Annotated in this window: 98 protein-coding genes, 3 pseudogenes and 1 riboswitch (1 of these 102 running past the window's edge); of the genes and pseudogenes, 72 read left to right on the top strand and 29 right to left on the bottom strand. The window is 60.4% G+C overall.

Annotation, left to right across the window (positions count from 1 at the left end):
- Window positions 1–952: the 5' portion of a gamma-glutamyltransferase family protein gene (locus QFZ88_RS26720; RefSeq protein ID WP_179654329.1), read on the bottom strand. 839 nt of this gene lie to the left of the window's left edge; only the first 952 of its 1791 coding nucleotides appear in the window; its start codon is at window positions 950–952; its stop codon lies beyond the left edge, outside the window.
- Between the two features lie 255 nt (window positions 953–1207).
- Between QFZ88_RS26720 and QFZ88_RS26715 the strand changes: the two genes are divergently transcribed.
- The 6 genes from QFZ88_RS26715 to QFZ88_RS26690 all read left to right on the top strand — a co-directional run bounded on the left by QFZ88_RS26715 (window position 1208) and on the right by QFZ88_RS26690 (window position 6881).
- Window positions 1208–2425: an ABC transporter substrate-binding protein gene (locus tag QFZ88_RS26715; protein WP_179654330.1), complete on the top strand. Its 1218-nt coding sequence runs from the start codon at window positions 1208–1210 to the stop codon at window positions 2423–2425.
- Between the two features lie 83 nt (window positions 2426–2508).
- Window positions 2509–3495: an ABC transporter permease gene (locus tag QFZ88_RS26710; protein ID WP_083237672.1), complete on the top strand. Its 987-nt coding sequence runs from the start codon at window positions 2509–2511 to the stop codon at window positions 3493–3495.
- A gap of 10 nt (window positions 3496–3505) precedes the next feature.
- Window positions 3506–4315: an ABC transporter permease gene (locus tag QFZ88_RS26705; RefSeq protein ID WP_307420817.1), complete on the top strand. Its 810-nt coding sequence runs from the start codon at window positions 3506–3508 to the stop codon at window positions 4313–4315.
- Window positions 4312–5430 (top strand): ABC transporter ATP-binding protein, encoded by a 1119-nt coding sequence (locus QFZ88_RS26700; protein WP_179654332.1) that lies wholly within the window; start codon window positions 4312–4314, stop codon window positions 5428–5430. The genes QFZ88_RS26705 and QFZ88_RS26700 overlap by 4 nt, the downstream gene beginning before the upstream one ends.
- Window positions 5431–5445: 15 nt before the next feature.
- Window positions 5446–6423 (top strand): hypothetical protein, encoded by a 978-nt coding sequence (locus QFZ88_RS26695; protein WP_179654333.1) that lies wholly within the window; start codon window positions 5446–5448, stop codon window positions 6421–6423.
- 23 nt (window positions 6424–6446) lie between these two features.
- Window positions 6447–6881, top strand: coding sequence for an AMP-binding enzyme (locus QFZ88_RS26690; RefSeq protein WP_307420760.1), 435 nt, complete (start codon window positions 6447–6449; stop codon window positions 6879–6881).
- Window positions 6882–7208: 327 nt separating this feature from the next.
- Here QFZ88_RS26690 and QFZ88_RS26685 read toward each other — a convergent pair whose 3' ends face one another.
- The 6 genes from QFZ88_RS26685 to QFZ88_RS26660 all read right to left on the bottom strand — a co-directional run bounded on the left by QFZ88_RS26685 (window position 7209) and on the right by QFZ88_RS26660 (window position 13593).
- Window positions 7209–8321 (bottom strand): ABC transporter ATP-binding protein, encoded by a 1113-nt coding sequence (locus tag QFZ88_RS26685; RefSeq protein WP_179654334.1) that lies wholly within the window; start codon window positions 8319–8321, stop codon window positions 7209–7211.
- Window positions 8318–9115: an ABC transporter permease gene (locus QFZ88_RS26680; RefSeq protein WP_179654335.1), complete on the bottom strand. Its 798-nt coding sequence runs from the start codon at window positions 9113–9115 to the stop codon at window positions 8318–8320. Before QFZ88_RS26680 ends, QFZ88_RS26685 begins: the two co-directional genes overlap by 4 nt.
- Window positions 9115–9984: an ABC transporter permease gene (locus QFZ88_RS26675; RefSeq protein ID WP_179654337.1), complete on the bottom strand. Its 870-nt coding sequence runs from the start codon at window positions 9982–9984 to the stop codon at window positions 9115–9117. Before QFZ88_RS26675 ends, QFZ88_RS26680 begins: the two co-directional genes overlap by 1 nt.
- Before the next feature lie 19 nt (window positions 9985–10003).
- Window positions 10004–11080: an extracellular solute-binding protein gene (locus QFZ88_RS26670; protein ID WP_179654339.1), complete on the bottom strand. Its 1077-nt coding sequence runs from the start codon at window positions 11078–11080 to the stop codon at window positions 10004–10006.
- A 37-nt stretch (window positions 11081–11117) separates the two neighbouring features.
- Window positions 11118–11786 (bottom strand): helix-turn-helix domain-containing protein, encoded by a 669-nt coding sequence (locus QFZ88_RS26665; protein ID WP_373426416.1) that lies wholly within the window; start codon window positions 11784–11786, stop codon window positions 11118–11120.
- Between the two features lie 280 nt (window positions 11787–12066).
- Window positions 12067–13593: an aldehyde dehydrogenase family protein gene (locus QFZ88_RS26660; RefSeq protein ID WP_179654341.1), complete on the bottom strand. Its 1527-nt coding sequence runs from the start codon at window positions 13591–13593 to the stop codon at window positions 12067–12069.
- Between the two features lie 484 nt (window positions 13594–14077).
- Here QFZ88_RS26660 and QFZ88_RS26655 point away from each other — a divergent pair, with 484 nt between their 5' ends.
- The 7 genes from QFZ88_RS26655 to QFZ88_RS26625 all read left to right on the top strand — a co-directional run bounded on the left by QFZ88_RS26655 (window position 14078) and on the right by QFZ88_RS26625 (window position 21224).
- A complete protein-coding gene (locus tag QFZ88_RS26655; protein ID WP_065997379.1) occupies window positions 14078–14992 on the top strand; it encodes a dihydrodipicolinate synthase family protein in 915 nt (304 codons plus the stop codon).
- Window positions 14993–15191: 199 nt separating this feature from the next.
- Entirely contained in the window at window positions 15192–16358 is a 1167-nt protein-coding gene (locus tag QFZ88_RS26650) for an alpha-hydroxy acid oxidase (RefSeq protein WP_179654343.1), read from the top strand.
- Between the two features lie 507 nt (window positions 16359–16865).
- On the top strand, window positions 16866–17495 hold the full coding sequence (locus QFZ88_RS26645) for a helix-turn-helix domain-containing protein (RefSeq protein WP_245317461.1): 630 nt from the start codon (window positions 16866–16868) through the stop codon (window positions 17493–17495).
- Between the two features lie 682 nt (window positions 17496–18177).
- Window positions 18178–19032, top strand: coding sequence for a substrate-binding periplasmic protein (locus tag QFZ88_RS26640; protein WP_179654345.1), 855 nt, complete (start codon window positions 18178–18180; stop codon window positions 19030–19032).
- A 7-nt stretch (window positions 19033–19039) separates the two neighbouring features.
- Complete coding sequence (locus tag QFZ88_RS26635) at window positions 19040–19759, top strand: ABC transporter permease (RefSeq protein ID WP_179654347.1); 720 nt, start codon at window positions 19040–19042, stop codon at window positions 19757–19759.
- Window positions 19756–20445: an ABC transporter permease gene (locus QFZ88_RS26630; protein WP_307420754.1), complete on the top strand. Its 690-nt coding sequence runs from the start codon at window positions 19756–19758 to the stop codon at window positions 20443–20445. The genes QFZ88_RS26635 and QFZ88_RS26630 overlap by 4 nt, the downstream gene beginning before the upstream one ends.
- Entirely contained in the window at window positions 20442–21224 is a 783-nt protein-coding gene (locus tag QFZ88_RS26625) for an ABC transporter ATP-binding protein (protein WP_065997013.1), read from the top strand. The genes QFZ88_RS26630 and QFZ88_RS26625 overlap by 4 nt, the downstream gene beginning before the upstream one ends.
- Window positions 21225–21242: 18 nt before the next feature.
- Here QFZ88_RS26625 and QFZ88_RS26620 read toward each other — a convergent pair whose 3' ends face one another.
- The gene (locus tag QFZ88_RS26620; protein ID WP_179654349.1) at window positions 21243–22421 is read right to left on the bottom strand and encodes an ROK family transcriptional regulator; all 1179 of its coding nucleotides are present in this window, start codon (window positions 22419–22421) and stop codon (window positions 21243–21245) included.
- A 114-nt stretch (window positions 22422–22535) separates the two neighbouring features.
- On the opposite strand from QFZ88_RS26620, the gene QFZ88_RS26615 reads away from it, so the two are divergent.
- From QFZ88_RS26615 to QFZ88_RS26595, 5 genes are all read left to right on the top strand, one after another.
- Entirely contained in the window at window positions 22536–23807 is a 1272-nt protein-coding gene (locus QFZ88_RS26615; protein WP_179654351.1) for an ABC transporter substrate-binding protein, read from the top strand.
- Window positions 23808–23873: 66 nt separating this feature from the next.
- Entirely contained in the window at window positions 23874–24758 is an 885-nt protein-coding gene (locus QFZ88_RS26610) for a carbohydrate ABC transporter permease (protein ID WP_179654353.1), read from the top strand.
- Entirely contained in the window at window positions 24758–25609 is an 852-nt protein-coding gene (locus QFZ88_RS26605) for a carbohydrate ABC transporter permease (protein WP_179654355.1), read from the top strand. The genes QFZ88_RS26610 and QFZ88_RS26605 overlap by 1 nt, the downstream gene beginning before the upstream one ends.
- 67 nt (window positions 25610–25676) lie before the next feature.
- Window positions 25677–26822 carry an ABC transporter ATP-binding protein gene (locus QFZ88_RS26600; protein ID WP_179654357.1) on the top strand — a complete coding sequence of 382 codons (1146 nt, stop codon included), beginning with the start codon at window positions 25677–25679 and terminating at the stop codon, window positions 26820–26822.
- 26 nt (window positions 26823–26848) lie between these two features.
- Entirely contained in the window at window positions 26849–28999 is a 2151-nt protein-coding gene (locus QFZ88_RS26595; protein WP_179654359.1) for a beta-galactosidase, read from the top strand.
- 418 nt (window positions 29000–29417) lie between these two features.
- Here the strand turns inward: QFZ88_RS26595 and QFZ88_RS26590 are convergent, their stop codons facing one another.
- The 3 genes from QFZ88_RS26590 to QFZ88_RS26580 are packed head-to-tail and all read right to left on the bottom strand — an operon-like array spanning window position 29418 to window position 32908.
- Window positions 29418–30641, bottom strand: coding sequence for an ABC transporter substrate-binding protein (locus QFZ88_RS26590; protein ID WP_210271203.1), 1224 nt, complete (start codon window positions 30639–30641; stop codon window positions 29418–29420).
- A 24-nt stretch (window positions 30642–30665) separates the two neighbouring features.
- Complete coding sequence (locus QFZ88_RS26585) at window positions 30666–32222, bottom strand: ATP-binding protein (RefSeq protein ID WP_179654361.1); 1557 nt, start codon at window positions 32220–32222, stop codon at window positions 30666–30668.
- Window positions 32223–32233: 11 nt separating this feature from the next.
- Complete coding sequence (locus QFZ88_RS26580; RefSeq protein WP_179654363.1) at window positions 32234–32908, bottom strand: response regulator; 675 nt, start codon at window positions 32906–32908, stop codon at window positions 32234–32236.
- A gap of 449 nt (window positions 32909–33357) precedes the next feature.
- On the opposite strand from QFZ88_RS26580, the gene QFZ88_RS26575 reads away from it, so the two are divergent.
- The 8 genes from QFZ88_RS26575 (at window position 33358) to QFZ88_RS26540 (ending at window position 45437) form a co-directional block, all read left to right on the top strand.
- Window positions 33358–34650, top strand: a complete 1293-nt coding sequence (locus QFZ88_RS26575) for an ABC transporter substrate-binding protein (RefSeq protein WP_179654365.1) — start codon at window positions 33358–33360, stop codon at window positions 34648–34650.
- Window positions 34638–35426 (top strand): ABC transporter ATP-binding protein, encoded by a 789-nt coding sequence (locus tag QFZ88_RS26570; protein WP_179654367.1) that lies wholly within the window; start codon window positions 34638–34640, stop codon window positions 35424–35426. The genes QFZ88_RS26575 and QFZ88_RS26570 overlap by 13 nt, the downstream gene beginning before the upstream one ends.
- Complete coding sequence (locus tag QFZ88_RS26565) at window positions 35423–36148, top strand: ABC transporter ATP-binding protein (RefSeq protein ID WP_179654369.1); 726 nt, start codon at window positions 35423–35425, stop codon at window positions 36146–36148. The genes QFZ88_RS26570 and QFZ88_RS26565 overlap by 4 nt, the downstream gene beginning before the upstream one ends.
- 2 nt (window positions 36149–36150) lie before the next feature.
- Window positions 36151–37050 carry a branched-chain amino acid ABC transporter permease gene (locus QFZ88_RS26560; RefSeq protein WP_179654371.1) on the top strand — a complete coding sequence of 300 codons (900 nt, stop codon included), beginning with the start codon at window positions 36151–36153 and terminating at the stop codon, window positions 37048–37050.
- A gap of 225 nt (window positions 37051–37275) precedes the next feature.
- Entirely contained in the window at window positions 37276–38691 is a 1416-nt protein-coding gene (locus QFZ88_RS26555; protein WP_307420745.1) for a branched-chain amino acid ABC transporter permease, read from the top strand.
- Between the two features lie 48 nt (window positions 38692–38739).
- On the top strand, window positions 38740–41061 hold the full coding sequence (locus QFZ88_RS26550; RefSeq protein WP_179654375.1) for a N,N-dimethylformamidase beta subunit family domain-containing protein: 2322 nt from the start codon (window positions 38740–38742) through the stop codon (window positions 41059–41061).
- A gap of 137 nt (window positions 41062–41198) precedes the next feature.
- Window positions 41199–43352 carry a methylmalonyl-CoA mutase gene (gene scpA, locus QFZ88_RS26545; protein ID WP_179654377.1) on the top strand — a complete coding sequence of 718 codons (2154 nt, stop codon included), beginning with the start codon at window positions 41199–41201 and terminating at the stop codon, window positions 43350–43352.
- Between the two features lie 186 nt (window positions 43353–43538).
- On the top strand, window positions 43539–45437 hold the full coding sequence (locus QFZ88_RS26540) for a propionyl-CoA synthetase (protein ID WP_179654379.1): 1899 nt from the start codon (window positions 43539–43541) through the stop codon (window positions 45435–45437).
- On the opposite strand, the gene QFZ88_RS29605 is transcribed toward QFZ88_RS26540, so the two are convergent.
- From QFZ88_RS29605 to QFZ88_RS26525, 4 genes and pseudogenes are all read right to left on the bottom strand, one after another.
- Complete coding sequence (locus QFZ88_RS29605; RefSeq protein ID WP_179654381.1) at window positions 45409–45774, bottom strand: GSU2403 family nucleotidyltransferase fold protein; 366 nt, start codon at window positions 45772–45774, stop codon at window positions 45409–45411. The genes QFZ88_RS26540 and QFZ88_RS29605 overlap by 29 nt on opposite strands.
- Before the next feature lie 79 nt (window positions 45775–45853).
- Window positions 45854–45985 (bottom strand): annotated as a pseudogene (locus tag QFZ88_RS29600) (hypothetical protein); the annotation flags it as partial.
- A gap of 306 nt (window positions 45986–46291) precedes the next feature.
- Window positions 46292–46993: a GntR family transcriptional regulator gene (locus QFZ88_RS26530; RefSeq protein ID WP_179654383.1), complete on the bottom strand. Its 702-nt coding sequence runs from the start codon at window positions 46991–46993 to the stop codon at window positions 46292–46294.
- Window positions 46994–47175: 182 nt separating this feature from the next.
- On the bottom strand, window positions 47176–48021 hold the full coding sequence (locus QFZ88_RS26525; protein ID WP_179654385.1) for a MerR family transcriptional regulator: 846 nt from the start codon (window positions 48019–48021) through the stop codon (window positions 47176–47178).
- Between the two features lie 222 nt (window positions 48022–48243).
- Here QFZ88_RS26525 and QFZ88_RS26520 point away from each other — a divergent pair, with 222 nt between their 5' ends.
- The 16 genes from QFZ88_RS26520 (at window position 48244) to QFZ88_RS26445 (ending at window position 70948) form a co-directional block, all read left to right on the top strand.
- Window positions 48244–50265 carry a hydantoinase/oxoprolinase family protein gene (locus tag QFZ88_RS26520; protein ID WP_179654387.1) on the top strand — a complete coding sequence of 674 codons (2022 nt, stop codon included), beginning with the start codon at window positions 48244–48246 and terminating at the stop codon, window positions 50263–50265.
- Window positions 50266–50284: 19 nt separating this feature from the next.
- Window positions 50285–52075, top strand: coding sequence for a hydantoinase B/oxoprolinase family protein (locus tag QFZ88_RS26515; RefSeq protein WP_065997030.1), 1791 nt, complete (start codon window positions 50285–50287; stop codon window positions 52073–52075).
- 171 nt (window positions 52076–52246) lie between these two features.
- Entirely contained in the window at window positions 52247–53581 is a 1335-nt protein-coding gene (locus QFZ88_RS26510; protein ID WP_245317447.1) for an ABC transporter substrate-binding protein, read from the top strand.
- A gap of 39 nt (window positions 53582–53620) precedes the next feature.
- The gene (locus QFZ88_RS26505; protein WP_179654389.1) at window positions 53621–54499 is read left to right on the top strand and encodes a branched-chain amino acid ABC transporter permease; all 879 of its coding nucleotides are present in this window, start codon (window positions 53621–53623) and stop codon (window positions 54497–54499) included.
- Between the two features lie 59 nt (window positions 54500–54558).
- A complete protein-coding gene (locus QFZ88_RS26500; protein ID WP_179654391.1) occupies window positions 54559–55539 on the top strand; it encodes a branched-chain amino acid ABC transporter permease in 981 nt (326 codons plus the stop codon).
- Window positions 55506–56339, top strand: coding sequence for an ABC transporter ATP-binding protein (locus QFZ88_RS26495; protein WP_210184647.1), 834 nt, complete (start codon window positions 55506–55508; stop codon window positions 56337–56339). The genes QFZ88_RS26500 and QFZ88_RS26495 overlap by 34 nt, the downstream gene beginning before the upstream one ends.
- On the top strand, window positions 56336–57052 hold the full coding sequence (locus QFZ88_RS26490) for an ABC transporter ATP-binding protein (RefSeq protein ID WP_083237648.1): 717 nt from the start codon (window positions 56336–56338) through the stop codon (window positions 57050–57052). The genes QFZ88_RS26495 and QFZ88_RS26490 overlap by 4 nt, the downstream gene beginning before the upstream one ends.
- A 69-nt stretch (window positions 57053–57121) precedes the next feature.
- A complete protein-coding gene (locus tag QFZ88_RS26485) occupies window positions 57122–58303 on the top strand; it encodes an MFS transporter (RefSeq protein WP_179654393.1) in 1182 nt (393 codons plus the stop codon).
- Between the two features lie 200 nt (window positions 58304–58503).
- On the top strand, window positions 58504–60945 hold the full coding sequence (locus tag QFZ88_RS26480; protein ID WP_179654395.1) for a GcvT family protein: 2442 nt from the start codon (window positions 58504–58506) through the stop codon (window positions 60943–60945).
- Window positions 60946–61040: 95 nt separating this feature from the next.
- Window positions 61041–62102, top strand: a complete 1062-nt coding sequence (locus QFZ88_RS26475) for a GlxA family transcriptional regulator (protein ID WP_065997038.1) — start codon at window positions 61041–61043, stop codon at window positions 62100–62102.
- A 662-nt stretch (window positions 62103–62764) separates the two neighbouring features.
- On the top strand, window positions 62765–64174 hold the full coding sequence (locus QFZ88_RS26470; protein ID WP_065997039.1) for a purine-cytosine permease family protein: 1410 nt from the start codon (window positions 62765–62767) through the stop codon (window positions 64172–64174).
- Between the two features lie 271 nt (window positions 64175–64445).
- Window positions 64446–64679, top strand: coding sequence for a hypothetical protein (locus QFZ88_RS26465; protein WP_139116449.1), 234 nt, complete (start codon window positions 64446–64448; stop codon window positions 64677–64679).
- Between the two features lie 54 nt (window positions 64680–64733).
- Window positions 64734–65993: a metallophosphoesterase family protein gene (locus QFZ88_RS26460; protein WP_179654396.1), complete on the top strand. Its 1260-nt coding sequence runs from the start codon at window positions 64734–64736 to the stop codon at window positions 65991–65993.
- Complete coding sequence (locus QFZ88_RS26455; RefSeq protein WP_179654397.1) at window positions 65990–69463, top strand: ATP-binding protein; 3474 nt, start codon at window positions 65990–65992, stop codon at window positions 69461–69463. Before QFZ88_RS26460 ends, QFZ88_RS26455 begins: the two co-directional genes overlap by 4 nt.
- Window positions 69464–69824: 361 nt before the next feature.
- A complete protein-coding gene (locus QFZ88_RS26450) occupies window positions 69825–70061 on the top strand; it encodes a hypothetical protein (RefSeq protein WP_065997045.1) in 237 nt (78 codons plus the stop codon).
- A gap of 416 nt (window positions 70062–70477) precedes the next feature.
- The gene (locus QFZ88_RS26445; RefSeq protein WP_139116450.1) at window positions 70478–70948 is read left to right on the top strand and encodes a hypothetical protein; all 471 of its coding nucleotides are present in this window, start codon (window positions 70478–70480) and stop codon (window positions 70946–70948) included.
- A 54-nt stretch (window positions 70949–71002) separates the two neighbouring features.
- Here the strand turns inward: QFZ88_RS26445 and QFZ88_RS26440 are convergent.
- Window positions 71003–71475, bottom strand: a pseudogene (locus QFZ88_RS26440) (Lrp/AsnC family transcriptional regulator).
- 129 nt (window positions 71476–71604) lie between these two features.
- Here QFZ88_RS26440 and QFZ88_RS26435 point away from each other — a divergent pair.
- Window positions 71605–73995, top strand: a complete 2391-nt coding sequence (locus QFZ88_RS26435) for a transketolase-like TK C-terminal-containing protein (protein WP_065997048.1) — start codon at window positions 71605–71607, stop codon at window positions 73993–73995.
- Window positions 73996–74058: 63 nt separating this feature from the next.
- On the opposite strand, the gene QFZ88_RS26430 is transcribed toward QFZ88_RS26435, so the two are convergent.
- Genes QFZ88_RS26430 through QFZ88_RS26415 form a run of 4 tightly spaced genes read right to left on the bottom strand, consistent with a single transcriptional unit; the run spans window position 74059 to window position 76374 of the window.
- Window positions 74059–74535: a hypothetical protein gene (locus QFZ88_RS26430; RefSeq protein ID WP_179654398.1), complete on the bottom strand. Its 477-nt coding sequence runs from the start codon at window positions 74533–74535 to the stop codon at window positions 74059–74061.
- A gap of 26 nt (window positions 74536–74561) precedes the next feature.
- Complete coding sequence (locus QFZ88_RS26425; RefSeq protein WP_065997051.1) at window positions 74562–75245, bottom strand: thermonuclease family protein; 684 nt, start codon at window positions 75243–75245, stop codon at window positions 74562–74564.
- On the bottom strand, window positions 75242–75772 hold the full coding sequence (locus tag QFZ88_RS26420) for a thermonuclease family protein (protein ID WP_065997052.1): 531 nt from the start codon (window positions 75770–75772) through the stop codon (window positions 75242–75244). The genes QFZ88_RS26425 and QFZ88_RS26420 overlap by 4 nt, the downstream gene beginning before the upstream one ends.
- Window positions 75769–76374 (bottom strand): hypothetical protein, encoded by a 606-nt coding sequence (locus QFZ88_RS26415; protein WP_065997053.1) that lies wholly within the window; start codon window positions 76372–76374, stop codon window positions 75769–75771. Before QFZ88_RS26415 ends, QFZ88_RS26420 begins: the two co-directional genes overlap by 4 nt.
- Before the next feature lie 221 nt (window positions 76375–76595).
- On the opposite strand from QFZ88_RS26415, the gene QFZ88_RS26410 reads away from it, so the two are divergent.
- The 15 genes from QFZ88_RS26410 (at window position 76596) to QFZ88_RS26340 (ending at window position 91085) form a co-directional block, all read left to right on the top strand.
- Complete coding sequence (locus tag QFZ88_RS26410; RefSeq protein WP_245317448.1) at window positions 76596–77423, top strand: lytic transglycosylase domain-containing protein; 828 nt, start codon at window positions 76596–76598, stop codon at window positions 77421–77423.
- 13 nt (window positions 77424–77436) lie between these two features.
- On the top strand, window positions 77437–77778 hold the full coding sequence (locus QFZ88_RS26405; protein WP_065997055.1) for a TrbC/VirB2 family protein: 342 nt from the start codon (window positions 77437–77439) through the stop codon (window positions 77776–77778).
- A gap of 3 nt (window positions 77779–77781) precedes the next feature.
- Window positions 77782–78078, top strand: coding sequence for a type IV secretion system protein VirB3 (locus tag QFZ88_RS26400; protein WP_065997057.1), 297 nt, complete (start codon window positions 77782–77784; stop codon window positions 78076–78078).
- Window positions 78079–78080: 2 nt separating this feature from the next.
- Window positions 78081–80495 (top strand): VirB4 family type IV secretion/conjugal transfer ATPase, encoded by a 2415-nt coding sequence (locus QFZ88_RS26395; RefSeq protein WP_179654399.1) that lies wholly within the window; start codon window positions 78081–78083, stop codon window positions 80493–80495.
- Window positions 80492–81559, top strand: coding sequence for a lytic transglycosylase domain-containing protein (locus tag QFZ88_RS26390; RefSeq protein ID WP_065997059.1), 1068 nt, complete (start codon window positions 80492–80494; stop codon window positions 81557–81559). Before QFZ88_RS26395 ends, QFZ88_RS26390 begins: the two co-directional genes overlap by 4 nt.
- 13 nt (window positions 81560–81572) lie before the next feature.
- Window positions 81573–82271: a type IV secretion system protein gene (locus tag QFZ88_RS26385; RefSeq protein ID WP_179654400.1), complete on the top strand. Its 699-nt coding sequence runs from the start codon at window positions 81573–81575 to the stop codon at window positions 82269–82271.
- A 23-nt stretch (window positions 82272–82294) separates the two neighbouring features.
- A complete protein-coding gene (locus QFZ88_RS26380) occupies window positions 82295–82492 on the top strand; it encodes a hypothetical protein (RefSeq protein WP_245317449.1) in 198 nt (65 codons plus the stop codon).
- A 9-nt stretch (window positions 82493–82501) separates the two neighbouring features.
- Entirely contained in the window at window positions 82502–83503 is a 1002-nt protein-coding gene (locus QFZ88_RS26375; protein ID WP_065997065.1) for a type IV secretion system protein, read from the top strand.
- Between the two features lie 48 nt (window positions 83504–83551).
- Complete coding sequence (locus tag QFZ88_RS26370) at window positions 83552–84244, top strand: virB8 family protein (RefSeq protein ID WP_065997068.1); 693 nt, start codon at window positions 83552–83554, stop codon at window positions 84242–84244.
- On the top strand, window positions 84244–85056 hold the full coding sequence (virB9, locus tag QFZ88_RS26365) for a P-type conjugative transfer protein VirB9 (protein WP_065997069.1): 813 nt from the start codon (window positions 84244–84246) through the stop codon (window positions 85054–85056). Before QFZ88_RS26370 ends, virB9 begins: the two co-directional genes overlap by 1 nt.
- Window positions 85056–86276, top strand: a complete 1221-nt coding sequence (gene virB10 / locus QFZ88_RS26360) for a type IV secretion system protein VirB10 (RefSeq protein WP_065997391.1) — start codon at window positions 85056–85058, stop codon at window positions 86274–86276. The genes virB9 and virB10 overlap by 1 nt, the downstream gene beginning before the upstream one ends.
- Window positions 86257–87282, top strand: a complete 1026-nt coding sequence (virB11, locus tag QFZ88_RS26355; protein ID WP_065997071.1) for a P-type DNA transfer ATPase VirB11 — start codon at window positions 86257–86259, stop codon at window positions 87280–87282. The genes virB10 and virB11 overlap by 20 nt, the downstream gene beginning before the upstream one ends.
- Window positions 87279–89243 (top strand): type IV secretory system conjugative DNA transfer family protein, encoded by a 1965-nt coding sequence (locus QFZ88_RS26350; protein ID WP_065997073.1) that lies wholly within the window; start codon window positions 87279–87281, stop codon window positions 89241–89243. Before virB11 ends, QFZ88_RS26350 begins: the two co-directional genes overlap by 4 nt.
- A 226-nt stretch (window positions 89244–89469) precedes the next feature.
- Window positions 89470–89802 (top strand): helix-turn-helix domain-containing protein, encoded by a 333-nt coding sequence (locus tag QFZ88_RS26345; protein ID WP_065997075.1) that lies wholly within the window; start codon window positions 89470–89472, stop codon window positions 89800–89802.
- Window positions 89799–91085: a type II toxin-antitoxin system HipA family toxin gene (locus tag QFZ88_RS26340; protein WP_065997077.1), complete on the top strand. Its 1287-nt coding sequence runs from the start codon at window positions 89799–89801 to the stop codon at window positions 91083–91085. The genes QFZ88_RS26345 and QFZ88_RS26340 overlap by 4 nt, the downstream gene beginning before the upstream one ends.
- A gap of 439 nt (window positions 91086–91524) precedes the next feature.
- Here QFZ88_RS26340 and QFZ88_RS26335 read toward each other — a convergent pair.
- From QFZ88_RS26335 to mobC, 3 genes and pseudogenes are all read right to left on the bottom strand, one after another.
- A pseudogene (locus QFZ88_RS26335) lies at window positions 91525–91722 on the bottom strand (AAA family ATPase); the annotation flags it as partial.
- A gap of 539 nt (window positions 91723–92261) precedes the next feature.
- On the bottom strand, window positions 92262–94511 hold the full coding sequence (locus QFZ88_RS26330) for a relaxase/mobilization nuclease domain-containing protein (RefSeq protein ID WP_307420726.1): 2250 nt from the start codon (window positions 94509–94511) through the stop codon (window positions 92262–92264).
- Window positions 94511–94834: a plasmid mobilization protein gene (gene mobC / locus QFZ88_RS26325; RefSeq protein WP_373426415.1), complete on the bottom strand. Its 324-nt coding sequence runs from the start codon at window positions 94832–94834 to the stop codon at window positions 94511–94513. Before mobC ends, QFZ88_RS26330 begins: the two co-directional genes overlap by 1 nt.
- A gap of 347 nt (window positions 94835–95181) precedes the next feature.
- Between mobC and QFZ88_RS26320 the strand changes: the two genes are divergently transcribed.
- The 4 genes from QFZ88_RS26320 to QFZ88_RS26305 all read left to right on the top strand — a co-directional run bounded on the left by QFZ88_RS26320 (window position 95182) and on the right by QFZ88_RS26305 (window position 97446).
- Window positions 95182–95883, top strand: coding sequence for a ParA family protein (locus tag QFZ88_RS26320; RefSeq protein WP_307420720.1), 702 nt, complete (start codon window positions 95182–95184; stop codon window positions 95881–95883).
- The gene (locus tag QFZ88_RS26315; protein WP_307420719.1) at window positions 95880–96221 is read left to right on the top strand and encodes a hypothetical protein; all 342 of its coding nucleotides are present in this window, start codon (window positions 95880–95882) and stop codon (window positions 96219–96221) included. Before QFZ88_RS26320 ends, QFZ88_RS26315 begins: the two co-directional genes overlap by 4 nt.
- Window positions 96222–96298: 77 nt before the next feature.
- On the top strand, window positions 96299–96871 hold the full coding sequence (locus QFZ88_RS26310) for a helix-turn-helix domain-containing protein (protein WP_307420717.1): 573 nt from the start codon (window positions 96299–96301) through the stop codon (window positions 96869–96871).
- 275 nt (window positions 96872–97146) lie between these two features.
- The gene (locus tag QFZ88_RS26305) at window positions 97147–97446 is read left to right on the top strand and encodes a WGR domain-containing protein (protein WP_373426414.1); all 300 of its coding nucleotides are present in this window, start codon (window positions 97147–97149) and stop codon (window positions 97444–97446) included.
- A gap of 374 nt (window positions 97447–97820) precedes the next feature.
- On the opposite strand, the gene QFZ88_RS26300 is transcribed toward QFZ88_RS26305, so the two are convergent.
- The 5 genes from QFZ88_RS26300 to QFZ88_RS26280 all read right to left on the bottom strand — a co-directional run bounded on the left by QFZ88_RS26300 (window position 97821) and on the right by QFZ88_RS26280 (window position 102108).
- Window positions 97821–98144, bottom strand: a complete 324-nt coding sequence (locus tag QFZ88_RS26300; protein WP_065997092.1) for a DUF736 domain-containing protein — start codon at window positions 98142–98144, stop codon at window positions 97821–97823.
- 538 nt (window positions 98145–98682) lie between these two features.
- Window positions 98683–100413 (bottom strand): ParB/RepB/Spo0J family partition protein, encoded by a 1731-nt coding sequence (locus QFZ88_RS26295; RefSeq protein ID WP_307420716.1) that lies wholly within the window; start codon window positions 100411–100413, stop codon window positions 98683–98685.
- An 89-nt stretch (window positions 100414–100502) separates the two neighbouring features.
- On the bottom strand, window positions 100503–100910 hold the full coding sequence (locus QFZ88_RS26290; RefSeq protein ID WP_307420714.1) for a DUF2958 domain-containing protein: 408 nt from the start codon (window positions 100908–100910) through the stop codon (window positions 100503–100505).
- A 34-nt stretch (window positions 100911–100944) separates the two neighbouring features.
- On the bottom strand, window positions 100945–101091 hold the full coding sequence (locus QFZ88_RS26285) for a hypothetical protein (RefSeq protein ID WP_307420713.1): 147 nt from the start codon (window positions 101089–101091) through the stop codon (window positions 100945–100947).
- A gap of 54 nt (window positions 101092–101145) precedes the next feature.
- Window positions 101146–102108 carry an ArdC family protein gene (locus QFZ88_RS26280; protein ID WP_065997098.1) on the bottom strand — a complete coding sequence of 321 codons (963 nt, stop codon included), beginning with the start codon at window positions 102106–102108 and terminating at the stop codon, window positions 101146–101148.
- 889 nt (window positions 102109–102997) lie between these two features.
- Between QFZ88_RS26280 and QFZ88_RS26275 the strand changes: the two genes are divergently transcribed.
- The 9 genes from QFZ88_RS26275 (at window position 102998) to QFZ88_RS26235 (ending at window position 112563) form a co-directional block, all read left to right on the top strand.
- A complete protein-coding gene (locus QFZ88_RS26275) occupies window positions 102998–103966 on the top strand; it encodes an NUDIX hydrolase (RefSeq protein WP_065997099.1) in 969 nt (322 codons plus the stop codon).
- 66 nt (window positions 103967–104032) lie between these two features.
- The gene (gene nadA, locus QFZ88_RS26270) at window positions 104033–105007 is read left to right on the top strand and encodes a quinolinate synthase NadA (RefSeq protein ID WP_065997100.1); all 975 of its coding nucleotides are present in this window, start codon (window positions 104033–104035) and stop codon (window positions 105005–105007) included.
- Window positions 105004–106557, top strand: a complete 1554-nt coding sequence (locus tag QFZ88_RS26265) for an L-aspartate oxidase (RefSeq protein WP_065997101.1) — start codon at window positions 105004–105006, stop codon at window positions 106555–106557. The genes nadA and QFZ88_RS26265 overlap by 4 nt, the downstream gene beginning before the upstream one ends.
- Window positions 106558–106583: 26 nt before the next feature.
- Window positions 106584–107405, top strand: a complete 822-nt coding sequence (nadC, locus tag QFZ88_RS26260; protein ID WP_065997393.1) for a carboxylating nicotinate-nucleotide diphosphorylase — start codon at window positions 106584–106586, stop codon at window positions 107403–107405.
- 134 nt (window positions 107406–107539) lie between these two features.
- A complete protein-coding gene (gene bioB, locus QFZ88_RS26255; RefSeq protein WP_065997102.1) occupies window positions 107540–108538 on the top strand; it encodes a biotin synthase BioB in 999 nt (332 codons plus the stop codon).
- Window positions 108535–109686 carry an 8-amino-7-oxononanoate synthase gene (locus QFZ88_RS26250; protein WP_065997104.1) on the top strand — a complete coding sequence of 384 codons (1152 nt, stop codon included), beginning with the start codon at window positions 108535–108537 and terminating at the stop codon, window positions 109684–109686. The genes bioB and QFZ88_RS26250 overlap by 4 nt, the downstream gene beginning before the upstream one ends.
- The gene (gene bioD / locus QFZ88_RS26245) at window positions 109683–110321 is read left to right on the top strand and encodes a dethiobiotin synthase (RefSeq protein WP_065997395.1); all 639 of its coding nucleotides are present in this window, start codon (window positions 109683–109685) and stop codon (window positions 110319–110321) included. The genes QFZ88_RS26250 and bioD overlap by 4 nt, the downstream gene beginning before the upstream one ends.
- Window positions 110318–111583: an adenosylmethionine--8-amino-7-oxononanoate transaminase gene (locus QFZ88_RS26240; protein ID WP_065997106.1), complete on the top strand. Its 1266-nt coding sequence runs from the start codon at window positions 110318–110320 to the stop codon at window positions 111581–111583. Before bioD ends, QFZ88_RS26240 begins: the two co-directional genes overlap by 4 nt.
- The gene (locus tag QFZ88_RS26235) at window positions 111580–112563 is read left to right on the top strand and encodes a beta-ketoacyl-ACP synthase III (protein WP_065997108.1); all 984 of its coding nucleotides are present in this window, start codon (window positions 111580–111582) and stop codon (window positions 112561–112563) included. Before QFZ88_RS26240 ends, QFZ88_RS26235 begins: the two co-directional genes overlap by 4 nt.
- A 46-nt stretch (window positions 112564–112609) precedes the next feature.
- Here the strand turns inward: QFZ88_RS26235 and QFZ88_RS26230 are convergent, their stop codons facing one another.
- A complete protein-coding gene (locus QFZ88_RS26230; RefSeq protein WP_065997397.1) occupies window positions 112610–114076 on the bottom strand; it encodes an NAD-dependent succinate-semialdehyde dehydrogenase in 1467 nt (488 codons plus the stop codon).
- 233 nt (window positions 114077–114309) lie between these two features.
- Window positions 114310–114421: riboswitch (TPP riboswitch) on the top strand.
- A 112-nt stretch (window positions 114422–114533) separates the two neighbouring features.
- On the opposite strand from QFZ88_RS26230, the gene QFZ88_RS26225 reads away from it, so the two are divergent.
- On the top strand, window positions 114534–115343 hold an 810-nt coding region (locus QFZ88_RS26225; protein WP_307420711.1), incomplete at its 3' end, for a phosphomethylpyrimidine synthase ThiC.

Genomic DNA, 115343 nt, shown 5'->3' with positions numbered 1-115343 from the left:
CGAGCTTGGCGCACTCGGTTACTGTGTGAATGAACTCGGCACTTTCGCTGCCCATTTTCCTGAGGTCGAACCCCTTGAGGAGGGCAAGTTGCTGGAGGAAAACGGGACCTTGGCTCCATGGGCCGGCTTTGTGCACCGTGTAATTCTCGTAATCATAGGAAACTGGATCCTCGACCGTGGCGCGCCAAGCCGCCATGTCGTGGCCCGTGAGAAGCCCGTGATGCCGTTCCCCGGTCGTGTCGAGAAGCGCGTTCTCACGAAAGAATTTGTCCACCGTTTCAGCGACAAATCCTTCGTACCAGCAGCGTCTTGCAGCCTCTATTTGTCCTTGGCGGTTGCCACTCGCACTTTCGGCTTCCCGCACGATCCGTTCGAAAGTAGCCGCCAAATGAGGCCTTTGGAACAGCTTGCGGGGTTCGGGAACTTTGCCGCCCGGCAGCCAGACTTCGGCCGAGGCCGGCCACTCTTCTCGAAAGAGCTTTTCCACGTTGCGGATGATTGTTGCGGCGTTGTCGAGCAGGAAAAAGCCGTCGCGCGCATATGTGATGGCAGGTGTCATCACGTCGCGCAGGCTCATCGTTCCATATTCGGCGAGCAGAAGCATCCACGCGCCGAAGCTGCCTGGGACGACAGCCGGCAGCAATCCGGTCCCTGGGATGATGGACATGCCGAGCTCTTTGAACTTGGCTGGCGTGGCGGCCTTTGGTGCCGTACCTTGTCCGCAGACGACTTTCACAGCGTCGGTCGTTGCCGAGTAGAGCACCAGCGGCATCTCACCTCCCGGTCCGTTCTGATGCGGTTCCGTGACGTGGAGTGATGTTCCTGTCGCCACGGCGGCATCAAATGCATTGCCGCCTTGTTCCAGAATTGACATACCGGCCGCCGTGGCCAGCCAGTGGGTTGATGTGACGACGCCAAAAGTGCCGTTGATTTCGGGTCTTGTCTTGAACATGCTCGATCCCACTGCCTTCGATGCGCTGACGTGGATTTCCCTATGCCCTAAGCCGCATGCTTCTTGGCTCCGGCTGTCATCCGGGCAATTCATCCGCTCATGCGCACGCTCTCCGGGGCTCTTCGGTAAGGCGATCTGTCCCTTGATTGGGCGGTCTGAGATTTAGCTGAGGCATAGAATTTCTTTCCAAGCGGAATCGATCGTCCAGCCGTCTGCGGGCTCTTGGCATACGCCCTGAACATGAGCGGAAGGCAGTTGGCAAAGAAGGTTCGGTCACTTGACGACAAGCGCCGGATGTCGCTAATGTTTTATGCGACTAAAATAATTGATGCAATACAAAAACGGGAGGATGAGATGGAATGGCGTGACGCAGACCGTCGCTTGCCAACAGGGAATCTCGATCGGCGATCGCTGCTAAAGGCCTTGGGTTCGGTCGGATTGGGAGTCGCGATGATGAGCGCGACCAAGACGAATCCGGCCTTCGCGGCCGATCAGGTGTCCGTCTACACCTGGACGACATACAACAACCCGAAGCTCTTTCAGTCATATATCGACAAGCACGGAAAGCCCGACATCAGCTTCTTTGGCGACACCGACGAAGCTTTCAGCAAATTGGCCGGCGGCTATAAAGTCGACCTTTCGCACCCCTGCGCCGACGACATGGTCCGGTGGCAGAAATCCGGAATGCTGAAGCCGATCGATGAAAGCAAGCTCTCCCATCTGAAGAGCTTCTGGCCGGAGCTCCTGAAATTGCCGGCAACCGTTGACGAGTCGGGCAATCGCTGGTTCGTCCCATTCGATTGGGGCAATACATCGATCTTGTACCGTACGGACAAGGTGGAGATAAAAGGCGACCCGTCATGGTCGCTGCTGTTCACCGATGACCGGTATAAGGGGCAAATCTCGAGCTATGATTCCGGGCCGCCCAATGTCGAGATCGCCGCGGCTATACTGGGATATCCTGACCTCTTCAACCTTACCGACGACCAACTGAAGGAATGCGCCAAGCTGCTTCGCCATCAGCGCGATAACGTGCGCTTCTATTGGTCGGATCAGTCGACTGCGGAACAAAGTCTCGCATCTGGGGAAATTGTCGCTGCTTATGCCTGGAACGATGCCGTCGCGCGGCTGAAGAAGCAAGGTCTCCCGGTCAGCTACATGAACCCCAAGGAAGGGATGCGGACGTGGGTGTGCGGGTTGGTCATGATGAAGGATGTGGCGCAAGAGGATCTCGCCTATGACTTTATCAATGCCTTCACTTCTCCGGATGCCGGCCAATTCTGCGTCGAGACACTGGGAACAGGGCATGTCAACCGCAAGGCATTCGATATGGTCGACCCCAAAGTCCTCGACTCCCTCGGTATCGGCAATCCAACAGCCATGATGGAGAGAACCGTATTTCTTCGCGCGGTGCCGGAAGAGCGACGGAAGAAGTACGTCAACCTGTTCAATACGATCAAGGCGGGCGGCTGAGATCGAAACAGCGTGCGCTGGTGTGCCTCCATCGGCGCACGCGCGTTTTATCAGGCCATGCATTCAACGAGGTTGGCAGTCGAATGGTGCCCAATAAGAATGAGGTGCAGGTTATTGCGGCATCATCAGGCTATAGTGCAATCCCCGTTGACAGGCATGACGCGCCGGCATCCATCACCCGGCGCCTGCGGCGTCTCTGGCTGAGATCCGAAGCCCTTCGCGGCTATCTTCTCCTGTCTCCCACCCTGCTCGTGATGGTTTCCCTGTTGGCGCTGCCTTTGGCGATGCTGCTCGTCCTCAGCTTCTGGACACAGGATGGGATAACTTTCGACAGAACTTTCACGCTGGACAACTACAGGGAGTTCTTCGCCTACAGCGATTCCCCGCTGTACATAAAGCTCCTCATCAGGTCTGTCGCGATGTCGGCCGTTTCTACTGGCGTCATTTTATTGATGTCTTATCCGATCGCCTACTACCTCGCCTTCCGCGTCCGGCAGCACAAGGTCGTCTGGATCATCCTGATCACCGTTCCATTCTGGATCAGCTACTTGCTCCGGATCTTCGCCTGGAAGGTCATCCTGGGATTTGACGGCTTGATCAATTCGAGCCTGATCAGCCTGCATCTCATCGACAAGCCGCTGGAATTCTTGCTTTACAACCCGGTGGCGGTCACGATCACGCTCAGTCACGCCTGGGCCGCCTATGCCATCCTGCCCATATATGTTTCGCTTGAAAAGATAGATCGCTCATTGCTGGAAGCCGCGACAGATCTCGGCGATTCCAAGCTGAAGCGTTTCCTGCGGATTACGCTGCCTCTGTCGATGCCGGGAACGATTGCCTCGCTGCTTCTTGTCTTCATCCCGACGGTCGGTGACTACGTCACGCCGACGCTCGTTGGCGGTACGTCAGGCATGATGATCGGCAATGTCATCCAGACTTTGGTGACAACCTCAGACAATATGCCGATGGGAGCCGCGGCATCGGTCATCATGATGTTTTTCGTGACCATGCTCATCTGCGGCCTTCTGCTTGTCGTCGGCAAGCGCCATCGCCAAGTAAAGGAGCTCTGACTTGGCAAACGTGCTCAAACCAACCTGGCTCGGGCTTTATGCCTTCTGCTTTCTGATCTTTCTTTATGGGCCCGTCCTGCTCCTGCCGCTATTCTCGTTCAACGACAGCATCTACATCACCTTTCCGTTGAAAGTGTTCACATTTGACTGGTATCGCCAGATGGCCCAGAACCAGCAGATGATTGAGGCCCTCAAGGCAAGCCTCAAAGTGGCAATCAGCGTTTCGCTTATCTGCACTTGCCTTGGCTTCATCGCGGCCAAGGCAGTGACTCGATTCACTTTGCCCGGCCGCGCGCTGGTGGTGGGCTTTCTGATGCTGCCACTTGTCATCCCGTCGCTGGTTCTTGCCCTGGCGCTGCTCGTCGTCGTGAGAAAATTGCTCGGATTGGACCTGTCGCTCGTCACGGTCGCCGCGGGACATGTCATGCTCTGCGTTCCATTCTCGATGCTGATCCTCATCTCCCGGCTCGAGGGTTTCGACAGGAGCCTCGAGGAGGCCGCCTATGATCTCGGCGATTCCACGTTCAAGGTTCTCTACCGCGTGACTTTACCGCTGGTCTGGCCGGCCATCGTCTCCAGTTTGTTGCTCTGTTTCACGGCATCTTTCGACGAGTACCTTCTGGCAGCGTTCCTCAGCGGTTCCGAGGGGACATTGCCGGTATTCATTTTCAGCCAATTGCGGTTCCCGCAGAACCTACCGGGCGTCCTGGCCCTGGGCAGCTGCATTCTCTTGGGTTCGGTATTTCTTGTAACACTGGCCGAGGTCGTGCGGCGTCGCGGCGTGCCAGAATCAACGTCGGCGGGAACTCTGGTATCATGACCACAGATGAGCGGGAGCGGTTTATCCAAATAGAGGGCGTTTCAAAGCTGTTCGGCGCCCTGCGGGCCGTCCACGACATCAGCTTCACGATCCGCAAAGGCGAGTTTTTTTCCCTGCTCGGACCGTCTGGCTGTGGCAAAACCACATTGCTTCGCATGTTAGCCGGCTTTGAGTATCCATCGCTGGGCGAGATCTATATCGACGGTCAGCCTATGTCCGCCGTCGCTGCCAACAAGCGGCCAACCAACATGGTTTTCCAGAGCTATGCGATTTTCCCGCACCTTGATGTGCGGGAAAACATCGCTTACGGCCTGAAGAACCGGAAGATGAGTGCAAGTGCGATTGAAGAAGAGGTCGATCGGGCACTAGAGCTGATCATGATGCCGACCTATGGCCATCGTAGACCGCATCAACTTTCCGGCGGACAGCGGCAACGTGTGGCATTGGCGCGCGCATTGGTTTGTAAACCCAAAGTCTTGCTGCTTGACGAGCCCCTGGGCGCGCTCGACAAGAAACTCCGCGAGGAAATGCAGCTTGAACTGAGGCAATTGCAGCGGGAGGTCGGTATCACCTTCGTCTTCGTCACACATGATCAAGAAGAAGCGCTCACAATGTCTGACCGAATAGCCGTGATGGCAAAAGGCCGCGTACTGCAAATCGATACGGCCTCACAACTTTACGAGGAGCCGCTCTGCAAAGAAGTCGCCGGCTTTATCGGATCGATGAACTTCATTGATGGCAAGGTTGTGTCGACAACAGATGAGAATTATATCGTCGAGGCCGGCCCATTAGGCCGCTTTTGCGTTGCGCGCAGAGAAGGGTCTGTCCTGCGCAGCTCGGTGACCATAGCAGTTAGACCCGAAAAAATTACCGTGAGTGATACACCGGTCGCCCCGCGGGGAGAGAACGTCATCAAGGGAAAAATGACTGCGCACGCCTATCTTGGGGACCGCAACCACTATTACGTGGATGCCGGCACAGGGTCTAAGCCAATAGCCGTTGCCAAACAGAACAATGTGCGGACGGGCAGGAACGAGGATCTAGTCGGCTGCGACGTCTGGCTAAGTTGGAAGCCGGAATCGTCGGTTCTTCTGCCCTTGACGGACGGTGGCTGACGACCAGGCACGACGATGGTTCAAAAAGGCCACAAGCCATTGCCGTCGAATCGCAGGGCTTTCCTATTCTGTGTCGTTCTATTGACGTGGTTATTGTCTGCTGGCAACGCGCCGGCGCTTGATATCAGGCGCCCCCTGGTCGGCGCCTGGGGTGAAACCGCGCTGATGATCGATATTGAAAACATGGATGATGCTTCCATTTCCGGCGTCATTGTCCAAACCTGGGTCGACGCCACCAGGCAACGCGTGAGTGGCCAGGCAAAATTCATGGGGGTTCGAAAGGGGCCAGATTTTGAGATTTTTCTCTTTCCATCCCGCCTCGTCACTCTGCCTTTTGCCTTTTACGCTCATCTTGATGCTAGCGGGCTAACCCTATCAACATCTGCACAAGACGATGCTTGGACAGTGACTGGTCTCAAAGACGGAAATCAAGCGATCTATGAATCAATGCTTGCAACCTTGCCGCCCGTTCAGTTGGTGCTGCCTTTTGTCAAGGCGCCCCCGCAGTCGACAGATAGCGAGACATTGCAAAACGCTCCGATTGATGGGGAGGGATGTCAATGCGGCGCGGAGAAGAAGACCCGTGTTGCAGCCGAGACCGCTGACTTCGCGGTTAGGGTGGACCGCTCTATGGCCGAGTTGAATGATTATGTGCTGGGAATGGAGGCCTCTCAAACAGAAATGAACGCAAGGGCCCGGGCATTAAACTCCCCGCCAGCGCGTCGTCTGTTCGTGACAACGTTTGATGACGCGGCATTGCTGCCGGCCCGATTGCGAATGACACTCCAGAGCGTGAGAGCTTTCGACAGCGTCTTGCGCGAGCGCCGCGAACGGCAAATCGCCAGACTCGACGCGCTAGAGGCATCTTGCAGACAGCGCGACTTGTCACCGGCCGAGGCGATGACGACGGAAGCAAAATTGTGGTTTCGATCTTGTGACCGAGTTGCTCGCGCCAGTAGATTTCTAGATGGGTGGACAGGCCATTTCGAGTAGCGGATGTATCCTCCGCGCCAACGTTGAGCCGGCCGGACGAGACGGCGCGTGCCTTCAGCGCGGACGGCTGGTTTCTAACCGGCGTCATGGCGAAACGGGACGAGGACGGCTTCGTCGCTTTGGTCGACCGCCGCAAGGACATGTTCATCTCCGGCGGCGAGAACTTCTTCCCGGCCGAGGTCGAGATGGCGCTGCTCGCTCATCCTGATATCGCCGAGGTGGCGGTGATCGGCGTCGCCGGCGAACGCTGGGCCGAGGTCGGCCGTGCCCTCGTGGTGCTCAAGCCCGGCCGCGTCCTCGACCCGGCGGCGCTGACCGGACATTGCGCTGAACGCATCGTCCGATACAAGGTACCCAAGCAGTTTTGGGCCATAGAAGCATTGCCGCACACTGCGTCTGGCAAGATCCAGAACCACCTGTTGCGCGACTGGGTTAACCCAGGGCCTGCTACGAAGTGAAAGCTGTTCTAAAGATGGCCAATGGCAACCTGCCTTCGGCCGTCGCGCAGGGTGCTGAAGCCCTTGAGCAAGCCCCGCGTGCGCGCCGTTAGTTGGGTCGATCAACAAGCGGATAGTTCCGTCCGAACCGACGGTTGGACAATGACAAGCAAACAATTGCCGCCTTTCGACTCGGCGATCTCTCGAAGGTGCATTCCCGCGTTTCTCGCGGATGTGGGGGTCGACAGTCGGCACCGGGATCGCCTCGTCGACAAGATCCGCATACCAGAGGGAGATGTCGCCGTTGCGTTCGACTTGCGTGGTAGAAATATCCGTTTTGGGAATGGGTCAGGTGAGTGTGGTGTCGGCTGTGCTGTCGTCGGGCAGGAGTTTCGCATCGGCGCCATCGAAGCACAACTCGACCTTCTCGCCGAGGCCGAAACTGTCGCCGGCGAGCGGCGAGCGCACGATCGCGGTCGAGTCGTCGCCGAGCCTCACTTCGTATTTCGACCCTGAACCGAGATAGATCGCCTCGGCGATCGTTCCCGACAGCCGGTTCGTGCCGGCGGCATCCTGTCCCGGCCGGCGGATGGCAAGTTTCTCCGGCCGCAGCAGCATCACCGGACTGGCTTCGCCATTGAGGCGGCGCGGCGCGGCGACCGTCTCGCCGGCAACGGTCAGTGCCGTGCTGCTCCCATCGCTCTTCGCTTCGCCGCGCAACACGGTGGAATCGCCGATGAAGCGGCCGACGAACAACGTCGCCGGCTCGTCATAGAGCTGGCGGCCGGTGCCGACCTGCTCGATGCGCCCGCGGTTGAACACGGCGATCCGGTCCGACAGCACCAGAGCCTCTTCCTGGTCGTGGGTGACATAGACGAAGGTGGTGCCGAGCTCGCGGTGGATGCGCTTGATCTCGAGCTGCAGCCATTCGCGCAGCTTCTTGTCGAGCGCGCCGAGCGGCTCGTCCATCAGGAGCAGAGGCGGATCGAAGACGATGGCGCGCGCGAGAGCAACGCGCTGCTGCTGGCCGCCGGAAAGCTCGCTCGGATAGCGATGCGCGAAATCGCCCATCTTGACCATGTCGAGCGCTTTCGCGACCCGCTTCTTGCGCTCGTCCTGAGCGATGCCGCGCAATGTCAGCGGATAGGCGACGTTGCGGCCGACCGTCATATGCGGGAACAGCGCGTAGTGCTGGAAGACGACGCCGATATTGCGCTTGTGCGCCGGCACGCCGACGACGCTCTTCCCCCCGACCGAGAGCTTGCCGCTGGTCACGTCGGTAAAGCCGGCGATCACATTGAGCGTCGTCGTCTTGCCCGAGCCGCTCGGCCCCAGCAGCGTCATGAACTCGCCCGGCTCGATCCTGAGCGATACGCCGTCCAGCGCCTTGAAGGCGCCATAGGCCTTGCTGACCGTGTCGAGATCGATCGCGGCGCCCCGATTTTCCGGTCTCGGGTTCATAGGCGTCCCTTCCGCTCGCGGCCAAGGAGGAGCATGCCGCCGCCGATCAGGATCGTGGTGGCGAACAACAGGATGGTGCCAACGGCCGCGACCGTCGGATCGGCATCGCGCGTGATCGAGGAAAATATCTGCACCGGCAACGTCTTGAGGTAGGGGTTGGTGATGAACAGCGACACCACGATCTCGTCGAAGGAGGTGGCGAAGGCGAACAGCAGGCCCGACAGGATGCCGGGCAGGATCAGCGGCAGCGTCACCGTACGGAACGTGGTCAGCGCGCCGGCGCCGAGGCTTGCCGCCGCCGTCTCCAGCCGCCTGTCGAACACTTCGAGATTGGCCGAGACCGCGATCAGCACGAAGGGCAGCGCCAGAATGGTATGCGCAAGCACGAAGCCGGTCAGCGTGCCGACCAGCTGCGCATCGAGATAGACGGCGTAGATGCCGATCGCCAGAACCACGCCCGGCACGACCATCGGGGTCAGCATCAGCATGCGCAAGAGATTGGCCGGCCGCGCCTTCATGCGGTCGAGACCGAAGGCGGCGAGCGTGCCGAGCACCGTCGCCAGCACCGCCACCAGCGAGGCGACCTTGAGCGAGTTGAGGAAGCTGGAGGACCATTCCGGGTTGGTGGCGAAGTTCTGGTACCACTGCCAGGAAAAGCCCTGCGGCGGAAAAGCGAGCGACTTGTTCTCGTTGAACGACATCGGCACGACAACCAGTGTCGGCGCCACCAGCCATATCGCCACCAGCAGGCAGACGAGGCCGAGGATGACGCGGGTGAGCGGCTTCATCTCCATCAGCGTCGCCCCGCTTCCCGATGCCTCGACCGCATCACGGGTGCTGCCAGCGCCAGCAGCACGAAGGTCGCGACCAGCAGCACCACGCCCATCGCGCCGCCGCGCCCCCACTGCAGCAGGCTGAGCACCTGCGTCTGCACGAGAGTCGACAGCATGGTCGAGCGCGGTCCGCCGAGCAGCGCCGGCGTGATGTAGAAGCCCAGCGCCAGAATGAAGACGATGATCGCGCCCGCATAGACGCCGGGCAGCGACAGCGGCAGATAGACGGTGAAGAACGCGCGCGATGGCCGCGCGCCGAGGCTTCGCGCCGCCTGCACCAACCTGAGATCGATGCCCTTCATCACCGAATAGAGCGGCAGGATCATGAAGGGCAGAAGCACCTGCGCCATGCCGATCACCACGCCCGTCTGGGTGCGGATCAGCCGGACGCCGTCGAAACCGGCCGCCCTGAGCAGGGAGTTGATGACGCCGGAATCCTGCAGCAGGATCACCCAGGAAAGCGTGCGCACCACGCCGCTTACCCAGAACGGGATCAGGACGCAGAGCACCAGGACAAGCCGCACGCGCGGCCCGACGGCGGTCATCAGATAGGCGTATGGATAGGCGCAGAGCACGCAGACCACCGTCACCCAGGCCGAGATGGTGAAGGTGCGCTGGAGCACCGTCAGATTGACCGGAGCGCCGAAGAACCAGGTGTAGTTCTGCAGGCCCCATTGCGGCTCCGACAGGCTGCGTAGCACGATGGTGATCAGCGGATAGCCGATCACCGCGGCCAGCAGCACGAGCGCCGGCAGCGTGAGCGCGTACGGCCGCCATGCCCAACCCACCCGTTGCGGGGCCGAAGGCGTCGTCGGTTCGAGCGCGCTCACGGGTCTCTCCTTCAGCCGGTCAGTTGCCGGCCATCAGCGCGGACCACTTCTCCTGCGCCACGGCGAAGTTCGGCACCCAGAACTTGAAGTTCTGCTTGTAGCCCTGCTTCTGGCGATCCGGCGTGTTGGTCAGGAAGGCCGCGACGGAATCGTCGACCTTGGGCTGCGCCTCGCTGTTGATGGGCGTGTAGGACGTCTTCTCGGTCAGGATTTCCTGGGAATTCTTGCCGAGATAGGCGTTGATCAGCGCATAGGAGGCGTCCGTATCCTTGACGCCGACCGGGATCGTCATCTGGTCCATCACCACCAGCCAATCCTGCCAGGCTGGCGCGTATTTGGCGCCGTTCTTGACCGCGGTCATGGCGCGGCCCGTCCACATCATCAGCATGTCGGCCTCGCCGGATTCGGCGAGCTGCTGCGATTCAGCGCCCGTCTTCCAGAAAATGGTATCGGGGCCGAGTTTGCGGACCACATCGATGGCCTTGTCGATATCGGCCACCGTCATCGCCTTCGGGTCGCCGCCGGCATACTTGAACGCCTGCTCGAGCAGGCCGCCCGTGGGGCTGCCCGAGCCGTCGATCCCGCGCACGCCCGGGAATTTCTTCGTATCGAAGAAATCGGCCCAGCTCTTGGGCGGATTATCCTTGTACTTCTCCTTGTTGTACATCAGCACGACGCCGTAGTTCATCGCCGGCACCGAGCATTCGCCGACCTGGCCTTCCGGGATTTTCGAGACGTCGAGCTTCGTCGGATCGAGCTTCTGGAACAGCTTGCCGCAATAGACGTAAGGCGGCAGGTCGTCGGTATCGACGACGTCCCAGGTGACATTGCCGGATTCGACCTGCGCCTGCAGCTTGGCGATCTCGGTCGGACCGTCATTGAGCAGCTTCACGCCGGACTTGTCGACGAAGTCCTTCAGCGCCGCCGCCTGGCCGTCCTGGTAGATGCCGCCATAGGAGACGAAGGTCAGGGTCTTGCCTTTCAGCGACCCTTCCTTCACCTCGCCCGCCACGGGCTTGTCCTGCGCAAGTGCTGCGGTGCCCAGAAGACCAAGCGCCAGCACGGCGCCAAGACCTGCAAGTTTCGACTTCAACATCACTGTATCTCTCCCATTCATGCCCGCGTTTGATCGGTTACCTGGCGGCGGGCGGTTTCCAGGTCGTGTATTGGTCGAGCTCGGCGCGCGCCGAGGTCGGCGGCGCGATGATCCACATCACTTCGGCCCGGCCGCTGCCGATGTTCTCCGTGCGATGCGGGGTGGAGGTGGTGTATTCGACGCTGTCGCCCTCTTCGAGGACATGGCGCGCCTCGCCGAGCGAGACCTCGACGACGCCGCGCAGGACGATCAGCATCTCATGCGCATCGCCATGCGTGTATTGGCCGGAACCTGTCGAGCCGCCGATTTCGAACTCGCCGACATAGACTTCCATGTCGCTCAGCGGAGGCCGCGAAAGCAGCATCTTGCGGCAACCGTCGCTCGGCGGCAGGCTTGGCCGCTCGCTGCGCCGCAGCACGCCATGGTGATTTTGAGCCGCGCTTTCCGCAAACAGCAGCGCGACGCTGACTCCGAGCGCCGAAGCCATCTGGTTGAGCGATGCCGTGCTGGCGCCGGTCAGGCCGCGTTCGAGCTGGCTGATGAAGCTGGCGCTGGTGCCGGTCGCCTCTGCGAGGTCGCGCAGGGAAAGCCTGCGGGCCAGGCGAAGGCTCTTCAGCCGCATGCCGAGCACCTCTTGGACGGCGGCGGCTACTGAACCGCCCTTGTTCTTAATCGGGGTCTGGCCGCCTTTGGGAGCCTTCGGCATTTCGTTTGTTCTCCACTGTACGATCTGTACAGTGGTACTGTACGGATTGCAAGCGGTGACAGTCCGGAGCCCCGGGGCCCGGAAAGAATGGCTATATCTGTCTGTGCGGGCGAGGGCCCGATGACGGTGTTTTCCGGTCTGGCCGCGCGCCTCCATGACGAGCGTTCTGCCCACTCTTCGGCCTCCTCTGGCGAATGTTGAAGCTGGTCAGCCACGTAGAAAGTGATGCACCTTGCAAAACCGCCTACGTCGAAGGTGAAGACCTAGCGGATCGCGGTGCCTACACTAAGCTATTGTCGCTGGGCATTTTGTAGGCCTCTGCTTCAGCATAGGGGAACCACCAGAAGTCTTGCGTTTGAGCTTCGGGATCGATCATCACCCACTTCGAGCTTTGAAATTGTGCCAGGCCTTCTGGCCCGAGTTGCCGACCTACACCTGACATCTTCCGCCCGCCAAACGGCAATGCGTCATTATCGAGAACGGGCGCATTTACCCAGACCATTCCTGCTTCGATCTCGTTCACAGCGCGCATGACTTCACGCATATCCCGGGAATACAAAGTGGCCCCAAGCCCGAAATCAGATCTATTTGCAAGCATGAGGGCTTCCTCAAAGCTTGCAACCTTACAGATGGGCGCTACAGGTCCAAAAGATTCGCCATTCAAAATCTCTGAATCCGGCGAGACATTAGTCAGCACGGACGGCTCAACGAACCAACCACGGTTGAGACTAGCCGGCCGGTTGCCGCCGGTCGCAAATTTCGCACCTTCAAGCCGTGCGCGCGATAGAAGTGCTTCAAATCGATCCCTCTGACGAGACGTCGCCATAGGACCAATATCGACTGCGTCGAGGCCATTCCCGATCCGCAGCCTTTTTGCTTCAACCACCATGCGCTCCACGAATTCATCGTGGATATCCTGATGAACGTAAAAACGTTCTGCAGAAGTGCAAACTTGGCCGCAATTTAGATACGCAGCGAACGCGCCGGCACGCGCAGCTACGTCGAGGGGAGCGGAAGGCATAACAATGAATGGGTCATTGCCGGATGCTTCGATAAGGACAGGCTTGAATGTCTCCGAGCAGGCCCTCATGATCTCCTGTGCGATTGGAACAGAGCCGGTATAGGCGATGCAATGGGTTTTGCGGCTCCTGACCAGTTGCTGGGCCACACGAGGCCCGCCAGTGACAACCTGGACAAGCCCCTTTGGAAGGGAGGTAAAAACCTCCATGAATTTCAGGGTCGTGATTGTGGTCTGCTCATGGGGTTTGACGATCACTGAGTTCCCAGCCGCGAGCGCTGCCGCGAGTTCCCAACACATGAGGACGAGAGGGAAATTGAAGGGAAGAATGATGACGACCGTTCCAAGCGGCTCCTTGATCGAATAGTGAAATTGACCCGGCACCGTGGTTCCCGCAACGCGGCCGGCATCATGGCGGCCCAGTTCTGCGTAGTAGTCGATCGCCGTCGCACACCACGAAGTTTCGTCGACCGATTCCTTGAAAGGCTTTCCTTCCTCACGAGTCATAAAGTACCCGTAGATTGCCTTATCGCGACGAATTCTCGCGGCAACTTCATGCAGCATTGTGGACCGGGTGCGAGGATCGAAGGCAAGCCACCTGTTACGAGCCGCATTGGCGATGTCCATAACATCGTCCGTCTCGCCTTCAGACGCGCTAGAGATTTCGGCGATGCGATCTTCCGTAGCCGGATCGATCACAGAAATCTGCTCCGTCGATTTGCTTTTTACATACTGCCCCTCGACGAACAGCGTTCCTGATAGCCGATCAAATTCATGTTGAAACTGCATTGCTTTCTCCTCTTGCCCGTTTTGAAGCTTGTCGCAGTCTTTTGACTGTGCCGAAGAGCTGAGACAGAGCTGCGCCGGGCCTCTCCTTGATCGCGCTAAGCTTTCCGAAAGCCGCTCGAGGTTGCCGTCGCCAAGCCCTACCCGGCAACCGATTGCGTGAACTTCACAGAATACCTTTGGTGTAATTTGACTCGCCGCGGTTTTCCGCGCAGCAGTGGCGAAGCTCCAAGCGCTGGAGCGTGCCTCCAGGATGGCGCTTACGACTGAGTTTATGCCGCCCCTCTGTATCCAACTTTGATCAACGTATGTCGAAAAATTTCAACATACAACATATTTTTTCGAACAGCCCCCTAGCGGAACAGCGTGTCGCCGACTATTGTCGCAGACACCTTAATCGCCCAGACAATGCCGGTTCAATTCGAGCCGAACTTAGCCTTGGCGGCACTTTGCTGCCGCGCTGATTCTGCCTAGAGAGGGAGCTTCGATGACGCTAAGCAAGGACTCGATCCGTGGGCTGTTCACTGCAACGACCACACCACTTACAACACACGGTCAGTTGCACGCGGCGGCCATCCCGCAACAGGTTGAGGTTCTATTGAGCGCAGGCATGACGGGGCTGGTTCCCGTAGGCGGCACGGGTGAGGGGGCCGCCCTTACGCTTGAGGAGCGGACAGAGGTGGTTAAGGCGACTGTAGCGGCCGTGAACGGTCGGGTTCCGGTTGTGGCCGGTGTTGTCACCCCTGGGCTTCCTGACACCCTTAAGGCTGGGCGCGCTTTTCTTGATGCCGGTGCGGATTCGTTGATGGTGATCACGCCATTCGGTACCGCTCCGACACAGCAAGGGATTAGAGATTATTTCAAAGCGGTCGCCGACGCTTTCGGCCAAGCCGTCATGCTCTATGATATCCCATATTTGACGCTTGTTGCCACCCAGCCTGAGACGGTCAGGTCGATTGTCGACGACGGATCGATTTTCGCGATGAAGGCCTCTAACCCAGATCAAGCTCTCTTCACAAAACTGCTAAATCTCGTTGGGTCTGAAATCGCTATCATGTCGGGAGACGAGGACCTGTTTGCCGTTGAGGTTGCGTTGGGCGCGGTCGGAGGCGTGCTCGCATCCAGTAATATCCTTCCACACACATGGGTAGAGATCTTTGAGACCGCGAACAGTGGTGATTTGGCTGGCGCGCAACGGCAGCTGGCACGTCTGTCAAACTTCATTACAACAGTTTATTCGGAACCAAATCCCGGTCCAATGAAGGCCGCGCAGGCTATTGCTGGCTTCGACGTCGGTCCCGTCCGACTTCCAAATAAGAATGCATCGACGCAGGTAACCGAAGCTATGCGATCGCAACTGGCAAAGTTGTTGGCGTACGAACGCCAACTCAGCTCTCGGTGAACTTGTCGCTGCATCGACGCAGGCCGGGCGTGGTCACATCCACCTGCCAATGCGTTGCCAGAACTGCAGGCGGTTCAACGGCCAGCATCGAACGGCCTTTTTTTTGAAAGCGCTTTTGTGTGACGCAAATCCGGATGTCGGCGGCGAATATGCAAACTATCCGTTTATAATATGACTCATATTCACGATGAGGATCAGAGTGCTCAGTAACTCTCTGGACTTTCAGAATTTTATGGAGGTTCGCGCGATTGCCAAGCGTCGACTGCCACGCGGCATTTTTGAATATATTGATCGTGGCGCTGAAGATGAGCGAGCGCTGAAGTCAAATCGGCTAGCATTTGATCGCGTTAAGATCCGGCCATACGTCTTGCGGGGGGCGGCCACACCTCGCTCGACGAGTGTATGCCTATTTGGATCTGAATTTGTAACGCCCTTGATCGTGAGTCCCACGGCTTTTGCCGGTCTGGTTCACTATCGCGGTGAGATCGAACTAGCGCGAGCCGCCGCAGACTTCGGGATTCCGTTCTGCGCAGCTACAGAAGCAATTACGTCCGTTGAAGAAATCGCACGCGCAAGTCCCGTACCGGTTTGGTTCCAGCTTTATCTCTGGGACAACGAGGCCGTTTCTTACGAGTTGATGGACAAAGCATGGACAACAGGATCGCGGACGCTCGTCCTTACCGTTGACACACCTGTGATGCCGAAACGCGAATTCAACAGGAGAAACGGTTTCGACATTCCATTTCGGCTTTCATCAAAGAATATTTTTGACGTGGCTCTGCATCCTGTTTGGGCGTGCGGAGTGCTTGGGCGGTATCTGGCCACCAGTGGCCTTCCGAATTTCGCCAACTATCCGCAAAAATACAGAAAGAACCTCTTGAGACGCGGTGGCGGTCCATCCCTTAATCTTATGCCTGAGCTTAATTGGGACCATGTTCGCCACGTCCGAGAGCATTGGAAGGGAACTCTCGTCATCAAAGGCATTCTGCGGAAGGAAGATGCGCATAAGGCGGCAGATATCGGGGCCGAGGGTGTCGTGATATCAAATCACGGCGGCCGCATGTTCGATAGCGCGGTCCCGCCGATCGAGGTTCTCAAAGAGATCGCCGATAGCGTCGGTCACGAGCTAACAGTGCTCGCGGATAGCTCCATCCAGCGCGGAAGCGACATTTTTAAGCTCATCGCAGCGGGAGCCAAGGCAGTACTGGTCGGACGCAGCATGCTTTATGCGACCGCAGCCGGTGGGCGTCAGGGCGCCATGCAGATGATGCAAATACTCTCAGATGAACTTGCGATGACGATGGACCTCAGCGGATGCCGAACGCTCGCTGACATCGACGAAAGCATGCTTGTTCGGGGCGTTTAGCGATCGGCCAGACGTCTCGGCGAACTCGACATCTTGGAACCCTCTGCCTGGGATGTGGGCAGTTCACGTTCGCGTTTCGGACCAGGTGGTCCATTTCCGGTACGCTACGATTGTTTCGCTGCCGCCAACACAATGAAAAGACCACGCCGAGGATGACGACATCAGCGGGCTGGACAAGCAGATCGTGAAAACCGCTGGCAGGGGCGGGTTGGTGATCAGTCGGTTAGACCAAGGTCGTTTCGCGCCAGTCGGCCAAGACTGCCCGTTGGGCCGTTCTGAGCCCCAGGCTCTGGAATACAGGCTGCCGACTGCGGCACAAGGTGCGATGAGGCGCCTACCTTGCGCCGTATTTGCCAATTGCCTCATGCCCACGAGGGCCCTCCATACATGAGGAAAGGCAAGGCGCCTCGCTGCCCCTAGCGTGTTCAATTTTTTGTACACGCAACTTTCACTGACGCTGCTCGCACTATATAGGGAATCATCGGTCAGGCCACGGCGGAGAACATTGTGAAAGTTACTAAGGGTGCTGAGACACATGCCGACGTGAGCGAGGCTGTTTCGGCGAAATCGCGTGCAAAGAGCGAGGCCAACGACTTGGCCGTCGGGGCCCGCCTAAAGGTCGTTCGCGAGCAAGCGGGCTTGTCGCAACGAGAATTGGCGAAGCGCGCAAAGGTGACAAACTCGACAGTTTCCTTGATAGAGCAGGAATCGCACGCCCCATCCCTCGCTTCGCTCCACAGAATCTTGAATGCAATCCCCATATCAATGGCGGACTTTTTCGCGCTGCCGGCATCAAGGCAAAACGTGCTCGCATACGACGCCAAGGATATGGCGGCGGTTACGCGCGGGAAGGTTGATATGCGGGTGATGGGCAGCGAAAGGCGAGACAAAAGACTTCAGATGTTCATTGAACACTATTCGCCGGGAACAGATACCGGCAAAGCGCATATTTCCCATGAAGGTGAGACAGCAGCTTTAATTATCGACGGGGTAATGGAACTCGAGACCAGTGAGGGCGTTCGGCGAATTGAAGCAGGCGGGGGCTTCCACATCCTTAGCGCCGTACCATATCGGCTGAAAAATGTCGGCAAGACGGTAGCTGTCGTGGCCTGTGCCGTAACTCCTCCAATGTTTTGAGCAGGGTAGCTCCGTATCGACCACGTGCCAGGTTCCCATCGAACCAAGCAGAAGTCTCACCCATGCGCGTAAACCGCGTCTTAGTTGCACTGGCAAGGCTGGCGACCTCATCCGCCGCAACTCGAATGCCTTTGCAGAATGGCCCCTGAATCGTCGGCAGAGTAAGCGATGATCTCCATGAAGCTCCCGGTGGTGGGTGCTGATCTCGCCTAACCTTCGCGACGGCCGAGGGCCACAGCTTCACGAGACTGAGGACCCGATTGCCACGTTTGCAGTCGGCCGCCGAGGCCGCTTTACTCATCGCACCTGCAGTCAGCGGCGCGATTGGGATTGGCCCGCCGACGGACAAGAGCTCCTGGGGGGGGTGTCAAAAAAAACATGTTGCTCGTACCAAAAAATTGAACTACCGTTCCGGCGACATAACGTACAAAAAGCAGGAAATGGATGAGCAGCGTAGTCGTCCTTGAGGGGATCAAGGAGCGACACTCAACTTCCCGGCCATCTGGTAGAGAACGGAACTGGATCTAAGCACAGAAGATGCAGATCGCCTTGTGGCGGCCGGGTATCAAGTGTGCGGGGAGTACGACATAAGTTTGGATAATTCCAAGTGCTCGGCTGATTGAGCTTCGGCCGCGCATCACGGCCTACTGCTGAGTTCTGGTTCAAGGGGAGGAGTGTTTCAATGCACATTACGCGATCACAGTTCATTCAAGTATTGGCTGCCGCCACGCTCAGCATTACGGGGCCAAGTATTTCGTTGGCGCAAGCCCAGAAGAAATACGTCTTCGTGACAGGCGGCGATTTTGCCCCCTACGACATGACAAAGCCGGACGGTACGTTCTACGGATTTGAAATTGATCTCCTCCAAGAAATATCGAAGCGCACGAAATTTGAATACGAAGTGCGCCAGATGGCCTGGGACGGCATGATGCAAAGTCTGATGGACGGGAAATTCGACGCCATCATTTATAGCGTCACGATCACCGATGAACGCCTGAAGGTTGTTGATTTCTCGCTGCCCTACACATCGGACGCAACATCATTCGTCGTTTCCAAGGAAAGCGGCATCAAAGTTCCCGACACAGGCGGCAACGTAAACCTTGCCAAGCCCGAGGCGCAGGTCTTCATCGATTCCCAAGTCGTCCCAGCCTTCAAGGGGAAGGTCATTGGTGTTGAAGCGGGAAGCACCCAACTCGACTTCGTCAAGAAATATTTTGGCGATAAAGGAGTTGAGATCCGGCAGTACGTGGGAGTTCCTCAGGCCTACCAGGATCTGCAAGCTGGCCGTGTCGACGCTGTCGTCGCGGCAGAGACAAGCACCGCCGATTTTGTTGCGAAAAACAAGGACACGGCCGAAGTCGTCGGGCCGGGGTATTCTGGCGGGCCGGTTGGTGATGGAATGGGCATTGTTGTGCAGAAGGGAAATAGCAAGCTCCTGAACCCAATCAATGCCGCAATAAAAGAAATGTACACGGATGACAGCCTGAAGAAACTGACCGTGAAATGGTTCGGCCGCGATCTGTCTCCTCATCTCTGAACAACCTATGATCGAGAAGCTATCACTGGTCGGCTTTGGGCCCGACGGCTGGGGCTGGGTCTTTGCGCAGGCCGGGTTCATGACGTTTTTGGTTGCGTTCACTGCTTTCGGCATCGGGCTTTTGGTCGGAACTCTGGTGGCATGGGCAAGGATTTCAGGTTCGAAACCGGTCCAGGTGGCTGCCTCGGCATACGTAAGCGTATTCCGAGGCGTGCCCGACATTTTGATAATTTACCTGTTCTTTTTTGGTGGCAGGCAGGCGATCACCTTTGTTGGAACAGCACTTGGCATGCAGGGGCCCCTCGAAGTCAGCGCTTTTGCAGCAGGCGCGCTCGCCGTCGGGCTTATATCCTCAGCCAGCCAATCGGAGGTTCTTCGGGGGGCCTATCAGGCGGTGCCCAAGGGTACGATAGAAGCAGGCGTCGCTGTCGGCATGACCCCACTGGGGCTTTTTCGAAGAGTTATTGCCCCTCAAGCGCTCGTCACCGCAATACCCGGAATGGGAAACCAGTGGCAAGGAACGGTGAAAGATTCAGCAGTTGTCTCGGTCACTGGCCTCGTTGAGACAATGAGGCAGGTTGCCATCGCCTCCGGCACAACACGTGAATACCTTCTTTTTGCAGGTGTAGGTGCAGTAATCTACCTATTGATAACAACGGTGTCCGACAAAATCACCCGTATCGCGGAGCATTCGATAAGGTATCACGTCGAAACGAAGGTGGCATGATGGATTCCGCCTTTATGATCGATATCGTGTACAAGCTTCTGTCGGGATTGCCACTAACATTGAACCTTACAGTCTTTGGCCTCATTGGGGGTGGCTGCCTAGCCCTCGTCTTAAATGCAATACGCGCAACTCCATTGGGAAACTCCGTAGCTTCCACCTACGTATTTTTGTTCCGTGGCACGCCGCTGCTAATTCAACTTTTTGTAATATACTACGGTCTCAGCGCCCTGCCATTCGTCCGTGGAAGCTTTCTGTGGCCATTGCTGCGGGAGCCATATTGGTGTGGTTTGCTAGCTCTGATCCTAAATGATGCAGCCTACACCTCCGAGATCCTCCGAGGCGCTTTTCGCGCCGTCCCACAGGGATCTCGCGAAGCAGCCAAGGTGGTCGGTATGACCCGTTGGGAAGCGTTCAGAAGAATCAGCTTTCCGATCGCACTTAGACAGGCGTTGCCGGCCTACTCCAGTGAGGTTGTAGCGTTGTTGAAGGGCACGGCCCTGGTGTCCACCATCACGCTGATGGAAGTCACAGGCATAGCTAGTGCAGCGGTTAGGCAGACTTGGCGCGCTATAGAGGTATTTCTATGCGCGGCTATAATATACCTCGTTCTATCTCTGCTTGTGACGTGGTCATTCGCGCAAGTCGAGAGGCGTCTTTCTCCCTGGTTATTCCGAGATGCACGATGAAGTCGTCAAATGTACCTGAGGCGGTTTCTATAAAATCCCTTCGCAAGTCATACGGTCAGCACGAGGTACTGCGTGGCATCGACCTAACGGCGAACGATGGCGATGTCATATCCATTATTGGCGCGAGCGGATCGGGTAAGAGTACGCTTCTGCGCTGCATTCCGATGCTGGAAGTTCCAAATTATGGTGAGGTTGCCGTCGGTGACGATCGCTTGATGTATCTCGGCAAGAAGCTTTCGAAGTCTGAGGCTAATACCGTTCGTCGCATCAGGAGAAACCTTGGCTTCGTATTCCAGAGCTTCAATCTCTGGCCCCATCGAACTGTCTTGCAAAACGTTATTGAGGCGCCGCTGCATGTGCAGGGACGGCGCCGTTCTGAAGCTATAGAAGAGGCGATGGTCCTGCTTGAGAAGGTCGGGCTGGCGGACAAGAGATTCGCTTGGCCGAATCATCTTTCCGGAGGTCAGCAGCAACGTGTCGCGATTGCACGTGCGTTGGCTCAGCGCCCGCGTGCGATATTGTTCGACGAGCCGACGTCTGCACTGGATCCTGAGTTGGTGGGAGACGTGCTTCGGGTCATTCGTGGACTTGCCGAAGAAGGCCGTACCATGATTATTGTAACCCACGAGATGGGCTTTGCGCGCGAAGTGTCATCACGAGTGGTCTTTCTTCACCAAGGCATGGTTGAGGAAGACGGCGCACCGGAACAGGTGTTTGGTAATCCAGCGTCAGGCAGATGCAGGGCCTTCATCGGCAGTCATTTCGACCGTAACCGATAGTTGCTTTAATCGTGACCTTTATGCGACGCCGCCAGTCTCACCAGGCCTGCTCTCGAAATCGAACAGCCTCTGGGTTGCGAGTGCGGCGGCCCCCCGCGCCCAGGAGTCGTCTGCCCAGTCCGGCGTGATCGGCGGCGGCGTCCACATGGCATGACGCCTCAGAGCGTCACGCATCGGTTCGAAGAGATAGTCGCCGAATGTGACCGCCTCGCCACCGCCAACGATAACCTCCGGATCGATGGTGTTGCAAAACCCGCCCAAGAACCTGCCAATGCCTTCGCCTGCTTCACGCAACAGGTTCAGGGCCGTCTCGTCGCCGGACTGCGCCGCTGCGAGCATGTCGTGACGGTCAACGTCGCCCTGAACGCCCTTCTCCTCGCGCCATCGTTTCACCAATGCCGGTTCGGAAAAAAAGATCTGAAGGCATCCGCGGCGGCCGCACTCGCATAGAGGCCCAGTCGGATCGTAGATGGAGTGACCAAGCTTGCCCGCGGCTCCATTCGCGCCGCGATGGACCGAACCGTCGATCACCACCGCGCAACTGATGCCCGCGCCGATAGCCAAGGCGCCAACGGTGCGGTGATGGCGGCCGAGCCCGAACAATTGCTGCGCGAGCGCGAAAGCGTTGGTATCGTCGTCGGCCCAGACGGGCACGTTCACGAGGTCGGCGAGCATCGCCGCTATCGGCACGTCGATCCAGCCGAACCGGTGACTGAGCCGGCATACCCCATTGTCGATGACCCCCGGCACGGCGATGCCGATGCCGCTGAGTTGCGCACCGGTCGGCGCGGCGCGTTCCGCAAGCAACTGGCCTACGGCAGCGGCGCAGGCTTCCACCGTACTTTGCGGCGACTGATCTGGCACAGGCACTCTTTTGGAAACAAGGGGGGTCGTGGCTAAGTCCGTCAGCACGCAATCGATCGCACCCACCATCAGCTTGAACCCGACAACGAGGCGGCCGGCATAATTTATGTTGATCGGGATCGGCCGCCGCCCGGGGGCGCCAAGGCTGGCTTCTCCCTCCACCAAGATATTCTCTGCCAGCAACTCGGAAACCACGAAAGTCACCGCGGCCGGGCTGAGACCGCTTCGCGTCGCCATATCGGCTCGGCTCATCGGCCCATTGGCGCGGATCATGTTGAGGATCAGCCGTCGGTTCATGGCGCGCGACGTCTGCTGATCGCCTTTTAGCTTCATCGAACTCTCATTATTAATTTTGTAAATTAACTATTGACCGATTTCACCTGCATACGCTACGAGTGGCCTCGGTTCAAATGAAATCCGGCTGTTCTCAGGGAGGAGACAAAAGCCATGGCCATCGACGTCACAACTCTGTCCGCGACAAGGCGCCGTTTCCTGAAGGGCACCGGTGCGGCCCTGGCTGTTTCCGCCACCGGCGGCCTTTGCTTGCCGGCCCTGGCGCAGGCGCAGGAAATCACCATCATCTCCAACCTCAGCAATGCCGGACAACGCGACATCCTGCATAGGCTGGCGGCTGAATACGAGGCCAAATCCGGCGCCAAGGTCGTCATCAACAACATGGACCACGAGGCGCACAAGACGGCGATCCGCAGCTATCTCGTCGTCGGTGCTCCCGACATTTGTTTCTGGTTTTCCGGAAACCGCATGAAGGCGTTCGTCAACAAGGGCCTGTTCGACGACATCTCCGATCTGTTTGCCCGCGAGAACTACAAGAGCGTGCTTGGTGCCACGACAAGTGCGGTTACCGTCGGCGACAAGCAGTATGGCCTGCCGATGGGCGGCCTGCTCTGGGGCCTGTTCTACCGCAAGGATGTCTTTGCCGAACACAACTGGACGCCGCCGAAAACCTGGAACGATTTTCTCACCTTCGGCGAGGCCGCGAAGTCGGCGGGCATGATCCCGATGAGCATGGGCACAAAGGAACTGTGGCCGGCCGGCGGCTGGTTCGACCATATGAACCTGCGCATCAATGGCCTCGACAAGCACATCGCGCTGATGGACGGCAAGGTCCAGTATACCGACCCTATGCTGACCCCCGTCTTCGACAAATGGAACGATCTGATCAAGGCTGGCTTCTTCTCGCCAAACCACAGCTCGTTCGGTTGGGAGCAGGCGGGGGCGGCGCTGGCTCAGAAGAAGGCCGCCATGATGGACCTCGGCGGCTTCATCAGGTCCGCTTTCGCCGAGGCCGACATTCCGCAGCTCGCCTACGCGCCATTCCCCGAAGTCGCTCCCGGCGTCGCCAGGTATGAGGACTTCTCGGTCAACTCAATTCACGTCCCTGCGAACGCGAAGAACAAGCAGGGCGCGCGCGACTTCCTCGCCTACTTCTACAAGCCGGAAAATCTTGGCGCCTTCCTCGCCGCCGAGGGAGCCATTCCGCCACGCAACGACTGCCCGCCAAGCAAGGATCCGCTGGTCAACGCCGCTGTCGAGGAACTGAAGAAGGTGGTCGGGACGTCGCAATACTATGATCGCGATACCGATCCGGACATGGCCCAGGAGGGCATGACGGGGCTGCAGGAGTTCATGGTCAAGCCCGAGCGGCGCGATCAGATCCTCGAGCGGCTGGAAAAGACCCGCAAAAGAATCTTCGGTTAGTCCTCCCGGACCTGACGGGCCGTCGCCTCTCCCCGGCGGTCCCGTCTCCTTTTTGGATGAATTCCGATGCCCCGCTTCTGGCGCAGAAATCGTCATTGGTTGACGCCGGCATTGTTCCTCCTGCCGGGCCTCATCCTGTTCAGCCTCGTCATTGTTGCCGCCTCCGTCGAGACGGTCTGGATCTCGCTGCATGACTGGGATGGTATCGGCGTCAAGACCTGGGTCGGCCTCGCCAACTATGTCGAGCTGGCCGACGACCCGCAATTCTACGTCTCGCTCAAGAACAATATTATCTGGCTGCTGATCTTCATGCTGGCGCCGCCGATCGGCCTCGCGCTGGCGCTGATCGTCAACCAGCAGATTGGCGGCATGCGCATCCTGAAATCGCTGTTCTTCGTCCCGCTGGTGCTGGCGACGGTGACGGTGGGCGTTGTTTTTGGCTGGGTCTATGATCCGACCTACGGATTGCTGCAACTGATCTTCGGCCTGTTCGGCGCCACCGCGCCGGCGCTGCTTTCCGACGAGAATTTCGCCACCTTCGCGGTCGCCGCCGCAGCACTGTGGCCGCAGATCGCCTTTTGCATGGTGCTGTTCCTCGCCGGGCTGAACAACCTCAACGAGGACCTGATCGGCGCCGGCCGCGTCGACGGCGCGCGCGGCTTGCGCATGCTGCGCCATGTGGTCCTGCCGCAGCTGTCGCAGGTCGGGTTCATCGCCATTGCCGTGACGGTGATCGGCGCGCTGCGATCCTTCGACATGGTCGCGGTCATGACCACCGGCGGCCCTTACGGCTCGTCGACGGTGCTCGCCTACCAGATGTACGAGGAATCGATCTTTTCCTACCGCTTCGGCTATGGCGCGGCGATCGCGACGGTTCTCTTCGCCATCATGATCAGCTTCATCGCCTGGTACCTGCGCGGCTTGATCAAGGCCGAACGGAGCAACGCCTGATGTACCCGCGCCCGATCCCCGAGGACGCGAAGATCCAGCGCGCGCTCTATGTCGGCGGTGTGACCCTGGTCGTCGCGCTGTGGCTGTTGCCGCTCTTTGCCGTCATGCTGACGTCGATCCGTTCCAACGAAGAGCTGATGGCGGGCAACTACTGGGGGTGGCCGCAGAAATTCAGCCTTATTGAGAACTACACCGCGGTCTTCGAACAGACCGCGATGCTGCGCTTCTTCCTCAACAGCCTGCTGATCACCATTCCCTCGGTAGTCGGCGTGCTGATCCTGTCGACACTGACCGGCTTCGTGCTGTCGCGCTATCCGTTCCGTGGCTCAAATCTCATTTTCGCGCTGTTCGTCGGCGGCAATTTCCTGCCGGCCCAGGTCATGATGATCCCGGTGCGCGACCTGATGGTGAGGCTGGGCCTCTACGACACCGTCTATGCGCTGATCGTGTTCCACATCGCCTTCCAGACCGGCTTTGCGACGCTTTTCATGCGCAACTTCATCGCGGCCCTGCCCGGCGAATTGTTCCAGGCGGCGCGCGCCGAGGGCGCGTCGCCATATCAGGTTCTGCGCCATGTGGTGGTTCCCCTGGTGCGGCCGGCGCTGGCGGCGCTCGCCATCCTCACCTTCACCTTCATCTGGAACGACTATTTCTGGGCGATCGTGCTGACCCAGAGCGATGCGGTCAAACCGGTCACCGCCGGGTTGAACAATCTGCGCGGCGAATGGACGTCGGCCTGGAACATCGTCTCGGCGGCCACGATCTTCGTCGCGATGCCTCCGGTCGTCATGTTCTTCCTCATGCAGAAGCATTTCATCAGCGGCCTTACCATGGGGGCGGTCAAGGGATGATCTTCGCTCCAGGAAACCTGACCGGACGACACCGACCCGCCCGGCAAACACGGAAAGGCGCCTCGCGATGAGCAGCGTGGAATTGCGCAAGGTCGACAAGCACTATGCCGGCTATCACGCCTTGAAGGCGATCGACCTGGCGATCGAAAAGGGCGAGTTCGTCGTCATGGTCGGCCCGTCCGGCTGCGGCAAGTCGACCTTGCTGAAGACGATCGCCGGACTTGAGACCATCAACTCCGGCCAGGTCGTGATCAACGGGCGCGACGTCACCAGGGAAGAGCCGGGCGATCGCGGCATCGCCATGGTGTTCCAGTCCTATGCGCTCTACCCGCATATGAGCGTTGCCGAAAACATGGGCTTCGGCTTGCGGATGGCCAAACGACCGAAAGCCGAGATCGATGCCGCGGTCAAGCGCGCGGCGCAGATCCTTCGTCTCGAGGAACAGTTGGACAAACGCCCGAGGCAATTGTCGGGCGGGCAGCGCCAGCGCGTCGCGATCGGCCGCGCCATCACCCGATCGCCGGAAGTGTTCTTGTTCGACGAACCGCTGTCGAACCTCGACGCGGCGCTGCGCACCCAGATGCGGGTAGAGCTTTCCAGCCTGCACGCACAGCTCGGCTCCACCATGGTCTATGTCACCCACGACCAGATCGAGGCCATGACCATGGCGGACCGGATCGTGGTGCTGAATAAGGGGCGGGTCGAGCAGGTCGGCTCGCCGCTCGAGCTCTACGCCAATCCGGCAAACATCTTCGTCGCAGGCTTTCTCGGCGCGCCGCGCATGAACTTCATCGAAGCGCGGGTGGAAACCGTCGGCGCGGCCAGCCTGACGCTGACGGCGGCGGGAATGCCGGCGCTTGCCTTCGGCGACATTGATGCGACCGGCATTTCGGCTGGCGACGCGGTGACCGTCGGAATCCGACCGGAAAACCTGCATGTGCTCGAGCGGGCGGACGCAGGCCAGGCATCGTTCCCGGGCCAGGTCCGGCTGGTCGAACATCTCGGGCGGGAAACGGTTCTCTACCTCGATGCCTCTCCCCTCCAGGCGACCAACTCGGACAGCGGCACCGGCAATTTCACGGTCCAGCTCAACAAGGTGTCGCCCATCAATGTCGGCGCCCGGCTGACGGCCGGCTTCGAGATCGCCGACGCCTATCTGTTCGGACCCGATGGCCGCACGCTGACGCCGCGAAAACCCGTTCCCTCAACCTGACCCCCGCATCCAAGAGTATCATCCGCATGCAGCGCAAGAAGCCCGCCCCGCTTTCGGTTTGGCGACCGCTCAATCTCGACCGCTTCCTTCTGGGAGCACCGCACTATCCCGAACATGTCGACGAGAGCTGCTGGCGGCGCGACGCCGAGCTGATGCTTGCCGCCGGCGTCAACACGGTCAGAATGGGGGAGTTCGCCTGGCATATTTTCGAGCCCCATGAAGGCAAATTCGACTTCGCGCTGTTCGACCGGGCAATCGAGGTTCTCGGCGCTGTCGGAATCGACACGATCATGTGCACGCCGACAGCGACGCCGCCGCGCTGGCTGACCGTCAACTATCCCGAGGTGTTGCGGGTCGACGTCAACGGCCACCGCGCAAGCCATGGATCGCGTCAGCACGCCGACACCACCAGCCCGGTCTTTCGCGCTCACAGCCGCCGCATCACGCGCGCCATGGCCGAGCACTACAGGAACAATCCTCGCGTCATCGGCTGGCAGACCGACAACGAGCTCAACACGACGGTTTCGGAGTCGTTCGCGCCCTCGACCCGGCTGGAATTCCAGAAATTCCTGCAGCGCAAATACGGCGCCATCGGCGCGCTGAATTTCGCCTGGGGCGGCCATTTCTGGGCGACGGCTTATGACGATTTCTCGCAGATCGACCTGCCGCGGCCGCTGATGCCATCCTATCCAAGCCCCGGGCAGGTGCAGGACTACCATCGCTTCCTGGCCGCGGCGACGGCGGCTTTCCAGCACGACCAGGTCGAGATCCTGCGCGCCGCCAATCCGGACTGGTTCGTCTTCCACAATCTCGGCCAGCTCGCCGACATCGATTTCCGCGGCCAGTTCGGACAGGACCTCGATTTCATCGGCTTCGACATCTATCCGATGCTGTATGACGAAATGCGGCGCACCGGCGGGCATGCGACCACGCAGGCGCTGCATCTCGACATCTGCCGCGCCTACTCCGGCAACTATATCGTGCCGGAGCAGGCCTCGGGCTTCGGCAGCCAGCCGGGCTTCTCGACCATGACGCCGGAGCCTGGCGAGATGCGCCGCATGGCGATGACCTCGGTTGCGCGCGGCGCCGACGGCATCATGTTTTTCCGCTGGCGCCCGGCGCATTTCGGCGCCGAGATTTACTGGATGGGTATCATCGACCACGACGACGTGCCGCGCCGCCGCTATGACGAGGCGAGCCGGTTCTTCCACGAGATAGCCGCCATCAAGGAGCAGATCCTAGGCACGGTGGTGCGCATGGATGTCGGTATCGCCGGCGCGGATTTCGATAACCAGGAGGCGCACAAGACCTATCCGATGGGATTGCCGAGCCCGCTCGAAGACGCCACGTTTCTGCATCGGCACTGCTACCAGCAGGGCATTGCCTGCGGCTTCATCCATCCCGAAGACGACCTGTCACGGCTCAAGGCGCTCTATGTTCCGCATTGGGTTATGTGGAAACAGGAATGGAATGCCGCGATCGAGGCTTTCGTCCGCAACGGCGGCACGCTGATCCTTTCGGCGCTGACGGGTACCCGGGACGAGAACAACCACATCGTGCGAGAGCAGGCGCCAGGGCATGGGCTTTCGGCGCTGAGCGGCGTCAAGGTCGCCGAGTTCGGCCGTCTCGCTGGGGAAGGCAGCACCGGCCTGTTTCCGTTGTTCCGCCAAGCCGCGCTGGGCGCTTATGCGCCGCCGTCGCCGCTGCCCGCCTCGTCGGCGGAGCGCAAATATCACTTCACCTTCGGCAACAGGCAATTCGAGGCCGCTCACCTCTACGAACTGCTGGAGGTCGAGCCCGACACAGAGGTTCTCGGCACATGGTCCAACCGTTTTTGCGCCGGACAGCCGGCGATCACGTCCCGCCAACTCGGCAAAGGCCGCGTCGTCTATGTCGGCACCTATCTCACCCAGCAGCTTGCCGAAGCCATAGCGGATGTCGTCCTAACCAGGGCGGGTGTCGTGCCTTTGCTTCCTGAACTGCCAACTGGTGTGGAAGTATCGATCCGCGAAGCCGAAGATCGCAAATTGATGTTCATTCAAAACACTATCGACGTTCCGGTGGCTGTCCCGGGGGTGCCCCCTGGTTTGGACTTTTTAACCGACCACGCCGTAGCCGGCATTATGCAGCTTGAGGGCTATGGTTGTGCGGTGATCTCATTGGGTCTCGACCAATAGACCTCGCGGAGCACTGACTTCAGCTGGTGTCGGTCGGGCGGCCTAGGTCCGCCCGGGCCATCTCAAAAAGGTGGCGACCCCCACGGTCGACCGACCGGCTGTCCGGTCTCCTCGTCAACGACGAAGGCGTTGGCTTTCATATTCTCGATCTGGGTCACCTCCGCCTTCTGGCGAGCCGGGTGGATGATGTCGTCGTGACTGCGCCTGCGGTAACCGGCATTTTCAGGGCTGCTATTAGGCTTGTATCCTGTACGACTGCTTCGCCGACATCGCGCTCCCCGCCCTCGACGAGCGCCTTTTGTCGTTATGGTCAAGAAGCACCTGATCTGCATCATTGCCGCAACCTCGACCTCCCTTGCCCACGCCGTCGGTGCCGGGAGGACGCCAGTTCGGGCAGATAGTCATCGATGCGTATCGGTCATGTTGAGAACCACGACGGCACGACGAACCGCTCGGTATTATAAGGCTCTGGTGCGACCAACCCCAAAACGCCTTTTTGGCTATGAACCTGGTAGAAGAGGTGTGGCGTGCCTAGAGACGGATCTTGCACAAAATCCGGATAGGGAACTGCTGCCTGCCAATCCGGATGATACCGGACGCAGCCCACGACACCTCGATACACGGTTTGAAGGAGCGCACGCGCGATCTTGCGGTTTTGTTCGAAGTCTCCCGGCCCGCCGGTGCCGCCAGCAATCGAGGCCGCGACGGCATAGTGGTGCATGGCAGTGTGGGACTGGCAGCCGACTTGTGGAGTCGAGCCCTGCCCGAAGCGTGCCAGATAGAGTTCAGAAAAATGCTTTCCGATATCGTCGCGCAACAGGCCAATCATCGTGCTGACGATCACGCCGACCCCTTTGGCCTGAGTAATGTCGCTGAATGATTGATGCATGGCGCCATACTGCAGATAGACTAGGCTGTTGGTAGGCTCCTCCATGAATTGAAGGTGAAAATGCGCAAGGTCGCCGGTATAGAAATGCGTGTTGGCGATGACCGCAGGCTTCACTGCACGAACCTGCTTGAGCACGTCCCGCCATTCTGTCGTCGGCGTCAAAACAACCTGTGGACCGAACGCAAGCTGCCAGCCGAACTGCACTGCGGCGGCCGCCATCGCATTGGCAATCACGATACTGTAGGGCTTTGACCCCGAGACGATGGCGATGCGGTTCGATTCCGGCACCCATTGGCCGGTATCGCGTAGCCATGAAATGAATTTTATGAACCCCTGGCCGTACCAATATTCGGCAGGATCGGCCATGAAGCAGCCGAAATAGCGATCGGGATCGCTGATTACAGTGTCGTGATGCTGCAGCAACGTGTTGTGATGAATATAGAGAATCCCCGCATCGGCGACCGCTTCATATTCGGAGTTCTGCGTGCCGATATTGTAACCGTTGACAATCGCATGCACCTGGTGCCGGTCAATCAGCCATCGCGCCGCCGCCGTGACCTCTTCCGCAGTCTGCATTTTAGTATCAGCAAAAATCGGCTGCAGCCGCTTGCCGAGAATGCCACCACGGTCATTTATCTCATCGACGGCCATCATAACGCCATTGCGAAACTCAGCGCCGTCTGCGGCTGACGGCCCCGTCAGAGGAACCATGCTGCCGATCGGGATCACGTTGTCGTCCGCGCTGCCGCGCATACTTTGTCCCCCCAAAATCGACCGCTAGCGATCGTGTGCAGCCGGTTCTTCTGATTCGAAGAGCAGTTTGTGCATCAGTACCCTCAGCCTTGGAGGACTGACGGGTTTAATCAAAACGGGAAAGCCTGCCCCCTTAATGGCCTTGATCACCTGGGTATCGGTATCGGCGGTAACCACCACACCGGGAACGAGCTCCATCAAACTGTCGCGAATAGTCGCGATAACTGTCGTCCCGTGCTCACCGCGCAGGCTGTAGTCAGCGATGATCAAGCGGGGCCTGATGTTGTCGTCTTCTATGAGACGGCAGGCATCCTCCTTCGAGCTGGCGGCATGGACAAGGATCCCCCAGCGTTCCAGAAGGTCTCGCGTCGCCTGGCGCAAGGTATCGTCATCCTCGACCAGCAACACCGAAATACCCATGAATTCCCCGCCGATCCGTTCGCTGATCTCGGGCTCGCCAATGTCGCTGTGCCAAATGTTTCCAAGAGGCAACGAAATCGAGAAAACCGAACCTTTACCAGGCGTTGACCGGACGTCCAGTTCGTGGCCTAGAAGCCCGCACAGGCGGGTGACGATGTTGAGCCCCAGGCCGAGTCCGGCCTTCTTCGGCCGCTTGCTGTCCCCGACTTGGAAGAACTCATCGAAAATCCTTGGCAGGTTTTCGGCTTCAATGCCGCAGCCGGTGTCCCAGACCTCGATACGCAGTTTTTTTCCAACGCGCCGGCAGCCAACCAGGACTTTTCCCACTTCTGTATAGCGAATCGCGTTAGCCACCAAGTTCGAGAGGATGCGCTCCAGCAACGCTTTGTCGGATACCACTGCGTTGCGCGAATCGACGAAGCGCAGATGCAGGCCCTTCTGGGAGGCAACATGCTGGAACTGTATGTCGAGACGCTGGAAAATTTGGAAGAGCTGGAATGTGGCTACGCGAGGCCGGATCTGGCCCGCATCCAACTGGCCGATCTGCAGCAACGCACCAAGCAGATCCTCCATAATGGACACCGCAATGTCCATCGTATGCAGCATGTCTTGGCGATGGCTGTGGTCAACTTCGGCGATACAGTTGTAAATTAGGATGCGGAGCGTCGCGAGCGGTTGCCTCAGATCGTGATTTGCGGCGCGCAGAAAGCGTGATTTGCCGTCATCGGCAGTCTCCGCCAACTCCTTGGCCTCCCGCAAAGCATGCTCGCTTCGCTTCATCGAGGTAATGTCGTTGAGGGTCATCACCATCCCCCCGCTGGGGACGGGTTTTTGCACGATCTCTATGGTGCGCCCGTCGGCCAGCGCCTGATGACTGCGTTTGTCGGAGCCGAAATCCCCCAATTGGGCAGCTGCCCAGCGATCTGCAGCCATCGGAAGTACCCACTCATTCGATCGCGCGGCCATCAACAGTGCGGAAAGGTATGTGAGACCTTCTTCGCCTTCGGTGTCCTCGCGCCGGCCTTCGAGATAGAAGGCGTGGCGGAACGGGCGATTTGCGTAAGACAGCCGCTGGTCAGCATCCCACACGGCTATGCCCGTGGCGACGGAGTCGAGGCTATCGAGTATGGCAGCGACGTATGGGGGCAGTGTGGAGGCCACGTCGCTCGGACCTATCGAGGCTCAGGCGACTTCGGCAGATTGGCCAAGCTGACGGCGTAGTGGATGGTGGACGATCGATCCCGCAGGCCGAGCTTCTTCATAAGATTGCCTAGATGAACGCGAACCGTATGGCTGCTCAGACCGAGGTCCGTGGCGATTCGGCTCACCGAATATCCCTTGCCCAGCAGCCCCAGAACGTCGCGTTCGCGGTTGGTCAGCGTGCCGACGTTGCGATCAGTCGGGACGGCTGGGGTTGGTTCGGCAGTTGGGCGCTCGCGCAATCCCGGCGCCGTTTCGATAATGCGGCGCGGAAAAGACACCTCGCCGGCAAGCACCCGTTCAAACGACCGCTCTATCTCCGGGCCACTTGACGATTTGGGAATGTAGCCGATGACGCCATGTTCGACGGCACGCAAAACATGCTCGATATCCTCGTGTACCGAAACGACGACAACAGGAACCTCAGGAAACTCGTCTCTTAGCTTCCGCAGACCTTCGAATTCGTCGAAGCCTGGCATAATCAGATCCGCCAGCATTAGATCGATATCGGCGTGTGCGCGCAGCAGCGCCAAAGCCTCGCCGAAGGTCGCCGCCTCGAACACTTCAAGTGCCTTGTGCAGACGCCGGATGACCTGCTTGAGAGACTCTCTCACCATCCAGTGGTCATCGGCGATCAGAACTTTCATATAGGTTTTCCCTGGGGCTCTAGTATGCGCGCCATCATGGCGCCCAGCACCAATGTAAGAAGCGGATTATTGATTCCGATCACACCGACTTACTCCCGATTTCCCGACATGTTGAGGCAAATTCGGTTCTGGCCGCAGTTTGATGTCTGTTGTGCCAACGTGTCGGCATCGCCGCCGAACGGGCTGTCTCTTTTGGTTATAGTCGAAACGTCTAGAAACCTAACGAAGCCGCGCTGGCAGCATACGCCGGTTTCGCACCGAAATTCAAATAATTTTCTTTCTAAGAAACTTTAGCCTTGACGCATTCTCGCAACTACTGCACATTTCGTCTAATCAAAAAAATTGACGTCCGAAAACAAAACGGACGAAACGTCTAATCCGGGAACAAGGCGGCTTGTTCGTCGCGTCGCGGGCCGTCCGAACGAACCCGCAAAACAGGAGGGAATTCCATGGTTGGAAAAATCAATCGAAGAAGATTGCTGGGTACCGTAGCAGCTGGTGCCGCGGGCGCGGCGTTTCCGATGCCTTTCATCTCGCGATCTTGGGCGGCTGAACCGATCCTGCTTGGCGTGCCGACATCGCAGACCGCCGCGGCGGGTGTAGCCGACGATCTCGACCATCTCAACGGCACGACTCTCGCTATGGAGGAGATCAACGCTGCGGGGGGCATCCTTGGCCGCGAGCTCAAGTTGTTTGTGACTGACGTCGACAAACTATCGGCCGAAAGCTGCCAGCAGGCGATCGCCGCCTGCATCGATGCCAAGGTTCACGCGATTTCGAACGCTTTCCTGTTTGTTCCTATTCCGGCCATGGACGAATCCGCCAAGTACAAATGCCCCTACGTCCAGGGCAACACCCAGCGTGCCGCGACCGAGGCTACCCGTTCAGACCCGAAGAAATACAGCCACATCTTCCAGACCGATCCATCGGAGGTGCATTACGGCTACACCTATCCTCTTTGGCTGGAGCATGAAGAAGCTCAAGGGGTGTGGAAGCCGAAGAACCGCAAGGTGCACATCGTTCAGGAGCAAGTTGCTTACTGTCAGACCATCTCCAAGGCTGCGCAAAAAGCGATCAAGGAACGGGGCAAGTTCGAGGTCGCTGCTGTGACCGACATACAGTTTCCGGTGCAGGATTGGGGCCCCGTCATTCAGAAGATGAAGGAAGTCGATGCTGCCGCAATCATGGTCGACCATTGGGTGGCCGCCGAATATGCGGCTTTCTGCAAGCAGTTCCGCGCCGACCCGGTGAAGGATTCGCTTGTCTACATGCAGTACGGGCCGTCACAGCCCGAATTTCTGACGCTTGCCGGCGAGTCCGCCAACGGCTTCTGCTGGTCGACGGTCCTTGGCATCTATGCTGATGAAAGGGGAATGAAGTACCGAAAGAAGTACCAGGCGCGGTTCCCGGGCATCATGGGCCTCGTCTACACGGGCAATGGCTATGACATCGTCCAGTATCTAAAGCTGGCCTGGGAGGCCATCGGCGATCCGAATGATTTCAAGGCGGTCTGCGACTGGATCCGCGCAAATCCGTATCGTGGTGTCTGTGGCTACATGGACATGAACAATGAACTGCAAGAAGCCTCGCACTTCCCCGACAACGGCTACGAAATATCGGCGACCGAACTCGAGAAAGGCATGAGCCAGCTCTACGTGCAGGTGCAGAACGTCGGGCACAAGATCATCTTCCCGAACGAGATTTCGGAATCCAAGCTCCAGCCGGCGCCATGGTGGGGTTGAGGTCGCATCGGCGGGTGGAGCGCGGCATACCCTCGCCGCGCTCTTCCGAAGCCTTGTTCTCGTGCGAGGGCATTTTCCTTGACCTCGGGGGCCGAGAGATACTGCGCGATATCAATATGAGCGTAGCACCCGGAGAGGTTTTGGGGATTATCGGACCGAATGGCGCAGGCAAGACGAGTCTGTTCGAAGTCCTTTCCGGTCGCCTTAGCCCGAAATCCGGTACTGTCCGCTACAAGGGTCAGGACATTACCCGGCTAAAGCTGCATGAACGGGCCCGCATGGGCATCGGACGCAGCTACCAGACGCCGGTCGTGCCCGACGAGCTGACGGTCGGGCAGACGTTCAAGGCAGCCCGCCAGGCCTACGCTCCCTATCTGACGCGCTTTGACGCCGAGTATGGCGCCGAGCTCGCTGGGCTCAACGTTGGCCATGACGAGCCGACGGCCAGCCTCGAAACGCTGAACCGGCGCAAGCTTCTATTGGCCTGTCTTTTGATGCGCAGGCCGGCGCTGCTGCTCATGGATGAGCCTGCCGCCGGCCTCATCAATTCCGAGGTCGATGAGATCGACCATCTGATCCGGCTTTTGTCGAAGGAAATGAACATCGCCATCGCCATCGTCGAGCATCGCATTGAGCTGCTGGACACCATTGCCGATCGCGTGATGGTCATGGATGCGGGCGAAGTCATCGCCGAAGGATCACTTTCCTCAATCCTTGCCGATCCTGCCGTGCACGCCGCCTACTTCGAGAATGTCCACGAAGGAGGCCTTGAATGAGCAAGCGCCGCGAAGTGCTCAACGTGAAAGGCCTGTCGGCTGGATACGGCCCAATGAGGGTCATTCACGATCTCGATCTCATCGTGAATTCCGGCGAGCGTATCGGCCTTGTCGGCCTCAACGGCCATGGCAAGACGACGCTGTTCTATGCCATCGCGGGTTTGACCGGATGGCAGCGTGGCTCGATCAAACTTAACGGCGCCGAGGTCGGGCGCACGCGTTCGCAAGGCCCGGGTCGCTACACACATCAGATCGTGAAGCAGGGCCTGGCCGTGATCCCTCAGGGTGATGAGATCTTTCACGGCCTGACCGTCGAGGAGCATCTCGATTCGGGTGCGTTCACGCCTCGTGCCTGGCGTGAACGAGCCATGCGCAAGAAACGTATCCTGGCGATCTTTCCACCGCTGGTGAAACTGATGAACACAGCGGTCGGGCGTCTGTCTGGCGGGGAACGCCGCATGGTCTCCATTGGCCGCGGCCTGATGGCCGACGCGTCGCTGTTCCTGGTCGACGAGCCTTCGCTCGGCTTGGCTCCGAAGATCGGAAAGGGAGTCATCGATGCGTTGATGAGCGTGGAACTGATTGATTCTGCGATGGTCATCGCAGAGCAGAACGTCTCTCTCCTCGAGGGCCGCGTCGATCGCGTTATCGGCATGCATGTCGGCAAGCTCAAGGGCGAGGCGTCGGTCGGGCTCATGTCAAACACCAAGCGCGGGGTCTAGGGGTGGATTGGGCTTTCATCGTCACCAACGCGATTGTGCTCGCCTGCATATATGGCACGCTGGCGATCGGCATATCGATCACCTGGTCAAGTCTGGGCCTGATCAATCTCAGTTACGCATTCATCTTCGCCCTGTCCGGCTATGGCGCTTGGCTGACAGCGCAATATATCGGGCCGAGCCTTCCGGCCCTTTTCGTTGGCCCGGCGGTCATGGCTGGCGGCATCCTGACCGGCGCACTCGGCGGTCTGATCGTCTGCGCGCTAGCCTTCATCCCGATCCACGACAAACCGAATTTCACGGTGCGCGGGCTGATTGCCACGCTTGCCATCAATCTGATCGGCACCCAAATGTTGCTTTGGTGGTTCGGTCCTCGCTCGAAGAGTCTGCCCGAAATTTTCGGCATAGGGAAAATCAGCCTCTCCGGCGTCGTTCTGACGGCCGACAAGCTCGGCAACGTCGTGTCCTCGATAGTGCTGCTGACGATCGTTTTGCAGTGGATGCGCTCGAGCCGTCGCGGCCTCGAAATCCGAGCCATGATGATGAACCCGCATGCTGCGGCCATTGTCGGCATTGGCGTGCGACGCACCGGTTTTTATGTGATGGCGATCACCGGCGGCTTGGCGGGCCTGGCCGCCGTCTTGCTGTCGCAGACTTATTACATCGCCCCGTTTAGCGGACTGACACCCATGATCAAGGGTGTCAGCATCGCACTTTGCGGTGGCCTCGGCAGCGTTCGTGGCGCGGTAATCGCAGCCCTTTTGCTCGGTTTCAATGAGGCGCTGACCAGCGTGACTTTGGGGGGCCAATACGTGCTGATCACCCAATTCTTGGTCATCATCCTCATTCTTTTGATCCGACCGCGCGGGATTGCGGGAATTCTGGACAAGGCGCGGGAGGCCTGATCGATGGCAAATCTCTGGCGCAATCCGCTGTTTGTCTGGGGTGTCGAAGGCGCGGTCGACGAACTGCCGACCAATCCTCATATCAGCCCGCAAATCGTCTGGGACAAGACGCGGGAATCGCGCGTTCCGCTCCTGCCGGTCGGCCGGCTGCGCTACTATTACAAATGGCCTGGTCATGGCGCCGCGATCTGGAACAAGTTGCGCTACTGGCCGACGCGCCGGCGTTTGCTGCACATCCGCGGCGAGTACAACCCCAAGACATTGGCCCGCGAGAAAACGATCGTCGACAAGCGCCCGATCTGGTGGCTGCTTGGACTGCTTGCTCTGCTAGTCGCCCCCGTCTTCGTCCCGGATAGCCTTGAGAACACGCTGTTTGCGGCTGGCGCCTTCTTCGGCATCTACGCTGCAATCAATTTGTGCTGGATGCTCATTCTCGGCACGGCGAGTATCTATTCTCTCGCAAGTTACGCAGTGGTTGGTGCCGCCGCCTTTATTGCGACCTATCTGTCGGTAACCCTTCATCTCCCGTGGTGGGTTCTGCCCATTGTCGGCAGCGGCGTCGGCTTGGTGTTCGGCGTGCTGATCGCGATTCCGGCAACCCGGCTCGACGGGTTCTATTATGCACTCCTGACGCTCGGCCTGAACGAACTCTGCCGGGTCTATTTTCTGCAATCGAAGGAGTTTGGCTCCGCGACCGGAGGTCTCTACGGGGCAGACACCTACATTCCCAAGGACTGGTCGCCGCTCAGCCAATCCTTGCTCGGGTATTATGCGTGCTTGGTCCTCATGCTCGGGGCGCTGCTGCTCTATCGGTTGATGGACGGAAGGCGGCTCGGTCGCGTCCTGCGCATGGCGCCCGAGAAACGCGAGGCCTTCGCGGAGGCGACCGGCGTCGACTACCGCAGAGCTCGCGTCCAGGTCTTTATAATTTCATCCATCGCCCTGGGTTTCATCGGCGGCTTCTATGCCGCCCACTATCGTGGCGTCGGCTTCTCGATCTTCAGCTTCGACACTGTGCTTCTCGGACTCGCAATGCTGGTGATCGGTGGCATCGGCCGAGCCGAAGGTGCGGTTGTTGGAACCGCCATTGTCGTGGTTCTTGACAAGGTGCTTATCAGCTGGGGACCGATCCGCCTGATAGCGATCGGCCTGATTATGCTGGGCGTGGTGCTGTTCCTGCGCGGCGGCATCTTCGGCATCAAGGCTCAGTTCCGCGCTTGGCGCGACAAGAAGAAAAGCGAACGCCGTTCCACCAGAGCCGAAAAAGGAGGCGAAATGCTGCCGGAAGAAGCCACCGAGACCAAAGACAAGGATCTCGTCTATTTCCATCGCTACGACAAGATGCAGCGTGATTATCTCAAAACTCTCGTGTCTCCCGAGATCATCGATGAGCACCGGCGCTCGCCGCTCGGTCAACACAGCGAGCCGCTCGAACGTCTGCTTCTCTACTTCCGCCGGGCAGCGCTGCCCGACAAATATGCGATCACCGTCGTCGAGCCGTTCAAGGCCTACCGCATCGTCGCCTTGTCGGGACATCGCGGCGTAGCGCCGAGGGTCGTGGAGGACAAGATCTACCCGACACAGAACGAGGCCTACCACGGCGTTTTCATGCGTAGGGTTCAGGATCTACTCGAAACCTGAGCGAATCCTCGCGGCAAATTCTCATCTGAACTCCTTGCGGAAGTAGACATGGCACAGGTCAAGCTCTTTGGGTATACGAACAAGATCTCCGTCAAGCCCGGAGAGACGATCGATTTCCATGTCAATGCCGACGGAACGACAACCGCTGAAGCACAGCTTGTGCGTCTCATCCATGGCGACGAGCATCCGAGCGGCCCCGGCTTCAAGGAAGAGGAAGTCACCTGTGACGACAACGGAGAGTGGTCAGTCAAAAAGCAGTATACTCAGCTTGGCTCGTTTCTCGCCGTTGAGGATCCGCAGAACAAGCTCGCGCTTGAAGGCAGCATCACAATCCACGGCTTCATCTATCCTGGCCTGCCGCAAGTCGGCTTGCGGCAATGCCTGATCGGTCGCTGGGACAATGACAAGAACTTTGGATACTGTCTCGGCATCAACCAGCGTGGCCACCTAGAATTCTGGGTCGGACAAGGCAGCGAGGTCGACTACGTTCAGGCGGAAATACCGCTGGTCAAGCAGATGTGGTACTTCGTCGCCGGCACTTACGACCGAGCTACCGGCAAAGCAACGATCCACCAGGAAGGTGTTTCGAACCGCTACAACGGTCTGCTCGGGCGCGTAGCTCCGATGGATTACCGCTCCCATGTTTCGGAAAAATTCCGCTTCCAACAAAAGCACCTTCCAGATACGCCCTTCCTGATAGCCGGCTCGCGCGATTGGCACCAGACGCGGGGCCATTTCGTGTCGCAGGGATATTGCGGCAAGATCGACCGGCCGGGCGTGTTCGACCGTGCGCTGACTTGGGAAGAGCTCGCCACGATTATGAAAGGCGGCCAGCCTTCCCCAACTGGCATGGTCGCTTACTGGGACACCACCAAAGGCTATACCGATCGCGGCATTGGCGACACCGTCCTTGATGTCGGACCCCACATGCTCCACGCCGAGGGCTACAACCGTCCGGTTCGAGCACAGACCGGATGGAACTGGAACGGCAGAAACGACAGCTTCCGTCTCGCCCCGTATGAATATGGCGGGATCGAATTCCATGCCGACGCGATGATCGATTCCAATTGGGACGTGACCCGCAGCGTTACTCTACCTTCCTCCCTTAAGAGCGGCGCTTATGCCATGCGCTTGCGAGCAGGACCAGGAACCGGACTGGGCGAAGAGTATGTTGTCTTCTTCGTCAGGCCGAGCAAGCCAAAGGCTAAACTCGCCTTCATCTTTCCGACGGCCAGCTATCTCGCCTATGCCAACGAACATCTGAGCTTCGACGCCCAGATCATTCAGCCGATGACCGGGCAGCCGCCGATCGTGTCCGAAATCGATATTGAGATGTACAAAAATCCTGAATTCGGTCTGTCGACCTACGACGCCTGGGAGGACGGAGCAGGTGTCTGCTATACCTCCTACCATCGACCAATCATCAACATGCGACCCAAGCATCGAATATCGAGCATGGGCATTCCATGGCAGTTTCCTGCGGATCTTTCGATCATCGCGTGGTTGGAGCACAAGGGCTACGAATACGACGTGCTGACCGACGAGGATCTGCATGTCGAGGGGCTCGATCTTCTGAAGCTTTATAAATGCGTCATGACGGGAACGCACCCGGAATACTATTCCCAAGAGATGCTTGATGCGACGGAGGACTACATCGCTACGGGCGGCCGCTACATCTATATGGGCGGCAATGGATATTACTGGAACGTGGCCTTCCGCGACGACGATCTGACGACCATGGAGGTTCGCAAACTCGATTCCGGCATGCGCGCCTGGAACGCGCGGCCAGGCGAACATTATTTGGCCACCACAGGCCAAAAGAGTGGGCTTTGGAAAAACCTTGGCCGTCCGCCACAGAAACTGGTTGGCATCGGTTTCATCGCCGAAGGCTTCGAGACGAGCCGCCCCTACCGTCGTATGCCGGACAGCTATCACCGGACAGTGTCGTGGATCATGGACGGCGTCGAGGGAGAAATGATCGGCGATACCGGTCTAGCCTACGGCGGCGCGGCCGGCATCGAGATAGATCGGTATGATCTGACCCTCGGCACGCCGCCTCACACCAAGATCCTCTCCTCGTCAGGTGGGCACAGCGACAACTATCTTCTGGGCATCGAGGAGATCCTGTATCCCTATCCGGGTTTGTCGGGGTCCCAGGATTATCGCATCCGCGCCGACATGACCTATTTCAACGCCCCACAAAACGGCGCCGTCTTTTGCGGTGGCTCGATTGCATTCGGCCAAGCCCTGCCAAGCAACAACTTCAAGAACAACGTCTCTGTGGTGCTGAGCAATGTCGTCGACGCCTTCATCAAACCCGGAAGATTGCCTGGCTCGCGCTGGATCAACGAGGAGAAGCAGTGGAAATAGGAAAGCGTCTGTAATCAAGGCTCCAAGTCTGGCTGTCTTGCGATGATCCGGTCGGCGCCAGGAGTGATATTTCACTTTCAAGCGCTGCGCCGAATTCGCTTTTGTCAACTCATCGTAGAATTCGGGTGAAGCAGGCGATGACCGATAGTGTAGTCTATGACTATTGGCGCAAACTCGCCGAGCGTGAGTTGAAAGCTTCGCCCGACACCCTCGTGTGGCAGACGCCCGAAGGGATTGATATCAAGCTGCTTTACACACATCACGATCTGGGTGGTGTCGAGCATCTCGATACGTTGCCCGGAGCGAAACCGTTTCTGCGCGGGCCGCATGCCACGATGTATGCCCACAGGCCCTGGACGATCCATCAGCCTGCCGGCTTATCGACGGCGGAAGAATCGAACGCCTTATATCGCAAGGCGCTCGCCGCCGGGCAAAAGGACCTGTCATTGGCCTTCGATCTGGCTACCCATCGCGGCTACGATTCGGACCATCCGCGCGTCGAGGGCGATGTCGGCAAGGCCGGCGTGGCGATCGATTCCGTCGAGGACATGAAGATCCTGTTCGACGGCATTCCGCTGGATGAGATGTCAGTTTCCATGGCCATCAGCGGAGCCGTGATTCCGGTCCTGGCCAACTTCATCGTTGCTGGCGAGGAACAGGGCGTTTCTCGCGACCGGCTTTCGGGAACTATCCAGAACGACATCCTGAAGGAGTTCTTAGTCCGCAACGCCTATATCTATCCGCCCGAGCCCTCAATGCGGATCATCGCGGACATCATCGAATACACGGCAAGGGAGATGCCCGAGTTCAACTCGATTTCCATCTCCGGCTATCACATGCAGGAGGCGGGCTCGACGCTGGTGCAGGAACTTGCCTTCACCCTGGCGGACGGACGCGAATATGTCCGGGCGGCTCTGGCCAAGGGGCTGAATGTCGATGATTTCGCCGGCCGGCTTTCGTTCTTCTTTGCCATCGGGATGAACTTCTTCATGGAGGCTGCCAAGCTGCGCGCCGCTCGGCTGCTCTGGTCGCGCGTAATGGAGGAGTTCAAGCCGAGCAAGCCGTCGTCCTTGATGCTGCGCACCCATTGCCAGACTTCAGGCGTGTCGCTGCAGGAGCAGGATCCTTACAACAACATCGTGCGCACTGCCTATGAAGCGTTGGCGGCGGTTCTGGGCGGCACGCAGTCGCTGCATACCAATTCCTTCGACGAGGCGATCGCGCTGCCGACCGAGTTTTCGGCGCGCATCGCCCGCAACACGCAACTCATTCTGCAGCACGAAACTGGCGTGACCAAGGTGGTCGATCCGCTAGCCGGCTCCTATTATGTTGAAAGCCTGACCAATGAGCTCGCCGAAAGAGCGTGGGCGCTAATGGAAGAGATAGAGGCCATGGGCGGCATGACGAAAGCCGTAGCCTCCGGCCTGCCGAAGCGCATGATCGAGGAAGCGGCGACACGCCGTCAGGCCGCCGTCGACAAGGGCGAGGAGATCATCGTCGGGGTCAACAAATATCGACGCGATACCGATGACCGTGTCGAGATTTTCCATACCGACAACGCTGCGGTCCGTCAGTCGCAGATCGCCCGTATCGAAAAGACCAAGCGCCAGCGCAATCCCAAGCGCGTTGGTGCAGCCCTTGCCGAACTTGGCGCGGTCGTAGCCAGCGGCAAGGGCAATATCCTTTATGCGGCGGTCGAGGCCGCACGCGCCCGCGCAACGGTAGGGGAGATTTCGGATACTATGCGCGAAGCGTTCGGCCGCTATACCGCTGTCCCGGAAGTGGTTCGTAAAATCTACGCCAATGCCTATCACAACGAGCCGGAGTTCGAGACGCTGGCTTCGCGCCTTAATGATTTCTCGACCTTCCTTGGAACCAAACCGAAGATCATCGTTGCCAAGCTCGGTCAGGATGGACATGATCGCGGCGCCAAATTCATCGCCTCGGCTTTCGGCGATATCGGCTTCGAGGTCGTCGCCGGACCGCTCTTTCAAACGCCGGATGAGGTGGCCGAGCTTGCCTTAGCCTTGAAGGTTCATGTCATTGGGGTTTCTTCGCTGGCGGCGGGCCACAAGACGCTGCTGCCGCAACTTGTCGGAGCGCTGAAGCGCAATGGCGGGGAAAACATTATCGTCGTTTGCGGCGGTGTCGTGCCGCGCCAGGACTATCAGTTCCTGCTCGATCATGGCGTGGCGGCCGTTTTCGGCCCCGGCACGAATGTGCTCGAGGCAGCCCGCACAGTGCTAGATTTGATAGAAGCAGAAGCAAGGATGCGTAATCAATGGCGGTAGTTCGTCATTTGACCGAATAGAAATGCAATAACCTTACGGGCGGCCCATGGCGCTACTTGGCATCGTATCGATCAAATCCGACCTCAGAGAGGGTCCAATTATTCTGCCGCCGATTTCCGCAAGGACAAATGCTCAGTGGCGATCAAACCCATGGCCAAGGTATAGCCGTCTGGCGGGAGGAGCTTGATGGCGTCACGTTACCATGAAGTCTATGAGGGCTGGAAAAGCGACCCCATAGGGTTCTGGGCCGACGCGGCGAAGGCCATCGACTGGTATAAGCCTGCCGAAAAGGTCTTCGATCCGGCGGAAGGCGTCTATGGCCGCTGGTTCATCGGCGCCACCTGCAACACCTGCTACAACGCAATCGACCGCCATGTCGCCGGCGGACGCGCCGACCAGCTGGCGCTGATCCATGACAGCGCGATCACCGGCACGATCCGGAAATTCACCTATGCCGAATTGAAGCGCGAGGTCGTCGCGCTGGCTTCGGTGATCAGGCATCGCGGCATCGACAAGGGCGACCGCGTCATCATCTACATGCCGATGGTGGCCGAAGCGGCCATCGCCATGCTCGCCTGTGCAAGGCTAGGCGCCGTGCATTCGGTGGTGTTCGGCGGCTTCGCCTCGCATGAGCTCGCCACCCGCATCGACGACGCCAAGCCGAAGCTGATCATCACCGCCTCCTGCGGGCTGGAGCCCGGCCGCGTCGTCGCCTACAAACCGCTGCTCGACAAGGCGATCGAGATGTCGAAGCACAAGCCCGACGCGTGCCTCATCCTGCAGCGCGAGCAACTGCGCTGCGAGATGAAGGACAATTACGACTTCGACTATGCGGATGCGGTTGCCCGGGAGCGGGCCGCCGGCGCCAATGTCGATTGCGTGCCGGTTTTAGCCACCGACCCGCTCTACATCATCTACACATCCGGCACGACCGGCCAGCCGAAAGGCATCGTGCGCGACAATGGTGGCCATATGGTCGCGCTGAAATGGACCATGGACAACGAGTTCGGCGTCAAGCCGGGCGAAGTTTTCTGGGCGGCCTCCGACGTCGGCTGGGTGGTCGGCCATTCCTACATCGTCTACGGCCCGCTGCTGCATGGCTGCACCAGCGTGCTGTTCGAAGGCAAGCCGATCGGCACGCCGGACGCGGGCACCTATTGGCGGGTGATATCGGAGCACGGCGTGGTCGCGCTGTTCACCGCGCCGACGGCCTTCCGCGCCATCAAGGGACAGGATCCCAAGGGCGAGTTCGTGCCCAAATACGACTTGTCGAAGTTCCGCACGCTGTTCCTCGCCGGCGAGCGCGCCGACCCCGAGACCATCAAATGGGCGGAGCAGAAGCTCGACCGCCCGGTCGTCGACCATTGGTGGCAGACCGAGACCGGCTCGCCGATGACGATCAACCCGGCGGGCCTGGGGCTCTTGCCGGTTAAATACGGTTCGCCCGGCGTACCGATGCCGGGCTACGACATCCGCGTGCTCGACGATGCCGGCCATGAGGTGCCGCGCGGCACGCTCGGCAACGTCGTGGTCAAGCTGCCGCTGCCGGCGGGCTGCCTGCCGACGCTGTGGAATGCCGATGCCCGCTTCCGCCAGGCCTATCTCGAGGAGTTCCCCGGCTTCTACAAGACGGCCGACGCCGGCATGCTCGACGAGGACGGCTACCTCTATGTCATGGCCCGCACCGACGACATCATCAACGTCGCCGGCCACCGGCTGTCGACAGGCGCGATGGAGGAAGTGCTTGCCGCGCATCCCGACGTCGCCGAATGCGCCGTCATCGGCGTCGCCGACGCCATGAAAGGCCAGGTGCCGCTCGGCTTCGTCGTGCTCAACGCCGGCGTTTCGCGCGATACCGCCCTCATTGAAAGCGAGGTGGTGGGACTGGTGCGCGAGCGCATCGGCCCGGTCGCCGCCTTCAAGACGGTGGTGACGATCAAGCGTCTGCCCAAGACCCGCTCCGGCAAGATCCTGCGCGGCACCATGCAGAAGATCGCCGACAAGGAGGAATGGGCGATGCCGGCGACCATCGACGATCCCGCGATCCTCGACGAGATCACGGCGGCGCTGAAGGGACGGGTGTGAACCGAACTAGAAAAACCCGAGGGTCGGGAACAACGAGCCGCAACGGCCCGCCTCTTTCGTCGATCGCGATTGCTTCGAAAGCAGGGCCGTTTTCCAGCCACGCCAAACCGGGGATCTCGGCACCTACCAGTTCGTCGTCGCCTTCTCCGATGGTCACTCGGCTCTTCTTCCAAGCCGGCTTAGCCTGATAAGATCGACGAGATATCCATCTCGGTTCACCGCTCGGAATCTCGCGGATGAACGCTCGAAGGACCGATCGACTTTGCGCAAGAGGTTGATGAGCGCTCCATCTTCGATGTCGCTGCCAGCCATTCCTGAGCGATCGGCGCGCATCCATGAGCAGGTCGATGTCCTCCTGTCGCCGTGATCCCCGGATCGACAAACACACCGGCGGCTGCGGCCTCATAGGCATAGATCGCGTTTGTTCCGGCGATCCGTATGCCTTCGCCCCGGATGCCGGCTTGATCTATTGCTCTGATGATCCTGGCGGTGATCAAGGGGACACGTCCGAGCCTCAGCGCACGGTTGACCGCCGTCTGGCGTTCCATTTGCTGCTGTCGTGCGGACAATCTCTCTGCGCCGACGCTCGGGATGCTTCCCAATCCGCTTTCTGGGCCCCGGTCACCGGCGAGCGCCGACCTTCCACCTTCTGGCGCCGCGCACCGGTGGAATCGTAGTAACTTGCGCATCAAGTGCTCGGCGCCGTTGAACCTGTGCTGGAGATTTTACCGGCACCTGAGGGTTTGGTGCCAAGCTGGCGGGGGCGCGCATCGAGCTCCGCCAGCCTGGCTGCTTGCGTCAGGCACTTCGCAGCTGTGCGCGACGGAGCGGATACGAAGTACCTCAATACGTACCTAAAGGGCCGGCTTTGCCGCACTGATCGGACGACCCAGAACCTGCGTGACGGTTAGGTCGATGTCGCGCACGATGGCCGCGCGTGCCCTCTCGCCGTCACCGGCCTCGATCGCCGCGACAACTTCCTTGTGATAGTCGATGCTCAGAATGCCGGCGAGATCGTCCTCGAATCCGATGCGCAGATTTCGCAGGAAAGGACCGACCTGCATCCACACCGTCTCGATCAGGAAGATCATCTGCTCGTTGCCGCAATGGCGGTAGATCGAGAATTTGAAGTCGTGATTCTTACGCAGATAGTTTTCGATATCGCCGCTGCGCGCGGCCTGGGTGAGTTCGGTGCAATGACGGCGGATGGCGCGCAGATTGTTGCCTTTGATGCGTTTTGTCGCGAGCTCGGTCGCCGTGCCTTCCAGGACCGTGCGCACCGCGGTCAATTGCGAAAAGCGCTCGGCGGAGATCAGCGGCACCTCGACGCTGCCGTTCGGCATCGGGCTCAGCGCCCTTAGCGCCCGCAACCGCATCAAGGCGCTGCGCACCGGCATGTCGCTGGTGCCGAGCTCCTTGGCCAGCTTGCGCGAGGTCAGCTTCTGGCCGGGCTGGAGCTGACCCGACGTCAGCGCCCGCACCAGTTCCAGATAGACTTTCTCATGCAGTGGAACGGTATCGACAGCGATCAGTCCGAAGTGTGATTTGTCGGCCATTGGCTATTCGTTATTCATTAGCGTCTATGCAATCGTTAACATAGACTGCTCATGGTGGCCCCCTCGGCAGTCAGACGGCGCAGCATACAAAAACACCTCCTGCCATTGCGCGACAAATCCTTGGCAGACTTGTTGACCTCAATAGCGCAATGCCTGATACGAGTGATTTACTTAGCGCTGGATTAGAAACTCGGTGGTGTATTCACCCAGATCAGTACCGTGGTGGTCTGGCCAGGGTTCGACCAGGAATGTTTCCAATTGCTCTTGAAGTAAATGCTTTCACCCTGCCGCAAATGATGGACGCGGGTCTCCTCGATGGTGATCTTGAACTCCCCAAACAGAACATAGACGAATTCCTCCCCGTCATGGCTGTAGGCGCCATGGCTGTTTACGCCCGGCTCGATGAACCAGCGCTGGCAATCCATCATGTCTCTACCCGTGGCAAGCTGTTCAATCCTCAGGCCCTTGCCCAGCGTTGGCAGAACTTGCCCTCCCTCTGAAGCGGAAATCACTTCCTTGTTGTCTTCAGTCAATGGTGTCGCCATGAGGGACGTCAGCGTGACACCATAGAATGAGGCAAGGGTCTTGGCTTCGGGGATCTGCACGCCCAGCGACGTGCGCTCGATCGAGGCGAGCGTAGATTGCGGAATGCCGGTCTGATTGGCAACTTCGCGAATGGTCAACTTACGGGCCTGGCGCAGTGTCCTGAGCCTTGCCCCGACAGAACTGGGCGCAATGGCATCAGCCTCCTTTTCCGAAGTCGCAGGTTTGGGATAGGCCGAAGCATCGTTGTCAGGAAGAGCAGCTTTTATTGCCGCGATGCTCAAGCCCTGCAGTGTGCGCAGGCGCTTGATGTCCGCAGCCTGTTTTACGTGGTCCTGGTTGTAGATTCGATACCCCGCTGGCGTGACGCGTGGGGTGAGCAAGCCCCGTTCGCCCCAGACCCGCAACGTCGAAACAGGCACGCCCGTGAGGCGACTGAGATCGGATATCTTCAATTCGGTGCCCGCATTCAATTCCTGCCGCATTCTTGTCTCCGGGTCTGCTTCGTCGCGGGCGCCGCCAGCGCCAGGAGCTTTTCCGTCGCGTTTGGCGGACGACCATTTCACAACGAACGTTGCAAAAATAACTCTACATACTGCGCTTGACAATCTGCAACTCATATGTAGAGTTTTCTTAAGCGAACGGACGCGCCTTAAGCGCCTCCGCAAAAACAAAATATCGCCCGGGAACATAGGAGAATACTGGACATGTGGCGCGTCGGCATTGACGTCGGTGGCACGTTCACCGATCTTTTCGCTTGGGAAGAAACTGATAAATCCTACAAGACAGCTAAGGTCTTGACGACTAAAGATGATCGCTCCCGGGGCGTCGTCCAGTCCATCGAGGCCGCCGGGATTGCCTTCGATCAGATTTCCTTCTTGATGCACGGAACCACCACGGCCACCAATTCCCTGATCGAGCGGAATTATCCCGATGCAGCCTTCATCACCACGGAAGGGTTTCGCGATACCATCGAGATTGGCCGCCAGCACCGCAAGGCTCTCTATGATCCTTATCAGTCAAAGCCGGAGCCTTTGATCCGTCGCCGCAACCGCTTCGCAATTCCAGAGCGCATGTCGGCGAAAGGTCAGCCGCGTCGCCCACTCGATGAAGACATTGCACAACAGGTTGCCGAAACAATCGCTCGCCGCGGTATCCAGTCCGTGGGCATCGGCTTCATCAACTCCTATTCAAATCCGGCACACGAACAGCGGATGCGCCAGATTGTACGGGAAGCCAATCCACAGGCGCATATCGTCATTTCGGCGGAGACCAGACCGATATTCCGTGAGCATGGACGCTTCACCACGACAGCCATCCGAGCGTGCATGATGCCAGTAATGACATCCTACTTCGATCGCTTGGAGGATGCCTTGAGGGCCAAAGGCTTCCGCGGTTCGCTACTGATCCTGAAGAGCAATGGCGGTGTCATGGGCGCAAAGAACGCCAAGGATCGGCCTGAGGAACTCATCGAATCCGGTCCGGCCGGCGGTGTCGCCTATGCGTCTTATCTCAGCCGTACGACCGACTTCGACAACATCATTCATACTGACGTCGGCGGCACCAGCTTCGATGCCTCGATCGTCGAGCACGGCAAGGGTCTCATCACGCGCAGCTATGAGTTGGAATGGGAAGTGCCCGTCAGCGTCCCCATGCTCGATATCCACTCAGTTGGCGCGGGTGGCGGCTCCATCGGCTGGGTCGATGAGGGTGGATCGTTGCGAGTCGGCCCGCGCAGTGCCGGGTCCGAGCCCGGTCCCGCGTGCTACCGCCGCGGCGGCGCCGAGCCGACGATCACAGATGCCAATCTGATCCTGGGTAGGCTCAACCCGTCGCTCTCCGACAAGTTCGAGCTCGACGTCGCGGCGGCCGAAAGAGCGATCGATGGTCTGGCTGCGAAGATCGGCTTGTCACGCCTTGAGACCGCTGAGGGCATGATACGCATATCCTGTGAAACGATGGCACAAGCAGTCAAAGGGGTGGTGGTGGCTCGAGCGCGCGATCCGCGCGATTTCGTGCTGGCAAGTTTCGGCGGCGCCGGCCCCATGCATGCCTGCTTTGTCGCTCAGGCGATGAACATTCCCAAAGTCATCATTCCGGGCCAGGCGGGCGTCGCGTCGGCCTTTGGGGCTACGGCGATGAACATTCGCCATGACGTCGAGGCCTTCCACTATGCTTCACTCGACGATGTCGATGTCGCCGATCTGAACCGCCTCTACGCTGAGTTGGAGGACAAGGCACTTAACCGCCTCCTGGCCGACGGCATCGGCGCCTCGGAGACCAAGATCACGCGAACGGCGCAGATGCGCTATGTCGGCCAGACCTATGAGGTTGATACCGATATTCCGAACGGAACGATCAAGAAGGAGCAGATTGCATCGATTGCAGATGCGTTCCACAATGCCCACCGTCTCGAATATGGGGTGAGTTCGGACGACTTTCCGATCGCCTTCGTGGCGCTGGGCGTGACCGCGGTCGGTGCTTTGACGGAACCGCCCCATTTCAACTTCGGCGCAAAGCAAAGCCGGGCCAACGGCGCTAGCCGTGACGTCTACTTCGACGGGCATTGGATCAAGTCGTCGCTCTACAGCAGCGGTGAGCTGCAGCCGGGATCAACGGTCAAGGGCCCAAGCATCGTTGAGTACACAGACTCAATTGCGGTGCTGCCGCCCGGCACAAGTGGCAAGGTCGACGACAGCGGCAATCTCATCGTCACGATCGCAAACTAACCGCGACAGGGGAATCATTATGGCTTCTTCAGGCGCCGTGGCGCAAAAGATCGACATCTCGGACCGTATGGATCCGGTCACATTCGAGGTTCTTCGAAACAGCTTCGAATATGCCTGCAATCGCATGACTACGATCATGCAAAGGACATCCTTCTCGCCGATTCTTGCTGATATTCTTGACTTTTCAAATGCAATCTACGACGCGAACGTCAGGCTGCTGGCGCAGGCGGCAAACTGTCCCGTCCACCTTGCAGCCATGCAATACAGCGCCGATGCCGCGATAGGCCGATTTCCAGTCGATACGCTAAAGCCGGGCGACGTCATTGCGCTGAACGACCCCTACCAGGGCGGCACTCACATAAATGACATCACGTTCACGATGCCAATCTTCTATGAAGGTGAACTGCTGGGTTTTGCCGTCAGCCGCGGACACTGGATGGATCTTGGCGGAGGCGCCGCCGGCGGCATGTCGTTCTCGACCCACATCGCGGCAGAAGGTCTGCGCCTTCCTCCGATCAAGCTTTACGAGAACTATGAGGTAAATCGAGACTATCTCGCTATCATCATGAACAATACGCGCACGCCGCACTACATTCGCGGTGACCTGCAGGCCCATCTAGGTGCTTTGAAGAGTGCAGAGAGCGAGATGCAACGCGCCGCTGCCCGATATGGCGTAGAGACCGTCAAGGCGGCCATGAACGAGCTCATCGGATACACTGAACGCATTGTTCGCAAGAGCATCGAGGCAATTCCTGATGGCGTCTATTCGGCAGAGGACTTTGCAGACACTGACGGGTTTTCGCCCGACCCGATCAAGGTCAAGGTGACGCTCACTATCGCAGGCTCCGACATCACCGTCGACTTCGCCGGAAGTGATCCGATATGCAAGGGTTCGATCAATTCGCCCTTCGCCAACACCGCATCGGCAGCGTACTATTCGCTGCAGTTCTTCCTGGCGCCGCACGCGCCGTCCAATGCCGGGATGTTCGCGCCGATCAAGATCGAACTGCCGGACAATTGCTGGCTGAACGCCAAGTGGCCCGCTCCGACCATCGGATGCACGACACTTGCCTCGTCGAAGATCACCAGCGCCATCTGGCAGGCCCTGGCCAAAGCGATCCCGGAGCGGGTGACGGGGTCCACCTGTTCGGAATGCAACTGGTTCGTATCGACAGCCGTGGACAAGCAAACTGGGCGCGCCGACGTCTTTTCGGATCTGCCGGCCGGTGGCTGGGGTGGCACGCCGTTCAATGACGGTATGAGCGTGACGATGGACCCGCTAGGAAACTGCATGAACATGGCTGCTGAAACGGCAGAACTGTTTTTTCCGATTGAATATGAGGCTTTCGAACTGCGCCAGGACTCGGCCGGGGCCGGTAAATTCCGCGGCGGCCTCGGAGCCGTGTTCAAGGTTCGCTATCTATGCGACGGGGAATTGAATATGGAGACGTCCCGCACGCGCGAAGGCAGTCCCGGCGTGAACGGCGGCACCCGCAGTGCCGTGCAGCGCTCCAGTCACCTTTACCCGGACGGCAAGGAACTGGTTATCGGCGGCTTTTCACCGAACGGCGCCTGGACGAGCCCGCTGCTGTCGGGCCACCAGTTCTCCTATGACGAGGTATTCAAGTTCGAGAGCACCGGCGGTGGCGGATGGGGCAACCCCAAGGACCGCCCGGCAGACAAAGTGCTTGCAGATTTCCTCGACGAATACATCTCAATCGGCACAGCAAAAGACACCTACCGTGTGGTCATCGATCCCAAGACGATGACGGTCGACAAGGCCGCGACCGAGCGCCTGCGCGGCGCCTAGCTGACGGCTCGCCGGGCCCGTGGCGCCCGGCGAGCCATCTTTCTCCCGATCGCCAGAGTTTGCCGGCCGCGCTTGCCGCAATGGCTTTGCCTTGCCTCAAGAATGCGATCGCGCGCTCCAACAATTGAAGAGTGGGAACACGGCCGAAGAGCCGTAAAGCAGGAGATCATCATGACCGGACCGAAGACTGACTTTCCGATGGTGAATACGAACCGCCGACGGTTCCTGAGCGCCTCGGCTTCCTGCGCCGCTTTTGGCGGCGGGCTGCTGGCAAGCCTCAATGAGGGACGGGCGCAATCGGATGAAATGATCCCGATAGGTCAGATGGCCTCGCTGACCGGACCACTGGCAGTGGACGGGATCGAGCACAAGAACGGGCTGGAGATGGCTTGCGAGGAGATCAATGCGGCCGGCGGCATTCTGGGCAAGAAGCTTTCCCCGATCACTGTCGACAGCAAGAACCAAACAGCTGAAGAAGTCACGGCGGCCGCGCGCTTGCTAATCGATCGCCATGGGGTACACGCGATCATCAACGGCTATAACGTCGGCGCCAACCAGGCTGAATATGACCCTATCGCCGACGCAGGTATCATCTATATCCACTACAATACTTCCATCGGGCACCACGAAACCTTCAAGAGCGACACCCAGCGCTATTTTGGCATCTTCATGGCCGACCCGGCCGAGTACTATTACGGTGTTGGTCTTCCCGTCATGTTGGACCAGATCCGCAAGGCCGGCGTTTGGAAGCCGCACAACAACAAAATCGCCTTGGTCACAGGCTCGTTGCCCTATTCAATAGTGATCTCGAATGCCATCCGCGAGACGGCGCCGAAATATGGCTTCGAAGTCTCTTTCGAGGAGGTCGTGCCGGTTCCGACGACCGAATGGGGCTCGGTGCTGAACAAGATCCGCGCCGATCCCCCCGCCGTCATAGCCAATACGCATTTCTTTCCAGGCGATCTCGCCCAGTGTCAGGTGCAGTTTCTGCAGCAGCCTACGAACAGCCTGTTCTATTACCAGTATGGCCCACTACTCAAAGCCTTCTCCGATATCGCGGGCGAGGCTGCGCGCGGGGTATTGACTTCGACCGTCATCGGGATATTGCCGGACGAGATCGGTACTTCCTTCCGCAAGGCGTACTGGGCCAAGTTCGGAGAAAAGGCCGAGGCGGACCCGGGCGCCTCCACCTATTCGGAGACCTACCACTACGCCATCGCGGCCGCCCTTGCGGGCGGCACCGGCGAGCCGGGCAATGCCGACCAAAACCGTAAGATCGCGGCCAATCTACAACGTTTCGTCTATCGGGCGCCCTTCGGCGTGCTGCGCTACGACCCCACCGTCAACGCCGCAATCCCCTATCCGACCGTTTCTTCTGATCCCTCGATCGCGATGCCGCACCTCCTTTACCAGATCAAGGACCCGAAGGCCGAGGTTCCCAAGAAGCTGATCTATCCACAACCTTACAACGAGGCCGATTTCGAGCTGCCGCCCTGGTTCAAGTAGAGCGCCTCGTCCTTGACGTTCGCATGGAGTGTACCGGCGATGATTGTCCTGAGAGACATACTCCTTAGCGCACTCACGCTGGGCGCCCTTTATGCAGCCAGCTCTGTTGCACTGTCGTTAATCTGGGGCAGCATTGGAATGCTCAACCTTGCGCATGGCGCCTACCTCGCGGTGGGCGCCTACGGCTCCCTCATTCTGGTCAACTGGCTAGGCTTTCCCTGGTGGGCAGGCATCATTGGGGGGGTGGTGGGCGGCATGCTCATGGGCCTCGCCACCCACTTCTTGCTCGTGAGGTGGGTTTTCGCAAAGCCCAATTTCGAGATCAACATCATCATCCTCACGATGGCGCTTTCGACCATCGTCATCGATTTGATCAACAACCTGATCGGGCCAACATCGGCACGCCAGCCGTTCAACATTGACGGTCGCATCGATATCGGGGGCTCGGGCATCGCCTATCAGACCCTGCTTATCATTGGAGGCTGCGCCATCATGATCTTCGGGCTGCAACTGGTGATTAGGAAAACCAAACTAGGCAGAGCAATCCGGGCGGTCTCGCAGGAACCGACCGCAGCGCGGCTGAACGGCATCCCGCTGCAGGTCGTGGTCCTCAAGGTCATGCTCCTGGCCGGGGCTGTCGCGGGCATATCAGGCGTGCTGCTGACCGCATTCACAACGGTCTATCCCACAGTCGGCCTCGACCCTCTTCTCAAGGCCTTAATCATTTGCGTGGTGGGTGGGCTGGGCAGCATCCCGGGAGCGCTGAGCGCTGCTTTCCTGCTCGCGTTCGTGGAGGTGCTCGTCCAGTACGGCTTCGGCACCAAATGGGGGTTCCCGGCACTGCTGATTGCCGTCGTCATCGTCCTGATCGTCCGTCCTGACGGGCTTTTCGGTCAGCGTGTCCAGGCAAGGAACTGAGCATGTCCAAACATCGACTTCACACAGACCTCCTGATTGCATCCGCCGTCTTTGCGGGGTTGGCGCTGCTTCCGCTTGCCGCTCCCGGCAGCTACGTGCTCGGGCAGGCCACCCTGTTTGGCATATGGGCGGCAGTCGTGACCCAGTGGAATCTGGTTCTCGGCGTGGCCGGCATTATGTCGATCGGACAGATGGCGCTTTTTGCCGCCGGCGGGTACGCGGTGGCGTTGCTTGGCCTCTATTTCTCTATCTCGCCGTGGTGGTCGCTGCCAATCGCTGGCCTGGCAGGGACTGCGGTCAGCCTGCTCATGGGAGGTGCCACGTTGAGGCTGAAGGGCGCATATGTCGTGGTCGTGACGCTCGCCGTCGCCATGGTCCTCTATCAGTTGATCGTCACCGACGTTGACTGCTTCCGCAAGGTTGAGATTGCCTGCTATTCGTTAACCGGCGGAGCAAGGGGCCTGACGCGCTTCGGCGATTTCGGCTTCGCTAGGCTTTTCGGCTATAAATTCGTGGCGACGGCCGACTACCTATTGGCTCTTGCCTGCCTGGCGCTTGGGACGGTGTTTGCCATAGTGGTCGTGCATAGCCCCTACGGGCGCGCTTTCCAGGCGATGCGCGACAATGAAGTATGCGCGGCCGCTCGGGGCATCGACGTTGCCAAGTATCAGCTTATCGTATTTGCGCTAGCCGGCTTCTTTACCGGGCTTGCAGGCGGCATCTACGCAGGCACGATGAAGACGTTCGGGCCCCAGGTGCTGGAACTGCCGACGCTCCTGTTCCTGCTGTCCATGATGATCGTTGGCGGCCGGGGGCGCGTGTGGGGTCCGATCTTGGGAACAATCGCATTGGCGCTCGTCGATGAATCCTTCCGCGATCTCGCACAGTGGCGAAACACTGCCTTTGCCGTGGTGCTGATGCTCATGCTGGTGTTCATGCCCGAGGGACTTGCCGGCGGCCTTGCCCGGTTCTTCTCGGTATCGTCGCCGCTGATCGGCGGCGTTGCGTGCAGGCGCAGGCGCGGGTGGGCGCGGTCATGACGAACTCAAGCAATGTCGGCAGAATCCTGAGCGTAGAGGGTCTCACCAAGCGCTACGGCGCGATGGCTGCAGTCAGCGACCTTACCTTCGCTGTCAGGCCAGGCGAGGTGCTTGGCATTGGCGGACCGAACGGCGCGGGTAAGACTACCCTTTTTGATACCATATCAGGGGTGTCGAGACCGACGGCCGGCCGGGTGGTTTTCGACGGCCATGACATCTCCAGCCATTCAGCACCGCAAATATGCCACCTGGGTATCGGCAGGACGTTTCAGCTCAATGCAGTTTTCGAAACAATGACGGTTCGCGAAAACCTTCAAAGCTGCGCCTATTTCGGCACTCGCAAACGCATCATTCCTTGGCTCCGCTTTGACAGGCAAGCTGAGGAACAGGCCGACGAGGCGATGGAAGTCACCGGGCTGCAAGACTTGGCCGAAACGAGGGCATCCAAGCTCCCGATCCTGCAACGCAAGCTGCTGATGACTGCATGCGCCATAGCCAGTCGGCCGAAGCTGTTGCTCCTCGACGAGCCGGTAGGCGGGTTGAACGCTAATGAGATTGATCTTTGTGCCAAGGTGTTTCGCCGGTTGCGCGATTTCCACGGCATGACCATCGTGCTGATCGAGCACATCATGAGTTTCATGGTCGCGCTCTCCGACAACATCCTCATCCTGCACCATGGTCGCAAGCTCTACGAGGGGCCGGCGACCGGCCTTGCCGAAGACAGGGAGGTCGTCGAAGTCTATCTCGGAGCCGCTGGCGCAACTGCGGTCAAGGCCGCCGCAAACGAAAGGCAGGCATGATGGCGCTTCTGGAGATCGAGAGACTGTCGGCCTCCTATGACGGCGGCGAGGTGATTGAAGATATTTCCTTGCATGTCGCAGAAGGCGAAATCTTCGGACTGGTCGGACCGAACGGGCACGGCAAGACCACGCTTTTGCGCGCAATCTCCGGACTCTTAGCCCGACAACGGGGAGACGTTCGTTTCCGAGGCAAGATGATCAGCGGGCTGGCGCCCGAGGCCATTGCAATGCGTGGGATCGTGCACGTGCCGCAGGGCGACCTGATTTACAGGGACATGTCGGTTTTCGAGAACTTGCTCGTGGGAGGCTACGTCAACGCCCTGCCTGGACAAACGCGGGCCAGACTGAGTTTCGTCTATGAGTTGTTTCCCAAGCTGAAGGAGCGAGCGGGGCAGCGCGCCAGTTCGCTCTCGGGCGGGGAGCGGCGGATGCTTGGTATCGGACGCGGCCTGATGATGGCCGAGGCGAAGCTACTCATGCTCGACGAGCCGTCCCTTGGCCTCGCGCCGATCGTGATTGAAGCAATTTACGATGCGATTTTGAGATTGCGGCGAGTGGGCCTGACTATCCTCATCGTGGAGGAGAATGTGAGCCGCATCGCCTCGGTCGCTGACCACTTGAGCATGCTCAACCACGGCCGCGTTGTTTGGAGCGGGGAGCCGTCGGAACTCAGCAGTCGAAGGGAACTCGTCGAGACTTACCTGGGGATTTGAGCCGTCGCGGAAGCGGATAGTCCTGAAACGGAAACGTCGCATTCGAAATGACTCACATGGAGGGGCCACATGGCCGACCAATTGAGCGTTGTCACGCCGCGGGACTGTGCGGCGCAAAGGCTTCTTGCGGCGATCCTCGTCAACATTGCCATGGGCACGATCTATGCCTGGGGCGTCTTCATGCTGCCGCTCGAGACATATCTTGCGGTCTCGCGGGCCGAGCTAAGCATAGTGCCCACCGTTGCACTGATCGGCTTTACCATGGGAATGGTCTTGCACGATCGCCTGCTTCGATTTTTGGGCCGCGTCAAACACTCGGTTTTCGCCTTTGCACTGACAGGCGGCGGTTTCCTGCTGTTTGCGGCGCTGCCTGGCTATTGGTCCTTGCTTGTCGGTTATGGCGCTCTCTTTGGCTTGGGATCCGGTCTGGGCTACGGGCTCGCCCTCGCGCTTGCGTCGGCTGCTTCTGCGCAGAATCGTCCAGCGACAATCGGCATCACCGTAGCGGCCTTCGCCTCAAGCGGCATCGCGATGCCGCTTGCCCTGGCTAAGTTCACGACATCTCACAGCGTTGCCCACGTCTTCGCCTACGTGGCTCTGGCGATATTCGCGATCGGCGCATGCGCCACCGCGCTTCTTGGCGAGAGGCAAAAGGAAGAAGGGCATGCTGAAAAGCGCGACGCTCCGCCTGCTAGCGGCGTCGCCATGTCAGGTTGCAATTTCATCAGGCTTGCGATTATTTTTTTCTGCATTTGCTTTGTAGGGTTAATGACGATCTCGCAGCTGGCAGGCATAGTTTCCTCTCATGCCCTCGATGCCCTTGTCGGCTATAGCCTTTCGATTCTCACCTTGGGTTACTTAGTTGGATCGCTATTCGGAGGATACGCCGCTCGCAGCCTCGGTAGTTGGCGCGCGCTTCTTCTGGCAAGTGCCGTTACCGCGCTCGGGCTCATCTTTCTGAGCCTGGCAACGCCTGCTTCAGCGCTTGTGGGCGCTGCCTGCATCGGCGCGACTTTCGGCTCCTCTGCCTCGCTCATGCCGACACTCATTGGTGAGCTCTATGGTTCTGAAAGAATTGGAGAAATCTACGGTCGACTCATGATATCCTACGGCTTGGCGGGCCTCGCCGGCCCTTGGGGGAGCGGCGTCTTGTATGATACCTTTGGCGGATACGGACCCGCTGTCATGACGGGCTTGGTGGCGTGCACGATCTCGGCCGTACTCGCCGTCAGTTTCAGAAGACTGTCGTGAGCGATGAATTACTTGATCGATTGCTCGGGTAAGATGCGATTTGCTGAACGATTCAGCAGGCCTTTGAGAATCCCAGCCGTGGGCAAGGGCCGTAAAAACTCTATATTTTTATTGACGAGTTTTTCAAAATGAGGATAGTGTCACCTTAGCATAGCCACCCCTTGTCCGGGAGCGGACGCTGCATTTCCGAGGTGATTGAAATGGCTCTACCCAAACACGCTCAGGTCGTTATCGTTGGGGGCGGCATCATTGGTGTCAGCATTGCCTATCACCTGACAAAGCTGGGATGGCGCGATGTCGTGCTTTTGGAGCGGGGACAACTCACCTGCGGTACGACCTGGCATGCGGCCGGATTGGTGATGCAACTTCGTACGACGCATACGATGACCGAGCTCTGCCGCTATGGGACACGCCTGTTCGACGAGTTGAAAAGCGAAACCGGACAGGACACTGGCTTTCGTCGCACCGGCAGCTTGCCGATCGCGCGCAACGCCGATCGTCTCGTGGAGATATCGCGGCTGGTATCGCTGGGCAAAAGCTTCGGCGTTGAAGCGCACATGTTGTCTGCTCGGGAGGTGAAGGAACATTACCCGCTGCTTGATGATACACATATTGTCGGCGGTGCCTTCATCCCTGGCGACGGACAGACCAACCCTGTCGACTCGACACAGGCGCTGGCCAAAGGTGCCCGCGCTGGCGGAGCCAATATCTTTGAGAATGTGTCCGTAACCGGCTTTGAGATCGAACAGGGCAAGATCAAGGGTGTCGTTACCGATCATGGCACTGTGAATTGCGAGGTGGCTGTCTTATGCGCGGGCGCCTGGTCGCGAGACCTTGGCAGACTGGCCGGCGTCAATGTGCCTCTTTATGCGGCCGAGCATATGTACGTGACCACCGAAGCCGACCCGGCGATCCCAAAGGATCTGCCCGTCCTGCGCGATACTGATGGCTACCTCTACATCAAGGAGGACGCTGGCAAATTGCTGGTGGGCGCATTCGAACCGCATGCGAAACCGCTGCCGATGGAGAAGTTGCCGAACAGGTTCGAATTCGGCGAACTGCCCGAGGACTGGGCGCAGTTCGAACTGCCAATGTCGAAGGCTATTCAAGTGGTGCCGCTGTTGCAGTCGCTCGGCATTCGCCATTTCATGAACGGGCCAGAGAGCTTCACTCCCGACAACAAGTTCATTCTGGGCGAAGCGCCGGAAGTGAAGGGATTCTACGTCGCGGCGGGCTTCAATTCTCAAGGCATTCTCAGCGCGGCCGGTGTCGGCAAAGCGCTCTCAGAGTGGATCGTCAACGGCGAGCCCACCATGGACCTGTCCGAGGTCGATATCGCGCGCTTCCACAAATTCCAGGGCAATCGCAAATATCTGCACGAGCGCATCTCCGAGAGCCTGGGCCTGCTCTATGCGATGCATTGGCCCCACCGCCAATTCGAAACCGCTCGGCCAGTCCGCGAAACGCCTCTGTTTGCCCGCCTCAAGGCTCGCAACGCGGTCTTTGGAACGGCAGCAGGTTGGGAGAGGGCAAACTGGTTCGCGCCGGAGGGAAGTCGCCCCGAATATGTCTACTCATATGGCAGACAAAATTGGTTTGACGTGGTCGGTGAAGAACACTGCGCTGCACGAGAGGCAGTGGCACTCTTTGATTTGTCCTCTTTCGGCAAGACCTTCATTGAGGGACCAGACGCAGAGGCCGAACTGCAGCGGATTTGCGCCAACGACATGGCAGTCGCCACAAACAAGGTCGTTTACACCCAGATGCTGAATTCCAGGGGCGGTATCGTCGCCGACGTCACCTTCACCCGGCTGTCCGAGGACCGTTACATGATGGTGACAGCCGCTGCGGCCCAGGCCCAGGATCTAAGCTGGGTAAGGCGTAATTTGCGGGTGGGGGCCCGCGTGACGGTCACCGACGTCACCTCGGGTTTTGCGGTCCTGTCCGTCATGGGCCCACGGGCGCGAAGACACCTCGAGGCGGTTTCAACTGCCGATTTCTCCAATGACGCCTTTCCGTTCGGCACCGCGCAAGAAATTGAGATCGGTTACGCAAAGGCGCATGCGCTAAGGGTGACCTATGTCGGCGAACTCGGTTGGGAGCTTTACCTGCCAACCGAGTTTGCCGGCCCCGCCTTCGACCTGTTGGTCAAGGAAGGAGAGCCGCTTGGCATGCGGCTCGCGGGTTATCACGCGCTGGATTCCCTGCGTTCAGAGAAGGGCTACCGTCACTTCGGTCATGACGTAACACCTGGGGATACCCCTTTGGAGGCCGGCCTGTCCTTTGCGGTTTCGTTCAGGAAGGCCGACCATTTCATAGGCCGTGCCGCGCTCGAAAAACAACAGGCCGAGGGATTGAAGCGTCGCATCGTGTTCTTGCGTATGGAGAGTTCGGAACCTATCCTTCTTCATGACGAACCGATCCTGCGCGATGGCCGGATCGTGGGCAGGACGACCTCTGCCGCCTTTGGGTATACGCTTGGCAGCTCAGTGGCCCAGGGTTATGTGACACTTCCCGACTCCGACTGGAAGTCTTGGCTTAGCCAAGGAAGTTTTGAGGTCGAGCTCGCAGGCGTTCGCCATAAGGCGATCTGTCAAGCGCGACCCTTCTATGATCCCGATAACGCGCGCATCCGGCTGTAATGGGTTCTCCGGGCGAACGAGCGTAAGAGCTTGTTCCGGCAAAGGATTGACGGGTAAGCCTCGCGCGCAGTTGGACCAAACGACGGACGTAGGCGATGAATCTCATCGAATGGCATGCAAGGCGGCAGCTGCGTTGTCCGCTTGAGCGCAAATTTGAATTCCACGCAACAGCCGAGGGTACCTTTAAGCTCCATGTGGTCCTGCTGCCCGGTTTCTCGCAATTCAGCCTGTCCGCGTTTATTGACCCACTCTGTTGCGCTAACGCGCTGTTCGGCCGCCGGCTCTTCGAATGGCAAACCGTCGGGCTTCAGGCGGCGCCAGTCGCGAGCTCGAGCGGGATGCTGTTCGACGTAGCAGCCAGCCTGGCAGATTGCCTCTGTGAAGACGAAGCCACTGCGCTGGTGCTGGTCGGAGGCGATCAGATTGAGGATGCGCTGTCGCCACAACTTCGCGCCTTTCTTCGTAGGCAAGTCCGTTCCAATATTCCGATCTACGCGGTGGGCACGGCGACCTGGCTGCTCGCGGAAGCGGGTGTATTGCGTAGCGGAGCTCGGTGCACCATTCACTGGACGAAGCTGGCGGCTCTGTCGGAAACATTTCAAGATTTGATCGTGGAAGATGTCCTGTTCTCGCAGGAGGGAAACATCGTCACATGCGCCGGCGGGTTTGCGGCGTTTGATCTTGCAGCCGAGATCGTCAAGGAGTGCTGCGGGAGTGATCTTGCCCAACGCATTTGCCAGCAGTTGATCGCAGAGGGATGGAGAAGCGGCGAACGTTGGCAATCGATACCGTTCGGTCTGAAAAACACGGGAGCTGGCGCCAAGATGCTGCAAGTGGTGAAACTGATGGAGAAAAATACAGAGGCCCCGCTTTCCCTCGATGAGCTCGCCCAGCGGGTATCGCTGTCGCGTCGTCAACTCGAGCGCCTTTTTGAGAAGCACCTGAGCACCACACCTCATAAATACTACATGTCGGTTCGCTTGCGCAAAGCAAGACAACTACTCGAAAATACCAACATGCCAGTGATCGATGTAGCAATCGCCTGCGGATACATCTCCTCGTCTCATTTCTCGAAAAGCTTCAAGGACTATTTCCAGACTCTGCCGAGCCAAACTCGGGCACCTGCGCCAGTGCTGGACAACCGATTTGCAGCCTGAATGCCGTGTTGGAGCGGGCGAGGCATGTATCGCCGACAATATGGGAAACACGCCGCTGGGCGCGACGCGGCAAGGTACTCGCGCCGCGAACGGCCGCGATAGTCACAGCGGCATCGAGAATTCAGGCGTTCGCTGCAGGGACTTCGCCGTTGCTAACGTGTCGGGTGTGAGCTCTCCACTGTTCCCGGCCAGACTGTCTTTGGCCACGCCGAACGAGCGCTCCTTAACGATTGAGGCGACCTTGTGAAATGACGTCAGAATACCCTTGCGTGATTAAAAAAATATGCCAAAGTGACGAAAAAATTAATCACCAGCGCTGCGCGAGATCAAGCCTCGCACCGTTGGCACATCAGCGCGAAGAAGGGGGTAGTGATCGAACCGCGAACCACCCTCACCGATAATTCCATTGCGGGGGAGGAGGCTTTCGAAGCTACCTCTACTATCGGCGACCGAGTATGCGGCATCCAGTATTGGGCCAAGCAACATGCCTAACGGGAGGAAAAGATGATCAGTGTAAATATTCCAGCGGAGTTGGAGAGACGCATTCGAGTTCTGGAGACACCCGGCGAGGAGGGTGAGGACTTCGATGCAAGTAGTTGGTTCTGGCTACTCGTTCTGGGCCTTGTGCTGCCCATAGCCGTCCTCGTCTTGGGGTGGGTGGCATGACCAACAGTTCTGTTGCGCCGAATCCAATTGAAATCGAAGCCGACAAAAGTGCCTGGCCACTATTGAGGCATGAGCGCACGTGGGGACCGTGGCAGCTCGGCATATCCCTTGCTACCGCCGCCGCCGCAACTTGGTGCTACATCATCGGCGAGTATGCGGGCTATTATCTCGGCTTTACCCGAGGTATCGCTGCTCTCTTCGCCGGATCTATGATAGGAATGCTGATCGTAGCGTTAGCTGCGATCCCCATCTGCATCCGGTTCGGAGTGGACTCCATTGCATCGACCAAGCCCCAATTCGGTTCGGTCGGCTGGATCATCCCAGCGGCTCTCCAGCAAATATCGATCGTCGGATGGAATTCGCTGCTGCTGATCTTCTTCGCCAAATCGACGACGCAGCTTCTCGTAGCAACCGGAGTCATGCCAGATGGCGATAGCGCCTGGATAGTGCCGATCACGATTTTCCTAGCCTGCTCCCTCGTGTTCATCTTCCTGCTCAAGGGCTCAGGTGGGGTCGACCGCATTGCCAAGATCTTGGTGGCGCATGTCTTGGTAGGCCTCTGGATGCTCTATATCCTGCTGAGCCAGCGATGGGGAGATATCAAAGCCGCCGTTCCAGCTTCCGCTTCCCCCGATCCAATCTGGAATTATACTACAGGCGTCGAGATCGGCATCGTCTCACTCCTTTCGTGGTGGCCGTATATCGGTGCGATGGTCAGAATGGCGCCGAGGGGGCGGACGACCGCAGTTCCTGTGATGCTTGGTATGGGCGCCCCCGTTCCTCTGCTTTCCTCAATCGGTATTGCGGGTATCTTGGTGCTACAGGTATCCGATCCGGCCGCTTGGCTGCGCACGGTCGGCGGACCGACCTACGGCATCATCGCGTTGATCTTCGTTGCGGCTGCGAACCTGGGCACAGCGGTCGCAGGCGTCTATGCCTCCGCAATCGGCCTGCGACATTTTCCGAGCCTGGATCGTGTTTCGTGGCCTGTTCTGCTGCTGATGACGATCGGGCCGGTCGTGCTTGTAGGACTGCTCATTCCCGAACTGTTCTTCTCCAATTTCGGCTCCTTCCTGGCATTCATCGGCATGGCGTTTGCCCCGCTTTGCGGCATCCAGATCGCTGACTATTACTTCCTTCGCCGTCGCCGGATCGATGTCCGGGCAATGTTCATCGGCGGAACGGGTTCCGCCTACCGTTTCTGGGGCGGCTTCAATCCGGCCGCAATGTTAGCCATGGTCGGCGGTTGCGGGACTTATCTGTACCTTTTGAACCCGCTGACCTACGTCAGCCACCAGCCCTACGACTACATGACGGCGACGTTGCCGACACTAGTCGTCTCAGGCATTATCCATATTGCAGTGACCAAAGTGGTGGTGAAATCCGCCGGTAAAGGTGGGTACTAAGGTCATCAAAGGACGCCCGTTGGGGCGTCCTTTGCACGCCTCGTCAATTCAATAGCGGAGAACCTTGCTCCGAGTTGCGGCGCGGATACCTCTTGAGCTGACCCGGGATTCACACCCAGAAGTGCACCGCTACTCTAAGCGGCTTGGAGTCCCGAACCTCCATGCGAACACGGGCAAGTGCGTCAAGCAACCGACGCATTCCTCCCCGCTGAGCCTCTAGGCTGTCGCGTAGGCAGCCGCAAGCTCGATTTCGCGAGGGGATTTGAGGACTATGTTCCTCATTGGTCGTATTCCGGAAACAACCCGAGAAGTGGCCGCGAGGCGCGCGCTGAACCTTGCGTGCGGCATCCGTTGCGGCAAGTGCAACCTTAAACGGTTCTACAAGCCGCTTGAATTATGGGCGATGATCAGCAATGTGACGATCGATGAAATCGTGAGAGAGTCCGCTGCCATCAATGCGGCAGTGATGCCGCCCTCAGCAGAGTCGCGGATTGCCTCGACCTGACACGTGATCGGCGCCCGGCAACGCGGTGAATTCATTAGCGGCCGGAGGGCCTGAGTGGCATTTCGATTCCTACACACTGCCGACATTCACCTTGACTCGCCGCTGCGTTCGCTGGCGCTGCGCAACGCTGAGCTTGCCGAGCTCGTCGGCGACGCCAGCCGCCAGGCCTTCATCTCTGTCATCGATATCTGCCTTGCAGAGCGCGTCGATGCGCTGGTGATTGCCGGCGATCTTTACGATGGCGACCAGACGTCGATGAAAACAGCCAGGTTCCTTGCGACACAGATGGCACGTCTTCATCAGGCCGGCATCAGGGTCCTGAAAATCCGCGGTAATCACGATGCCCTGTCGCGGGTCTCAAAGCAGCTCGTGTTTCCAGACACGGTCACCATCTTCACCGGTCGCTCGCAGTCCGTTCCACAAACAGCCGGCGGGCTCGACGTCCTGTTTCATGGTTTGAGCTTCGCCAACCCGAAGGCGCCGGAAAGCCTGCTGCCCAAATATCCAGCCGCTCAGGAAGGCGCGATCAACATCGGCATCATGCACACCAGCCTCGCCGGATCGCCCGGCCACGACGTCTACGCTCCCTGCAGCGTCGTTGACCTGCACGGCCATGGATACGACTATTGGGCGCTTGGCCACATCCATGTGCGCCAGGTCCATCCCGGCGCCAGCACGGTGGTGATGCCTGGCATGCCGCAGGGCAGGGACATCAACGAGGCTGGCGAAAAATCAGTCACCCTGGTGACGATACGCGACGATCGCTCAATCGAGATCGAGGAACGGCTGACCAGCGTCGCGCAGTTCGAGCGGTTGAGCGTTGATGTGACCGGCACAATAGAATGGTCCGAGGTCGTCGCGCGGGTTCGTTCGTCGCTCGAAACTCTGCGCTCCTCCGTCCCCTCCCGTCACGCCGTGCTGCGCCTAGGCCTGACCGGTTCATCCCCTCTGTCCTGGGCGATGATCCGCGACAAGGATCTGCTGCTTGCCGAGGCCGAGCAGGCAGCAGAGCAGGTAGGGGACACGTGGGTGGAGAAGCTTGAGCTCGACCTCGCGCCGCCTCTGGCCAAAGCGGCCGACGGCACGGCCGATCCGGTTTTCGAACTGGCCGCGTCAATGCGCGACGACGCCAATTCGGAAGCCTTCCGCGCCGCAGCGAAGGCTTTCATCCAGAAGATCGTCGCTGACCTTCCTGCCGAAGGCCGCGACTTTGCCGGAAAGGACGACGCGGGCCTGGAGCGCTTCCTCGACCGGGTGCTCGCCAGCGGCACCGATCTGGTGACGGCTCGGCTCAAGGCCGGCGGATCGCCATGAGGGTGAGGCGCCTTGATCTCATCCGCTACGGAAAGTTCACCGACAAGTCGATCGACTTTGGCGTCAGCCCGGAAACCGGCGTTGATCTGCATATCGTGTTCGGCCTGAACGAAGCCGGCAAGTCGACGGCTCTTTCCGGCCACCTAGATCTCTTGTTCGGCATAGAAGAGCGCAGCCGCTACAACTTCCTGCACGAGTACAGCGCCATGCGCATCGGTGGGGTGCTTGAGCTCGACGCCACGGAGCACACATTCACACGCACGAAACAGCGTAGCAATTCACTGCTCAACGCCATCGGCCAGCCGGTGAGCGATGTAGCGATATCGGCGCATCTGGCCGGCCTGTCGCGCGACGCCTACACCACCATGTTCTCATTGGACGACGAAACCCTTGAGGCAGGCGGCAAATCGATATTGGAGTCGCGCGGCGACCTTGGCAAACTCCTTTTCACCGCCAGCGCCGGTCTCGGGCATGCAAGCGACACATTGAACGCGCTCGAGGCCGAGGCCGATGCGCTCTACCGCAAGCAGGCGCATGGGACGGAACTGGCATTGCTGAAGAAGCGTCTCGCAGACCTAAAGTCGCGCCGCGATGGGATAGACACGCTCGCTTCGACCTATGAGACGCTTGAGGCAGAGCGGCTCGATGCGACACGACAATACGATCGCACCATCAGCGACCGGGCAGTGCTGACGGCCAGGCTCGACGCGATCGCCCGCTACATTCGCGCCCGGCCCATGGTTTTGGATATCGCGCGCAAGCAAGCCCGGATTGCCGAACTGCCCGACATGGCCGCGCCATCCCGCACATGGATAGGCAGCGTCACCGAACTCATTCATGACGACGCCAGCCTCAAGACGCGGCTGGCCGCGAACATCGCGGAGATCGAGCGCCTAACGGCAAAGACTGCCTCCGTCGACATCGACAGCAAAATCCTTGCTGTCTCCGAGCGCATTCGCAAGCTAGGGGGAAGCAAGGTCCGCTTTGCCTCGGCCGGTTTCGACTTGCCCAATCGCAGGATGGAGTTGCAGGTCCTCGACAACACCGTGGCGAGCTGTCTCGCGGCGCTGGGCCGGACTTCCGAGCCGGACCCTTCGGTGTTGCTTTTGCCCGCCACAACTGTGGGCGTCCTACGCGCCATGGTCGAGCAGCGATCGGGGATCGCCACTAGTGTTCGCGTCGCCCGGGACGAAGCGGCAGCGGCGGCCGATGCCTTGCAGACTGCAAGGGAGCGCGTCGGCGAAGAAAGGGCCGTCCCTGAGTCCGCCCGAGCGCGGCTCGGCGCGGCGGTCGCGAAGGCACGCGAAAGCGGACATACGGGGGACATCAAGGCGGCACGCGAGGCGGAGGACAAGGAAACAACCCGATGGGCTGCGATGCTTGCGCGGCTGAAGCCCTGGTCCGGGGATGCTGAGGCGCTTGCAGGCGTCACGGTCCCGGGCGCCGGTCAAATCACAGCTTGGAAAACCGCGGCGACGGAATTGACAAAGACCCGCGCCGTTCTTGCCGAGCGCCTCGCAGAGTTCGAAGGCAATCAAGCGTTGGTTACGGCGCGATTGGCCGCTCTTCGCGCTTCGGCGGACGTTGTCAGCGACGAAGCCGCGGCGACTATCCGGCGTACCCGCGATGAGGCGTGGGCCGCGCATCGCGCGGCGCTGACGGGCCAAACCGCCGACGATTTCGCGCAAGCCCTGGCGCGCGATGACGCTGCCGCGACTGTCCGGCTGGCCAGCGCATCTGATCTTGCCGAAATGCGGGCCAGCACGCGCGCCCTGGCCGAAGCCGCGGCCAACCTGTCACGTGTACGCGAGCACCGCGCACAGCTCGAGAGAGATGTGGAAAGCCAATCGGTGGAAATCCGCGCGGCCATCACGGAGTTCGCCGCCGGCGACGCTGAACAATCGCCTGCACGACTGATCGAGAAGGTGGAGGAGGTCGTCGCAGCACGCGCCGAGGCACTCGCCGCCTGGGAGCAGATCGAGCTTGCCCGCCGCAAGGCCCAGCGGGCCAGCGAAGCGGGCGAAGCCATGCGCCTGGAATTAAGCGCGGCGATGTCGAGCGTCGGCATCTCGTCCGCGCCGAGCCACAGTCTCGAGGCGACGATCGCAATCGCGGAGCTTTTTCTCGACCGGCAGCGCAAGATCGACGCCGAGCACGCCGAGGCGCTCAGGACTGTGAGCTCGCGGCAAGAAGATCTCGCCGCTCGCCGGCTTGCCATGGGCGCGGCTGAGCGCCGCGAGGAGGAATGGCTGGCAGGCATTGGCGAAGCGCTCAAGGGCACCTGGCTCGAGAACGGGCTCTCGGCGTCGGCGGTCGGCACCGTGCTCGATCAACTGGCCGCACTGTCCAAAAGCCTGCAGGAGCGGGACGCCTTGCGACTGCGTATCGACAAGATGGAGGTCGACAGGGCGAATTTCCTGGCCGAGGTCATAGCCCTCGCCGAGGAGGCCGGCGAGTCGCCGAAGGATGATGATCTCGAGCAGATGGCAACCAGGCTTGCCGAGCGGCTGGAGCGCGCCGAGCGCACGCGTGAGATGAAGGCGGGTCTTGTCGATGACCTCGAACGCCTCGCGAGTGCGCGCGACATCCTCGACAGCGAGATTTCCAGCCACGATCGTAGCAAGAACGAAGTGCTGCTCGCCTTCGGCGTCGCTACGCTGACCGAGGTGGTCGAGCGTGACGAATTGCTGCGCGAGCGCGACAGCCTGCTTGCCGCGATCGCCGAGCATGAGGAAAGGGTGACGGTCGAACTGGCGGCCGAGAGTTTCGAGACAGCGCGCTCGGTCCTGGAGGCTGTTGATTTCGACAGCCTCGCGGTGGAGAGGCTTGAAGGCGAGCAACGTCTCCGGCAACTCGACGATGCGATCGGTCAGCAGTTGATCCGTCAGACGCGCGCCGCCGACAAGCTGGATGCCATTGGCGGCGACAGCGCTGTTGCCCGCCTGGATGCAGAGCGGCGCACAACCCTTCTGGAGATCGAGGAGAAGGCTGTCCGTTACATCGAGCTGAAGCTTGGCATCATGTCCGCCACGCAAGCCTTGCGCGTCTATCGCGAGCGCCACCGCTCCGGAATGATGGCGCGGGCGTCGGACGCTTTCGCGCTGATGACGCGGGGGCAGTATTCGGGTCTGACCACGCAGCCGGTCAAAGGCGGTGAAGTCCTGATCGCCTTGCAGCGAGACGGCCAGTCCAAGGTTGCCGATGCCCTGTCCAAAGGCGCGCGCTTTCAACTCTATTTGGCTCTGCGGCTTGCCGGATATTACGAATTTGCCCAATTGCGGCCCGCCGTGCCCTTCATCGCCGACGACATCATGGAGACCTTCGACCACGTCCGGTCCGAGGAGGTCTTCAGGCTGTTTGGCGAAATGGCGCGTGTCGGGCAGGTGATCTACCTGACGCATCACCAGCATCTTTGCGAGATCGCACAGGCCGTTGTGCCGGGCGTCAGGGTCCACGAACTCGGCCCATAGCGACCTTACGACGCAAGAGAGGCAGAACCATTCGCGGGCGCGCGTTTGGTCCGACAGGACATAGGCCTAGCGGCAGATGCCCCACGCATCGGCTGTGGCCGCATGTGCCGCGATAAAGTGTTTGCTGCGCCGCGTCATCGCCGTGGTTGTCTTCAGGACCCGGCTTTGCGATACTTTGATCGCGCAACGCTTGGCGCGGTGTCCACGGCACCGCCATAAGCTGCCACAAGGCCAGGGACGGCACGACAAATGTCCTCGGGCGACACTGCCCTCGGATCGTGGCTCACTCGATGTGGGTTCCCAACGTCCGGCCTTGCAGCGCAGAGCTGCTCTCGCCGGCCCATCCGCGGGAGCCTTTCGCATGCCAGAAATCCACTTCGGCCAAGACATTGCCAGCGATGCTGGCAACGGCATCCTCACAATTTGGGATCTCACCAATCCGCAGGCTACCGCCGAGGCCGCCCGGGAACTCTACGGGTCACATGCCACAACGGCGGCCGCCTGGTGCGCCTTGACCGCCCATTTCGATGGACGCAACGAAGACTATCGCTTCTGGTGCGCGGTCTTTTCCAGACTTGGAAGTGTCACCGAGCACTGAGAACTCGCGCAGACCAAGCGGCTATAGGCGTCAGGTGGGTATGAGACAGCCGGCGCGGGTTAGCAGTCCGTCCAAGAGCAGCAGCTTCACGTCGAACAGTTCACAGGCGTAGGAGGTTCGTTCGCGGACTGCTACCGCTAAAAAATGCGAACAATATGTTGCTGCTGATTTAACATCTCTTCACTTGGCTTCGGAGCCGTCTTTCAGAAGAATTCTTGTAACTGTTGCAGCGTTTCTCGCGTGAGCCAGCTTGAGCATCGCAGTCTGCTCCGGCTGTCAGGAGCGCGTCCTTAAAGCAAGCACGTCGCAACCTGCTACTTTTTTGGGTGGCCACGGTCTCATCGTCGAGCTTGCAAATCCAATGGGGCCACAGGGGCCGTTTCTCAAAGCGAACCGCACGAGGGGTCTTCAACCTCATGGCAAACCTTTCGAAGCTGTCGGATAGAAGGAACGAAGGCCTGGGCGAAGGGAGCACTTCAACCACAGGCGCTTCGGCTGATTTCAAGGGTCGGTCAACCACAATGCTTGTGCGCGTTTTCCGATTTCGAGGGATCGGCGCCGGCGACATCGGGCATGCCATCACGCGCCACCGGCATTGGCGCAGGCGTGTTGGTGAACTGGCGCCCAGGCGCCGGGATTGGTTCGGGACGATCGCTTCTGTGGCCCTGGCCTCGGCTACAGTCCTCGAGGTGATCGCTTGGCGCCGACTCCTTCATATGCGTGCGCGGCACGCCGACGATGCTCGCCAGAAAGTGCTCTATCTGATGTCGGTCTCGATCAGCGACGGGGTGGCGCTCACCTCCCGCGACATCAGCCTGATCAACGCAAGTCTGCTCGGCTTCGAAATGAAGCTTGCGGCATTCCTCGCAAAGCCGGATCGCCGCTGACGCGCTGTGGCACCGACGAAGAAGTCGAACCCGTTAGCGGTGCTATCGGCATTCTCACGGTTCGACCGGCAAGCGATTCGACCGCTTGATCTGAGCAAGCGCGAAGCTCGTTTCGATCGAGGCGACGCCGTCCAGCCGCGTCAGTTTCTCCTTCAGGAAACGCTCATAGGCGTGGAGATCCCGAACCACGATGCGCAGCAGGTAATCGCGCTGCCCGGTCATCAGATAGCAGTCGACGACCTCTGGCCAACGCGCGATAGCGGCGTTGAAGCGTTCCAGTTCGCTCTCGCGCTGACGCTCCAGCTTGATCGAAGCAAAGACCGAGATCGGCAGATCGACGAGATCCTGGTCGATGACGGCCGTATAGCCGGTGATGACCCCCATATCCTCCATCTGGCGAACGCGACGCGCGCAAGGCGACGGGGAGAGGCCCACTTGTCGGCAAGCTGCTGCGCTGTCATGCGTCCCTCGACCTGCAGCGCGTCGATGATCTTTCGGTCGATGGCGTCCAGTTTGGCTTTTGGCATAACGGACCACCTTGAACATGCAAATTGGTGAAAGTAGCTAATCTGCTCCTCCATTTTGCGCAAGTTTGATCACAACGAGCTCCAGGCAACGTCTAGCCTTGCAGCGCTGAACGACGAGGAGGCAACGACATGAACAAGCATGATTTGAGGGCGCTTGCGGCGTTGGAGAAGAAGGTGCTGTGGTTGTCGACGTGGATCATCCACAACGCCAATCATCTTCGCGAAAACACCGACGGTCTCAAGGTCGGCGGCCATCAAGCCTCATCGGCCTCGGTGGCAACGATCATGACCGCGCTTTACTTCTCCGTGCTGCGACCGGAAGACCGCGTAGCGGTGAAGCCGCATGCTTCACCCGTCTTCCATGCTATCCAGTATCTGCTTGGCAACCAGACACGTGAGAAGCTCGAGCGGTTCCGCGCCTTCGGCGGCGCGCAAAGCTACCCGTCGCGCACCAAGGACATCGATGATGTCGATTTCTCGACCGGATCGGTGGGGCTGGGTGTCGCTCAGACGCTTTTTGCCTCGCTGGTACAGGACTATCTGCGTGCTCGCGACGACAGCGTGACGGAGGGCCGCATGGTGGCGCTGATCGGCGACGCCGAGATGGATGAGGGCAATATCTTTGAGGCGCTGCTGGAGGGCTGGAAACATGGCCTGCGCAATTGCTGGTGGATCGTCGACTACAATCGCCAGAGTCTCGATGCCGTCGTGCGTGAAGGACTCTGGGAACGTTTCGAGAGCATTTTCCGCAATTTCGGCTGGGATGTGGTTGTCCTCAAGCATGGATCGCTGCAGCGAGCCGCGTTCTCAGAGGCCGGCGGAGAGGCGTTGCGCGCCTGGATCGAGAACTGCCCCAATCAGCTTTATTCGGCACTGACTTTCCAGGGCGGCGCGGCGTGGCGCAAGCGCCTGCTGGCTGACATTGGCGCCAGCCCGGGAATCGCAATGCTTCTGGAGCGCCGCTCCGACGCCGATCTAGCCTCCTTGATGACCAACCTCGGCGGGCATGACCTGCGCTCCGTGCTCGAAGCGTTCGAGACGGCGCGTAGCAACGACCGGCCGACCTGCTTCATCGCATACACGATCAAGGGATTCGGATTGCCGCTTGCGGGCCACAAGGACAATCATGCCGGCCTCATGACCAAGGACCAGATGGCTACGTTTCGCGCGTCGATGTCGGTTGAAGAAGGCCGCGAATGGGATGCCGTCGAGGGATTTGATTTCGACGAGCAGGACTTACAGCGATTTCTCGACAACGTCCCCTTCAAGACGAGGGGTCACCGGCGCCATCACGCCCAACGCATCATCATACCCGACCGATTGGCTGTGGAAGCCAAGGGCGTGGTGTCGACGCAGGTCGGCTTCGGCCGCTTGCTGGACGAGATAGCGCGGGCTGGCGGGGCGCTCGCCGACGCGATCGTCACCACGTCGCCGGACGTGACGGTGTCGACCAATCTGGGACCGTGGGTAAACCGACGCGGGCTGTTCGCCCGCGAAGCGCTGGCGGACGCTTTCCGCAGCGAGCGGATCGCCTCGACCCAGAAGTGGGAATTCGGCGCCTCTGGTCAGCACATCGAGCTCGGCATTGCCGAGAACAACCTCTTCACCTTGCTGTCGGCACTTGGCCTGGCGCATTCGGTCTTTGGCAAGCGCCTCTTGCCGATCGGCACGCTCTATGACCCGTTTATCCAGCGCGGCCTCGATGCACTCAATTATGCCTGCTACCAGGACGCTCGCTTCCTGCTCGTAGCCACGCCTTCGGGCATGACGCTGGCGCCTGAAGGGGGAGCGCATCAGTCGATCGCGACCCAGTTGATCGGCATGGCGCAGGACGGGCTTGCCGCCTACGAGCCGGCCTTCGTCGATGAACTGGCTGTCATCATGCGGTTTGCGCTCGACTATATGCAGCGCGACGGTGAGGCCTATCAATCGGAACGCACCTGGCTGCGCGATGAGAGTGGAGGATCGGTCTATCTGCGCCTGTCGACACGGCCGGTTGAGCAGGTCGCACGCCCAATTACGCCTGCGCTCGAACAGGACATCATCGATGGCGCTTACTGGCTTCGCCATCCAGGCCCAAACGCCGAGGTCGTCGTTGCGTATACCGGAGCCATCGCACCCGAGGCGATTGAGGCGGTTGGCATGATCGGGCAGGATCGTCGCCATGTCGGCCTACTGGCTGTGACGTCCGCCGATCGGCTCAACGCCGGGTGGACGGCCGCGAGCCGCGCGCGCGAACGCGGCCTGGTGCACGCCAGAAGTCATGTCGAAAGATTGTTTGCCGAGCTGCCGTCGCATTGTTCGATTGTTACGGTGAGCGATGGCCATCCAGCGTCACTTGGCTGGCTGGGTTCCGTTCACGGCCATCGCACGCGCAGCTTGGGTGTCGAACACTTCGGCCAGTCCGGGACGATCGACGACCTCTACCGACATTTCGGCATTGATGCCAATTCGATCGCTACTGCCGCCGACAGGCTCACCTGTGGCCGGCCGGTTAGAGCCCTGCGGGCTCTGGAGTGAGCCTCAAGATGCCTTGGGCAAAATTGCGCCAAGGAGAGCTTGCCAGCGAGAAGCGGCAGGTACCTACCGTCGCAAATTGAACCAATGTCTCACGGCCGGCGCCCCGTCCGCCGGGATGTCGAAGTAGTAAGGATCGTCACGTACTGGCCGTGCGATCGAGACCGTCGCGCTGCACCCATCGCGTCGACCACAGAGCCCGCCCTGCTTGACGCAGAGGTCTGGCTCGCTTCGGTCTCCATGGCCGACTTCGCGGTGTCCGACGCTCCAACCAGCCGGGCAATCGGCGTACTTCTGGTAGCCGGGGTCGCCGGTGCCGGCCTCGGGGCAGGTCGGCCAAGAAAAATCCCAGTTGGTCATCGCCGCGATCAGCCGGTCCATTGGCGGGTGGCAGGCCGGAACCCCATGCCAGGAAGGATTCGTGGACGATGCACACAGTAGAACCTGGCATCCCCATTCGCTGGCCTGCGCGTCCAGATTACCAGCCGCTTCCGAAAGGATCGCCATCGCCGTGACGGTCATGATGGATTTGATGAGCCGCATGATCTTGCCTCCCGAGCAGGTATACCTTATCGGTCGCTCTGAACGGGTCGGTTCCGGGCGTCGCTGAACGGCGGAGAGATCTCGCGCCTTCGCTCCGCCAGCAGATTGAAGTCGGCGATCGGTTGTCTCTGCAGCGTTCGATCGACTGCCCTGGCGCGCCACTCATCCATATCGAGGACGTAGGTGGTCCACATGCCGTAGCGGGCGGCCATCGCGTGGTTTTGCCAGGTGACGTATCCCGGAGGGGAGGCGAAATTTACCCGTGCCCAGCCGATACGGAGCATTTCGACAGCGAGGTCGTGCCCACGTGCGGAACAAATGCCGACATAGGCCCCGTCTGAATCGACTGCACGCGCCGTGCACGTCACCGGGCTACCGCCCACCGTGCGTTTCAGCCAGGCCTTGGCAAGCGGTCCGCATGGCACGGGCTTGAGAATGCTGCCCTTGCCGTATCGCCTGGGATCGAAAGCCCATTGCGGTAGCTCGCAAGTGTCGATCCCGGTTAAGCGGACTTTTTGCGCCGACCGCGGAAACCACACCGTACGGCCGTCGATAACTGTGACCCGACCGATAATCGTTCCTGAGGCGGTCTCATTGGTAGAGGACGACGACACTGTACCCAGCCCGATGACATCGGCTGCCCAGCAAGGGGACGGGAGGGCGACCAAGGTCGCGAGCAGCCAGGCCAAGCGGGTCGCTCGAGTTCTCATCGGCCTGTCGAACCTCCCGCCGCGGCCCGACCGAGCAGGATTGCGGGAGATTGTACGTCCTTGAATTGCCAGAGCCCGGCATGCTTTTCGCGTGCGACCTGTTCGGCGACAGCATAGGCGGGAGAATAGGGCAGGCCGTCCGGACGCAGGGCCGCAAACGCATAGCCGGATGTGATCATCAGATTGCCAAGATCCAGCCGGTCGACGCCGACCGAAGCGTAGCAGACAACGTGGGTGACGTTGGTGATCGTGGCCACGGGTGCACAGGTGGGCCTGGTGTCGGCAATGAATGCCGCCAGGACTGCCAAAGAGGCCTCGCCGCAATCATCGCTTTTGCCTGATCTATCGGTATAAGACGTCCCGCGTAGGCAAGCCTGGACGCCGTAGAGATGATACCTCGTGCCGGCATCCGTCCAGCTGTCGCCACTCTCGAGCGCCACCCCGGGCAGCAGATCAAAGTACCCTGCTGGCGCAGCCGCGACGGGCGCCGAGATGGAAGCGGCGACGAGAACGGCAAGTGCTCTCATTGGCCCTTGATCCTCGGATCGACCCACATGCCGTATCCACCGCGACCGACCTTTTCGGCTTGTTCCAGATCGGGCCTCGCGAGTCTACCATCCGCCTTCTTTGCGACCCGATGCGTGCCCAGCGAAACAAGCTGCTCCTCGAACATGTCGACCGTGTCGAGGCTGCCCGGGTAGTTGTAGTAACCGTAGCAGGTCGCGTCCTGGACCGGGGCTTCTGCCTCGCTGATGAAGGCCCGGCAATAGACCACCTTGGGGGACTTCAGGAGCGTAGCAAGTCCTTGCTCGGCGTAGTCCGCGCAACTGCCGGCGAAATTCTCGCGACGGTTCACCATGTCGCCATTGCAAGGCTCGATGCCGAAGAGGTGGACGGTGATCTTGTCGCTGACCTGGAAGTCGGTGGGGGAGACTGCCTTGAACCCGCTTGCGGACGCAAAACCCTTGCGCTCACCGACGCCGCCCTTGCCGTCATAATATTCGATGACCAGCACCGTCTTTCCCGGAGCCGCAAGCGAGCGAATATAGACCTGATCGACAGGTCCCGCTGCGAGAGCCGGTACGACCATCGCCAAGGAAAGACCAAGGATGCAGACGCAGCGTTTCATATCAGCCTTCCTCCACAAATCGCGCGGTCGCTGATTGCAATGTGGCTTTTTCACAGGCGCAGTGCAAGAAAAAATCATAGCCAAATTGACATTGTTTTCTATCTGACATATCGATTGCGTCATTCAACGTTGCTTGCCTTGGATGATTTGCGATGGCTCTGCCACATCTACACACACAAGCATTTCGGCTTTCGGCGTCCGCCGTACTCACAATCACGAGCTTGCATCTCGCCGTGGTTGCGTCTTCCGCCGAAGAATTCGATGGCAACGCAGTATCGCCCGGCTCTTCAAGGCGACTTGCGACTTCCGCCGCCCTTCCAGACGCGGTCGACACTGTTTTTCGTAACCGTTGGCTGGATAGTGGCAGGGAGTATGTCATCGGCGTCGACGGCACAATCCGACCAACAGACAGCTTGCGTGGCGTTGGCCATGGGGATGAGGCCACGGCTGCACGCACCAGCAATGGCCTGGCCGGTATACATAGTCAAATTGACTTAATTAGAACTCAGGCGGAATACTTGTGCGGTCCTCCGCCGCTGACGACTTCACAAATTGCACAGTTGGTCGTCGGGGCAGCGCGACGCCATGAGGTCGACCCAGACTTTGCGCTCGCGATCGCAACAACCGAGAGCCGGCTGGATCGCGATCGCAACTCGCCGAAGGGCGCGCGCGGGCCGATGCAGCTTATGCCCTCGACCGCGGCATTTCTCGGCGTCACGGACATCTGCGATCCCGCTGAGAACATCGATGGCGGCGTGCGCTTCCTCAAATCGCTGTTCGAGACCTATCGCAATCCGCTGATCGTGGCCGCCGCCTACAATGCTGGTGAAGCCAACGTCCAGAAATTTGGCGGCGTTCCGCCGTTCCCGGAAACCGTCCGCTTCGTCGCCGAGGTGATCAATCGCCAAATTGGCTTGCCGTCGCCCAGGATGAACGGCCAGAGCACCGGAGCGGCCCCAGTCCCAATAGCCGTCGACAACGCTGCAGTCGGCGACGTCCTCCCCACCGGCAAGTCGCGCCAGTGGGTCGGCGGCGTCATGCAATTCTAGAAGGAGGCCGGACATGAAGAACCAGACCGTCTCGAATTTCCCGTCGTCAAGGGCGCGGCCCACATTTCTCCTGCTCGTCGTTGCAGCGCTCGCCGTCACTGCCGCAGAACCAGCCCTTGCCCAGCAGACATCGGGCGCTTTCGCACCGCTCGAGACCGCCGTGCAGATGATCGTCGATTTCATCACCGGGCCGTTTGGGCGGCTGCTGGCGATCATCGCGGTCATCGGTCTCGGCTTCCTCGCCTTCGCCGGACGGCTTTCCTGGTTCACCGCCGGCGCCGTCGTGATCGGCATCGGCCTGGTCTTCGGTGCGCCAGCGATTGTCGACCAGATGATCTCGGCGGTCGGGAAGTGAGCCATGAACGAGACTGAAGACAAGCCCCATCTGACGCCGCTGGTGATCGGCCTGACGCGGCCGCCGATGATGTGGGGCATTCCGCTCACCGCGTTCTACCTCATCATTGGCGTGACCCTGATCGCATTCCTGGTTACGACCAGCTTTTGGGCCGTCACCATCGCGCCGGTCGCTTATCTGGCGCTCTTTGCCCTCACCAGCCGCGACATCCGTGTCCTGGACCTCGCCCAGGTTGCCGGCCGCCGGACGCCCAGGACCCCGAACAAGCTGTTCTGGGGCACGAACTCCTACGGACCATGATCATGTTTAGAGTTGTTGCGGATGAACTGGGCTTTGGAGGCGAGCGTCATCGCGAACGGCCGATCGCCACGCACATCCCCTATATGCGGCACCTCTCCGACACAGTCGTCGGACTCGAAAGCGGCGCGGTGCTTTCCATCATCAAGCTCGACGGCCTGTTCTTCCAGACCGAGGATCAGGCCGAGCTCAATATGCGGGCGAGTGTCCAGAACACCTTGATCCGGGCGCTAGGCTCAAGCCGCTATTCGCTCTGGTCGACGGTCATCCGCAGGCAAGTCAGACCGGAGCTTGATGGATCGTTTTCCGATCCTTTCTGTGACCTTCTCAACACACGATATATGGCAGCGCTTCGCGAGAAGCGCATGTTCACCAACGAGCTCTACCTCACGATCGTGCGGGCCGGCATGCGCGGGCCGCTCGGGACCGCGGAGGCGGTCTCAAGACTGCTCGATCGGCCCGCGCGGTCTGAGGTGCGTCAACAGCGTACGCATGAACGGATCAACGACCTGGAAGAAGTCGTCGGCAATGTCACGCGCGAGCTCCAGAAATACGGCGCGCGTGCTCTTGGCATCACCTATCGCAATGGTGAGCCTTATTCGGAGCCATGCGCCTTTTTCAACGCCATACTGACCTGCGGCCTATCTCGGGCGATGAGGCTGCCCCGCATGGGGATCCGGAGCTACGTCGGAACATCGCGGCTGCACTTTTCCAGGCGAACCTTGCAAGCGCAAGGAGCGACGGAGACCGACAATCGCTTCGGCGCGATGTTGTCGATCAAGGAATATCCGCCGTTCTCGGGTCCGGGCATGCTCGACGGCCTGCTGCAGGTCAAGCACGAGTTCATCCTCACGCAATCCTTCACGCTGGCCGACAAGCCGGTCGCGCAGGAAAGGATTTCCCGCCTGCAGCGGCAGATCCGAGCTTCCGACGAGGCGGGCAGCACGGTCGAGACCGACATCGACTTTGCCCTAAACAGCCTGCTCAACCAGGAAGCCGTGTTCGGCTACCACCATTTCAGCCTGCTTTGCCTGTCGCGCGATCTGGCCTTACTCGACAAAGCCGTGTCGGAACTCGGCGCCTGCCTCACCGATATGAACGTCAACTGGCTGCGCGAGGACCTCAACATGGAGGCCTCGTTCTGGGCGCAGCTTCCCGGCAATCATGCCTACATCGCCCGCTCCTGCATGCTGTCGAGCGCGAATTTCGCCGGCTTCTCCGCCCTCCACAATTTTGCGACCGGGCAGATGTCAGGCGGGCATTGGGGTCGGCCGATCTCAATCCTGGAGACGACGTCGCAGACGCCATACTGGTTCAACTTCCATCAGCGCGACGTCGGCCATTTCCTGGTCACCGGGCCGACCGGGTCCGGCAAGACCGTCGCGCTCACCTTCCTGCTCGCGCAGGCGTTTCGTGTCTCGCCCGAGCCGAGGGCCGTCTTCTTCGACAAGGACGAAGGCGCCTCGATTTTCATCCGGGCCATCGGCGGCAACTACGAGGTTCTCCAGCCGGGACAGGCGACCGGCTTCAATCCGCTTCAGCTGGAAAACACCTCCGGCAACCGCGAATTCTTGGCTCGCCTATTGAAGGCCATGCTGCAGCCGGCCAACGGCGGTGGCTTTGCTCAAGAAGAGGACGACACACTCGAGCGGGCGATCGGTCGCATCTGCCAGGAGCCAATCGAGCAGCGGACCCTCGCCAATCTGTGCGGACTTCTCATGGGCCGCTCGCGTTCCGACGCCAACGACCTGCAATCGCGGCTGAGGCCCTGGTTCGAAGGCGAGAAGGCTTGGCTGTTCAACGCGCCGCGCGATGCGCTCTCCTTCTCTGGGCGGCGCATCTTCGGCTTCGACATGACGCACATCCTCGACAACGCCGAGGTGCGCACGCCGGCGCTAATGTACCTCTTTCATCGCATCGATGAGTTGCTCACCGGCGACCCTGTCCTGATCTTCATGGACGAGGGTTGGAAGCTGCTACAAGACCCAGCCTTTTCCAGCTACATCGTCGACAAGATGAAGACGATCCGCAAGCTGAACGGGATCGTCGGATTTGGGACCCAATCCGCCGCTGACATCGCCAGGGCGCCACAGTCTCACACGCTGATCGAACAGTCGGCGACGAACCTGCATTTCTCCAATCCGCGCGCGGATGAGGAAAGCTATATCCGCCGCTTCGGGCTGACGGCCAAGGAATTCTCCTTCATCCGCAACACGCCGCCTGAGCGACGGACCTTCCTCGTCAAGCATGGCAACGATTCCGTCATCGCCCGGCTGGACCTCTCGGCGATGCCGGACATCGTCCAGGTCCTGTCCGGCCGCAAGGACACGATCGAGGCTTGCGCGGCGTTGCGCGCCCGTCTTGGCGAGGATCCGGCGTCGTGGCTCCCCGAATTCTGCGGCTGGGGGAGGGCGGCATGATTCGACGTCTCCCTCTCATGCTAATCTTTCTCGCCACGCCGGCCGCGGCCGACATTCCGACCATCGACGGGACCGTGCTGGATCAGCGTCGGGATCGCAACGATAGGACCACCGAGATCGACAAGGTCGACCGTGACCGCTACTCGAACAATGAGAGCGTTACTTGCGCGGTCTATCGACCCGGCCGCAAGGACGATCCGGTCGCGGCCGCCAATGCCAATCCATCGATAGCCGGTCTGGTGCGGCGCGTGGCGCGCGAGGAAGGAATAGACGAGAACCAGTTCCTGGCGTTGGTCTATCAGGAGAGCCGCTTCAACCCTTGCGCCAAGTCCGGCGCCGGCGCGGTCGGCCTTGCCCAGCTTATGCCCGGCACAGCCGCTGATCTCGGTGTCGATCCTTACGACATCGAGCAGAATCTGCGTGGCGGCGCGCGCTACTTCAAGCAGCAGCTGCGCCGTTTCGACGGCAACGTCTCGCTGGCGCTTGCCGCCTACAATTCCGGCTCCGGCAATGTCGAGAGCTACGGCGGCATCCCGCCGTTCCGCGAAACTCAAGACTATGTCCGCAACATCACAGAGAAATGGCTGCCGGCCTTTGGCGGATCGGACAAGGCGGGCATGCCGCTGAACTATGGCGGCGCGAGCACAGCCTATGAAGGCATGCGCTCCAGCACCATCGATGCCTTTGCGTTGACAAGCGCCACGGGCGACGGGTCGGGCGACGTCGCCTCCTGGTTTCAGCAGTTCGGCTCTGTCGCGACCGGCACTGTGCAGGAGAGCTGGGACCAGAATTCAGGCGTGCGCAACGCCAACATCGACATGCTGAACCGCATGATCGCGCTCGGCGCCAGCTTCGCCGATCTCGTCAACTCCAAAAACGCAGTCACACTGAGCGATATCTCCGGCGCCAGCCGCTCGGGCCGCTATCAGGAGACCGGGGATGGCAGTTCGCAGGACGCCACAGGCTTCTGCGACGACCGCGCGGGTCTCACCTGGGACGCCACGGCGAAGGCCTGCATCCAGAAACTCGACCGGAACGCCGGACTGCTCCTCGTCCCGCAATGATCGGAGGCTCCTTATGAAACGCTTTCTCGCTCTTGTCGCCACGACCGCGATCGCTGTGACTTCGGCGCAGGCCGACATTCCGGTGATCGACAAGACAAATTACGCTGTCGCCAAGGATACGGCCGAGAAGACCGCCAGGATCCTCGACACCAACAAGGACATTCTGACGACAGTCGAAAAGACGTTGCAGGCGGTCACCGGCGACCGTGCAGGCGATGCCGGGTCCCTGAAGGATATCGCGATCGGCAACGGCTTCAGTGTCACCTCGGTGCCTTCCTTCGACAGTCTCCTGCAGAGCGGCATGCCCAATTTTGGTTCGATGGGGCCCGAGATCGCCAAGGCGGCGACGCTTTTCGTGAACGGGCTGCAGCTGGTGAAGTCGCTTTCGGGCAAGGACGACAGCTCGCTCGCCAGCGACAAATCCTATGAGGAGCTGGTGAAGACCGTCCTTGGCGTTTCGGCGCTGATCACCGGCTCGCAGCAGGCGGTCGAGACCCGGCGGTCGGCACTGGAAAGCGCGGCTCAGGGGATCGGGAGCTCGAAGGATATCAAGGGTTCGATCGACCAGAATACGCAGCTCCAGGTGCAGACCGGTCTCACGCTCAACGAGATGATCGGGACCATGAATGGAGCCGTGCAGTCGCTGCAGGCTGATAATCAGCGCAAGCTCACCGACATCTCCAACACCAGAAAAGCGCTCACCTACAAATGAGCAAGGCGAGGATTTTGACGGGTATGATCGTTCTCGCGATCACAGTTGTCTCGGGAGGCTGCGGCACGCCGAAGCAGAAGACCGCGCCGTGCAAGCGGCCGGCCAATCTCACCGGCTATGCTGAGGATACCCGCACCGAGTGCGGTCCGATGCGACTGGTCAACCCGGATGGCACAGCTGCGCTTGCGGCGATCGACAGTCTCGCAAACCAACCGGGGTAGGGCAGGGCGGTGGAGGATTTTATCGGAGAGCTGCTGCAGCGCATCGATGCGTCAGGGGAGAATTTTTCGCAGCGCGCGTACGACGCTTTGGCGAAAGACATCGAGCCGCTGTTGAGGCTGCTCTTCATTCTGGTCGTGCTGTTCTACGGAACGCAACTTTTTCTCGGGACCTCCCGGCTGAGCGTCGCCGAGATCATCGGCCGTCTTGCCCGGGTCATCATCATCTTCATCCTCGTTGGCACCTGGTCCAACTTCGATGCGCTCGTCTATGACTGGCTGACGAAGGTGCCGGAGGCAGCCGGCCGCGCCGTGCTGGCCGCCTCGGGTACCGGCGTCACGGAGCCGACCAACGGGCTTTCGCAGATCTGGAGGACGGCCAATGTCGCGGCCTCAACCTTTTCCGAACAGGCCGGCTATTTCTCGGTGCTGCCAGCGCTGATCGGCATGGTCGTCATGGTCTTCGCCGGGCTGTTCGTGGCGATCGCGCTTGGCATCCTGGTCCTTGCCAAGGTGATCTTATGGGTCCTGCTCGGTACCGCGCCGATCTTCATTTCCTGCATGTTGTTCAACCCGACCCGTAATTACGCGATCGGCTGGCTTAACCAGTCACTGCTTTATGCGCTGATCCCTCTCTTCGTCTATGTCATCGCCGCCTTCCTGATCGCGGCCATGGCGCCCGAGCTCACCAAGATCAACCAGATCTCCGGCAATCGGGAACTGAAGCTCAGCGATTTTGCCGCCTTCATCATGCTGTGTCTCGCCGGCTCCTTCGTCCTGATCCAGATCCAGTCGCTCGCCCAAGGCATCGTTGGAGGCCTGGCGATGCCGATTGGACATCGCTCTCGTTCCTTCACCGACCGCGGCATCATGCTCGGCCGCATGGCGATCGGCACGTCCTCGCGCCAGATGCAAGCCGCGGTTCACCGCCTGCAGGCCCAGCTTCATCCGCCGCGCAGCACGGCTCGCGAGGCGATGCAGGGCGCGATCACGGCAAATGGAACGCCCCGATAGTCGATCGAACGCTACCGATGATCATCCGAACCAATCCTGACGGGAAGCATGGCAGAGAGCACCGACGACAGACTGCGATCCTACTTCCAGTACGGAGATATCTGGGAGGCCGAGATCATCAAGCGGGCAAAACGCTCCAGCCGCATTGCCTGGTTCTTCGCCCTGGTGTTTGCGGCGATCGCAGCACTTAGTCTCGTCGCCGTCGTGCTGATGTTGCCGCTGAAGAGCTTCGAGCCTTACCTGGTCGAGGTCGACAAGAATACCGGGTACATCGAGGTGAAATCCGGACTGACGCGGCCCGCCAACCTCACCGAGCAGGAGGCCGTAACCCAGGCCAACGTCGTGCGCTATATCCGCAACCGCGAGGGCTACGACCCCTATGCGATCGAGGAAAAGTTCGGGATCGCCGCCCTTCTTTCGACTGGCGATGCCGCGCGCGAGTTGCAAGCTCTATACAGCACCGCCAATCCGCAAAACCCCGCCAAGGTTTATGGCAAGCTGAAGCGGGTGCTGGTCGACATCAAATCGGTCAGCATCCCCAACAGTTCGACGGCGATCGCGCGCTTCTCCACCACCGAGAAGAGCGAGACCGAGGCGATCGATCGGCATTGGATCTCGGTCGTGCGCTTCCGCTACACCGACACGCCGGTCAAGAACGAGTGGCGCTTCGAGAACCCGCTCGGCTTCCAGGTCACCAGCTACCGGCGCGACCAGGAGACCGTGATCCCGGGGAGCCAGTGATGGGGCTGAAGGCAATACTCGTCACGACACTGTGCCTTGCCGCGCTCGGCTCGGTGGCAAGCGCCGCGCAGACGCCGAAGGGCGGCTCTCTTGATCGGCGCATCGCCAGCGTCGTCTATCAGGAGAACAATGTCGTTCAGGTCTTCGCCACCTATGGCATCTCGACCATGATCATTTTCGACGAGGATGAGAAGTTCCAGACGATCTCGCTCGGCGACACCGACAGCTGGCAGGTCGTCCCGGCGGAAAAGGGCAACATCGTCTTCGTCAAGCCAATCGCCAAGAACGCCACCACCAACATGAACGTGGTCACGACCAAGCGCATCTACTATCTCGAGCTGCGCGACAATGCGCCGGAAGCGGGCAGGGAGGTCTTCGGCATCCGCTTCATCTATCCTGAGAAGAACCTCAACGCTTCCTTGCGCAAGGAGGCCGAGCAGCGCGCGGCTTGGCCGAATATCTCTGGCGTCGACAAAGCGAACCTCAATATCGACTATTCATTCTCGGGCGACGCGCGGCTGAAGCCTCTGATGGTCTTCGACGATGGCGCCAAGACCTTCTTTAAATTCGACCGGCGTCTGCCGGCGATCTTTGCCGTCAATTCGGACTTTTCCGAGACGCTCCAGAATTTCCGCAAGGAGGGCGACTACATCGTCGTCGACGGGACGGCTAGGCAGTTCACGCTGCGCGACGGCGACCAATGGGTCTGCATCTTCAATCTCAGAAAACCCGATTTTGGCGCGCCTGACCCCGGTGTTCTTGGACCGGTGGAGGATCCTGACGCGATCAAGCGCAGGAGGAGCGGCAATTGATCCAGCGCAGTCCCGAGCTTGAGGCCCTGGCTAGCCGCGATGAGCCGGCGATCGCCGACAGAACCGTTCGGCGCAAGCAGTTGATCGGCGGCGGCACTCTCATCCTCGCCGGCATGATTGCAGGCTACTTCGTCGTCGTCGGCGGACGACCGCAGCAGCGCGACATTCTCGCCGGCGACGAGGAGTTCTCCACCACCACCTTTCGACCACCATCCTTCGTGCGCGATGGCGAGCCGCAGCCGAAGCCGACTGAGCCTGAGGTCATTCAGTTGCCCCCACCACCTCCACCGCCGGTAAAGCAGGAAAAGCATTCCGATGCCACGGAATTTAACGTCCCACCTCCGCCTGCGGCCACACCCGCGCCCGAGACGGCGGCCCATGCGCCGCAAGATCAATTCCCGAAGCGCTATCGTTCGAACATGATTGTCTTCGACAACAAGGCATCGAGCGGCGAGCAGTTCGGATCGGCCGCAGGCGAAGGGCAGGGCGCCACCGTCGCCGGCGAGGATCGCAACAGCAAGTTCCTCGCGGCAGCGATAAGCCTCGGCGACCGCACCGCAAAGGCCCGAAAGATCGATCGCATCGATGCGCTGGTGCCGGAAGGAACGCTGATCCCGGGCATCCTGGAGACCGCGATCGTCAGTGACCTGCCTGGCCAGATCCGCGCCATCGTCTCGCAGGACGTCTATTCCTTCGACGGGCGGCGCGTGCTCATTCCGACCGGCACGCGCCTCATCGGCGAATATCAGTCCGACATTGTCCGCGGCCAGAAGCGGATCTTCGTGATCTGGACGCGCATGCTGCGCGATGACGGCGTCAGCGTTCGCCTCGGTTCCATCGGCGCCGACAGCCTCGGCCGTTCCGGCCTGACCGGACAGGTCGACAACAAGTTCCGGGAGCGATTCGGCGCCGCGATCCTGCTTTCGATCGTCGGCGGCGCGGCCAGTTATCTAACCGGCTACGGCAGCCAGTCTGCGACCGACAATAGCAGTGACAGTCAGCGCGCCCCGGATATCGCCCGCACCACGCTGGCCCAGACCTTTTCCGACATGGCCAACCAGGCTCTTGGCGACAGCTTGAAGATTGCGCCGACCATCAGCGTCGCTCAAGGCGAACGCATCTTCGTGTTCGTGCGCCAGGACCTCGACTTCTCGGCGCTCTACGATGATCCGGTGTCCGAGGCGCTCAGGGAGATCCGTCATGAACGTAGTCTCAACTGAGTTCGGCCGCAACGAACGCCACTATTTTCTCTACCGCGCGCTGGAGCCGTTGAAGCCGTTCCTCGATGACCCGCGCGTCGTGGAAATCTCAATCAACCGGCCGGGCCATGTCTATGTCGAGCGGTTAGGCGACGCGCATATGGCTTTCTTTTCCGTTCCCGAGCTGACGATGACGGAGATCGTCAACATCGGCGAGCGCGTGGCGGCCTCAACAAACCAGTTCATCAGCGCCGCCAACCCGATCCTGAGCGGTGCCTTACCGACGGGCGAGCGCATACAGGTCGTGCTGCCGCCTGCCGCGCCCGATGGCGGCGCCGTCTCGCTGCGCAAACAGGTCGTCAGCGATTTCAGCCTGGACGACTATCGCAAGAACGGTGCGTTCGATCAGGTCTCCGTGGCCATCGGGGGTGTGAGTGACATCGACCGCGAACTGATCCGGCTCCTCCATGCCGAGGATGTCCATGGCTTCATCCGGTCAGCGATCGCCAACCGCGTTTCGATCCTCATCAGCGGCGGCACCTCGAGCGGCAAGACGACCTTCCTCAACGCATGCCTCAAGTCGGTCGACTGCCGCGAGCGCATCATCACGCTTGAAGATACCCGGGAGCTTTTCCCCCCACAGCCGAATGCCGTGCATCTCCTGGCCTCGAAAGGCGATCAAGGAACCGCCAGCGTGACGATCCAGAGCCTGCTCGAGGCGTCGCTTCGCATGCGACCGGACCGCTTATTCGTCGGCGAGGTGAGGGGGTCGGAGGCCTTCTCTTTCCTTCGAGCGATCAATACCGGACATCCAGGCTCAATGACGACAGTGCATGCCGACACACCGCTCGGCGCTTATGAGCAGCTTGCGATGATGGTCATGCAGTCCGGCCTTTCCGCTGCGTATCCGAAAGCAGACCTGATCTCCTATATCCGCAGCGTCATCCCGATCGTCGTCCAGCTTCGCCGCGCTGGCGGCCGCCGCGGCGTCTCGGAGATTTTTTTCGCGAGCATGGAGTCACCATGACCGGCTCCCTGCGCCTCGTCTATGTCATGTTCTGCCTGGCGATGGGATTCGCCATCTGGCTGCTGGGCTATGGCCTGGCGCTAAAACTTCTCTACGGCGACGCCCGCGTCGTCGAGGCCACGATCACCGCGAACCCCTTGGCCCCTCTCCAACAGCTCGCGCTCTATGCCGACAATCCCGTGTTGCAGCGGGTCGGTTTGGTAGCCGCCGTCCCCGCGCTTCTCATCGCCTCCATTGTTGCCTATGCCGGGCTGCGGCCCGTGTCCAGTCCGCTCGGCGATGCGCATTTTCAGAACTTGGCATCGCTTCGCCGCGGTAAATGGTTTCCTCGCAGAGGACACATTCTCGGGCGTTTCGGCCGCAAGATCCTGCGCGTCGATGACGAGCGCCATCACCTTGTCATCGGGCCGACCCGGTCAGGGAAGGGCGCCTGCTATGTCATTCCAAACGCGCTCACCCACGAGGGCTCGATGATCGTCACCGACCTCAAGGGTGAGATTTTCCGATCGACCGCCGGCTACCGCAAGTCAAAGGGCAACCAGGTCTTTCTCTTCGCGCCGGGATCGGATCGCACGCACCGCTACAATCCGCTGGATTTCATCCGGCCCGACCGCGGTGACCGCACCACAGACATCCAGAACATCGCCAGCATTCTGGTTCCCGAAAGCCTCGATTCGGAAAATTCGATCTGGCAGGCGACCGCCCAGCAGGTGATGGCTGGCGCAATCAGCTACATCAATGAAAGCATGTTTTACCGCGGTCGGCGCACTCTCGGCGAGGTTACGGCTTTCTTCAACAGCGGAACGAACCTGCAGGCTCTTATGGCTTTTATCAAGGAGAAGGAGCCGAACCTCTCGCGCTTCACCGTCGAAAGCTTCAATGCCTATATCGCTCTTTCCGAACGGGCCGCGGCGTCCGCTCTTCTCGATATCCAAAGGGCGCTGCGGCCATTCCGCAACGAGCGCGTGATCGCCGCGACGTCGGTGACCGACATGGATCTGCGCGCCATGAAATACAGACCGATCTCGATTTATCTGGCGCCGAACATCACCGACATCACCTTGCTGAAGCCCTTGCTGGCGCTCTTCGTTCAGCAGGCGCTTGATACGCTTCTGCTCGAGCATGAGCGGCGGCAGCTGCAGGTCTATTTCCTTCTCGATGAGTTTCGCCAGTTGAAGAAGCTCAGCGAGGTCACCAGCAAGCTGCCCTATGTTGCCAGCTACAACATCAAGATGGCCTTCATCGTTCAGGACCTGAAAAACTTGGACGAGATCTATGGTGAGACCGCGCGGCAATCGCTGATGGGAAATTGCGGCTATCAGCTTGTCCTTGGCGCGAACGACCAAGCGACTGCCGAGACTGTCTCAAAGAGTCTCGGTCGACGAACAGTTCGCTACAGGACCGAATCGCGGACGATCGAATTGATGGGGCTTCATCGTCGCACCAAGGTGGAGCAGCTAAGAGAGCGAGACCTCTTGATGCCGCAGGAAATCCGTCAGCTCCCGCACGAAAAGATGATCGTGCTTGTGGAAGGACAGAACCCGATCCTTGCTGACAAACTGCGTTTCTTCACGGCGGAACCGTTCCAAGAATTAGAGGCTTTCGCGCGCAGCCATGTTCCGTCCGTGCCGGCTTCCGAATTCTTGCCTCCCCAGCCAGTGCCGGCCACGACCCAGACCTACATGAAGACGGGTGTGGTAGGCGAGGGTTCATCCCCCGAACGACATTCAGCCTTGTGTGCTGGCCCATCAACAGGAACTGGCAACGGCGAGACATTGACTCGCGGCGCGCAGACTGTGCAGGCAATCGAAGCTCGATTCGATGCCGCGGCGCGCAGATTGAAGACGCTTGCCATCAAATCCAGACCTTCCCAGAGCCGGAGAGCAGGGAGGGATTGGTCGGCCATATTCGACGAGACGGTTCCTGATGCCGATCCGGAACTCGGCCTGGAATCGGCCTGACCTTCAACGAAACCTGCTCTTTTAGAGGCAGATGAGACACTACCTCAGCTTGCCTTGTTACGCGACAGCTGACGCTGTCACCGGTCAGGTAAGCAGCATCAAGTTCCAAGCGGCGTCGACGGATCGATCTGCGCGTCGTGAAACGTGCTGCCCGCCTCGACAAATCTTGTATATGGTCTTATATAAACGACCTTAAATGATTTAAAGACGCTTTTATGAGACAAAAATGCGTTCGACCGTGACTGATACGTTGCCCCCCCGGGTCAAGAGGGCGCTCGGCAAACTGGGCGCAGACATTGCGCTTGCCCGCAAGAAGCGCAGCCTGACGATAATGATGATGGCGGAGCGGTTGGGTATCGCGAAAAGCACCTATCTGAAAATTGAAAAAGGAGACCCGACAGTCGCCATGGGGGCCTATGCGATGACCTTTTTCGTCCTTGGCTTTGACGACGCTTTGACCAAAATCATGGATGCCCAGCGAGATGAGCAGGGCCTGCTGCTGGACGCCCAACGCTTGCCCAAAAGGATAAGGGCCCGGAAGAATTCGGGTGCGATATGAGGCGAGCCATTGCTGTTCGCCTCGGCGAGAGCGGCGCACCACTGGGGACGCTGCGGTACGATCAACAAGGTGTCAGGGAGAGCGCCGCGTTTGAATATGATGCTGACTGGTTAGCAGCGGCGAACAGGTTCTCGATCGAGCCGGGCCTGCCACTTGTTGCGGGACCGCAATTTCACCGCAAGACGCGTGACGGATCCGTTTTCCATAACGCAATCGCTGATACGGAGCCGGACGGCTGGGCCAGGCGCGTGATCTTGCGTGACCATGCCAAGCGTCGCCAGGAGGCGCGCCGAGCGGGAAATGAGAGCCAGGTGCGGCCGCTTAACGCGATGGACTACCTTTTAGCGGTTGATGACGTAAGTCGTGTCGGTGCTCTGCGCTTGCAAGACGAGGAGGGAAACTACCAAAGAGCAGTTGAGGAGGGTCGGCGCAGCACGCCCCCGCTGGTTGAGATCGCGCAACTTCTCGCAGCGACGCACGCTATCGAGACCAACACCGAGACGGCCGCGGATCTTGCCTATCTGCGCGGACGCGGTACCTCCCTTGGCGGCCTTCGCCCGAAATGCTCAGTTGTCGACGACTATGGGAGGCTCGCTATCGGCAAGTTTCCTAGCGTCAATGACGATCGCTCTGTCACCAAGGGCGAAGTGCTCGCCATGACGTTAGCGCGGAAGGCTGGTGTAGACGCAGCCGAGGCACGACTGGTCAACAGCGATGGGGTCCCCGTCGCATTGATCCGGCGTTTTGATCGAACCCGCGATGGCGGTCGATTGATGTATGTCTCGGCGGCCACAATGTTAGGTGCGGACCCCGGGGATGCGAGTGAACATAGCTATACGGAGCTTGTGGACGTGCTACGCCAGCATGGTAGCCAGCCGACGATCGACATCGAGGAGCTTTGGCGGCGCATCGCGTTCTCGATCCTCATCACCAATGTCGATGACCACCTTCACAATCACGGTTTCCTGCATGTGGACCGCGGGCAGTGGCGCCTAGCTCCGGCCTTCGACATCAACCCATTCCCGGAGCGTATGCGTGAGCTTAAGACCTGGGTATCGGAGGAAACCGGACCCGAAGCGACCATCGACGCTCTGATGTCGGTGATTGCCTATTTCCGGATCAAAAAAGACCGGGCTAAGCAGATACTTGCCCAGGTTGAGGGAGCTGTTTCCACTTGGCGGGACGAGGGGCAGGCGCTTGGAATGACCTCGCAAGAACTGGATAGCTTCGCAGATGCATTTGAGCATACCGAACGGAAAGACGCCCAAAGGGTGCTGCAATGATTCCCAATAATCGTCGTCACAACCGGAGAACCTGGCTACGGCTCCCGTGGCCCGGTCTCTTCGTGGTTGACTAGCCTCAGAAGCGGGAAGTGTCGCATCTCTAAATTGCTCAAGTGTCGCATCTCTATATAGCTGCTACACACGAAAGTCGCAGAATCTATCTTATGGAACTCGCCAACTATTTGAAATGACGTCACTATTTGTCGTCAAAATCGAAACCGTCAGCTCGAAGGCTGAGCTACGACCACAAAGTTGAAATGGGTGCCGCTTGCAGTTTTTCCCCGAATGGCGTCACACGGTCGTGTCATGCAGGACTAGTCCGCGCACGAAGCGGTCGCCAACCGCCTCCTGCAGTTGGCGCAGCCCCCGAAAATCCTGCGGCCGCACCGTTGCGGAGACCTTCACTTCAATGCCAATGACCCGGCCGCGTCGATCCTCGATCCAGAAGTCGTCCGGGAGAGGAGCGGATTTCCGACTGTGCGAACGGCAGCAGCGAGATCGTCGCCATTCGGCCGGCAAGAGAGTCCGCAATGGCCGGAATCGTGGCGACATTGGCGGAACCGGTCAGCAGGAACCTGCCCGGCCTGTCGTCGCGGTCGACACCTTCCTTGATCGCCAGCATCAGCTCTGGTGCGCGTTAGACCTCGTTGCTCGATGATAGGGCGCGGCGATGCTGAAGTGATCATGCGACCATCTTTAACAGATGCTCCGTCCAATTTAGAGTAGAGCACCGTCTGATTCTTGACGCACCTTCAATAGGAGCGTCTCTTTGCGGCGCACGAAAACCTGGAACGAGCAACGTTGCTCGAATTAAATCCCTCCTTGTCCGCCGCCACCAATTCCACCGACACCTCAGGAAAACAACGGCAATGCGATCCGCGGATGCGCGATGATCGCGTACGTCATCTGTCCCGTGGCTTGAACCGGCGAAGGCTGGGCGCGACGTGATCCACGGCAACTTCCTTGAAATTCAGAGCCAATCGCGAATTGGTAGGAGCAGGCTTTTGGCCGAACAATAGGCGCCCAGCAGCCAAGTCTCCACAGCACTCAGCTCATGACCGAAATGGAGCATGGGACCAACCACGATCAGAGCCCACAGCGCAACGCCCACAAAACCGTCCGGGCGATCAGAGCTCTCGTTCGGCGGGGCAAGCGGTTTGACATGCCAATGTTGCTTCATCGTTCTGATGAGAGATCCCGTTCGTCCCGCTCACGGTCGTGGCGCTCTTCAACCTCACGTTCCAATTCGCGTATCCGCGGTACCTGCTGCTGCGGTGGATCCGCCCTGTAGTCTTCGTTCACGCGCGTGCTGCGATCGCCCCGTCCCGATGGGAAGGGCGCTTCACGTGCATTCTCCTGACGTCCACGCTCTGCTTCTGCGCGGTACGCTGCCAGGATCTCGTCTCCTTCACGCACCGCGCCCTCGCCATGGCGAGCGACCGAATCGTCGAACAGACTCCTTCGAGACGTGCTTGCCTGCCCGCCGATGTACCGCTGATGATCCCGATCGATGCCCGCTCTTTCTTTGGTGTACTTCTCGCCATCGTCGCGCTCTGTTGGCTGAAATCCGCCCGCTTCCGGAAGCTGTCGCGCGTCCCGGATCGAAGTCTGTTGGCCAACGGCCTGGCGAACAACCTCGACAGGCTCGACTTCTGTCTGTCGCTCTGACAGTTCGAGATATTCGCGGCGAATGCCAACCACCTCGCGAGCGGTCGCGGCGATCTCATCGAATTCCTTTCGCTCGGCCGGCTGCACCGAGGCTTCGACAGTCGCAAGCACGGCCTCCACGCGCTTCTCATAAGTCTCGAATTCGCGACGCGTCATAGCACGCATGGGTGTCTCTCCGACTCCAATCGCTTTTTCCAATTCTACCATATTGGCATTCATATTTATAGCTAAATGCGCATTTACCAAATTTTCGAAGTCGATTTGACTGTCACGAAACACTGTCTGGAGCCGAACGATCTGCTCAGCAGCGAAGTGGGAGACAGCTTGGTCGGGCTCCGAACGCGCAATCTCGCCCCAGGCTCGTGCCGCTTCGATGGTGTAGTCGACGCTGCGCTTCGTTCGTGCCGCGGAGTGCCTATTGGTGCGCTTGGCATCGTATCGGACCTGCGCAGCCCGGCTCGTGCCCTCATGCTCGGTTCGACCCACATAACTCACCGGCCGCGCCTGATTGCGGCGATAGGCCGGCGGGCTGGCGAGTTCGCGCCGGTCGGTGAGCTCCATATCAATGCCATGCTGCCGGGCTTTCTCGGCCATCAGCGCGCGCCATTCTCGAAACACCTGAGGGCTGGTCTCGATCCGCTCGCCTGTCTCGGAGCGCATGGTGACGATGGCATGGGCATGGATATGCGGCCGCCTGCCGCCCTGCCCTGTCGCCTTGGGGTCATCGGCGGGATCGTGGAGCGCGAAGATATACCGGTGTCCACCGAACTCCTCGCCGAGAAAGTCGCGCAATGCGCCTTCAAATGCCGCCGCGCTCGTTCCGGCACGCGCCGAGACGATGAGGTGCATGACGTCCCTGCCCTTGCGGCTATGCAACTCGCGCCGCCACTCCTTCTGGACCAGATCACCCGCCTGTTTGATTGTTTTGATCGCTCGTCCCGTCTCGTCCAGGACAAGACCTTGCGCGCGTTCGACGAGCTCCCGTACCCGTGCGGTCGCGAACTCCACCCCATTGCCATGGCCGTGGAACCGGAAATGGGCCTCAATCTCGTGGCCGCTATCAGCGCCTTCAAACCTCTCCTGGACAATGCCCGCTGCCTTGGTGTCTGCAGTCAGGCGCTCGCCGCCGCGATCACGCAACACAAGCACGCCACGTACGTTGATCTCGCCGGCGTTCCCCTCCTCGACAGCGTAAACCAAGCGCCTGTCTCCAAAGCCCGCACGCAAGACTTCACGAACGAGCTCGTTGCGACCGTATTTGATCGGGAGGGCAACTCCCGCGACCGTCACCTCAAACATGCCGACATCGCGGCTGGCAGCCCGGTTGTCGAACAGGTGCTCCCAATCGCCGCGCTGTTCTGCAAGCGCTGCCTTGCCAATGATGCGTTCACCCCGCTCATTCTCGACCGGCAGTTCACCGCCGCGCGAGGCGTAACTCATCATCGCCGCCGCGCGAGCGCCGCCGCCATAGGAAGCAAGCTTGACCACCGCCGGCTGGCTCCCCCGAGCCAACCCCGCGAACCGAACGAGCATCGGCCGAGCAGTACTTTTGCCTCGGCGGGCGGCGACGCTTCCGCCGTCGAGCCCACGGCTCCTGCGCAGCCGCGAGCCAGCGCCGTCCTCCGGCAACTGCCCCGCCCCTCCCCTTCGCCGACTGTCCCAATCGATCCCCTCATGGTCGCCCATTTGCAACTCGTGCAGCAGAGCAGCGCGCCGGCGCTCCCAGTCCTGTTCGAAGGCACCAAGGAAGAACTCCATCAGGGTGCCTCGCCACGCCGGGCGGCACCGACACGCTTGGTCATGGACGCGAGTTCCGAAGCCACGGTGGTGGCTATCGCGCGAGCGTCGTCGATCGCTCCCATGAGGTCCGGATCCGCTACCGTGCGAGTTGTGTTGAGGGCACGGGCGATCTGATTGAGATTGCCACCGACAGCTCGCATGTCCTGTAGGAGCACCTCGATGATCGCGCGGTCTTGCCTGCTCATGAACGGCCGGACACCGGCGCCCTCCAGCGAAAGCGATCGCAAGAAGGCCGAGACTGAAAGACCGGCCCGTGCTGCAGCGTCTTCTACAGCCCGCATTTCATCGTCGGACAAACGGACGTGGGCTACCTTTTCCCGCCTGCCGGGCTTTTGCGAGTGCGATGCAATCGGCGCCGTCATCGACGACCTTTTGTTGGCTTTTGCGGCCGCAGGCCGCGATCGAGAGCTTGTCCCTCGATCGTCGGGAAAAACGTATCACATTTTTCCGTATCCTGCCAACGCAATATGACATCGATTATGTGTTACTGTCGGCACTTCCTATATTTTTCTTGGTCATAACGACTACATTTTTCTATGACTGTGTTACCATGGGAATACACAAACCCATGTCCCCGCAATCATAGGTTCGTGCGTGAGTGAAAACACATATCTGTAGGAGAAGCAGGATGCCGACAGTGATCGCCGCCATCAACGGCAAGGGCGGCGCAGGCAAGACCACCGCCCTCATGAACATCGCCGGCGAGTATGCCCTTCGGGGCCGGACAGTGGCGATGATCGACATGGATGCGCGCAGCAATCTGACGAAATGGTGGAGCGATTGCAGACAGAAGCAGGCCCAGGCCGAGGGCATCGACGTCGTTGGTCACAAGACGGCCAAGGCGGTCGGCGCTTTTCTTGATCGAGCTGCCGGCAGCTTCGACTACATCCTGATCGACACGCCAGGCGAGGACACAGCTATCGTCGATCCGGTGATCGGATGGTCCGACCTGGTGATCTCGCCGATCCAGGCCTCGAAGCGCGAGGTGCTGGGCGCGATCGACTGTGTCGAATCCGTCCTGCGCGTCAACAAGGCGCTTGGGCATGCCTGCCGCCACGGCGTGCTGCGGACGCGCGTCTCGCTCACCGTCCGGTATACTGAACTCTATCGCAAGATCCGGCCGATCATTGAGGACAAGGTCGGAACCTATCTGTTTCGCACCGAAGTGATGGAGCGCAATGTCTACAAGGATATCCAGAACGGCATCGGCACCTTGCAGATGCAGGAATTGACCGAAGCGATTGCGAAGGCGCGCCGGGAGACGCAAAGCATCGTGGCGGAGATCGATGAACTCCTGGGTGCTGATGGAGTGACGGGAGGCGGTCGATGAGTGGAAGGGAGCATTTGTCGCTCGAGGAGTTCGTGACCGCTCCAAAAAAGAAACTGGTTGTCGACGTGCTCGACGCGCGTTCACCTGAGGCCGATGCAGGGCTGGCGGAACCACCTGCCAACAGGGCCGAAGCCGATACCATTATTCGTCAAGAGGCGAGAAAGGCGCTACGGCGGGTGAAACGGGAGCGCGTCAAGGGAGAGAGCTTTTTCGTCAATGTGAGCCTTGATCGACGGACCAAACGGCGGCTGAAGCTGGCATCGTTCGATGCGGAGACATCGATGCAGTCGATCATCGAGGCGGCGATCATCAAGTACCTGGACGACATGGGCGCTTGACGTTTCGATTATCGAGCCCTGTCTGCCTGTAAGCAAATTTGATCGAAGCGGCAGTTTGCTGCTAGGCTGATGTCAAATTGGTCCTGATTTCACAGTGGAAAAGACCAACGGGGGCAAAGACACGTGTCACAGCGACGTGTTTTTGCAGGCAACAGGAGCGGGCCGAAGCCGTCGCCATGGCGATTAAGGATGTCCAGACATACATCGAGGAAAATCGGCTCGTCGAAACGACCGATGAAGAATCGGAAAAACCGATCTATCGCAAGCCGGGTTTCGAGGGCATTCGAAGCTTCGGCGAGATGGAGCAGATATTCAGCCAGTTCATCCGCGAGCATCGTGACGCGAAGCGGCTCAATCGAGCACAGGTCGGCATGATGGTCGGCCTGCACGAGACGATTTTTGCGCGCTATGAGCGGGCATTTTCAAAGCTGCAGGTGACGCGGCTGATCCACCTTTGCGAAATCCTCGATTGTTCGCCGGTGGAGATGATCCACGCGGCCGCACCGCATTTTTTCGGCGAAAGCCGAAAGGAGGCCGACGACAAGCTGAATCTCATGCTGCGCATTTTGGACATGCCGGCATCGACCGCATCCAGCCTGCTGAGCATGATTGAGGGTCTTGTCGGAGACCGGGATCCGTCGAAAGAGTAGACGCGGCCGCGACCAGTTTTCGGCCGGTGTTAAGCGCCAATTTACCCTGTTCTGCAACACTTAATCCTGCGGCTGGGTTTTGCGTGCCGCCTCGGACATTTTGGGCCCGCCGCTCTCCTTGATCGGTGGGCCCAAAGCACGCAAAGACCCGACAAGCGCGTCGGCTAGGCTGAGCGCAATCATCGATCATGTGCTTGTGGCCACGCACCCAGAGTGGGCATCCGCCGTCGGACAGATCAAAGCTGTGAATCGATGGAGCATAATCGATTCACCGAATGCGTTGGACGCGGTGGCACGCGGGGCGCGAATGTCGTTCCATGGATACAAAGCCAGCGACCCACCTTCGCCGTGTCGATCCGGAACGCAACATGGCCCGGTTCTATCGGCTGTCGATGACGCCGAGCCTGTTTGGCGATACTTGCGTCATGCGGGAGTGGGGCAGGATTGGCGGCTTCGGCCGAATCCGCATCGATATCTATGAGAACCCGGAGGACGCCTTCGCAGCGCATGCGGCAATAGCGCACGCAAAACGGCGCCGTGGCTACGAGGACGTGATCGTGGATGAGCAGCCTTGACAAGGCCAAAGAGACGGGTGCGTTCGATAGCGGATTTCGATGTCGGAAAGGTGCGTGGTACCAAGTCGGATGGACGGCTAGGACCATCGTGGCACGGCCGTGGGGTTCACGCGCAAAAGCGCGATGAAGCCCCGCCCGGATGATTTGGGCGGGGTGCTCTTGCCTCGTCAGTCGCTTTGGCGCGTCGGGCGGGACCATCAGGCTAAACCCCCGCCCTTCCCGCTCCAGGGAGGCTGGCGCAGATCAGGTTGCTGAAGCCTCGGGTCGACGAAGGGGCGCCGACGCGATTGGCGAAGAGTCGGCCCGGAGCCTGTGGTGATGGCCGGGAGAGCGCGTCGAAGGCCCCCGCGCCGGTGGCGCGAGGGCCGGGCCGATCAGTCGGCCGGGTTCCAGATGATGGCGTAGGTGTCGTCATCGTCCTGGCCGGCGGCGCGGCCGAGATTGGCGTAGAGTTTGCGCGGGCCGAACTCCGGTGCTGCGATCGACAGGCTCACATAATCCTTGCCGGAAGCCTCGCCGGTCCGGACCCAGCCGGCGCCGACCTCGACGCCCTGCGTCAGCACCCGGAAGTCTGGATGGGTGTCGGCGGTCTTTCCCTGATTGGGTACGATGGCGATGTCGGCGCGGACGCTGAGCGTCTTGATCTGGCCCTTGTAGCCGCCGTTGTCCTGCTTGGTGACGTATCCGATCGCGGTCATTTCAAGTCTCCATTTTGCTTGTCGCCCGGGGACCATTCCCCTGCGATGGCTGACCGTGATGGGCGCGTCCGGCCCGCCTGAACCCAAAGGGCCGCAGCGACAGCGGAGGACCCGAGCGGGCAGCTTTTTTGAAGCGAAGCGGGCGCGAGGAGCCGCCTCGGGCGGCGGGGAAGAAAGTTGATGGCCGAGGGTTTCGGGCGGGCCGGATCCGCCCATAGGTCATCAAGCCAGCGGCAGGGGAATGGTTCTTGGCGCCAGCATTGGAGACAGGCAGACACGGTCGTCGCAGCCAGGCAGAGGTCAAGGCGATGACAGGAATGCGGACGCTCCGGTCCGCGCCGCCATCGCCATCGTGCCCAGACAGCAGGCGACAATTGCCACCACCAGACCGGGTGTTTCGGGGAAACGGTGGACGGTGTGCGCGGCTAAGAAGGGACTGGCGCTGCGGTCTCTGGAAGGAAGGTGCTGGGCACTCGATGCGGCCCAACAAGCGGCCGAGCAGGCGACGCCAGAAACGCCGCCGCCCGTCATGCGATGATCATTCAGACACGAACAGCGTCTGAACCTTCGACCACTGATCGGCGGTGCGGAAGCCGCCGCGTTCGGTGTAGCTCGACACCGGGAACGCCATCCAGCGCGGCAACCAGCCGTCGACTTTCTCTCTGCCGTTCTCGCCGGACAGGAAGTCGCGCACGATCTTCTTTTGCGTCTTCAGCTTCTCCGATGCATTGCCGTCGGCGACCAGCCTGCCGCCGACATCGGCGAGCAATTCGTTGGCGACTTGCTTGTCGCGCAGCAGGTCGAAGAAGGCGTCGTCCGGCTGCCACCAGCCGCGCATGTCGAGGCCAAGATGATTGCCGAGCGCCTCGACGATGGCGCTGCCGGCGCTAAGCGTCTCGGCCATGACCAGCGCGAGGATGCGCAAGACATCTTCGTCGCAAAGCGCCAGCAGACGGGCAAAGACGCTGGCCAGCGCGAACTCGTCGCCGTTGCCGCCCGCCACCGGACCCTCCTCGTCGAGCGCGCCGAGCAAGGCCAAAACCGCGCGCTGCTTCTCGGCGAAAGCCGTTTGCGCCTTGCAGGTGGCGATGCTGGCGGCCACCGCCTCGTTGGCAGCGCGCTGCGGCTCGACGCGCACCGTCCACAGGCTGGACCCGACAACGGCGTGAGCCACCATTAGCCGCATCGCGAGACCCGGATGGTCGAGCAAAGCGGTACGGACAGCGGCGTGACGATGCAGATCGACATAGTTCTGCATCGGTCCGCTGAGTTCCGGTCGCGACGGTTTTGCCGGCGTTTCGACGTCCTCGCCGGCCTCGCCTTGCGAGCGGGCGTGGCGGGCTTCCTTGCGCGACAGGTAGCCTTCATGAGCCTCGACCTCGCCGCGCTGCGAGACGGTGATGACGACCTTGCCGCCCTTCTTCTTGGGCGTCTTTTCGTAATCCCACGAGTGAAAGTACTGGCCGGGTTCGAGCACGGTCACGTCCACCCAACCGGCCTCCAGATAGGCCTCGCCCCGGGCGGCAATCGCCTCGTTCTGCTTGAGCCAGAACAAGTCGGCATCGGCGAAGAAGCTGTCCTCGCCGAACAGGTCCGACACAATCAGGCCGGGATAGTCCTCGACCGGGAACAGCGCCACCTTGGTCGAGATCGACTGGCCGCCGAACAGCCATTGCTTCAACTGCCAGCCGCGCGGGGCTCGGTTGTCGGGATCATTAAAGAGCGCCAGCCAGTCCTTCTGCTGCGCCTTGGAAGCCATTGTGAGATGGCGCACCGTCTCGACGTCGATCTCCTCGCGGCGATAGGCCTCGCGGATTTTCGGCAGCAGGTCGCCAAGGGCCAGAATGCGCTTCACCTGAGGCTCGGTGAGGCCGAAGGTGGCGGCGATATCGGCAACGCTGCGTCCTTCCTTGATCAGGCGGGTGAAGGTTTCCCATTGCGAAACCTCGTCAGGGTCGAGGCGAGCGATGTTCTCAATCAACGACGCTTCGAGCGCATCGGCATCGTCGCCCTCCTCCATGATGGCGCATGGCAAGGGTTCGGCCTGGCCGCGCTCGTCGGCAACTGTTTTGGCCGCGAAATAGCGCCGCCGCCCAGCGACGATTTCGAAAGTATCCGGCGAGCCGTTGGGCCTGATCAGCAGCGGCACCAGGACGCCGCGCGCCCTGACCGACGGCAGGATATCGGAAATGTCGGGCGCGCGTTTTGAGTGGCGCATGTTGATCGCGGAAACGCTCAACTGGTCGATGGAAACGTGGGCAAGCTGCATTTCTCTTCTCCTTTGTCTGGGCTTGAAAAGCCCCACCGCGAGGCCGAAGGCCGAGCGGCGGCGGGGTGGTTTTGCGCACTATGGCGCGGTCATTCCGCCCGGTCGGGCGGAAGCTCTGGTGTTGGGATTTCGAGCGCGGCGGCGGCCTGCCGCAAAAGCCGTTCGGCCTCGGTGATGCGGCTGCCACGGCGCGCTGCCTCGGCGTAGACCGAGAGCGGAAACCGCGCGGCGAAAGAGAGGTCGCGCTCGATGCCGATGCCAATCGGTCCCTTGACCGATTGGAGTTCGGCAAGGCTGACGCTGCCGAGTTCGGGGAAGCCGAAACCGAGGTCGCAAAGTCCAAACAGCGTGTCGCCATCGGCATCGAGCTCGGTCAGAAGCCAGGTCGCCCTGCCAACCGGATTGAACAGTTTGACGACCGGAACATGGTCGGTTTCGACTTGCGCCCCGCCGTTGGCGATGGGCAGCAAGCGCAATTCGTCGGTGACCAGGAGCATGGCAAAACGTCCTTGTTGGAACAGGTTGGCAGGGTCAGAACAGGTCGAGCTGGTTGCGTTTGGCCTCATCAAAGAGACCGATATCGAGCGGCTTCTGCGCCGCGCGCGGGCGCATCGGCGCGGCCAAGCGAAGCCCACGCCGGTCGCGCGTGGTGACCGGGCGCGCATCGGGAACCAGCATCTGCTCGCCTTCCGGCGTCGGCTCGCTCCGCAGCGGAACGGGGTCGCAGGGCGCTCATGCCGCGATCCCTTCGGGGCTGTTGCTCTCGGCGTCTGCCTGAAAGCCAAGCAAGAAATCGGCGGCTTTGGATGCAAGGCTTGCGGCGCGGAAAATGGCGCGGTTATCCTCGCGCAAAACCTCGAGCCATGAAGCGATATAGTCTGCATGGCGCACGGTCGGCTCGATGCCCAACGTCGAGCAGGTAAAGGCAGCCGTGATCTCCGCGACCAATTCCTCGCGCGCGTAAGCCTTGCTCCCGAAGATGCCGGAGAAGTCACGCGCGAGCCGGCTCGGATGCCCCGTCCAATGGCCAAGCTCGTGAAAGCAGGTGCGGTAATAGTTGATCTGATCGAAGAATGCCGGCTGCGGCGGTAGCTGCACGAAATCGCCGGACGGCATGTAGAAAGCGCGGTCGCCGCCGATGCGGATATCCGCGCCGGAAGCCCTAACCAGCGCCTCGGCCTGCGGGATGATCTGGCGTTCGGGCAGCGGCTCAGGCTGGCTGTAAAGATGCGCGGGCAAGCCGTCGCACTGCGCGACGTTGAAGACGGTGAATCGCTTGAGAAACGGGATTGCCTGCGGCTCGGTGTCCTCGGCCTTGGCGCGTTCCTTCTCGTTCTTCGGGATGAAACGGTCGGCGTGAACGATGGTCGTGCCGTGCTCACCTTTCCTGACAGCACCGCCAAGCGAAAGCGCCTGCCGGAAGGTAAGCCAGTTCTGGCCGGCATAGCCGCGCTCTATGACAGCGCCCCACAGGATCAGGATGTTGATGCCGGAATAGAAGCGCCCGGTGGCGGCGTTCTTCGGCAGCCCAAGGCCGGCCTTGGCCGCACCCCAAGGCTTGACCCAAGGCACCGAACCGCGCTCCAGATCAGCGATGATCCGATCCGTAATCTCGCAATATAGGCTGGCCCTTTGTGGCTCACTCCGTTTGCCCCCCACTTCTCCGCTAGCGCTATGTTTGCCGTTTCTGCGCATGATTTTTTTCTCCGCTCGCCAATCTCGCTGCGCCCTCCCCGGAAGCGAGGTGGGCGGCGAAAACGACCGGAAAGGCCCACCGTCAGAGGTGGCCAGCATCCGAAAGGACCGGAACGCCAGTGGAGGACCCTGAGCGGAACGCGAAGGGTTGCGGGCCGCCGCGGTGGGCCTAGAAGGGAGAGCCGCCCACCCCGCGCCGCCGGGAGGCCAACCCAAAAATGACAGCGCCGCCCAATGGGCGGCGACCGTCACAGCCCGCAAGGGCTGCCTGTGCCAGGGGTCGAAGCCGAATGGCCGCCTGAGGCTGTCGAAGAGAAGCGGGCTCGGTTCACGAGCACCCGGTGCGCGCTATCAGCGCGCAGGCGCCATCACGACTTGACGACGATTAGAACGCTGCGAAGCCCGTTAAAACGAAACAAGCCGTATACAAACTGCTTATAAGAAAAGGATCAGGCGATATCCTTTTGTTAGACTAAAGCTAACGAAAAGACCCTTCCGTCGGCAGGAACCGTGCACGATGAATTCAGCGCTTGAGCACCTGATCTCGATCGGTATCGTGCGCGAAGTGAGGGCATCTCGGGTCTTTGCCTACCAAAACATACCTGAACCGCTTGTCGGAGGGGAAGGGGCAGAGGCGGGCCTAACCAAAACGCCGAGACCGGCACGGTGTTGTCACGGATGGGCTGCGCCCCTTCTTTTTTCAATGATGACGGCGCCGTCGCGAAACCGAGGCGCAAGTGCTTTAATTTTCAAGCCGCCAGTGACGCTAAGCACCGGCTGCGGCCGATGAGGACCGATCCAGGGCCGTTGACCGCGCAGCGGTCGCAGTCCACCTTCCTACCGAACCGATTCAGCTTCTCGACCAGTGCTGACTGACGCGCGGGAGATCATGCAGGACCAGGCAGCGACCGGCAGCAAGGCTAAGCGTTCGAGCAAGGCCCACGATGCAAGCGTGGACTTGATCGCTGTCGTTGTGGCGATGACCGAGCATGGTCCAAGTGTGCTTGCCGTTGGGGCCGGCGATGCCTTGCCATCGGGTCCCTTCGAGCATGGCCATCGCTCGCTGCAGTCCGGGCTGCGAGGATGGGTGGAACATCAGACCGGCCACCAGCTCGGCTACATCGAGCAACTCTACACGTTTGCCGACCGAGACCGGATCGGTGAAGAGCGCCAACAGCGGGTGATCTCGATCAGCTATCTTGCCCTGACGCGTGCCGAGCATTCCGTCGGCTTGCGCAGACGCCTTTGGCGCAGCTGGTACGATTTCTTCCCCTGGGAAGACCATCGCACGGGTGTGCCGACAATAATTTCGGAAGTGCTGGAGCCACGCCTTCTTGCCTGGGCAAGCGAAGCTGGCTCCGAACCGATGCGGCGCGAGCGCCAGCAACGGGCCTCATTCGCCTTCGGACTGGGCGGTCGTGACTGGAATGAGGAACTTGCGCTGCAGCGCTATGAACTCCTCTACGAGGCGGCCCTGGTCGAAGAAGCGACCCGTGGCCTGGGGCAAACTCGATCCCTGCCGATACCCGGGACGCCGATGATAGCGGATCATCGTCGCATCCTGGCAACGGGCATTGGCCGCCTTCGCTCCAAGATCAAATACCGGCCCGTCGTGTTCGAGCTCATGCCGGCTGTCTTCACGTTCCTGCAATTGCAGCGCACCGTCGAGGCGCTTTCCGGAAGGCTGGTACACAAGCCGAACTTCCGCCGCCTCATCGAACAGCAGGACCTGGTCGAGGAGACGGGCCAAACGACTGCCGACACAGTGGGGCGACCCGCCAAACTTTATCGCTTCCGACATGCGGTCCTCGACGAGCGGGTTGCCGCAGGAACAAAATTGCCACTTTCGCGCGCTTGACAGCCATTATTCTCATAGTAAGTTTATATCCAAATTATACTCATTGTGAGAATAATTGGAGCGCCGATGCCCGCCCTACCTTCGACCGCCGCCCCCCTCTATGAGCGCGTCCGGCGGGTGATCCCGCCGATTGAATGGCCGGCATTCGCCGGCGACATCGAGGCCACCCTTGCGCTGAAGCGCGAACGCAATGCCGTCATTCTGGCGCACAACTACCAGACGCCCGAGATCTTCCATTGCGTGGCCGACATTGTTGGCGACAGCCTGGCACTCGCCCGCAAGGCGATGTCAGTTGAGGCGGACATCATCGTGCTCGCCGGCGTGCATTTCATGGCCGAGACGGCGAAGCTGCTCAATCCGGGCAAGACTGTGCTCATTCCGGATCTCGGCGCCGGCTGTTCGCTTGCCGATTCAATCACGGCTTCGGATGTGCGGCTGATGCGGCAGCGCCATCCCGGGGTGCCGATCGTGACCTATGTCAACACCTCCGCCGCCGTGAAAGCCGAGTCAGACATCTGCTGCACCTCGGGCAATGCGCTGGCGATCGTGGAATCGCTCGGCGTGCCAAAGGTGATCATGCTGCCTGACGAATATCTGGCAAGGAACATCGCGGCGCAGACAAAGGTAGAGATCATCGCCTGGAAGGGGCATTGCGAAGTGCATGAGCGCTTCAGCGCCGCCGACATACGCGAGCTGCGCGACGCGCATCCCGGCGTCACGGTGCTTGCCCATCCCGAGTGCCCGCCGGAGGTCGTCGCCGAGGCGGACTTCGCCGGCTCGACGGCGGCGATGTCCGACTATGTCGGACGGCACAAGCCGGCACGCGTCGTACTGATGACCGAATGCTCGATGAGCGACAATGTCGCCGTCGAGCATCCCGACGTCGACTTCGTGCGCCCGTGCAATCTCTGCCCGCACATGAAGCGCATAACGCTCGCCAATATCCGCGTAGCACTCAAGGAGAACCGCCACATCGTGACCATCGATCCTGGCGTCGCGGATCGAGCGCGCCGGGCCGTGGAGCGGATGCTCACCATATGACCAGGCACGACCTCAACGGCCGGCCGATCATTATCGGCGGCGGCATTGCGGGGCTGATGACGGCGCTTCGTCTTGCCCCGGAACCGGTGGTGCTGATCACCAAGGCCCCGCTCGGAGGTGAGGCTTCCAGCATCCTCGCCCAGGGTGGAATCGCGGCGAGCCTCGGCAGCGATGACAGCGCGGACCTGCATCTTGCCGACACGCTCGCAGCCGGCGACGGGCTTTGCGACGAGGCATTAGCGAGGCGTGTCGTCGAAGCGGCACCGCAGGCGATCGAGCATCTCGGGCGGTTGGGCGCTGCTTTCGACCGTGCTCGCGACGGCGCGCTTCTGCTCGGGCTTGAGGCCGCGCATTCGCGCCGGCGGATCGTCCATGCCGGCGGTGACGCCACTGGTCGCGAACTGGTCCGCGCGCTCGCAGCCGCCGTGCGAAAGACAGCCTCGATCGCCGTCTTTGAAGGCGCCGAGGTTCGGCATCTTTTTGTCGAGGACGGCGAAATCGCCGGCGTACTTGCCGTTGGAAATAGGGAAGCAATCCAGCTCTCGACGAACCGCGTAGTGCTCGCGACCGGCGGCATAGGCGGCCTGTTCGATCATACGACCAACCCGCTCGGCTCATTCGGCCAGGGCTTGGCGCTTGCCGCGCGTGCCGGTGCCGAACTCGCCGATCTCGAATTCATCCAGTTCCACCCGACCGCGCTCGACGGCCCGCTGCGCCCGATGCCGTTGGTCAGCGAAGCTGTGCGCGGCGAAGGTGCTTTGCTCATCGACGAGCGCGGCCGGCGATTCCTCGCCGACACACCCGGGGGCGAACTCGCGCCGCGAGACGTCGTGGCGCGAGGCGTATGGCGCCAGCTCCGCGCCGGACATCGCGTGTTCCTCGACGCCCGGCAGTGTCTCGGTCCGAGATTTGCCGAGCGCTTTCCGGCGATTTCGCTACTGTGCCGCGAGGCAGGCATCGATCCGGCCATCCAGCCGATCCCCCTGCGCCCCGCGGCCCATTATCATATGGGTGGTGTGGCCGTGGACACCGAAGGCTGCAGTTCGGTGCGCGGCCTGTGGGCCTGCGGCGAGGTCGCCCGCACCGGGCTGCACGGGGCCAACCGTCTTGCCAGTAACTCGCTGCTCGAAGCCGTTGTCTCCGCAGCCTGGGTTGCGATAAGCGTCGCCGCCGCGTCGCCAGGCGCGCACAGGGCACTGAAGCCGGCAATCGTGCCGCCGCGCCCCGATGCCTCGCGCATCCGTTCGATCGCCTCGCGCGCGCTCGGCATCGAGCGCGATGGCGAGACGCTGCGCGAAGCAGCATCGAGGCTGGCGCCGATTGCCACCGGTCATGATGCCGGCTCCGACCCCGCGCTTGTCGCGCTGATGATGACGATCGCCGCCCTTCGTCGCGAGGAGAGCCGCGGTTCGCATTTACGCACCGATTTCCCTCTACGAAATGCCCAGTCACAATCGCTGCGGTTGACGCTCGACGAGATGCTTGAGGCCTCAGCGAACCTTTCCAACACCATATCCGACGGTGTTGCGCTACCCGGCAGGAGGGCTTGATCGTGGTGCTGGCCCTGCCGCGCGTGATGGTCGAGCCGCTGGTGCGCGCTGCCCTGCTCGAAGACTTAGGCCGCGCCGGCGATCTCACCACCGACGCGATCGTTCCGGCGGATGCAATAGCGACGATGGTGCTCGCGACACGACAGCCTGGCGTGATCGCCGGCCTCGATGTCGCCACGCTCGCCTTCGAACTGATCGACCCGCGGACCGAGATCACCGTGGTTTATCCGGACGGCTCCTCCCTCTCGGGCGGCGATGTCATCGCCACCGTGCGCGGACCTGCGCGCGCGCTGCTTACCGCGGAGCGGTCGGCGTTGAACTTTCTTTGCCACCTCAGCGGCATCGCCACGCAAACCGCGGCTGTTGTGGAAGCCGTGCGAGATCACAAGGCCAAGATCGTCTGCACGCGAAAGACCACGCCCGGTCTGCGCGCGTTGGAGAAATACGCGGTGCGCGCCGGTGGCGGCACCAATCATCGCTTCGGCCTCGACGACGCCGTGCTCATCAAGGACAATCACATCGCGATCGCCGGCGACATCCGCACGGCCGTCAAGCGCGCGCGGACGGCCGCAGGCCACATGGTGAAGATCGAGGTCGAGGTCGATACGCTCGATCAACTCGACATGGCGCTGGCGGCCAACGTCGATGCCGTACTGCTGGACAACATGTCGGTCGAGCAGCTGACAGAGGCGGTGGCAATGGTCGGCGGCCGCGCGATCACCGAGGCGTCGGGCCGGGTGACAGCTCAGACGGCGCGTGCGATTGCCGCAACGGGCGTCGACCTGATTTCGGTCGGCTGGATCACCCATAGCGCGCCGATCCTTGATATTGGACTGGATTGCCGTTAGCGAAACATGCCGTTGACCGGAGCGCGAGGCCCTTGGACAGAAACCGGCGCTCGTGAGGCGGCAAAAACTGATCGGGTTGGTCGATGGTTTCGATGCTCGTTGGTCGAAATGGACATCCAGACGATGGAGGTGGTATGAACGCCGAATTGCACCTGAACGCGGACGCCGGATCGATCCAGGGGGCCTCGCCTCAATGGAACCGGCAAGCGGCGCAGGCAATCTACGACCTGCCTTTCAACGACCTGCTGTTCCGGGCCCAGACCATCCATCGGGAGAATTTCGATCCCAACCGGGTGCAGCTGTCACGCCTGCTCTCGATCAAGACCGGCGGCTGTCCCGAGGATTGCGGCTATTGCAGCCAGTCCTCGCGTCATCAGTCCGGACTCAAGGCCTCGAAGCTGATGGAGGTCAAACGCGTCATCGCCGAAGCGACGAAGGCGCGCGATGCGGGGGCTACGCGCTATTGCATGGGCGCCGCCTGGCGCAACCCCAAGGAGCGCGACATGGACGCCGTGGTCGCCATGGTCGAAGGCGTGAAGGCGCTCGGCATGGAGACCTGCATGACGCTCGGTATGCTCGACCTCGGCCAGGCACAGCGCCTCAAGCAGGCTGGCCTCGACTATTACAACCACAACATCGACACCTCCGAGCGCTACTACTCAGAGGTGATCTCGACGCGGACCTTCGCCGACCGGCTGGACACGCTGGCCAATGTCCGCGACAGCGGCATGAAGGTCTGCTGCGGCGGCATCGTCGGCATGGGCGAGGAGAAGGCCGACCGCATCGACATGCTGGTCACGCTCGCCAACCTGCCGGAGCCACCCGACAGCGTGCCGATCAACATGCTGATCCCGATCGAAGGCACGCCGCTTGGCGAGGCCGACCCTATCGAGCCGATCGAGTTCGTGCGCACCATCGCGCTTGCCCGCATCATGATGCCGAAATCGCATGTGCGGCTCTCGGCCGGCCGCACGGCCATGAGCGACGAGATGCAGGCGCTGTGCTTCTTCGCAGGGGCCAACTCCATCTTTGTCGGCGATACTTTGCTGACCGCCGAAAACCCCGGTGAAGACAAGGACAGCGCCCTGTTCCGACGGCTGGGCATCAAGCCGATGGAGCACGAGGCCCAGTGAATGGCCGAGCGAACGGCCGCGCGCTCGACCGCTACGAGACAACTTTGAGCGGTCTTGCCCGCAAGAACCGGTTGCGCGCCCTGAGCGGTCGCGTCGGGTTCGACTTCGCCTCCAACGACTATCTCGGTCTTGCGCGCTCCAAGCGTATGGCGGCGGCGGTCGCAGCGGCACTCGCCGCCGGCACCCCCGTAGGTGCTACCGGCTCGCGGCTGCTGCGCGGCAACGACCCCGAACATGAGGCGCTCGAAGCCAAGGCGGCCGGCTTCTTCGGCGCCGAGCGCGCGCTGTTCTTCGGCGGCGGCTATGTTGCCAATTTCGCGGTGCTCACGACCTTGCCCCAGAAGGGCGATCTGATCGTGCTGGACGAACTCGTCCATGCCAGCGCGCATGAGGGCGCACGAGCCGGCCGTGCGGAAGTGACGGAAGCCGCCCACAACGACACGAACGCGGTGGACGAAGCGATCGAGGCTTGGCGCGCAAGAGGCGGCGCCGGCCGCGCCTGGATCCTGGTCGAGAGCCTCTACAGCATGGATGGCGACCGGGCGCCGCTCGGCGAATTGATCGACGTCGCGGACCGGCACGACGCATTCCTGTTCGTGGACGAGGCGCATGCCACCGGCGTCTGTGGCCCGGAAGGGCGCGGGCTCGCGCACGATCTCGAAGGGCGCGACAATGTCGTGGTGCTGCACACCTGCGGTAAGGCGCTGGGCGCGTCCGGCGCGCTGGTCACCGCACCGGCGGTGCTTTGCGATTATCTGGTCAATCGCTGCCGGCCCTTCATCTACGCCACAGCGCCCTCGCCGCTGATGGCGGTGGCGACGGCAACCGCCTTGGACATACTTGCCGATGAGCCGGAACGCCGTGAGCGGCTGGCGAGACTGGTCGCGCTTGCAGGCAAGAGGGCCGAGGGCCTCGGTCTGCCTGCGAGCGGTTCGCAGATCCTGCCGATCATCGTCGGCGACAACCGAGGCACCATGGCGCTGGCGCAGGCTTTGCAGGCACGTGGATTCGACGTGCGCGGCATCCGCCCGCCAACCGTGCCAGAGGGCACGGCGAGGCTGCGCATTTCGCTGACGCTGAATGTCGGCGAGGAAGACGTTTCGGCGCTGTTCGATGCGCTCGCCGAAGAATGGGAGCGCACGCGATGACGGCAAGCTTCATCGTGACCGGAACGGACACCGGTATCGGCAAGACGGTGTTTGCGGCCGGTCTGGCGGGACTGCTCGACGGTTTTTATTGGAAGCCGGTGCAATCGGGCCTCGATGAGGAGACCGACAGTGAGGTCGTTGCCCGGCTTTCTGGCCTACCTTCAGGCCGCGTCCTGCCGGAGGTGTATCGTCTGACGATGCCTCTGTCGCCGCACCGGTCGGCCGAAATCGATGGCGTCGCGATCGAGGCGGCAAAGTTCTCGCTGCCGAAGTTGCCGGGCCCGCTCATCATCGAGGGTGCTGGCGGATTGATGGTGCCGCTCAATCGGCAGACGAGGTTCATCGATATTTTCCGCGACTGGCAACTGCCGATCATTCTTTGCGCTCGCACCGCGCTCGGCACCATCAATCATACCTTGCTTTCGCTCGAGGCTCTGCGTGTCCGGTCGATACCGTTGCTCGGCATCGCGTTCATCGGTGACGAGATGGCCGATACGCAAAGGACGATCGCCGAAATGGGCAAGGTGCGCGTACTTGGTCGCCTGCCGCGCCTTGACCCGCTGACGCCCGCAGCACTTGCTGCGGCTATGCGGGCTTCGTTCAATGTCGCCGAATTCACGGAGGCCACACATTGAGCCGCTCCGCTGTCTGGCATCCCTTCACCCAGCATGCCACCGAGCCGGTTCCGCCGATGATCGCGCGCACCGAGGGCGCGTATGTTGTTACGCTCGACGGCAAGCGCATACTCGATGCAATCTCCTCCTGGTGGGTCATCACGCACGGCCATCGCCACCCCAAGATCGTGGAGGCGATCCGGGACGCCACCGAGACGCTCGACCAGGTGATCTTCGCCGGCCTCAGCCACGAGCCGGCAGAGCGATTGGCGTCGGCTTTGGTCGACATGACGCCGGCGGGTCTCGACTGGGTCTTCTACTCCGACAGCGGCTCGACCAGCGTCGAGGTGGCGCTGAAGATGGCACTCGGCTTTCATCGCAACAACGGCGCGCCGCGCTCGCGCATCGTCGTCATGGAGCACAGCTATCACGGCGACACCATCGGCACGATGAGCGTCGGCGCGCGCGGCGTCTTCAACGCCGCTTACGAGCCCCTGCTGTTCGAGGTCGACACCATCCCCTTCCCCGCGGCGGGCCAGGAGCAGAGGACGCTCGATGCCTTCGAACGGCTGACACGCGACGCCAAGGTTGCCGCGCTGATCGTCGAGCCGCTGGTGCTCGGCGCCGGCGGCATGCTGATGTATCCGGCTTCAGTCCTTGCCGAGCTCAAACTTATTGCAGAGCGCTCCGACACGCTTTTCATCGCCGACGAAGTCATGACCGGCTGGGGCCGCACCGGCACCATGTTCGCCTGCGAACAGGCAGGGATCGCGCCCGACATCTTGTGCACGTCCAAGGGGCTGACGGGCGGCTCGCTGCCGCTCGCGGCGACGCTTGCCACCGATGCGATCTTCCGCGCGCACTACTCCAACGACCGTGCAAGGACCTTCTTCCATTCCAGCTCCTATACGGCCAACCCTATCGCCTGCGCGGCGGCCCTCGCCAATGTCGCCATCTGGAACAGCGAGCCAGTGGCGGCACGCGTGGCCGCCCTGTCACGCGTGCAGGCGCAAAAGGTGGCGCGATTCAAAAAGGATCCGCGTTTCGAGAATGTGCGCACGACCGGCACCATCGCCGCGCTCGACCTCCGCGTCGGCAATGCCGGCTATCTCGCCGCGGTCGGCCCAAGGCTGCGCGCCTTCTTCCTCGAGCGCGGCTTGCTGGTCAGGCCACTCGGCAACGTCATCTATGTGCTGCCGCCCTATTGCGTGACTTCGAGCGAGCTTGACCGGCTCTACGACGCTATCGACGAGGCGGCCGGACTTGCGGGCGACAAGAGATGAACCGCACGGCGCGCATCACAGGCCTCGGCCATCACGTGCCGGCGCGCACGGTGGACAACGCCGAGATCGAGGCAAGCCTCGGGCTGGAGGCTGGCTGGATCGAGGCGCGCACCGGTATCCGCTCGCGCTTCTGGGCAGAGCCCGGCGACACGCTTTCCGGACTGGCGACAAAGGCAGGCGAGATGGCGTTGCAGAACGCCGGTATCGATCGCAAGCAGATCGGGCTGCTTGTGCTTGCGACTTCGACGCCTGATCATCTGCTGCCGCCTAGCGCGCCACTGGTGGCGCACAGGCTCGGCCTCGAAAAGGCAGGCGGTGTCGACCTCGCCGGGGCCTGCGCGGGTTTCGTCTACGCCATGGCTTTCGCCGATGGCTTCGTGCGTCTCAACAACAAGCCGGCCATCGTCATCGCCGCGAATATTTTAAGCCGCCGGATCAATCCAGCCGAGCGGGCGAGCGCCGTTCTGTTCGCCGACGCCGCTGGCGCCGTGGTGCTCACCCCGTCAAGCAATCCAGCTCACGGCATCCTCGGCTCTTCCTTTGCCTCGGACGGCTCCGCTTACGGCCTGATCCACATTCCCGCGGGCGGCAGCAACCGTCCGTTTGCGCAAGAAATCGACATTGCCGAAACCCGCATGACGATCACGAACGGCCGCGACGTCTTTGCCAAGGCTGTGGAGATGATGAGCCGCTGTTCCTTGGAGGCGCTGGGGGCAGCCGGCCTTTTGGCGTCGGACGTCACCCGTTTTGTGCCGCACCAGGCAAATGCCCGCATCTTCAACGCCGTCGGCAAATCACTCGGCATGGCAGATGAGCGCATCGTCAAGACCATCGCCGGCTATGGGAACTCGTCGGCCGCAACCATCCCGCTGTCGCTGTCTGTTGCACACAGCGCCAATCCCTTTCGGCCTGGCGAGAAACTGCTTCTGACTGCAGCCGGCGCAGGTCTTACCGGAGGAGCGCTGGTGGTTGGCATTTAGCTTCGGCCGATGCCCGAGTGGCGAAGTCTGGTCCAGTAAGCTTGAGCTAGATTCCGCCCATACACAGATACTTCATCTCGAGATACTCCTCCAAGCCATGTCGGGAACCTTCACGACCAATCCCTGATTGCTTCATGCCACCGAAGGGGGCGGCTTCGGACGACATCCGGCCGGTGTTGATGCCAATCATGCCGTATTCGAGGGCCTCGGCCACGTGCCAGACGCGCTTGAGATTGGAGGCATAGAAATAGGCAGCAAGGCCGTAGATCGTGTCATTGGCTTCGCGCACGACCTGATCGGGATCCTTAAAGCGGATGATGGGTGCGAGCGGCCCAAAGGTCTCCTCTTGCGCCAGCAGCATGTCGCTGGTGATGTCCGTCAGAACCGTCGGCTCGAAAAAGGTGCCGCCCAGCCTTGCTCGGCCTCCGCCGCAGCGGATCGCTCCGCCTTTTAGGATGGCATCGGCAATATGGGCCTCGATCTTGGCGAGCGCCTGCGTGTCGATCAGCGGCCCGATGGCGATACCCGGTTCGAAGCCGTCCCCAACCGGGAGCGAGCGAACCCGCGCCGTGAATTTCGAGGCGAATTCTTCATGCACGCCGGCTTGCACATACAGCCTGTTGGCGGAGACGCAGGTCTGTCCGGCATTGCGAAACTTTGCCTGGATTGCACCGTCGACGGCGGCGTCGACATCGGCATCGTCGAAGACGATGAAAGGCGCGTTCCCGCCGAGCTCAAGGCTGACTTTCTTGACCTGATCGGAGCACTGGCGCATGAGCAACCGCCCGACTTCGGTAGAGCCCGTGAAACTGATCTTGCGCACCTTTGGATTGACGCAAAGCTCACGCCCCACTGCCTGGCCCTGCGAGGCATAGATCAAATTTACGACGCCCTCGGGGAAACCTGCCTCCACCGCCAGCGCGAACATCGCGCCGGCGACGAGGGGGGTCTGCTCAGCCGGTTTCAGGATGATCGCGCAACCAGCGGCGAGCGCCGGTGAAATCTTGCGGGCAACCATCGAGGCAGGAAAGTTCCAGGGCGTGATGGTGCCAACGACGCCGATCGGCTGCTTGATCACCAGCATTCGCCGATCCGTCGACGGCGCGGAAATCGTCTCGCCATAGATGCGATTGGCTTCTTCCGCGTACCATTGCAAGTAAGCGGCGGCATGTAAGACTTCCGATATTGCCTCGGGCAGCGGCTTGCCCATTTCGGCGGTCAGGATTGCAGCCAGGTCATTGGTGTGATCAAGGATCAGCTGGTGCCAGCGCCACAATGTGTCGCTGCGATCGCGGGCGGTCAGAGCTGCCCATTTGACTTGTGCGGCATAGGCCCTATCGATCGCGGCCTTCGTCTGCTCGACGTCCATATCCGGGAGATCAGCGAGCAATTCGCCTGTCGAGGGATTGAAGACCTGGAACACGTTTCGATCCTCGTCACCTCGGGATGCCACGCGATCAAGCGAGGCGAACAGACCCGGCTGTGTGAGATGACGAAGTAGCGAACTGGTGATGCCCGACACAGAAAAACTCCTTGGGATGAGCCGATGTATCTTCTTAGGAACATCGCGCCAAGCGGCGTAGCAGCAGGGTGACATTCGGTATTTATCCAGCGTCACCGGCTTTGTGGGGTGGATGACCGTGCCTATCCGGCGTCATCTGCTCCAATCCATGACCAGCGGCAGATTGTCCCAACAGCACCACCGGCTCGTGCGTTGACAGAGTGGCCTCGCATGATCCAAGCTGAGCGCCTCACCAGGGGAGTCCCGGCAAGGGGCTGAGATACTGCTATAGCGCGCAGTGACCCGTTGAACCTGATCCAGTTCATACTGGCGTAGGGACGGTGCGAGGCTTCGCGGGTCGGCAATCCGGCTTCGGCATTCGGGCAATGTCCGTCTTCCATGCGCAGCGTCACTTCCTCCTCATCGCGTGGACTGGGTCTCCGTTGCACTCGAGCAAGGAGGCTCACTCATGAATGCCCACACTCCGACCGTCACCGTCGGCGAACTTCCCGCTTCGAAAAAAGTCCACAAGCCCGGGCAGCTTCACCCGGACCTTCAGGTGCCCATGCGCGAGATCTCGGTGCACCCGAGCGCCGGCGAGCCGCCGGTCACGGTCTACGATTCGTCGGGTCCTTACACCGACGCATCGGTGAAAACCGATATCGAGCACGGCCTGCCGCGCCTGCGCGAGACATGGATAGAGGCACGCGGCGATGTGGAACCCTACGAGGGCCGCACGATCAAGCCCGAAGACAATGGCTTCGTCTCCGCCGATCGCCTGACGCCGGAGTTTCCTGTACGCAACCGGCCATTTCGCGCCGCCACCGGCCGTGCCGTCACCCAGATCGCCTATGCGCGCGCCGGCATCATCACGCCGGAAATGGAATTCGTCGCCATCCGCGAAAATCTCGGCCGAGAGCAGTTGCGTTCGAAGCTTCAACGCGACGGTGAGAGCTTCGGCGCAGTGATTCCTGATTTCGTGACGCCCGAATTCGTGCGCGACGAGGTGGCGCGCGGTCGCGCCATCATCCCATCCAACATCAACCATCCCGAAAGCGAGCCGATGGTCATCGGCCGCAATTTCCTGGTGAAGATCAACGCCAATATCGGCAATTCCGCCGTCACCTCGTCGATGGCCGAAGAGGTCGAAAAGATGGTTTGGGCGATCCGCTGGGGTGCCGATACGGTGATGGACCTGTCGACCGGCCGCAACATCCACAATATCCGCGAATGGATCGTGCGCAATTCGCCGGTGCCGATCGGCACGGTGCCGCTCTAC

Source organism: Mesorhizobium sp. YL-MeA3-2017 (assembly GCF_030814575.1).
In the GTDB taxonomy this organism is placed as follows: domain Bacteria; phylum Pseudomonadota; class Alphaproteobacteria; order Rhizobiales; family Rhizobiaceae; genus Mesorhizobium; species Mesorhizobium terrae.
The sequence above is the reverse complement of the archived record's forward strand: the minus strand, read 5'-3'. Positions and strand labels throughout refer to the sequence as shown.

Bases quoted from the DNA above. Each gene is read 5' to 3' on its own strand.
- QFZ88_RS26465 (WP_139116449.1), top strand. From the start codon at position 64,446: ATGTTCCTCATTGGTCGTATTCCGGAAACAACCCGAGAAGTGGCCGCG.
- QFZ88_RS26565 (WP_179654369.1), top strand. From the start codon at position 35,423: ATGAGCAAGCGCCGCGAAGTGCTCAACGTGAAAGGCCTGTCGGCTGGA.
- nadA (WP_065997100.1), top strand. From the start codon at position 104,033: ATGCCCGCCCTACCTTCGACCGCCGCCCCCCTCTATGAGCGCGTCCGG.
- QFZ88_RS26485 (WP_179654393.1), top strand. From the start codon at position 57,122: ATGGCCGACCAATTGAGCGTTGTCACGCCGCGGGACTGTGCGGCGCAA.
- QFZ88_RS26385 (WP_179654400.1), top strand. From the start codon at position 81,573: ATGAAACGCTTTCTCGCTCTTGTCGCCACGACCGCGATCGCTGTGACT.
- QFZ88_RS26575 (WP_179654365.1), top strand. From the start codon at position 33,358: ATGGTTGGAAAAATCAATCGAAGAAGATTGCTGGGTACCGTAGCAGCT.
- QFZ88_RS26350 (WP_065997073.1), top strand. From the start codon at position 87,279: ATGACCGGCTCCCTGCGCCTCGTCTATGTCATGTTCTGCCTGGCGATG.
- QFZ88_RS26470 (WP_065997039.1), top strand. From the start codon at position 62,765: ATGACCAACAGTTCTGTTGCGCCGAATCCAATTGAAATCGAAGCCGAC.
- QFZ88_RS26530 (WP_179654383.1), bottom strand. From the start codon at position 46,993: ATGGCCGACAAATCACACTTCGGACTGATCGCTGTCGATACCGTTCCA.
- QFZ88_RS26525 (WP_179654385.1), bottom strand. From the start codon at position 48,021: ATGCGGCAGGAATTGAATGCGGGCACCGAATTGAAGATATCCGATCTC.
- QFZ88_RS26265 (WP_065997101.1), top strand. From the start codon at position 105,004: ATGACCAGGCACGACCTCAACGGCCGGCCGATCATTATCGGCGGCGGC.
- QFZ88_RS26655 (WP_065997379.1), top strand. From the start codon at position 14,078: ATGACGCTAAGCAAGGACTCGATCCGTGGGCTGTTCACTGCAACGACC.
- QFZ88_RS26235 (WP_065997108.1), top strand. From the start codon at position 111,580: ATGAACCGCACGGCGCGCATCACAGGCCTCGGCCATCACGTGCCGGCG.
- QFZ88_RS26420 (WP_065997052.1), bottom strand. From the start codon at position 75,772: ATGAGAGCACTTGCCGTTCTCGTCGCCGCTTCCATCTCGGCGCCCGTC.
- QFZ88_RS26400 (WP_065997057.1), top strand. From the start codon at position 77,782: ATGAACGAGACTGAAGACAAGCCCCATCTGACGCCGCTGGTGATCGGC.
- QFZ88_RS26630 (WP_307420754.1), top strand. From the start codon at position 19,756: ATGATGGATTCCGCCTTTATGATCGATATCGTGTACAAGCTTCTGTCG.
- QFZ88_RS26670 (WP_179654339.1), bottom strand. From the start codon at position 11,080: ATGTTGAAGTCGAAACTTGCAGGTCTTGGCGCCGTGCTGGCGCTTGGT.
- QFZ88_RS26490 (WP_083237648.1), top strand. From the start codon at position 56,336: ATGATGGCGCTTCTGGAGATCGAGAGACTGTCGGCCTCCTATGACGGC.
- QFZ88_RS26370 (WP_065997068.1), top strand. From the start codon at position 83,552: ATGGCAGAGAGCACCGACGACAGACTGCGATCCTACTTCCAGTACGGA.
- QFZ88_RS26515 (WP_065997030.1), top strand. From the start codon at position 50,285: ATGGCTTCTTCAGGCGCCGTGGCGCAAAAGATCGACATCTCGGACCGT.
- QFZ88_RS26425 (WP_065997051.1), bottom strand. From the start codon at position 75,245: ATGAGAACTCGAGCGACCCGCTTGGCCTGGCTGCTCGCGACCTTGGTC.
- QFZ88_RS26435 (WP_065997048.1), top strand. From the start codon at position 71,605: ATGAACAAGCATGATTTGAGGGCGCTTGCGGCGTTGGAGAAGAAGGTG.
- QFZ88_RS26695 (WP_179654333.1), top strand. From the start codon at position 5,446: ATGGTTCAAAAAGGCCACAAGCCATTGCCGTCGAATCGCAGGGCTTTC.
- QFZ88_RS26620 (WP_179654349.1), bottom strand. From the start codon at position 22,421: ATGAAGCTAAAAGGCGATCAGCAGACGTCGCGCGCCATGAACCGACGG.
- QFZ88_RS26550 (WP_179654375.1), top strand. From the start codon at position 38,740: ATGGCACAGGTCAAGCTCTTTGGGTATACGAACAAGATCTCCGTCAAG.
- QFZ88_RS26380 (WP_245317449.1), top strand. From the start codon at position 82,295: ATGATCGTTCTCGCGATCACAGTTGTCTCGGGAGGCTGCGGCACGCCG.
- bioD (WP_065997395.1), top strand. From the start codon at position 109,683: ATGACGGCAAGCTTCATCGTGACCGGAACGGACACCGGTATCGGCAAG.
- QFZ88_RS26710 (WP_083237672.1), top strand. From the start codon at position 2,509: ATGGTGCCCAATAAGAATGAGGTGCAGGTTATTGCGGCATCATCAGGC.
- QFZ88_RS26455 (WP_179654397.1), top strand. From the start codon at position 65,990: ATGAGGGTGAGGCGCCTTGATCTCATCCGCTACGGAAAGTTCACCGAC.
- bioB (WP_065997102.1), top strand. From the start codon at position 107,540: ATGAACGCCGAATTGCACCTGAACGCGGACGCCGGATCGATCCAGGGG.
- QFZ88_RS26445 (WP_139116450.1), top strand. From the start codon at position 70,478: ATGGCAAACCTTTCGAAGCTGTCGGATAGAAGGAACGAAGGCCTGGGC.
- QFZ88_RS26700 (WP_179654332.1), top strand. From the start codon at position 4,312: ATGACCACAGATGAGCGGGAGCGGTTTATCCAAATAGAGGGCGTTTCA.
- scpA (WP_179654377.1), top strand. From the start codon at position 41,199: ATGACCGATAGTGTAGTCTATGACTATTGGCGCAAACTCGCCGAGCGT.
- QFZ88_RS26280 (WP_065997098.1), bottom strand. From the start codon at position 102,108: ATGCGCAGAAACGGCAAACATAGCGCTAGCGGAGAAGTGGGGGGCAAA.
- QFZ88_RS26430 (WP_179654398.1), bottom strand. From the start codon at position 74,535: ATGCGGCTCATCAAATCCATCATGACCGTCACGGCGATGGCGATCCTT.
- QFZ88_RS26590 (WP_210271203.1), bottom strand. From the start codon at position 30,641: ATGCGCGGCAGCGCGGACGACAACGTGATCCCGATCGGCAGCATGGTT.
- QFZ88_RS26405 (WP_065997055.1), top strand. From the start codon at position 77,437: ATGAAGAACCAGACCGTCTCGAATTTCCCGTCGTCAAGGGCGCGGCCC.
- QFZ88_RS26600 (WP_179654357.1), top strand. From the start codon at position 25,677: ATGAGCAGCGTGGAATTGCGCAAGGTCGACAAGCACTATGCCGGCTAT.
- QFZ88_RS26330 (WP_307420726.1), bottom strand. From the start codon at position 94,511: ATGGAGTTCTTCCTTGGTGCCTTCGAACAGGACTGGGAGCGCCGGCGC.
- virB9 (WP_065997069.1), top strand. From the start codon at position 84,244: ATGGGGCTGAAGGCAATACTCGTCACGACACTGTGCCTTGCCGCGCTC.
- QFZ88_RS26680 (WP_179654335.1), bottom strand. From the start codon at position 9,115: ATGGAGATGAAGCCGCTCACCCGCGTCATCCTCGGCCTCGTCTGCCTG.
- QFZ88_RS26660 (WP_179654341.1), bottom strand. From the start codon at position 13,593: ATGCAGTTTCAACATGAATTTGATCGGCTATCAGGAACGCTGTTCGTC.
- QFZ88_RS26520 (WP_179654387.1), top strand. From the start codon at position 48,244: ATGTGGCGCGTCGGCATTGACGTCGGTGGCACGTTCACCGATCTTTTC.
- QFZ88_RS26505 (WP_179654389.1), top strand. From the start codon at position 53,621: ATGATTGTCCTGAGAGACATACTCCTTAGCGCACTCACGCTGGGCGCC.
- QFZ88_RS26510 (WP_245317447.1), top strand. From the start codon at position 52,247: ATGACCGGACCGAAGACTGACTTTCCGATGGTGAATACGAACCGCCGA.
- QFZ88_RS26665 (WP_373426416.1), bottom strand. From the start codon at position 11,786: ATGCCGAAGGCTCCCAAAGGCGGCCAGACCCCGATTAAGAACAAGGGC.
- QFZ88_RS26305 (WP_373426414.1), top strand. From the start codon at position 97,147: ATGCGTTGGACGCGGTGGCACGCGGGGCGCGAATGTCGTTCCATGGAT.
- nadC (WP_065997393.1), top strand. From the start codon at position 106,584: ATGGTCGAGCCGCTGGTGCGCGCTGCCCTGCTCGAAGACTTAGGCCGC.
- QFZ88_RS26610 (WP_179654353.1), top strand. From the start codon at position 23,874: ATGCCCCGCTTCTGGCGCAGAAATCGTCATTGGTTGACGCCGGCATTG.
- QFZ88_RS26570 (WP_179654367.1), top strand. From the start codon at position 34,638: ATGGTGGGGTTGAGGTCGCATCGGCGGGTGGAGCGCGGCATACCCTCG.
- QFZ88_RS26340 (WP_065997077.1), top strand. From the start codon at position 89,799: ATGAGGCGAGCCATTGCTGTTCGCCTCGGCGAGAGCGGCGCACCACTG.
- QFZ88_RS26540 (WP_179654379.1), top strand. From the start codon at position 43,539: ATGGCGTCACGTTACCATGAAGTCTATGAGGGCTGGAAAAGCGACCCC.
- QFZ88_RS26625 (WP_065997013.1), top strand. From the start codon at position 20,442: ATGAAGTCGTCAAATGTACCTGAGGCGGTTTCTATAAAATCCCTTCGC.
- QFZ88_RS26685 (WP_179654334.1), bottom strand. From the start codon at position 8,321: ATGAACCCGAGACCGGAAAATCGGGGCGCCGCGATCGATCTCGACACG.
- QFZ88_RS26390 (WP_065997059.1), top strand. From the start codon at position 80,492: ATGATTCGACGTCTCCCTCTCATGCTAATCTTTCTCGCCACGCCGGCC.
- QFZ88_RS26450 (WP_065997045.1), top strand. From the start codon at position 69,825: ATGCCAGAAATCCACTTCGGCCAAGACATTGCCAGCGATGCTGGCAAC.
- QFZ88_RS26635 (WP_179654347.1), top strand. From the start codon at position 19,040: ATGATCGAGAAGCTATCACTGGTCGGCTTTGGGCCCGACGGCTGGGGC.
- QFZ88_RS26295 (WP_307420716.1), bottom strand. From the start codon at position 100,413: ATGCAGCTTGCCCACGTTTCCATCGACCAGTTGAGCGTTTCCGCGATC.
- QFZ88_RS26475 (WP_065997038.1), top strand. From the start codon at position 61,041: ATGAATCTCATCGAATGGCATGCAAGGCGGCAGCTGCGTTGTCCGCTT.
- QFZ88_RS26300 (WP_065997092.1), bottom strand. From the start codon at position 98,144: ATGACCGCGATCGGATACGTCACCAAGCAGGACAACGGCGGCTACAAG.
- QFZ88_RS26605 (WP_179654355.1), top strand. From the start codon at position 24,758: ATGTACCCGCGCCCGATCCCCGAGGACGCGAAGATCCAGCGCGCGCTC.
- QFZ88_RS29605 (WP_179654381.1), bottom strand. From the start codon at position 45,774: ATGGATGCGCGCCGATCGCTCAGGAATGGCTGGCAGCGACATCGAAGA.
- virB11 (WP_065997071.1), top strand. From the start codon at position 86,257: ATGAACGTAGTCTCAACTGAGTTCGGCCGCAACGAACGCCACTATTTT.
- QFZ88_RS26275 (WP_065997099.1), top strand. From the start codon at position 102,998: ATGCAGGACCAGGCAGCGACCGGCAGCAAGGCTAAGCGTTCGAGCAAG.
- QFZ88_RS26580 (WP_179654363.1), bottom strand. From the start codon at position 32,908: ATGAAAGTTCTGATCGCCGATGACCACTGGATGGTGAGAGAGTCTCTC.
- QFZ88_RS26415 (WP_065997053.1), bottom strand. From the start codon at position 76,374: ATGAAACGCTGCGTCTGCATCCTTGGTCTTTCCTTGGCGATGGTCGTA.
- QFZ88_RS26595 (WP_179654359.1), top strand. From the start codon at position 26,849: ATGCAGCGCAAGAAGCCCGCCCCGCTTTCGGTTTGGCGACCGCTCAAT.
- QFZ88_RS26315 (WP_307420719.1), top strand. From the start codon at position 95,880: ATGAGTGGAAGGGAGCATTTGTCGCTCGAGGAGTTCGTGACCGCTCCA.
- QFZ88_RS26345 (WP_065997075.1), top strand. From the start codon at position 89,470: ATGCGTTCGACCGTGACTGATACGTTGCCCCCCCGGGTCAAGAGGGCG.
- QFZ88_RS26615 (WP_179654351.1), top strand. From the start codon at position 22,536: ATGGCCATCGACGTCACAACTCTGTCCGCGACAAGGCGCCGTTTCCTG.
- QFZ88_RS26395 (WP_179654399.1), top strand. From the start codon at position 78,081: ATGTTTAGAGTTGTTGCGGATGAACTGGGCTTTGGAGGCGAGCGTCAT.
- QFZ88_RS26640 (WP_179654345.1), top strand. From the start codon at position 18,178: ATGCACATTACGCGATCACAGTTCATTCAAGTATTGGCTGCCGCCACG.
- QFZ88_RS26290 (WP_307420714.1), bottom strand. From the start codon at position 100,910: ATGCTCCTGGTCACCGACGAATTGCGCTTGCTGCCCATCGCCAACGGC.
- QFZ88_RS26480 (WP_179654395.1), top strand. From the start codon at position 58,504: ATGGCTCTACCCAAACACGCTCAGGTCGTTATCGTTGGGGGCGGCATC.
- QFZ88_RS26320 (WP_307420720.1), top strand. From the start codon at position 95,182: ATGCCGACAGTGATCGCCGCCATCAACGGCAAGGGCGGCGCAGGCAAG.
- QFZ88_RS26285 (WP_307420713.1), bottom strand. From the start codon at position 101,091: ATGCTGGTTCCCGATGCGCGCCCGGTCACCACGCGCGACCGGCGTGGG.
- mobC (WP_373426415.1), bottom strand. From the start codon at position 94,834: ATGCGGGCTGTAGAAGACGCTGCAGCACGGGCCGGTCTTTCAGTCTCG.